The organism is Pseudomonas sp. LBUM1656, from assembly GCF_059716065.1.
In genome coordinates this window covers 4,287,108-4,402,450 of sequence record NZ_CP166800.1, presented here as the reverse complement: position 1 = coordinate 4,402,450, position 115,343 = coordinate 4,287,108, and the positions used below count along the sequence as shown (strand labels likewise).

Genomic DNA, 115,343 nt, shown 5'->3' with positions numbered 1-115,343 from the left:
ACTGGATCCGGGTCGGCGATGCCGCGATGGCGGTGGACCCACTGTCGGGCAATGGCATTTTCCAGTCCTTGTCTTCAGCGTTGCAGGCGCCCACGGTGATCAACACGTTGTTGCGCAAACCGGAACGGGCGGCGCTGGCCCAGCGCTTTCATCGGCAGCGGGTGGAGCAGCTGTTTTTGCGCTTCGCGCGGATCGGCCGGGATTTTTATGCCGATGAGCAAAGGTGGCAGGAGCTGCCGTTCTGGCAGGCGCGGCGGCAGTGGCCGGATGCTGAAGTGGCCCATGCCGAGGCGGATTTTGCGGCGTTGAGGATTGAGCGGGCACCGGTGTTGAAAGACGGGTTTGTGGATGAGGCAGAGGTGGTGATCACGGCGGATCAGCCGTTGGGGATCTGGCATGTGCAAGGGGTTGAATTGGCGCCGTTGGTGCGGCGGTTACGGACCGAATCAGCCGAGCAGGCATTGGCCGGGTTGACGGTGGAGCAGGGGCGGGTGGTTCGGGGGTGGTTGTTAAGTCAGGGGTTTAAGCCCTGAGCTTTGGGTGACTGGTCTGGCGTCTTCGCGAGCAAGCCCGCTCCCACATTGGAATGCGTTCCCCTGTGGGAGCGGGCTTGCTCGCGAAGGCGGCCTGAAGAACGGCGCAATTACAACTTGATCAACACCGACTTCAACTCGGTGTAATGCTCAATCGCCGCATACCCCATCTCCCGCCCAACCCCGGACATCTTGTACCCGCCAAACGGCAGCGCCGGATCGAGCGCGCTGTGGCAATTGACCCACACCGACCCCGACTTGATCCGCGGAATCATCCGGTGCACCGCCGCCAGATCGTTCGACCAGATACTCGCACCCAGCCCGTAAGGACTGTCATTGGCCATGCGCAAGGCATCGGCCTCATCATCGAATGGAATCGCCACCAGCACCGGGCCGAAGATCTCCTCCTGCACCAGCGAGTGCTTCTGACCGACATCGACAATCACCGTCGGCTTGACGAAGAACCCCGGACCGAACTGCTCGCCACCGCAGGCGATGGTCGCGCCACTTTCCCGGCCCTTTTCGATGTAGCCGTAAACCCGCGCCTGCTGACGCGCCGAGATCAGCGGCCCCATCTCGACACTCGGGTCCAGCCCGTTACCGAGCTTCATGGCGTTGGCAATGTCGGCGATGTCCGCCACCACATTGTCGAAATGCTTGCGCTGCACATACAGCCTGGAACCGGCGCAGCACACCTGGCCCTGATTGAAGAAGATCGCGCTGGCGGCACCGGCTGCGGCGGTTTTCAGGTCCGCATCGGCCATGACGATGGTCGGCGATTTGCCGCCCAGTTCCAGGGTCACCCGGGTCATGGACTCCATGGCGATCTTGCCGATTTGCTTGCCCACGGCGGTGGAGCCGGTGAAGGTCAGCTTGTCCACCAGCGGGTTGTGGGTCAGCGCCGAGCCTGCGGTTATACCGGTCCCGGTGACCACGTTGAACACCCCCTCGGTATAACCGGCTTCCAGCACCAGTTCGGCGAGTTTCAGGGCGGTCAGCGGGGTTTCGTCAGCGGGTTTGAGCACCACGGTGCAACCGGTGGCCAGGGCCGGGCCGAGTTTCCAGCAGGCCAGCAGCAGCGGGAAGTTCCAGGCGACGATGGCGCCGACCACGCCTACCGCTTCGCGGCGGATGAAGCTGTGGAACTGATCGTTGGGCATCAGCGGCAACGACACTTCAACGCTGGAACCTTCGATCTTGGTCGCCCAGCCCGCCATGTAACGCAGGAAATCGATGGACAGCTGCACGTCCATCACCTGGGCCACCGCCGCACTTTTGCCGTTGTTCAGGCATTCCAGTTGCGCCAGCAGTTCGGCGTCGCGTTCCATCAGATCGGCAAGTTTCCACAACAGGTTCTGCCGCTCCCGTGGGCGAGTGCGGGTCCAGGCCGAATCATCGAAGGCCTGACGAGCGGCAAGCACGGCGCGGTCGACATCCTCGGGCGTGGCCCGTGGCACCACGCACAGCACTTCGCCGGTGGCTGGATTGTGCAGCGGCATGGTCTGGCCGTCGGCGGCCTCGACCCAGTCGCCGCCGATCAGCATGCGCGGGGCGCGTTGGATGAACGCGGAAGTGGCGGGAAGCAAATATGGGAGCGTCATGGCGAGGCCTCTTGTTGTTCGTGAGAACGAAGCTTTCGCAATGGCTGTGCCAAGTGCCGGGAAAAGCCGGACCACCCTTGGTCGGCGGGGTTTTGGCGCAATCAAGGAAACCGCGGACTCAGTGTGGCTGTTGCAATTTGCGACAAACATGAGACGACGAGCAACCGGTTGCGACCTTGAGACACCCACTATGGGGGGCTAGAATTTTCTGGCTCAGTGGATGAAGTGATGGACCGTTCATCCGTCCACACATCTGGCGTAAGGGAGGTCGTGATGTTCCTTTCAACCCTGGAAATTCAAAGCATCATTGAACACAAAATGCTGCCCGCCGTGTGCACGTGCATCATGGAGGCAGACCAGTCTCTTACGATTCGGGTCTGTGACTGCATGACAGGAAAAGTGGATCTGATCGCCACTAACGTCCCCGTATGGAACTTGAACAGTCCCCATGACATTGCTGTACTTGTGGCGGATATTCAGCAAAAAATCGAGGCTCATAAAAGCACTTCCTCGACACTAGCCAGTTGAACGGATGTCCCCCGCAACACGCACGTGCTGCGGGGTGACGGCGGATCAGGAATGGATCTTCCGCGAAATCTCCTCGAACGTGTCGCCATCTACGGCGGCCAACAGCTTCTTGTCATCGTTCAGCGTCGCCAGGAAGGTGACCTCGGTTTCCTTGCCGGCCAACATGAATCCCGCAATCGCGCCGATAGGGCCCAGAAACATTGCGCCCGCCACGCCGAAGCCGATGGCGTCCTTGATGTTGTTGATCGATTCCTGGTTAGCGACTTCCACGCGCTTGAACGATGCGAGCGGGAGGGTGATGCCGGGCCATGGGTGAAGCGACGTTCTAAGGGTAAAAACGCCGTCTCTGTACTCTCCATCACCCTGCAGAAAGTCCCCCGCCAGGACAGTGATGCTTGCCATTGTGTTATCCCCTGACTGGCAATCGGTGAACCACCATTTCGCACCCGCCTGCAACGGTCGTCAATCGTCGGGCGATGAACTGTTCCGGCCGGGCATCTATGCTTGTCTCACGTTGCAACACCTGTCGCGATATTAGACGCCGGCGGACCGGTACAGGCGCGATTCGAAGGCGTTGTCTTCACGTAACTGCTTGATAAAAAAGGCTATCGGTAAGCTGGCACGCTCCGTGTATTGCTCATCGCAGACGTTTCTCTTGCCTCCGTCAGCGGTGCGCCGCCGACGGCAGAAACCATAAAAACGATAAGCCACAAAAATAAGAAAGCACCGTGCGAGGTTCGACGTTGATGAAGAGAAGACTCCGATCAGGCCTGAGCGCCAGTCTGCTGGCCGTGGCCGCGTGTGTGGCGCTGCATTCGCCCGACAGCGTGGCAGCCCGCGACGCCCAGACCATCCTCAAGGAAACCTGCCAGGGCTGTCACACCCCCGAAGCCGATAACGCCCTGAGCCGCATCAGCCACCAGCGCAAAACCCCGGAAGGCTGGCTGATGAGCATCGCCCGCATGCAGGTCATGCACGGTTTGCAGATCAGCGATGACGACCGCCGCACCCTGGTCAAATACCTCGCCGACACCCAAGGCCTGGCGCCGAGCGAGACCGATGGCGTGCGGTATGCGCTGGAGCGTCGACTCAATACCGTCGAGAAGTTCGACGACCAGACCAGCCAGATGTGCGGGCGCTGCCACTCCGGTGCGCGGGTCGCCCTGCAACGGCGTCCGGCCCAGGAATGGGAACGCTTGGTGAACTTCCACCTCGGCCAATGGCCGTCCCTGGAATACCAGGCCCTGTCCCGCGACCGCGACTGGTTTGACCTGGCCCGTAAAGAGATGGTGCCGCTGTTGGCCAAGCGTTATCCGCTGGACAACCCGGCCTGGAAAAAATGGCTGAGCAGCGCGCCGAAAGCCGACGCGCTGGTGGGCGACTGGAGCTTCAGCGGCCACTTGCCGGGTAAAGGCGAGCTGGCTGGCGTGATGAGCGTCACGGCCGATGGCAGCGACACCTTCAAGGTCAGCGTCAAAGGCCAATACGCCGATGGCAGCCCGTTCAATGGCGACGGCAGCGCGATTCTCTACACCGGTTACGAATGGCGAGGCAACGTGACCATCGACGGCGTGACCATGCGCCAGGTCTTCGCTGCCCAAGGCAGCTCGATGCAAGGCCGGATGTTCGAAGCCGAGCACGACGAGCGCGGGCTGGACTTCGTCGCCGCCAAACAGGGCAGCAGTCGTTTGCTGGCGGTTCAACCGGGTTACCTGAAGGCGGGCGCCGAGACTGAAGTCACCCTGATCGGCAGCGGTCTCACCGGGAAACCGAACTTTGGCAAAGGTGTGGAAGTGGTCGAAGTCCTGGAGCAAAGCCAAGAGCGCATGCGCGTCAAACTCAAGGCCGCCGCCAATGCCCAACCGGGTCTGCGCAACGTCACCGTCGGCACGCTGAAGGGCCCGACCCTGTCGGTCTACAGCAAAATCGCCGAAGTCAAAGTCGTGCCCGAGTTTTCGGTGGCCCGCGTCGGTGACGGCGGTGGTTCGACGCCGAAAGTCCAGGGCCGTTTCGATGCCGAAGCCTGGGGCAAGGGCGCGGACGGCAAGCCGTATCGCATCGGCGTGTTCCCGGCGCAATGGTCCGTCGAAGCCTTCGACGATCGCGCCAAGGAAGACGAAGACGTCAAGTTCGCCGGCACCATGCAGGCCGACAGCGGCGTGTTCACACCGGGCGATGCCGGGCCGAATCCGCAACGCAAAATGTCCACCAACAATGCCGGCAACCTGAAGGTGATCGCCGCGGTCGACGACGCAGGGAAATCCCTGTCCGGCGAAGGCCACATGATCGTCACCGTGCAACGCTGGAACAATCCACCCATTCCATGAGTTGGCTGAAACCATAGGCTTCAGACACTTTTTCGGAATGACCGCAGGCCCCGTAAGACGGGGTTTGCACAGGAGGTTGCAATGGGCGCTATTTTGAATCTGGTTGAGCGGAACCTGCACGAAGTGCACGTCGATGCCGACCGCATGCTGTTCCACATTCCCAGCAGTTCGCTGTTCGCCAGCGATGAGCTGACGGGCACCATCATCGACACGTTGCGCGGTCCTGGCTGTTCGTCGGACGACCTGATCCAGCGTTTGGCTTCGCGTTTCAACGGTGAGGAAATCACCGAGACCCTGCGTGAGCTGATGTCCCTGGAACTGGTCAGCGACGGCTCGCCGCTGACCCCCGACATCGGTACCAAACGGGTTGAGCGCACCGCGATCAACACCGTGGTGCTCAACGTCAACACCGGCTGCAATCTGAGCTGCACCTACTGCTACAAGGAAGACCTCGACAAACCGTCGGCCGGCAAGAAGATGGACGTCGAAACGGCGGTGGCCTCGGTGGAAATGCTGCTGCGCGAATCGCCGGATGAAGAGCGTTTCACCGTGGTGTTTTTCGGCGGCGAACCGTTGAGCAACCGCAAGCTCATCGAGTACATGGTCGATTATTGCGAGAAGCGTTTCCGCGAGGCCGGCAAGTTCGTCGAGTTCGTCATGACCACCAATGCCACGCTGCTCACCGAAGAGACCGTGGACTACCTCAATGCCCACCGTTTCGGGCTCTCGGTGAGTATCGACGGACCGAAAACCGTGCATGACCGCAACCGCATCACCGTGGGCGGGCAGGGCACGTATGACGTGGTGCGGCGCAAGGCCGAGATGCTGCTGTCGCGCTACAACAGCCGTCCGGTGGGCGCTCGGGTCACGCTGACTACCGGCGTCACCGACGTCGAAACCATCTGGGATCACCTGTTCAACGAACTGGGTTTTGCCGAAGTAGGGTTTGCCCCGGTGACCTCCGGCGACATCAGCACGTTCAACCTGTCCAGCGACGAGTTGATAGAAGTCTTCGCCAACATGAAGAAGCTCGGTCGGCGGTATCTGGAAGCGGCGCTGGAGCACCGCAACATCGGTTTCTCCAACCTGCACCAGTTGATTACCGACATCCACGAAGGCCACAAAAAAGCCCTGCCCTGTGGCGCTGGCCTGAAGATGCTGGCAGTGGATCACAAGGGCGAATTGAACCTGTGCCACCGCTTTACCGGCTCATCGTTACCAACTTTCGGCAACGTCCACAGCGGGGTGAAGCAGGTGGAGTTGAACGACTTCCTGTCCCAGCGCCTCGACCGCACCAACACCGGTTGCGAGGACTGCCAGATCCGCAATCTGTGCTCCGGCGGCTGCTACCACGAGAGCTATGCCCGTTACGGCGATCCGACCCACCCGACCTATCACTACTGCGAACTGATGCGTGACTGGGTCGACTTCGGCATCGAGGTCTACACCCGGATCATGGCCCACAACCCTGCGTTTATCAGCAGCTACATCACTCCGCGCAAGGCTCACTGATATGAAACATCTCAAGGCAATCAATAATAAAGCGCTGAAACTGGATGAGGCCGCGGCCGAAAACCGTATCGAAGAAGTGGTGGCGATGAGCTCGGTTGCAGGCTGCGCCTCGACCACCGACCCGGGTTGGGAGATCGATGCGTTTGGTGGGGTGTCGTCGCTGTGCCAGCCGATGGAAGCCGACTTGTATGGCTGCTCCGACCCGTGCTGGTGGCCAGCCCAGGTGCCCGACATGATGAGCACCTACCCGGACTGGAACAAGGATGCCCAGGCGTCCAACGACAACTGGCGCAACCTTGGCACTGTCTTCCCTAAAGACAAGTGATCGGACAGAGAAGAAGGATTCCAGCATGCACAGCATCAAAGCCTGCGGCCTGGCCGCATTCGCCGTCCTGAGCGTCTGTTCGCTCACTGTTCTGGCCGATGAAAACACTGCTCTGCAAGACGGTCACGAGTACATGGTGACCACCAATTACCCGAATAACTTGCACGTGATCGACCTGGCCACCGACACGGTGTTCAAGACCTGCAAGATGCCGGATGCCTTCGGTCCCGGCAGCGTCCAGATGTCGCCGGATCGCAAGACCGCTTACGTACTGAACAACCACTACGCCGATGTCTATGGCGTCGAGCTCGACAGCTGCAAGCAGGTGTTCCACGCCAGCATCACCCAGAAACCGGGGGAGAAAGCCAAGTCGATGTTCGCCTTCACCCTCAGCCACGACGGCAAGGAACTGTTCGCCATCGCCAACCCGACGTTGATGCTCAACGACCGGTATGAAGTGCAGCAACCCCGGCTCGATGTGTACGCGACCGACGCCGGTATGGACGCCAAACCCGTGCGCAGTTTCCCGGCGCCGCGGCAGCTGACGATCATGCAGAGCGGTGACGACGGCACGCTGTACGTGGCGGGGGCGGATGTCTACAAGGTCGATGTGAAGACCGGCAAGTTCGACGTGCTGATCCCCAGTCGCCACTGGAAGCGGGCGAACTACAGTGCGCCGGACGTGCTTTACGTGTGGAACCAGCAGACCTATCGCCATGACTTTTCGCTGCTCTACACCGCCGCGAAATTCAAGGACAAGAAACAGGATCCGGCCACCGCTGAATACCTCTACGGACTGTTCAGCATCGACCTGAAAACCGGCAAGACCGAAACCACCGACTTTGGTCCCCTGACGGAAATCTACTTCAGTGGCATGCGCTCGCCCAAGGATCCGAACCTGATGTTCGGCGTGCTCAACCGCCTGGCGAAGTACGACATCAAGGAGAAGAAAATGCTGCAGGCGGCGACACTGGATCATTCTTACTACTGCATTTCCTTCAACAAGGACGGCAGCAAGATCTATCTGGCGGGGACGTTTAATGATGTGGCGATCTTTGATCCCGAGAGCATGAAGCAGATCGGCAACATCAAATTGCCGGGTGGGGATATGGCGATTACCACTGCGCAGATATTTGTCCGGTAAAGGGTGGCGTCTGACCTGACGCCTTCGCGGGCAAGCCCGCTCCCACAGGTTTTGCATTGCTCGCAAGAGCATCACAATACCTGTGGGAGCGGGCTTGCCCGCGAAGAGGCCCTCAGCCTCACCGAAGTATTAGGCCCCAGGCACCGGGCAACTCATATCCCCTTCCTGACACTTCAGATAATTCTTGAAAGTCTCCACCCGCGCCTTGGTCAACTCCGTGACGCAGTTGCTGTAGATCAGCGGATACACACTCCCTCCTTCCACTGCGGACGCCGAGAACTTGCACTCGGCATCGCGAAACGCAATCCACGAGCGCTGCGACCCCACTAGCAGTTTTTTGCTGTCCGGGTTGCTCTTCAAGCGATTGGTGATCTGCTGGTAAAGCGCATTCAACTCCTTATCCGCTGCCTTGTGCTGCTGCGTCGCACACTGGTTCATCGTGGCCTGATCGGTGGCGTTGTCGCAGTCGGCCGCGTGGGCAACGGTGGTGAACAGCAAAGGGGTCAGCGCCAGTAGGAAGCGTGGGTTCATGAGGGAGGCTCGCAGTGACAGGGGAAATTGAGACGCAGTGTAGCGAAGCGGTGTCAGCTATCGACAGGTGCGCGTGACGTCGTGAGCAGATTATCTGCGTAAGTCTCGATGTCTTCACGCCTGTGCAGCTTTGCCAGCCAACCTTCGGGAATGCCTCGCACACCGTAATGAGCCCCCGCCAACTGTCCGGCGATCGCGGCAGTGGTATCGGCATCGTCGCCCAGGTTCGCGGCTTCCAGGATGCAGGCTTCAAAGCTGTCGGTTTGGTGGAAGCACCATAAAGCCGCTTCCAGTGACGCAACGCAGTAACCGCTGCCGTGGATATCGCTTTTGGGTTTGCCGAGATAGTCGCCTCGGGCGATGGCTTTGACCTTGGGTTCCAGAAACGTTGTCGCTGATACGTTGCGCAGGCTGGGTTTGGACTCGCCCTGCAGCGCCTTGCAGATCAACTCGGCAAACAACTGGCAGCATTCAACGGCTTCCGGCGCGGCATGGGTCGTCAGTGAACTGTTCGCGGAAAATGTCCTGACACGGTCGCGATCCGGTAAGTAATACAGAACCACCGGCACCAGCCTCATCAACGAGCCGTTGCCGGCGGTGTAAGGATCGGTGGAGCCTGCGAAGGGAACGCCGGTTTGCTGATAACGCGTTAGCGAATCACGCACCGTCATACCTATATCGAAGCATTCGCCGGTTGAGCTCAAGTAACCCTGTTGCCACCAGTTGAGGTAGCGCCCCATCTGGTCCGCCGCATCGAACCCTTTTTTAGTCAGGAGGCTTTCGGCCAGGCAAAGCGCCATCGAGGTGTCATCGGTCCATTGCCCGGGCTTCAGGTTGAAGGGGCCGCCGCCGACCATATCGGTTAACGGATTGAACGAGCCACGAGGCTGGAATTCGACACTGGTGCCAACGGCATCGCCGCAAGCCAGGCCCAACAGGGCTCCGCGATAACGTTCCGTGAGTGAGGGCTGCATGAATCTTCCTTGTCTGGTCAACGTCGTCCCTGCAAACGGTAGCAGTTCCAGAAGGTTGGCTCTCGTTCTCAAACCAGAACTTATGGTCATAAATGCAGCCGAATATTTCAGACATGCTTGATAACAACTCCCCATTGATACAACTTTAGGGTTGGTCTTGTGGTCTTACAGGCCTACTGTTCAGTACAGGAGGTGACTTATGAACCCAGCATCAGATCGCATCGAAAGGAAAATCCTGCTCAGAGTGCCACGCTCGCACGTCTGGCGTGTGGTGGCCAATGCCGAAGCCTTCGGGCAGTGGTTTGGCGTGGCGCTGGAGGGCAAGCGCTTTGTCGCCGGTGAATGGACGCAAGGGCAGATTACTTACCCTGGTTATGAGCACCTGCTGTGGAATGTGCTGGTGGAGCGGGTCGAGCCGGAGCGGGTATTTTCGTTTCGCTGGCACCCGTACGCGATTGAGCCCGATATCGATTACTCCCAGGAACCCACCACGCTGGTGAAGTTCGAGCTCGAAGACATGGATGAAGGCACCTTGCTGAAGGTCACCGAGTCCGGTTTTGATCACATTCCGCAAGCGCGCAGGCTCAAGGCGTTCCGCATGGACAGCCGTGGCTGGGATGAGCAGATGAGTAATATCGAAGAGTTTTTGAAAACCAGCGCCAAGGCTCGCGAGAGTCAGTCAGAGTAAACGCTGCATGTTTGAACCTTGGCTGAAACGCTGGGCACTGGTGCCGGACGGCGAACCGATCATCACGCCCGGCAGTCGTTTGCTGCCGGTACGGATGGGGGATTCGCCGGCCATGTTGAAGATCGCGGTCGATGCCGAGGAGAAGTTCGGCAATCTGCTGATGACCTGGTGGAACGGCGAGGGCGCCGCGCGGGTTTACGCCCATCACGGCGAGGCCTTGGTGCTTGAACGTGCCGAGGGCGAGCGATCGCTGATGCACATGGCGCTCAACGGCCAGGATGACGAGGCCAGCCGGATCCTGTGCGCGGCACTGGCCCGTTTGCACGCACCGCGTCCATCACCGCCACCGCCGCTGGTTTCTTTATCGTCATGGTTCGCTTCGTTGCGCCTGACGGCCGAGCAACAGGGCGGTACCTACTTGTTCAGCCTGAAAACCGCTGAAGCGTTGCTCGCCGAGCCACAGGACGTGGTGGTTTTGCACGGCGATATGCACCACGACAACGTTCTGGATTTCGGCCCTCGAGGCTGGTTGGCCATCGACCCCAAGCGGGTGATCGGCGAGCGCGGTTTCGATTACGCCAACCTCATCTGCAATCCCGAATTGCCGACGGCGATTGATCCGCAACGCTTCAAACGACAAATCGAGGTTGTAGCCGAAGCCGCGGGGCTTGAACGTCGCCGGCTGCTGCAATGGGTGTTGGCGTTTGCCGGATTGTCGGCGGCATGGTTTCTTGAGGATAACGATGACGTTGCCGCCCACGGTCAGCTGCAGGCCGCTGAACTCGCGGCTTGCATGCTGAATACCTGACGCGTCTAAGGGTTTTCGGAAGGGCGGGTATGGCGAATGTCTTACGCGCGATGGTAGCTATGTCGTCTGTTGCACATTGGATCCGATGCGTAATCTAGCCCCATCAACTGAAGCACAGGAAGTGCTCCAGGATCACGGACGATCGACCATTAGCAAGGATTCGCTGCCGACAGGGAGTCGATATGGTCTTGGGAAAACCCGCTTCGGCGGGTTTTTTTTCGTCTGCTGAAAACTGCGATCCCTTGTAGCAGCATCTTGATGTGTTAATCGATGAATTGCAGACATGGCGCGAAGTGTCGGTTTCCACCGATTTCTAAACCTAAATACGGTCCGTAGCAGCTGCCGAGCCTGCGAGGCTGCGTTCGGCGACGAAGTCGTCGTAAAATCAGCCCCCGCTATGTGTCAGGAAAACCGCATTTGCAGGGTTTACGACGACTGCGTCGCCGGACGCAGCCTCGCAGGCTCGACAGCTGCTACAAAGGTGGTTTTCACGCTCAAATGGTCAAAGGCTTACACCGGCTAACGGGTATGTCGTCTTTTGATGCTTCACCGATGCGTTTATTCTGGATCCATCAACTGAAGCACAGGGAGTGCTCAGGATCACGGATGATCGACCATTGGCCAGGATGGCTGCCGACAGGATGTCGAAAATGGTCTTGAGAAACCCGCCGAGGCGGGTTTTTTTTCGCCTGTCGAAAAGTACAACTACAACTTGGCCGCCGCCCGCTCAGTGATCTGCGCCCTTTGTTGCAGCGATTGCGCCGCTCGCCGCTGCGCTTGTGCCAATACGCTTTGCGGCGCTGTTTCAGGGCTGCCTGACTGGAACGGCGGTGCCGGGGCGTATTCCAGTTGCAACTGCACCAGCTCAGCCGTGTCCTTATCGAACAACTCGGCGGCCAGGGTCAGGGCAAAATCGATCCCTGCGGTGATCCCGCCACCCGTCAGTAGATTGCCGTCGCGCACAACGCGATCCTTCACCGGTGTCGCGCCCAAAGGTGCCAGCAAATCGTGATAAGCCCAGTGAGTCGTGGCGCGTTTGCCCTTCAGCAGGCCGGCCGCACCGAGCACCAGTGCCCCGGTGCAAACCGACGTAACGTACTTTGCGTTAGCCGCCTGAACCTTGATGAAAGCCAATGTCTGCTCATCCTCCATCAACGGCCCGACACCGCTGCCCCCGGGAATGCAGATCACATCCAGCGCCGGACAATCATCGAAGGTCGTGGTCGGCTTCAGCACCAGCCCAGTGCTCGAAGTCACCGGCACCAGGTCCTTCCAGATCAAATGCACCTTCACGTCCGGCAGCGAGGCCAGCACGTCGTAGGGGCCGGTGAGGTCCAGTTGTTGAACCTGTGGAAACAACAGAAAACCGATCTGCAACGTCATGGCTTTTTTCTCATGAAGTGGGTGGACGGCTTCACTTTAGGCTCGTAGGATCTGGCGCATACGCCAATCACCCCACGAATTACGCCAACATGCCGAAAACCATTCACGTGCTCGCGTTCGCCAATGTGCAATTGCTCGATGTTACCGGGCCGTTGCAGGTGTTCGCCTCGGCCAACGACATCGCCCGCCAACAAGGCTTGCCGCCGCCCTACGCACCGACAGTGATTGCCTGCGGTGGCGGGGCGGTGATGTCGTCGGCGGGGCTGGCGCTGTTGGCCGAGCCGTTGCCCGAGCAAGGCAGCGACACCTTGATCATCGCCGGTGGCTGGGGGGTTTACGCGGCGGCGGAAGACCCGCCGCTGGTGGCTTGGGTGCGTGAACATGCGACGGTGTGTCGGCGGGTGTCATCGGTGTGTACCGGGGCGTTTTTACTGGCGGCCAGTGGCTGGCTGGATGATCGGCGGGTGGTGACGCACTGGACCCGCTGCGAGCAGCTGGCGCAAAAGTATCCGCGCTTGCGGGTCGAGCCCAATCCGATCTTCATCAACGACGGCCCGGTCTGGACCTCGGCCGGGGTCACCGCCGGCATTGACCTTTCGCTGGCGATGGTCGAAGAGGATCTCGGGCGCACGATGGCCCTGGACGTCGCCCGGCAACTGGTGGTGTTCCTCAAACGCCCGGGCGGTCAGTCGCAGTTCAGCGTAACCTTGTCGCTGCAAAAGGAAGGCAACCGATTCGACGAACTTCATGCCTGGATCAGCGAACATCTCACCATGGAGCTGGGCATTCCGACCCTCGCCTTGCAGGCCGGCATGAGCGAACGCAGCTTCGTTCGCCATTACCGCGCCGACACTGGCCAGACCCCGGCGCGGGCCATTGAACTGATCCGGGTCGAAACCGCACGCCGCTTGCTCAGTGACACCGGTCTGCCGATCAAGCGGGTGGCGGTGCAGTGCGGGTTCGGCAGCGAAGAGACGCTGCGACGCAGTTTCCTGCGGGCCATGGGCGTGACGCCACAAGCCTATCGCGAGCGGTTTTCCGTCAGCGTCGAAGCAGATCCAGTAATGCCTTGAGTGTGGCTTCAGGCGCTTCTTCGGGAATGTTGTGCCCGACGCCCGCCAGCACTCGCCGCTCATAAAATCCAGTGAAATGCTCGATGTCCTCATCGATTTCCTCTGCCGGTCCGACGCCATCGTCGGCTCCACACAGGGAAATCGTCGGGACGCTGATCGGCGGCTGTCGGGTCAGCGCTGCTTCCATCCACTCCAGTGCCGGATCGCCTGGCGTGTAGATGAATCGGTGGCGATACGAGTGAATCACCACATCGACGAAATCCGGGTTATCAAAGGCCGGCGCGCTCAGCGGGTAGCGCCCAGGGCCTTTGGCCCAGGTTGGTGACCATAACTTCCAGAGTAATTCGCACAAGTCCTGGCGATTTTTCGTCAGGCCTTCGACCCCTCGCGGCGTGTGGAAGTAGTACTGATACCAGAGGCGATGTTCGGTTTCCGGGTCCAGTGGTTCGGTGGAATGGGGAATGTTCTGAAGGTTGTAGCCATCGCCCGTCACCAGGCAACGCACCCGCTCCGGCCACAGCGCCGCCACGATACACGCCGCCCGACCGCCCCAGTCGTAGCCGCAGAGGGCGGCTTTCTGGATGGCCAGCGCGTCCATCAAGTCCAACAGGTCCTGGGCGAGGGCGGCTTGCTGGCCGGAGCGCAGGGTGTCCGGGCTGTTGAAAACCGTCGCACCGTAGCCGCGCAGGTACGGGACGATGACGCGGTAGCCCTTTGCCGCGAGGGCCGGGGCGATTTCGTCGTAGCCGCGGGGGGAGTAGGGGAAGCCGTGGAGGAGAATGACGGGGTCGCCGGTGGCGGGGCCGTGTTCTTCGTAGGCGACCGTCAAAACCGGGGTTTTGGCGTATTGGATCAACGCTTCATTGTTCATCAGACACTCCATAGGTGTTTTTTGAAACGGATGATGCTCGTCGACCAAGGCGCCGCCGTCTCAGGCCTCCACTTCCGCCACCTGGTTGAAGTACTTCGACCGGTCCGGCGTAAACGTCACCGCCATCCTGGTCCGCGAACACGTCAGGGCCCGCTCTTCACCCAGATCCACATCCAGATCTTCCCCGCGCAAACCCTGCCATTGGGCGAGGTATTTGAGCGATCCGTACTTTTCGAGTTTCTTCAGGCTGCGGCTGACGCCACCTTTCCAGCCCAGCACCGGCAATTCGCCGGCTAGGCAGCGTTGGGCGAGTTCGGGGAAGCGGGCGGCGCGCTGGCGGCCGATTTCCCAGCATTTGATCAGGCCTTTGTCATGGGCTTCCCACAATTCGTTGCGGTTCAGGCCTGAGCGGAGCGGGGAGTCGATGGGGCGGTGGATGCGGTGGCTCATTCTGGTTCCTTGAATTCGGGTTTTATCGGGCAGCTCCGCTGCACCCGTTGAGCGTGGATGTTAGGGGGGGATGTAACGGCTGGCAACAAGGTATTTCCGGGAGTAGGAACCCAGTGTCGCGTAGGTAAACAGCGGTTCTGTTTGGATTTTGTAGGTGTTCGGCCAGCATGAGCCTGTGGCGAGGTGTGTTTTGTCAGATAGGCCGTGTTTAAGTCGTTCGACGGGTTAGCGTTGTTCCTACAAACAGCGTCATAAAAAGCGACGTTTCTGGCACGTTTTGGCGGACATGGCATTCAGTTGATTTACTGGTGAGGCTGATGGCCTCTTCGCGGGCAAGTCGGATCGCCGCCCGCACGCTCCCACAGGTTTCGTGTCGAACGCAAAATTTGCGAACGACACAAAAAACTGTGGGAGCGTGGCTCCGCGAAGGAGGCTGCTCGGTCTCAAGGCTGCCAGTAATTCTTCTCCCCGCTCAATTTCCGATCCAGAAAGCTCGCCGCGCTGATCAGCGCCAGGTGCGTCAACGCTTGCGGCGTGTTGCCCAGATGCCGCGCATGGCTGTCGAATTCTTCGGCGTACAACCCCAGCGGGTTGGCGTACCTCAGCAACTGTTCAAACTCCAGATGCGCCTTTTCCACCTGACCCGCCCGGGCCAGGCATTCGACGTACCAGAACGAACACGCGGCAAAGGCGCCTTCGGTACCCTCGAGGCCGTCGATCTGGCTGTCTTCGTTGCGGTAGCGGTAGACCATGCCGTCGCGCACCAGCGTTTTCTGGATGGCTTCGAGGGTCGAGAGCCAGCGCGGGTCCTTGGCGCTGACGAAGCGCACCAGCGGCATCAGCAGCATCGAGCCATCCAGCGCGGTGCCGCCGATGTGCTGCACGAAATGCCCGCGTTCTTCGTTCCAGAAGTTGTCCCAGATGTCGGCGTAGATCGCTTGGCGGGTCTGGTCCCAACGGGCGAACGGGGCGGGCAGGGAGCGTTTGGAAGCGAGGCGAATGGCCCGGTCCAGTGCAACCCAGCACATCAGCCGCGAGTGCAGGAAGTGATGCTGCTCGCCGCGCATTTCCCAGATGCCCACATCCTTTTGCTGCCAGGTTTCACAGACCTGATCCACCACTTCCACCGCATGTTTCCAGCCCTCATGAGAGATGGCGTCGCCGTATTTGTTGACCAGGTACACCGCGTCCATCAACTCGCCGAAGATGTCGAGCTGGACCTGATCGTAAGCCTGATTGCCGATCCGTACCGGCGTCGCGCCGCCGTGGCCGGACAGGTGCGAGAGTTCGGTTTCCGGCAGTTCCTGACGGCCGTCGATGGCATAGAGAATGTTGAGTTTCATCGATTTGCCGTGGCAATCGCTGACCCGCCCGCGCAGCCAGCGCATGTAATCGTTGGCCTCCTGAACGAAGCCCAGGCGCATGAACGCGTAGACGGTGAACGAGGCGTCGCGGATCCAGGTGTAACGGTAGTCCCAGTTGCGTTCGCCGCCGGGTGTTTCCGGCAGGCCGAACGTGGCTGCGGCGAGGATCGCGCCGTGTTTACGCGAGGTCAGCAGCTTCAAGGCGAGGGCCGAACGATTGACCATCTCCCGCCAGCGACCGCGGTAGTTGGACTGACCGCTCCAGTCGCGCCAGAACTTCAGCGTGCGTTCCAGGCACAACCCGGCGGCGCCTTCCTGGAAACGCGGGTCGTCGATGCCGCCGAGCAGGAATTCGGCGCTCTGGTCTTGTTTGAGGGTGAATTCGGCCACTGCCGCGTTGCCATCAAGGCTCAACACCTGGTCTGAAGACAGGCGCAGAGAGGGCTGATTGTCCGCCTCGAACGCCACGTCTTTTTGTTCCATGCGCGCGTGAGTCTTGGCGCGAGCGTAGTCATGCCGCACGGCGCAGCGCATGTGAAACGTCGCCTGGCCGCTGACCACGCGAACCCGGCGCATCAGCACCGGAAAATCATCTTCGCTGTCGCCAATCGGCAGCAGGTCGGTCACTTCAACCACGGCGCGGTCGCTGAGCCAGCGGGTTTGCAGCACGTTGGTGTCGGGCAGGTAAATCTGTTCGCGGCGGGCATCGGGCAAGTCCGGCGACAGCTGGAAAATACCGGCCTCGGGGGTGTCCAGCAGCGAGCAGAAAATCGATGGGCTGTCGAATTCGGGCCAGCAGAAAAAGTCCACGCTGCCCCTGTCATTGACCAGTGCCGCGCTGCGCATGTCGCCGATGATGCCGTGGGCGTCGATGGCGCTTTGTCGTTCGAGATGATGATCAGCCATTTCCGCGAAACTCCGGATAGAGGCTCATGCCGCCGTCGATGAACAGGGTGGTGCCGACGATGTAGTCGGAAGCATCCGAGGCGAGGAAAACCACCGCGTTGGCGATGTCCTCGACTTCACCGACCCGGCCGTAAGGAATGAGTTTGAGCAGGTCCTGCAGGTGGTCGCCCGAGGTGGCATCGCGGTTGATCGCCGTGCGAATCGCGCCCGGCGCGATGCCGTTGATGCGAATACGCTGGTGGCTGACTTCCTGGGCAAGGGTCTGCATCAGCATGTCCACGCCGCCCTTGGACGCGGCGTAATTGACGTGACCAGCCCAAGGGATCCGCTGGTGCACCGAGCTCATATGAATGATTTTGCCAGCGGCCCGGGACACGCCTTCGCGAACACCTTGCCGGTTGAAAATGCGCAGGGCGGCGCGTGCACAGAGGAACTGGCCGGTGAGGTTGACGCCGATCACCTGGTTCCAGTCGGCAAGGCTCATGTCCACCGCATTGGCGTCTTTCTGCATGCCAGAGTTGGCGACCAGAATGTCCAGCGAACCGAACGCTTCGAGGGTTTGCGCGAACAGCCGTTCGACGTCCGCTTCCTGGGAAACGTCGGCCTCGATGGCAATGGCCCGACCACCTTCAGTGTTGATCTGCCGGGCCAGTTCCTCGGCGGGAGCGGGCTGGGAATTGTAGTTGATCACTACCGCGGCTCCTGCGGCGGCCAATGCCTTGGCGGCGCCTGCGCCGATGCCGGAACTGGCGCCGGTGACGAGGGCGACTTGTTGGTCGAGGGAAATCTGCATCAGCACTGGCGCCTTGAGTTGAGGGCTTAATTAGCTGACTGGCGGGTGCTGGCGAGAGTTCACGTCAAACCATGAAAGTTTCGTCACCCGAATAGAGATTAACGGTGGGAGCGGGCTTGCTCGCGAAGGCGGGGTGTCAGTCGACATCAACTTAGGCTGACCCACCGCCTTCGCGAGCAAGCCCGCTCCCACAGTTGGATCTTCGACTAATTCAAGGCCGGCCTCATCCGTTCTCTTGATAGACAACTTTTCGAGGTAAGCCCGGTGACCCAGCTGACATTGCTGTGCCTGCCCTATTCAGGCGCGAGCGCCATGGTCTACAGCCGCTGGCGGCGCAAATTGCCGGAGTGGCTGAAGTTGCAACCGGTTGAGCTGCCAGGGCGCGGCGCACGGTTTGGCGAAGCACTACAGACCGATATGCGCGCGTTGGCCCGTCAACTGGCGGCAGAGTTGCAAACGTCCTTGCGCGCGCCTTACGCAGTGTTCGGCCATAGCCTGGGTGCGTTGCTGGCTTGTGAGCTGGCCCACGCATTGCGCGCGCTGGGTTGCCCGGAGCCGGTGGCGCTGTTCGCCTCGGGCACGGCCGCGCCGACCATGCGGGCTGATTACGATCGCAGTTTCGCCCAGCCCAGGACCGATGCTGAACTGATCGATCAACTGCGCACCCTCAATGGCACCAGCGAAGAAGTGCTGGCCAACGAAGAGCTGATGAGCCTGACGTTGCCGGTCCTGCGTGCGGACTTCCTGCTGTGCGGACGCTTCGAGCCGCAGCAGCGTCCCTTGCTCAAGTGCCCGGTGCACGTGCTCGGTGGCAGGGACGATCGGGCCACCACCGAGCAGTTGATTGGCTGGAGCAAGGAAACCCACGGCAGTTTCTCCGTCGACATGCTGGCCGGCGGTCACTTCTTTATCCATGAGCACGAGGCCAAGGTATTGCGGGTGATCAAGGATCAGCTCGATGTTCACCATCGCCGCCATGTCATGGCCGCCAGCGCCTGACCCCATCTCCCGCCTCACAAAATCCCCTGTGGGAGCGGCGGTGCGACGATTCGACTTGCTCGCGAAGGCGGTGTATCAGTCGACATTAATTCTGAATGACACACCGCATTCGCGAGCAAGTCGAATCGTCGCACCGCCGCTCCCACAGGGGTTCTTTGACATACCGACACCCCGCGTTCTATCTCCTTCCTGACACTTGTTCTCATTCGCTAATTTTTCCGGTCTGCATTCGTTTTATAGGGACGACGTGCCTTTGTGCTTCCTGCCAACGATCCGGATGCTTAGAAATGAATGCTGAAGACTCCTTGAAACTTGCTCGCCGGTTTATCGGGTTGCCCCTGGAAAAGCGGCAGATGTTCCTTGCGGCCTTGCAAAAGGAAGGCGTTGATTTCGCCCGGTTCCCCATTCCTGCCGGTGTAGACGCCGAGGATCGCCAGGCGCTGTCGTACGCCCAGCAACGCATGTGGTTTCTCTGGCAGCTGGATCCACACAGCGGCGCCTACAACCTGCCCGGCGCGGTGCGTCTGACCGGGCGTTTGAACCTGCCGGCGCTGGAACAAGCCTTCGCCAGCCTGGTGGCGCGTCACGAAACCCTGCGCACGGTGTTCCAGCGCCAGGCCGACGACACCTTGCTGCAAGTGCCGGCCAGCGCGCCGCTGGTCATCGATCATGTGGATTTCAGTGCGTTGCCGGCCACGGAGCGCGAAGCGGCAGTCGCCCTCGCGGCCCAGCAGCAATCAGTCCTGCCGTTTGATCTGTCGGTCGGCCCGCTGCTGCGCGTCACCTTGCTCAAGCTCGCCGACGAAGAACACGTCCTGCTGCTGACCCTGCACCATATCGTTTCCGACGGCTGGTCGATGAACGTGCTGATCGACGAATTCATCCGCTGCTACGACGCCTTTGAGGCGGGCACGCAACCGCAACTCGCGGCGTTGCCGATCCAGTACAGCGACTACGCCTTGTGGCAACGTCGCTGGCTGGAGGCGGGCGAACAGGCGCGCCAGCTCGAATACTGGCAGGCGCAGTTGGGCGACGAACATCCAGTGCTGGAACTGCCGCTGGACCATTCGCGCCCGGCCATGCCGAGCTATCGCGGCACCCGCTATGAATTCACCGTCGACAGCCATCTGGCCGAGCAACTGCGCAGCACGGCACAGAAACACAACATCACGCTGTTCATGCTCTTGCTTGGCGCATTCAACGTGCTGCTGCATCGCTACACCGGGCAGACCGATATCCGCGTCGGCGTGCCGATCGCCAACCGCAATCGCGCCGAGACCGAAGGCCTGATCGGTTTCTTCGTCAACACCCAGGTGCTGCGCACTCAACTCAACGGCCAGACCCGGGTCGACGACTTGCTGCAAGCGATCAAGGAAACCGCCCTCGGTGCCCAGGCTCATCAGGACTTGCCGTTCGAACGTCTGGTCGATGCGCTGAAACTGGAGCGCAGTCTCAGCCACACGCCGCTGTTCCAGGTGATGTATAACCACCAGCCGCAGGTTGCGGACATGTCTTCGATTAGCACCGGCTCGGGCCTGGAGCTGGGCAGCATTGCCTGGCAAAGCCGCACCACCCAGTTCGACCTGACCCTGGATACCTGGGAGAAGGGCGGCAAACTGCACGCTGCGCTGACCTATGCGGACGACCTTTTCGACGCCGCCACCATCGAGCGGATGGCGCGCCACTGGAGCAATCTGCTGACGGCGCTGGTCGCTGACCAGCACCAGCGGATCGGTGAAATGCCGCTGCTGGAGGCGGGTGAACAGCAGGTGCTGGTGCAGGACTGGAACCGCACTCAGGCTGCTTACCCTACCGATGTCTGCATTCACGCGTTGATCGAAGCTCAGGTTCAGCGAACCCCGGAGGCGCCTGCCCTGGTGTTCGGTGCACGGACGTTGACCTATGGACAGCTCGATGCCCGCGCCAATCAACTGGCTCATCGGCTTCGGGAGCAGGGCGTGGGGCCGGATGGGCTGGTGGGCATTTGCGTCGAGCGCTCGCTGGAAATGGTTATCGGCCTGCTGGCGATTCTGAAGACCGGGGGCGCCTACGTCCCGCTGGACCCCGAATACCCGCAAGAGCGCCTGGCGTACATGATCGAAGACAGCGGCATTGCCCTGTTGCTCACTCAATCTTCACTGTTGCCAGCCTTGCCGACCGTTGCGATCAATGTCATTACCCTCGATCAGGACAGTGGCTGGCTGGATGCCTACAGCGAGCAACGTCCCGAGGTGGCGGTGGTTCCTTTGAACCTGGCGTATGTGATTTACACCTCCGGTTCCACCGGTAAACCCAAGGGTGCCGGCAACAGTCATGCAGCGTTGGTCAACCGCTTGTGCTGGATGCAGGAAGCCTACGGGCTGGACGCCAGCGACGCGGTACTGCAAAAAACCCCGTTCAGTTTCGACGTGTCGGTGTGGGAGTTTTTCTGGCCGCTGATGACCGGTGCCCGGCTGGTGGTGGCAGCGCCCGGGGCGCATCGAGAACCGGCGCGCCTGATCGAGACCATCGGCGAGTACGGCATCAGCACGTTGCACTTCGTGCCGTCGATGTTGCAGGCGTTTATCCACGAGCCGGGTGTCGAGGCCTGTGTCGGTCTCAAACGGATTGTTTGCAGTGGTGAAGCCTTGCCACTCGACGCCCAGCAACAGGTCTTCGCCAAACTTCCCCAGGCTGGGTTGTTCAACCTGTACGGCCCGACCGAAGCGGCCATCGACGTTACCCACTGGACCTGTGTCGATGAAGGTGCCGATAGCGTGCCGATCGGTCGACCGATCGGCAACCTGCGCACCCATGTACTCGATGCCGAACTGTTGCCGGTGCCCAGCGGCGTGGCCGGTGAGTTGTACCTCGGCGGTGCCGGGCTTGCGCGCAGCTACCACCGACGCCCGGGCCTGACCGCCGAGCGTTTTGTGCCGTGCCCGTTTCATGACGGTGCGCGTTTGTATCGCACGGGTGACCGGGTACGCCAACGCGCTGACGGCGTGATCGAATACCTGGGGCGTCTCGATCATCAAGTCAAGTTGCGTGGCCTGCGGATCGAACTGGGGGAAATCGAAACCCGGTTGATGCAGCATCCGCTGGTGCGTGAAGCGGTGGTGCTGGTGCAGGGCGGCAAACACCTGGTGGCGTATCTGGTGCTTGAGAGTGCCGAGCCAACCGAACAATGGCAGCAGGACGTCAAGGCCTGGCTGCTGGGAAGCCTGCCGGAATACATGGTCCCGACCTACCTGATGACCCTGGAAAAACTGCCGGTCACCGCCAACGGCAAGCTTGACCGCAAAGCCTTGCCGCAGCCGGACGCGGCGCCGCAACTGGCCTTCGTCGAACCTCAGGACGTCATGCAGAAGACGCTCGCCGCCATTTGGCAGGAGGTGCTGGGTCTTGCGCGTGTCGGCCTCGAAGACAACTTTTTCGAACTCGGCGGCGACTCGATCATTTCCATTCAAGTGGTCAGCCGGGCTCGGCAGGCCGGCATCCGCCTGAGCCCACGGGACTTGTTCCAGTACCAGAGCGTGCGCAGTCTGGCGCGGGTGGCCACGCTCGACAGCCACAGCGCTGTCGACCAGGGGCCGGTCAGTGGTGAAGCACGGCTGTTGCCGGTGCAGGCGATGTTTTTCGAACAACCGATGGTCGCGCGTGAACACTGGAACCAGTCACTGCTGTTGACGCCCCGTGAGCCGCTGAACGCGGCTTGGCTCGAGGCGGCATTGACCCACGTATTGAATCACCATGATGCCCTGCGCCTGCGGTTCAGCCACAGCGCCGATGGCTGGCAACAGGTGCACGGACCGCTGGTCGAGCGCGCAGAGCTGTGGCAGCGCGCCGCCACGTCTACCGAGCAGTTGACCGCCGCCTGCGACGAAGCGCAGCGCAGCCTGAACCTGGAGAGCGGGCCGCTGCTGCGTGCATTGCTGGTCAGCATGGCCGATGGCAGCCAGCGCTTGTCGCTGATCATTCATCACTTGGTCGTAGACGGTGTCTCCTGGCGCGTGTTGCTGGAAGACCTGCAGCAGGCCTACGAACAACTGACCGGTGCCGGCCGTGTGTCGTTGCCGGCCAAAACCAGTGCTTATCAGGCCTGGACAGAACGGCTGGCCGAGCAGGCGCAGCGGTTCGATGGGCAACTGGCGTACTGGAAGCACCAGCAAAGCCGCGCTGCCGAGCTGCCGTGCGATCGCCCCGATGGCGGTTTGCAGAATGTACATGGGCAGAAAATCGAATGGCGCCTCGGTGCCGAGCTTACGCGGCAACTGTTGCAGCAGGCGCCAATGGCCTATCGGACTCAGGTCAACGACCTGTTGCTGACGGCGCTGGCGCGCACCATTAGCCGCTGGACCGGCCAGCCGGACACGTTGATCCAACTGGAAGGCCATGGCCGCGAAGACCTGTTCGACGATGTCGATCTGACGCGTACGGTGGGCTGGTTCACCAGTCTGTTCCCGGTCAATCTGACCAGCACCGACGACCTTGATGGTTCGATCAAGACGGTCAAGGAGCAGCTGCGTGCCGTCCCTGACAAAGGCCTGGGTTATGGCGTGCTGCGTTACCTGGCGGATCCGGCAATCGGCGCGCAACTGTCGGCCCTGACGCAACCGCGCATCACGTTCAACTACCTGGGGCAGTTCGACCGCCAGTTCGACGAGAAGGCTTTGCTGGTGCCCGCGACCGAACCGGGCGGTACGGCTCAAGATGAGCAGGCGCCGCTGGCCAACTGGCTGACCGTTGAAGGTCAGGTGTATGGCGGTGAACTGGCCCTGAGCTGGGGCTTCAGCCACGAGATGTTTGAGGCCGCGACGATCCAGCGCCTGGCGGATGATTACGCCGTTCAGTTGCAAGGCTTGATTGAACACTGCTGTGCCTTGAAGGCGCCGCTCGCTACCCCGTCCGACTTCCCGTTGGCGCACATCACCCAGGCGCAACTGGATGCCTTGCCAATGGCGGCCTCGACCCTCGAGGACGTGTACCCGCTGTCTCCGATGCAGCAGGGCATGCTGTTCCATACTCTCTATGAGCCGGAAGTCGGCGCCTATATCAGCCAGTTGCGCCTGGACATCCAGGGCCTGGATCCGCAGCGATTCGCCAAGGCCTGGCAAGCGGCCCTTGATCGTCACGATATTTTGCGCAGTAGCTTCCACTGGCAGGGCCTCGATACTGCGCATCAGGTGATTGCCCGTCAGGTGACGTTGCCCCTTGAGGTGCTTGAAACGGCCGATATGGATACGTTGGCCGGCACCGAGCGTGCCCTTGGTTTCGCGCTGGATACGGCGCCGCTGTTGCGCTTGAAACTGGTGCGCACCGGCGACGATGCATGGCACCTGATCTACACCAGCCACCACATCTTGATGGACGGCTGGAGCAACGCGCAGTTGCTGGGCGAAGTGATTGAGCATTATGCCGCCGGGCAGGCATTGCCAACGCCATTGGGGCAGTACCGCGATTACCTTGGCTGGTTGCAGCAGCAATCGGCCGCCGCTGGCGAGCAATTCTGGAAAGCTGCATTGGCACCGCTGCAAGCACCAACGCTGTTGGCCGAAGCCTTGCGCCCACCGGTGGGCGGGCAGGGCAGTGAAGCCCATCGCGTTGCCCTGGACCCGCAGGCAACCCTGCGTCTGTCCGAGTTCGCGCGGCAGCAGAAAGTCACGCTCAATACCCTGTTGCAAGCGGCCTGGAGCCTGCTGCTTCAGCGTTACACCGGTCAGGATTGCGTGGCTTTTGGCGCTACGGTTGCCGGCCGTTCGGCGCCACTGCCGGGCATTGAGCAACAGCTGGGCCTGTTCATCAACACCCTGCCGCTGGTGTGTGCGATGAGCCCGGATCAGACCGTCAGTCAGTGGTTGAGCGAGCTGCAAGGGCTGAACCTGGCCCTGCGCGAGTTCGAGCATGTGCCGTTGTACGATATTCAGGGCTGGGCAGGGCAACAGGGTTCGGCGCTGTTCGACAGCCTGCTGGTGTTCGAAAACTTCCCGGTGGCTGAAGCGCTGAAACAAGGTGCTCCGGCCGGTCTGTCGTTCGCTAACCTGCACAACCATGAACGCACGCACTATCCCCTGACGCTAGGCATCGAACTGGGTGAAGGTCTGAGCCTGGAGTTCAGCTACGATGCGGCGCGTTTCAGTGCTTCGCAAGTCATTGAGCTGAGCGCCAACCTGCAGCACCTGCTCACCCAGTTGAGCACTCAGCCAAACGCCCGACTGGGCGCGTTGGAACTGCTTGACGACGCGGGTGCCCAGGCCATGCTGACGCTCTGCCAGCCGCCAGCGGTGTGCCTGCATGACTACGCGCTGGTGCACCAGCGCATTGCCGCCCAGGCGCAAGCGACTCCGGATGCGCTGGCCGTGCAGGCAGGAGAACTGACCCTGAGCTACGGCCAGTTGAACGCTCAGGCCAACCGTCTAGCACACCGCCTGCTCGCCAGCGGCGTCGGCCCCGGCCAGCGTGTCGGCCTGGCCATGCGTCGCGGCCCACAGTTGATTGTCAGCCTGCTCGCGGTCCTCAAAAGCGGCGCGGCCTATGTACCACTGGACCCGAAATACCCGGCCCAGCGACTGGCCTACATGATCGAAGACAGCCGCCTGGACCTGTTGTTGTGCGAATCCGGTCTGCTGAGCGACGTGCCGCTGCCCTCACACATCACACGCCTGAGCCTGGGTGAGCAGGCCGACGAACTGGCGGGCTACCCCGAGACGGATCCGTTGAGCCACGCGGTGGCCGAGGACCTGGCCTACGTGATCTACACCTCGGGTTCGACCGGGCTGCCCAAGGGTGTTGCCATCGCCCACGGTGCCTTGCGCGAGTTCTGCCAGAGCGCTGCCGAGTATTCGGTGCTTGACGCCAGCGATCGCGTGCTGCAGTTCGCGACATTCAGCTTCGACGGCTTTGTCGAGCAGTGCTACCCGCCGTTGTGTGTGGGCGCAGCGCTGGTCATGCGCGGTGACGATCTGTGGGATGCCACGCAACTGGCCGACGAAATCGTCCGCCGGGGTGTGACGCTCGCCGACTTGCCGGCCGCTTACTGGTATCTGCTGGCGCGCGAGTGTGCCAGTGGTGTCATCAAAACCCTCGGCGATTTGCGTCAGGTACACGTCGGTGGCGAAGCCATGTCGGTGGAAGGGCTGCGCCTTTGGCACGAGGCCGGCCTGAATCATGTGCGTTTGCTCAACACCTACGGGCCCACCGAGGCAACGGTCGTGTCCAGCGTGCATGAGTGCCGCCTGACGGATGCCAACGACAGTTTCGGTGTCCCGATTGGTCGGGCGATTCCCGGTCGCGCGTTGTACGTGCTCGACAGTGCCGGGCAATTGTTGCCTGCCGGTGGCGTCGGCGAGTTGTGCATCGGTGCACCGGCCAGCCTCGCCCAGAGTTACTTCGACCGCCCGGCACTCACCGCCGAACGCTTCCTTCCCGATCCATTTGCCCCTGAGCCGGGCGCACGGCTCTACCGCAGCGGTGACCTGGCGCGCTACAACGGCGCCGGTGATCTGGAATATGCCGGGCGCATCGACCACCAGGTGAAAATTCGCGGTTTGCGCATCGAAATGGGCGAAATCGAGGCCTGCCTGCAAGCCCGCGATCACGTCCGCGAAGCCGCCGTCATCGCCCAGGACGGTCCGACCGGTGCGCAACTGCTGGCGTACGTGGTGCCGAGTGATGCCGGGTTGCCTGACGCCGAACAGTCCGTGCAAGCGCAATGGATCGATCAACTCAAATCGGCGTTGCGCCAGGCATTGCCCGACTACATGGTGCCGGCACACCTGGTGTTGCTGTCCGCGTTGCCGCTCAACAACAACGGCAAACTCGACCGCAATGCGCTGCCCAAGGTTGACTTCACTCAGGGGCCGCACACCTGTGTGGCGCCCCAAAGCGACCTTGAAATTCAGCTGGGAAGCATCTGGGAAGCGGTGTTGCAGACCCCCTCGATTGGCCTGACCGACCACTTCTTCGAACGTGGCGGACACTCCTTGCTGGCCACCCAAGTGATTTCCCGGGTGCGTCACGAACTGAACCTCGATGTGCCGATGCGCACCCTGTTCGAACATCCGACGCTAGGGGACTTTGCCGCGTGCTGCGCAACGTTCCAGCACAGCGTAACGCTGCCGATGGTTGCGGTTGAGCGCGGCCAGCCCATGCCGTTGTCCTATGCCCAGGAACGCCAGTGGTTCCTTTGGCAACTGGAGCCGGACAGCGCCGCCTACCACGTGCCGAGCGCCTTGCGCCTGCACGGTCCGCTGGACGTCACGGCGCTGCAGCGCAGTGTCGACCGGTTGGTGGCGCGTCACGAACCGCTGCGCACCACGTTCCGTCAGGATGACGAGCACACCGTTCAGATCATTCACCCGCAGGGCTCGGTGGCCATCCACCAGCAAACCCTTGAAGCCGGCGAAGACACAATCCCGGGCTGGGTGCAGACGCAAATCCGTCAGCCATTCGATCTGACGAGCGGCCCGCTGCTGCGAATCAATTTGCTGCAGGTGGCGGCGGATGATCATGTCTTGGTGATCACCCAGCACCACATCGTTTCCGATGGCTGGTCGATGCAGGTCATGGTGCAGGAACTGGTTGAACTGTACGCCAGCGAACACGCTGGCCGGCCGCACCCCTTGACGCCATTGACCCTGCAATACGCCGATTTTGCCCAGTGGCAACGTCAATGGATGGACGCGGGCGAGCGCGAGCGACAACTGGCGTACTGGGTCGCGCAGTTGGGCGGCGAGCAGCCGGTGCTGGAGTTGCCACTGGATCACGCGCGGCCAGCGGTGCAAAGCTATCGCGGCGCACGGCTGGACCTGGCGCTGGACTCGAACCTGAGCACGCAACTGCATGACGTTGCCCGGCGCGAAGGTGTGACCTTGTTCATGCTGTTGCTGGCCTCGTTCCAGATCCTGTTGCACCGTTACAGCGGTCAAAACGATGTTCGCGTCGGCGTGCCGATTGCCAACCGCAACCGCGCTGAAACCGAGGGGTTGATCGGCTTCTTCGTCAATACCCAAGTGATGCGTGGGCAAATCGACGGCGAGCTGAGTGTGCGCGATTTGCTGGAGCAAACCCGACAAGCCGCGCTGGGTGCGCAATCCCATCAAGACCTGCCGTTCGAGCAATTGGTCGACGCCTTGGCGCCGGAGCGAAGCCTGAGTCGCAGCCCGTTGTTCCAGGTGTTGTTCAACCACCAGAGCGCCGAAGCACCGAGGGTCGGCCTGGATGATTTGCGTATCGAAAGCCTGGCGTGGGACAGCGCCACGGCGCAGTTCGACCTGACCCTGGATTCGACCGAAACCGCTGCCGGTTTGAGGGTCTCGCTGACCTACGCCACCGACTTGTTCGAAGCGTCCTCGATTGCGCGCATGGCCGGGCATTGGCAAGCATTGCTGGCCGGTATCGTGGCCGAGCCAGGCCAGCGGATCAGCGATTTGTCGATGCTGGCGCCGGCCGAGCGCCAAGTCATCCTGCACGACTGGAACGCCACGGCCACCGATTACCCGCTGAGCTCAAGCGTGCAGCAGTTGATCGAAGCCCAGGTCGTGCAAACGCCTGATGCTCCAGCACTGGTCTTTGGCGAGGAAGCCCTGAGCTACGCGCAACTCAATGCCCGCGCCAACCAGTTGGCCCACAAGCTGATCGGTTTGGGCGTCGGTGCCGAAAGCCTGGTGGGCGTCGCTGCCGAGCGTTCGCTGGAAATGGTCATCGGCCTGCTGGCGGTGCTCAAGGCCGGCGGTGCCTACGTGCCACTGGACCCGGAATACCCGCAGGATCGCTTGTGCTACATGATCGAAGACAGCGGCGTGCACTTACTGCTGACCCAGAGCCATTTGCGCGATGCGCTACCGCTGTCCGCCAGCGTGCAGACGCTGCTGCTGGATGAACCGTTGGGTGGTTATGCCCAGAGCAACCCGAACGTGGCGGTCGATGGTGAAAACCTCGCCTACGTGATCTACACCTCGGGCTCCACCGGCCAGCCAAAAGGCGCGGGCAACCGCCATTCGGCGCTGACCAACCGCTTGTGCTGGATGCAGCAAGCCTACGCTCTGGGCGCTGGCGACAGCGTGCTGCAAAAAACCCCGTTCAGCTTCGACGTCTCGGTGTGGGAGTTCTTCTGGCCGTTGATGACCGGCGCACGACTGGTCGTCGCGGCGCCGGGGGATCACCGCGATCCGGCAAAACTGGTGGCGTTGATCAACCGTGAGCAGATCAGCACGCTGCACTTTGTGCCGTCGATGTTGCAGGCCTTTGTGCAGGATATCGACGTCGCGAGCTGCACCAGCCTCAAACGCATCGTGTGCAGCGGCGAAGCCCTGCCGGCGGATGCGCAGCAGCAGGTGTTCGCCAAACTGCCGAACGCCGGCCTGTACAACCTGTACGGCCCGACCGAGGCGGCCATCGACGTCACCCACTGGACCTGCGTGGAGGAGGGCCGCGACAGCGTGCCGATCGGCCAACCGATTGCCAACCTCGGTTGCTACATCCTCGACGACAACCTGGAGCCGGTGCCAAGCGGTGTGCTGGGCGAGTTGTACCTGGCCGGTGAAGGTCTGGCGCGGGGTTACCACCAGCGGCCGGCGCTCACCGCCGAGCGGTTCGCAGTCAGCCCGTTTGGTGACGGCGAGCGGATCTACCGCACCGGCGACCTGGCCCGTTATCGCGCCGATGGTGTGATCGAATACGCCGGGCGGATCGACCATCAGGTCAAGCTGCGTGGCTTGCGCATCGAGATGGGTGAAATCGAAGCGCGGCTGCTGGAGCACGACAGCGTGCGCGAAGCCGCGGTGTCAGTGGTCGATGGCAAGCAACTGGTGGCCTACGTGGTGCTGGCCGACTACAGCGCCGATTGGCGCCCGGACCTGGTCGCGCACTTGCAACGTGGCCTGCCGGATTACATGGTGCCCAATCACTGGCTGAGCCTGGTGCAGATGCCGCTGAGCCCCAACGGCAAACTGGACCGCAAAGCCTTGCCCAAGCCTGATCTCGGCACCGGCAAGGCCGACTATGTTGCGCCGCGCAGTGAACTGGAACAGCGCATTGCCGCGGTCTGGGCCGATGTGTTGAAGCTTGAGCGGGTCGGGCTGACGGATAACTTCTTCGAACTGGGCGGCGATTCGATCATCTCTATTCAGGTGGTCGGGCGTGCGCGCCAGGCCGGGATCCAGTTCACCCCTAAAGACCTGTTCCAGCACCAGAACGTCCAGGCGCTGGCCACCGTCGCCCGCCTGGGTGTCAGCGGGTCGGTTGTTGCTCAGGGACCGGTCAGCGGCGCGACGCCATTACTGCCGTTCCAGCAGTTGTTCTTCGGCAGCGAGATTGCCGAGCGTCATCACTGGAACCAGTCGGTGCTGCTCAAGCCGGCCGAAGCCTTGAACGCACAAACTCTGGAGCAGGCCCTGCAAAGCCTGGTCGCGCATCACGATGCGTTGCGCCTGTCGTTCAATCAAACCAGCGAAGGCTGGACGGCCACCCATCGCCCGCTCGACAGCGCACACACGCTGCTGTGGCAAGGCGCTGTGACCGACGATGCGCAACTGCACGAGGCCTGCCTGCAAGCCCAGCGCAGTTTCAATCTGGCCGATGGCCCACTGGTGCGCGGCCTGTTGCTGGACCTGGCCGATGGTTCCCAGCGCTTGCTGCTGGCGGTGCATCACTTGGTGGTGGACGGCGTGTCATGGCGGATTTTGCTGGAGGATCTGCAAAGTGCCTATCAGCAGCTTTGCAACGCACAGGTGGCGAAGCTGCCGTCCAAGACCAACGCGTTCAAGCACTGGGCCGAACGCTTGCAGCAGCATGCGCCAAACCTTGAAGGCGAACTGGACCTGTGGCGCGGGCAATTGCAAGGTGCGCCGTCTGACCTGCCGTGCGACAACCCGCATGGCAGCGTGCAGAACCGCCATGCCCTGACGGTGCAGACGCGCCTTGGCCAGGACCTGACCCGGCAACTGCTGCAACAGGCCCCGGCGGCGTATCGGACGCAGGTCAACGACCTGTTGATGACGGCGCTGGCGCGGGTGATCTGTCGCTGGACCGGCCACGACTCGACGCTGATCCAGCTTGAGGGGCACGGTCGCGAAGACCTGTTCGACGACATCGACGTCACCCGCACAGTCGGTTGGTTCACCAGTGTGTTCCCGGTGCGCCTCACACCGGCCGCAAGCCTCGATGCCTCGATCAAGCAGATCAAGGAACAGCTGCGAGCGATCCCCGAAAAAGGGCTTGGCTTCGGCGTGTTGCGCTACATGGGCGATGAGGCCACGCGGCGTGCGCTCGGCGAGTTGCCGTCACCGCGCATCACCTTCAACTACCTGGGGCAGTTCGACAGTCAGTTCGATGACGCCGCGCTGTTCGTGCCGGCCAGCGAAAGTGCCGGCGAAGAGCAGAGCCCGCTGGCGCCGCTGGGCAACTGGCTGGAGCTCAATGGTCGTGTGTATGGCGGTGAGCTGAGCCTGGGCTGGACCTTCAGCCGCGAGATGTTCGATGAAGCCACCGTGCAGCGCCTGGCCGATGAATATGCCGTGGAACTGAGGGCGCTGATCGAGCATTGCAGCCAGGGTCGTCACGCCGGTATCACGTCGTCCGACGTTCCGCTGGCGGCACTGACCCAGGCGCAACTCGATGCCTTGCCGAATGCCGGAGCGGACGTCGAAGACATCTATCCGCTGTCGCCGATGCAGCAGGGTATGTTGTTCCACAGCCTTTACGAGCAAGGCTCGGGCGATTACATCAATCAGATGCGTGTCAGCGTCCAGGGCCTGGACGCCGAGCGTCTGCGCCAGGCCTGGCAGGCCGCGCTGGATAATCATTCGATCCTGCGCACCCGTTTCGTCTGGTCCACCGAGCAGGAGCAGCCGTTGCAGATCGTGCAGCGTCGGGCTGACCTGCCGTTCGTCTTGCATGACTGGCGTGATCGCTCCGACCTGATGCCTGCGCTGGACGCGCTGGCAGAAGAACAACTGCGTGAAGGCTTTGATCTGCTCCAGGCGCCACTGTTGCGCCTGGTGCTGGTGCGTACCGGCAATGACAGCCACGAGATGATCTACACCAGTCATCATATTTTGATGGATGGCTGGAGCAACTCGCAGTTGCTCGGCGAGGTGTTGCAGCGCTATGCCGGGCAGACGCCGGCCGCCACGGTGGGACATTACGCGGATTACATCGGCTGGCTGCAGCGCCAGGACGCACAGGCCAGCGAGCAGTTCTGGAAAGGGCAGTTGGCGACGCTCGATGAGCCGACGCGACTGGCCCAGGGCCGGATCGATAGCACACCGGCACTGGATGCCAGCGGCCATGATCAGCACACCCGCCTGATGGATCGCGACCAGACGCAACGCCTGAGCGAGTTTGCCCGTCAGCAGAAAGTCACCCTCAACACCTTGGTGCAAGCGGCGTGGCTGCTGTTGCTGCAACGCTATACCGGACAGGCTACGGTCGCGTTCGGCGCCACGGTCGCCGGGCGTCCGGCCGATTTGCCAGGCGTCGAACATCAGGTCGGGTTGTTCATCAACACCTTGCCGGTGATTGCCAGCCCAAGTGCCGAGCAAACGATCGGTGCCTGGTTGCAGCAAGTACAGGCGCAGAACCTGGCCTTGCGCGAGTTCGAATACACACCGCTGGCGGACATTCAGCGCTGGTCGGGCCAGCGCGGTGATGGCTTGTTCGACAGCCTGCTGGTGTTCGAGAACTACCCGGTGGCCGAGGCGCTGGCGCAAGGTGCGCCGCAAGAGTTGACGTTTGGCCCGGTGCTTAGCCAGGAGCAAACCAACTTCCCGCTGACGGTGTTGGTAGACCTGGGCGAAACCTTGTCCGTGCAGTACGCCTTTGACCTCAAACACTTCAGCCGTGGGGTCATCGAGGAGCTGGCCCGCCACCTTCAGCAATTGCTGGAGCAAATGGCCGAACTCGGCAGCCAGCGCTTGCTGGGTGACGTGCGCTTGCTTGACGAGCATGAGCGTCAAGTCATCCTGCACGACTGGAACGCCACGGCCACCGATTACCCGCTGAGTTCAAGCGTGCAGCAATTGATCGAAGCCCAGGTCCTGCAAACACCTGACGCTCCAGCGCTGGTCTTTGGCGATGAAACCCTGAGCTACGCGCAACTCAATGCCCGCGCCAACCAGTTGGCCCACAAGCTGATCGGTTTGGGCGTTGGTGCCGAAAGCCTGGTGGGCGTTGCGGCCGAGCGTTCGCTGGAAATGGTCATCGGCCTGCTGGCGGTGCTCAAGGCCGGCGGTGCCTACGTGCCACTGGACCCGGAATACCCGCAGGATCGCTTGCGCTACATGATCGAAGACAGCGGCGTGCACTTACTGCTGACCCAGAGCCATTTGCGCGACGCACTGCCGCTGTCCGCCAGCGTGCAGACGCTGCTGCTGGATGAACCGTTGGGCGGTTATGGCCAGAGCAACCCGAACGTGGCGGTTGAGGGTGAAAACCTCGCCTACGTGATCTACACCTCGGGCTCCACCGGCCAGCCGAAGGGCGCGGGCAACCGCCATTCGGCGCTGACCAACCGCCTGTGCTGGATGCAGCAAGCCTACGCTCTGGGCGCTGGCGACAGCGTGCTGCAAAAAACCCCGTTCAGTTTCGACGTCTCGGTGTGGGAGTTCTTCTGGCCGTTGATGACTGGCGCACGACTGGTCGTCGCGGCGCCGGGGGATCACCGCGATCCGGCAAAACTGGTGGCGTTGATCAACCGTGAGCAGATCAGCACGCTGCACTTTGTGCCGTCGATGTTGCAGGCCTTTGTGCAGGATATCGACGTCGCGAGCTGCACCAGCCTCAAACGCATCGTGTGCAGCGGCGAAGCCCTGCCGGCGGATGCGCAGCAGCACGTGTTCGCCAAGTTGCCGAACGCCGCGCTGTACAACCTGTACGGCCCGACCGAGGCGGCCATCGACGTCACCCACTGGACCTGCGTGGAGGAGGGCCGCGACAGCGTGCCGATCGGCCAACCGATTGCCAACCTCGGTTGCTACATCCTCGACGACAACCTGGAGCCGGTGCCAAGCGGTGTGCTGGGCGAGTTGTACCTGGCCGGTGAAGGTCTGGCGCGGGGTTACCACCAGCGTCCGGCGCTGACCGCCGAGCGGTTCGCAGTCAGCCCGTTTGGTGATGGCGAGCGGATCTACCGCACCGGCGACCTGGCCCGTTACCGCGCCGATGGCGTGATCGAATACGCCGGGCGGATCGACCATCAGGTCAAGCTGCGTGGCTTGCGCATCGAGTTAGGTGAAATCGAAGCGCGGCTGCTGGAGCACGACAGCGTGCGCGAAGCGGTGGTGGTGGCCGTGGACAATGCCGTGCTGGTCGCCTATGTCGTGCCGGTGGAAGAGGCACCGCAGCCGCAGCAGTTGATGACTGAACTCAAGGCCCACATCGGCCAGAGCCTGCCCGATTACATGGTGCCGACCCATCTGCTGCTATTGCCGCAGATGCCGCTGAGCCCCAACGGCAAGCTGGATCGCAAGGCTCTGCCAAAACCCGATGCCAGCCTGTTGCAACAGGCCTACGTGGCGCCGGTCTCGGCATTCGAAGTGCAAGTCGCCGGTATCTGGGCCGAGGTGCTCAAACTGGAGCGCGTGGGCCTGCGCGACAACTTCTTCGAACTGGGTGGGCACTCGTTGCTCGCTACGCAAGTGGTACTGCGTGTGCGTGAGCAGGCGGGGTTCGATGTACCGGTCCGCGAGATGTTCACCCGTGCCGATCTGGGCGATTTCTGCCAGGCCGTTCAAGCCCTGCAACCCGATTTGCAGCCCGTTCATGATGTTTTGGCTAAATCCTTGGAGGCCCTCAATCGTTTATCAGCAGATGAACTTGAAAAACTGATTTCCTAACGAGGACCACGGCATGCAGCAGTTGATTGAATCGGTAGGCGCACTCTCTCCCGAGAAACGCAAGGCGCTGGCGATTCTACTGGGCAAACAGGGCATTAACCTCTATGGCATTGCTCCGATTTTTCGGCGCACTGCCGGTGAGCCCCTGTTGCTTTCCTATGCTCAGGAGCGGCAGTGGTTTCTTTGGCAAATGGAACCGGACAGCGCGGCGTACCACATTCCGACGGCTCTGCGATTGCGCGGAGCGTTGGACATGGCGGTGCTGCAGCGCAGTTTCGATACGCTGATCGAGCGTCACGAAAGCCTGCGTACCGGTTTTGCCCGTGGGGATCAGGACCGGGCCATTCAGCTGATCAACCCACCGTTTGCGCTGCAGCTTGAAGTGCGCGCGGTGGACCCGGCAATCGATGAGGCCGCACTGCGCGGTCTGATCGAGGCTGAAATCGCCCGACCGTTCGACCTGGAACAGGACCCGCTGCTGCGAGTCCGCTTGCTGCGTCTGGCCGAGGACGATCACGTGTTGGTGATGGTCCAGCATCACATCGTTTCCGATGGCTGGTCGATGCAGGTGATGGTCGGCGAGCTGATTGAACTGTACGCCGGTTTCGTCCGCGGCACGCCTGCGGTGCTGGCGCCGTTGCCGATTCAGTACGCCGACTTCGCACAGTGGCAGCGCAGCTGGATGGACGCGGGGGAGCGCGAGCGTCAGTTGGCCTATTGGGTCGAACACTTGGGGCACGATCCGGGTGTGCTGGAGTTGCCGACCGATCATCCGCGTCCGCTGGTGCAAAGTTACCGTGGCGCACGACTCGACTTGCCGCTTGAAGGCGCACTGGGCAAAGGCTTGCAGGAGGTTGCCCGGCGCGAAGGCGTGACGTTGTTCATGTTGCTGCTGGCCTCGTTCCAGACCTTGTTGCACCGTTACAGCGGTCAGGACGATATCCGTATCGGCGTGCCGATTGCCAACCGCAATCGCGCTGAAACCGAAGGGTTGATCGGCTTCTTCGTCAACACCCAGGTCCTGCGCGCGACGATTGACAGCAGCATGACCTTCAGCGCGCTGCTGGCCCAGGCCAAGCAGTCGGCCCTGGGGGCGCAGGCGCATCAGGACTTGCCGTTCGAGCAATTGGTCGAAGCCTTGGCACCGGAGCGCAGCCTGAGCCGCAGCCCGTTGTTCCAGGTGATGTTCAACCACCAGAGCGGTGCCCGCCAGACCGGTCAGGCCATGCAGCTGCCGGGCCTGGCAGTCGAGAGCGTGAATTGGGACAGCCTGACGGCGCAGTTTGACCTGACCCTGGAAACCCATGAATCGCCTGAAGGGGTCTGGGCGTCGCTGATCTACGCCACGGACTTGTTCGACGCCGCCACCATCGAGCGCATGGGCCGGCACTGGCAGTCGTTGCTCAAGGGCATCGTGGCCGGTTCGCAGCAACGGGTCGGTGAATTGCCGATGCTCGACGGGGCCGAGCAGCAATTGATGTTGCGCGACTGGAACCGGGCGGACGAACCGTTCGCCAGCGATCTGTGCATTCACCAGCTCATTGCCCGGCAAGCCGCTGCAACGCCTGACGCCCGGGCGGTGACGTTCGCCGAGCGTCACCTGACGTACGCCGCCCTCGAAGGCCGGGCCAATCAGTTGGCGCATGCCTTGATCGAGCGCGGGGTCGGCCCGGAAGTGCGGGTCGGCGTCGCCATGCAGCGTTCGGAAAACCTACTGATTGCATTGCTCGCCGTACTCAAGGCCGGCGGTGTGTATGTGCCGCTGGACCCGGACTATCCGAGCGAGCGCGTGGCCTACATGCTCGAAGACAGCCGCGCCTTGTGCTTGCTGACTGAGCAAGAGGTGGCGGTGAGTCTGTCGGTCGCCAACGGCACCGATGTGCTGCTGATGGACAATGCCGAAGCCGACTTTGCCGGTTATTCGCAGACCGCACCGGTCACTCGGGTGGTGGTGGATAACCTTGCTTATGTGATTTACACCTCCGGTTCCACCGGCAAACCCAAGGGCGTGGCGATTGCCCATCGCAACGTTCTGGCCCTGATCGACTGGTCGAAATCGGTCTACAGCCGCGACGACATCCAGGGTGTTCTGGCTTCCACGTCGGTGTGTTTCGACCTGTCCGTGTGGGAGCTGTTTGTCACTCTGGCCAATGGCGGGTCGCTGATCATTGCCCGCAATGCCCTCGAGCTGGCGCAGTTGCCGGCCCGCGATCAGGTGCGCCTGATCAATACCGTGCCCTCGGCCATTGCCGCGTTGCAGCGCAGCGGCGACATTCCACCCGGCGTGCGCATCATCAACCTGGCCGGTGAGCCGCTCAAACAGAGCCTGGTCGACACGTTGTATGCACGCGCCACGGTCGAGCATGTCTACGACTTGTACGGCCCTTCGGAAGACACCACCTATTCCACCTGGACCCGCCGCACCGCCGGCGGTCAGCCGAGCATCGGCCGGCCACTCAAGCACACCGCCAGTTATGTCCTCGACGGCGAGTTGCAACCCGTGCCACAGGGCGTCGCAGCCGAGCTGTACCTGGCCGGTGCCGGGATCACCCGGGGTTACCTGGCGCGTCCCGGCCTGACCGCGGAAAAATACTTGCCCAACCCGTTTGGCGCACCGGGCGAGCGGTTCTATCGCACCGGCGACCTGACCCGTTATCACGCGGACGGCAATTTGCAGTACGTCGGGCGTATCGACCATCAGGTCAAGGTCCGCGGGTTCCGTATCGAGCTGGGCGAAATCGAAGCGCGGCTGTTGCAGCAAGACGCCGTGCGTGAGCTGGCGGTCCTGGCTCAGGACGGCGCGAGCGGTCAGCAATTGGTGGCTTACATCGTCCCAACCGTTGTCACCCGTGACGCCGAGGTACAAGCACGCTTGAGTGAAGTGCTCAGAGCAGCGCTACGCGAACATCTGCCGGAATACATGGTGCCGGCGCACTTGCTGTTTCTCGACGCCTTGCCGCTGACGCCCAACGGCAAGCTGGATCGCAAGGCATTGCCCAAACCGGATGCAGCGCTGGTGCAGCAAACCTACCTGGCCCCTGTCAACGAGATCGAGCAGCAGTTATGCGAGATCTGGCAGGGCGTATTGGGGGTGGAACGCGTCGGCGTGACCGACAACTTTTTTGCGCTGGGCGGCGACTCGATCATCTCCATTCAAGTGGTCAGCCGAGCCCGTCAGGCGGGCCTGCGCCTCACGCCAAAGGATTTGTTCCAGTTCCAGACCATTCAAGGCCTGGCCCGTGTTGTCCAGGTGGGCGACTCGTCCCTGAGCATTGAGCAAGGCCCGATCACCGGGATCACGCCGCTGTTGCCGTTCCAGCAGCGGTTTTTCGACACCGAGATTCCCGAGCGTCAGCGCTGGAACCAAGCGTTGTTGCTCAAGCCGGCCGGCGCGGTAAACGCCGCCATCCTTGAGCGGGCCTTGCAGGCGCTGGTGTTGCACCACGATGCCCTGCGTCTGAGCTTTACTCAAACCGACGGTGGCTGGACCGCGACTCACCGCGCGGGCAATGCCCAAACGCTGCTGCAATGCGTGACGCTGCAGCAGGCCAGTGAAGTCGAAGCCGTGTGCGATGCGGCGCAAGGCAGCTTGAACCTGGAGACTGGGCCGCTGTTGCGCGCGGTGTTGATGGAGCTGGCCGATGGCAGTCAGCGCCTGTTGCTGGCGATCCATCACCTGGTGGTCGATGGCGTGTCCTGGCGGGTGCTGCTGGAAGATTTGCAGCGCGCCTGTGAGCAGCTGCAAAGCGGTCAAGGGGTCTCACTCGCGGCCAAGACCAGTCCGTTCAAGGCCTGGGCCGAACACCTCCAGACTTATGCCGGCGATGCCTTGCAACCCGAGCTGCACTGGTGGACTGAGCAACTGGCTGGCGTCACCGTCGATCTCCCGTGCGACAACCCGAACGGTTGTTTGCAGAACGCCCAGGCACTGAGTGTCGAAACCCGACTGGATCCGGACCTGACGCGTCAGTTGCTGCAACAGGCGCCGGCGGCGTATCGCACGCAAATCAACGACCTGCTGCTGACGGCACTGGCGCGGGTCATCTGCCGCTGGACCGGGCAGGCATCGGCCTTGATTCAACTTGAAGGTCATGGTCGCGAGGAGTTGTTCGACGACATCGATCTGAGCCGCACCGTGGGCTGGTTCACCAGCCTGTTCCCGGTCAAGTTGACCCCGGCCACCGCGTTGGCCGACTCGCTCAAAGCGGTCAAGGAACAACTGCGCGCGGTGCCGAACAAAGGCATCGGTTTCGGCGCCTTGCGCTATCTGGGCGATGCCCGGGCCCGTGAAACCCTGGCGGCACAGCCCGTGCCGCGCATCACCTTCAACTACCTGGGGCAGTTCGACAGCCAGTTCGACGAGACGGCGCTGTTCGTACCGGCCAGTGAAAGCACCGGTCGCGAGCAGAGCCCGCAGGCACCGCTGGCCAATTGGCTGGACGTCAACGGCAAGGTGTATGGCGGCGAGCTCAACCTGAGCTGGACATTCAGCCGTGACATGTTCGATCCAGCGACGATTCAACGCCTGGCCGACGACTATGCCAGCGAGCTGGGCGCACTGATCGCTCACTGCTGCGATGCACGCCATCGCGGCGTCACGCCTTCAGACTTCCCGCTGGCAGGGTTGAACCAGCAACAACTGGATGCGCTGATCGCCGATCCGCAGTGCGTCGATAACATTTATCCGCTGTCGCCGATGCAGCAGGGCATGTTGTTCCACAGCTTGTATGAGCAGGATTCGGGCGAGTACATCAACCAGATGCGCGTCGCGGTGCAAGGGTTGGATGTCGAGCGTTTCCGCCAGGCTTGGCAAGCGGCGCTAGAGGCGCACGACATCTTGCGCACGCGGTTTGTCTGGGGCGGCGAACAGGCCCGACCGCTGCAAATTGTCGAACGCCATGCCGAGCTGCCATTCACCGTTTACGACTGGCGCGGGCAACCGGCCGACAACCTGGACGCACTGGCCGAGGCCGAGCGCAACCAGCCCTTCGACCTGACGCGGGTGCCGCTGTTGCGCCTGGTGGTGGTGCGCACCGCTGACGACCAACACGAATTGCTCTACACCAGCCACCACATTCTCATGGATGGCTGGAGCAATTCGCAGCTGTTGGGCGAGGTGCTCCAGCGTTATGCCGGCCAGGCACCGACCGCGACAGTCGGGCGCTACAGCGATTACATCGCTTGGCTGCAATGTCAGGATGGCCAGGCCAGCGAACAGTTCTGGATGACCCAACTGGCCCGGCTCGATGAGCCGACACGCCTGGCTCAAGGCCTGGCGGACCGCTCGGCGCCGGGCATTGGCACTGGACATGACCAGCATCAGCACTTGATCGATGCCACCGCCACACTGCGCCTGGGCGAGTTCGCCCGGGCGCAGAAAGTCACCCTCAACACCCTGGTGCAAGCGGCCTGGCTGCTGCTGTTGCAACGCTACACCGGCCAGTCGACCGTGGCGTTCGGCGCCACGGTGTCTGGGCGTCCGGCCGACTTGCCGGGCGTCGAGCAACAGGTTGGGCTGTTCATCAACACGTTGCCGGTGATCGCCCGTCCCGAACCGCAACTGACCGTCAGCGAGTGGCTGCAATCGGTGCAGGCGTTGAACCTGTCGCTGCGCGACTTCGAGCACACGCCGCTGGCCGACATTCAACGCTGGTCGGGGCAGGGTAGCGATGGTCTGTTCGACAACCTGCTGGTGTTCGAGAACTATCCGATTTCTGAAGCGCTGGAGCAGGGCGCGCCGCTGGGCTTGAGTTTCGGCCCGGTGGACACCCGAGAGCAGACCAACTACCCGCTGACCGTGGGGGTCAACCTGGGTCAGACGCTGTCGCTGCATTACAGCTTTACCCGGGAACATTACAGCCTGGAGGCGATTGTTCGGCTGAACGCGCAACTGGCTTCGTTGCTGGAACAATTCTGCCAATCCGCCAGCGTGCGCCTTGGTGCCCTGACGCTGCTCAGCGCCGCCGAACAGGCGCGTCTGCACGCCAGCAATATCCCGCAACCGTGCACTGACCCGCTGCCGGTGCATCAACGCATTGGCGTGATCGCGGCGCAACAGCCTGACCGTGAAGCGGTTCGGTGCGGCGATCAGGTGCTCAGCTTTGGCGAGCTGGACACCCAGGCCAACCGACTGGCGCACCTGCTGATCGCCGAAGGCGTGGGGCCGGAAGTTCGTGTCGGTGTGGCGTTGCCCCGCAGCCCTTCGATGTTGGTGACCTTGCTGGCGGTCCTGAAGGCTGGCGGCGCCTATGTGCCGCTGGATGCCAGCTATCCCCGTGAACGTCTGGCTTACCTGATCGAAGACTCGGGCATCGCGCTGTTGCTGACCGATTCGGTGTTGAGCCAGCAATTGCCCCTGAGCAATGGTTTGCGTGCACTGGAACTGGATCGACTGTCGACCGACGATTTCCCCGGCACTGCCGCGCAGACCAGCGTTCACGACGAAAACCTCGCGTACGTGATTTATACCTCCGGCTCCACGGGTCAACCCAAAGGCGTGTGTGTCGCCCATGGCCCACTGGCGATGCATTGCCAGGCCATCGGCCAACGCTACGAAATGACCCCGGACGATTGCGAACTGCACTTCATGTCGTTCGCTTTCGACGGTGCCCACGAGCGTTGGTTGACGCCATTGACCCATGGTTCGCGCCTGCTGATGCGCGACGACAGCCTCTGGAGCCCGGAACAGACCTACACCGCCATGCAGCAGCACGGCGTGACCGTGGCGGCATTTCCGCCGGTGTATTTGCAGCAATTGGCTGAACACGCCGAGCACGTCGGCAACCCGCCAGCCGTGCGTATCTACTGCTTCGGCGGCGACGCCGTGCCCAACGACAGCTTCGAGCGGGCACGGGCAGCGCTGGCGCCGCAGTACATCATCAATGGCTATGGGCCGACCGAAACCGTGGTCACGCCGCTGATCTGGAAGGCCGGCCGCAATGACGTTTGCGGTGCGGCTTATGCGCCCATCGGCACGCGCATCGGTGACCGCAGTACCTGTGTGCTCAGCGACGATTTGAACGCACTGCCTCAAGGCGTCATGGGCGAGTTGTTCCTGGGCGGCACGGGCCTGGCCCGGGGTTATCTGGACCGTCCGGCGATGACCGCCGAACGCTTTGTCCCTGACCCGTTCGGTGCGCCGGGGGCGCGGCTGTACCGCAGCGGTGACCTGGTGCGCGAGCGTAAGGACGGCGTGTTCGACTATCAAGGTCGTGTGGATAACCAGGTGAAAATCCGTGGTTTCCGCATCGAGCTGGGTGAGATCGAAGCGCGCTTGCTGGAACTTGCCGCCGTCCGCGAAGCGGTGGTGCTGGCGCATGCCGGGCCGAGCGGCAAACAATTGGCGGCCTATCTGGTGCCGACGCAACCGCTTGAAGAGCATCTGCAAGTCGCGTGGCGTGACGACATCAGGAGCCGGCTCAAGGACAGCCTGCCGGCACACATGGTGCCGGCGCATCTGATGCTGCTGGCGCAGTTGCCGTTGACGCCCAATGGCAAGCTGGATCGCAAGGCATTGCCAAAGCCGGATGCCAACCTGACGCAACACAGCTACGTGGCGCCCCGCACCGACATGGAACAGCGCATCGCCACGATCTGGGCCGATGTGCTGCGCCTGGAGCGCGTCAGTTCGACGGATAACTTCTTTGAATTGGGCGGTGATTCGATCATCTCGATTCAAGTGGTCGGTCGCGCCCGTCAAGCGGGTATCCAATTCACGCCCAAGGATCTTTTCCAGCACCAGACCGTGCAGGCCCTGGCCGCGGTGGCGCAACTGGGCAGTACCGCGCTGACGATCGATCAAGGTCCGGTCAGCGGCGAAGCCCTGTTGTTGCCTCTACAGCAGCTGTTCTTTGCCGGCGACATCCCCGAGCGTCATCACTGGAACCAGTCGCTGCTGCTCAAGCCGTCCATTCAGTTGCACGCCGATACCGTCGAGCACGTGCTACAGGCCTTGGTGCAGCATCACGATGCACTGCGCCTTTGCTTCAACGAGTCGGCTTCGGGCTGGACCGCCCATCACCGACCGCTGGAGGCCGGTCAAAGATTGTTGTGGCAAACGACGCTGGCCGATGCCGGCGAGCTCGAAGCCAGCTGCCAGCAAGCCCAGCGCAGCCTGAACCTGCAAAACGGTCCACTGCTGCGCGGTGTGTTGCTCGATTTACCGGACAACAGCCAGCGCTTTTTGCTGGTGGTGCATCACTTGGTGGTCGATGGCGTGTCCTGGCGCGTGTTGCTCGAAGATCTGCAAACCGCATTCACCCAAGTCCAGGCCGGCCGTTCGATTGCCTTGCCGGCCAAGACCAGCGCCTTCAAAACCTGGGGCGAACATCTGCAGCAATACGCTGGCACCCTGGACGCTGAACTGGCGCTTTGGTCTGAACAACTGCAAGGCGCCGCCCCGGCGTTGCCTTGCGAACGTCCCGACGCCAGCCTGCAAAACCGCTACGCACACAGTGTGCAGACCCGACTCGACAAGGCCCTGAGCGGCCAGTTGCTGCAACAGGCGCCAGCGGCTTATCGCACCCAGGTCAACGACCTGCTGTTGACCGCATTGGCGCGGGTCATCTGCCGCTGGACCGGTGATGCCTCGACCCTGATCCAGCTCGAAGGTCACGGTCGCGAAGACCTGTTCGACGCGGTGGATCTGAGCCGCACCCTAGGCTGGTTCACCAGCCTGTTCCCGGTACGCTTGACGCCGTCAACGGCGGTCGATGACTCGATCAAGCAGATCAAGGAGCAACTGCGGGCGATCCCCAACAAAGGCATTGGCTTCGGCGCCTTGCGTTACCTGGGCAACGAGTCGGCGCGTCAGCAACTGGCAGCGCTGCCCATGCCGCGGATCACCTTCAATTACCTGGGCCAGTTCGACAGCCAGTTCGACGCGGCCGCATTGTTCGTTCCAGCCAGTGAAAGTGCCGGCGACGAACTCAGTGACCTCGCCCCGCTGGGCAACTGGCTGACCCTCAACGGTCAGGTGTATGGCGGTGAGTTGAGCCTGTCCTGGACGTTCAGCCAACAGATGTTCGACACCGCCACCGTGCAGGCGCTGGCCGACGATTACGCTCGGGAACTGGCGTTGCTGATCGAGCATTGCCTGGCGCCGGACAGCCATGGACTGACTCCGTCGGACTTCCCGTTGGCGGCATTGAGCCAGGCCCGTCTGGACGGTTTGCCGGTGCCGGTGCGGGAGATCGAGGACGTTTACCCGCTGTCGCCGATGCAACAGGGGATGCTGTTCCACACCCTGTCCGACGATGGCAACGACCTGTACGTCAATCAGCTGAACTTGTCGGTGGAAGGCCTCGACATCGAGCGCTTTCGCGCGGCGTGGGAATGCGTGGTGCAGCGTCACGAGATCCTGCGCACTTCGTTCCATTGGCAGGATGGCCAGGCCTCGCCGGTGCAGGTGGTGCATCGTCAGGGGGTGGTTGATCTGCAAGCGGTCGACGGCCCGATGGATGAAGCCCGACTGGCCGAGTTCGCGCGTCTGGAGCGGGTCAAGGGTTTCGAACTGAACCGCATGCCGCTGCAACGCACGCGGCTGGTGCGCACCGGGGCCGATCAGTATCAGTTGATCTGGACCAGCCACCACATCCTCATGGACGGCTGGAGCAGTTCGCAGCTGTTCGGTGAAGTGCTGCAGCATTACGCCACCGGGCAGGTGGAAGGCGAGAGCGGACGTTATCGTGATTTCATTGCTTGGTTGCAGGATCAGGATCAGGGGCGCCTGGAGCAATTCTGGAAAGGCCACCTCCAGACCCTGGCCGAACCGACGGCGCTCAGTCAGGCCATGCACCCGCGGCATGACTCCACGGAGTACGGGCACCAAGCCCTGTACACCCAATGGAATGCGCAACAGACCGCGACGCTGCAACAGCATTGCCGCGCCCAGGGCATCACCGCCAACACGCTGATTCAAGGCGCGTGGCTGCTGGTGTTGCAGCGCTACACCGGTCAGCACAGCGTGGCGTTTGGTGCGACGGTGGCCGGGCGTCCGGAAGGTTTACCGAATGCCGGCAGCATGCTCGGGCTGTTTATCAACACCTTGCCGGTGATCCAGACCCTGGAACCGGCCCAACGCCTGAATGACTGGCTGGGCAGCTTGCAAGCCTACAACCTTGACCTGCGCGAACACGCCCACGCGCCGCTGGCGGATATCCAGCGCTGGTCGGGGCAGGGCGGCCAGCCTTTGTTCGACAGCATCATCGTGTTCGAAAACTACCCGATCGACCAACGTCTGGAGCAGGCTCAAGGCGGGCTGCGTTTCGGCGCCTCGGCCAGCCACGACGTGACCAACTTCCCGATGGACCTGGCGGTACACCTCGGCGAAGAACTGTCGATCGAATACCTGTTCCTGCGGGATCGCTTCAGTGTCGAAGCGGTCGAGCGGATTCGCCAGACCATGGAAGTCACCCTGCAATCCATGCTCGATGCGCCGCTTGAGCGGCTCGGTAACCTGCAACGCCTGGCGCCGCAGCAACTGCACGCGTTGCAACAGTGGGGGGGCGAACCGCAAGCGGTTCATCGTCGCGATTTACTGCCGGCGCTGATCGCTGCGCATGTGGCTAGGCGTCCGCACGCGGCGGCGGCAGAGTGTGCCGGGCAGGTCTTGAGTTATGCCGAGCTGGAGTGTCGTTCCAATCAACTGGCCCATCACCTGATGGCCACCGGTGCCGGTCCGGAAGTGGTCATCGGTGTGGCGCTGGAGCGCTCGCTCGACATGCTGGTGGCGTTGCTCGCCGTGCTCAAAAGCGGCGCTGCCTATGTACCTCTGGATATTGATTACCCGAGCGAACGTCTGGCCTTCATGATCGAAGACTCGGGCATGACCCAGATGATCAGCCGTGGCGCCGCCGCTTCGCGCCTGCCACTGCCGGCCGAACTGCCGCTGCTGAACCTGGACCATTTCGAAGGTAATCAATACCCCGACAGTGTGCCGGCGGTGCAGATGTGGGAAGAAAGCCTGGCGTATCTGATTTACACCTCCGGCTCCACCGGTGTGCCCAAAGGCGTGGCCGTTACCCATGGCCCGCTGAGCATGCATTGCCAGGCGATCCGTGAGTTGTATGAGATGGATCACACCACCCGCGAATTGCACTTCATGTCGTTCGCCTTCGACGGAGCTCACGAGCGTTGGCTTACCACGCTGGCGTTCGGTGGCACGCTGGTGCTGCGCGATAATGAACTGTGGACGCCGCAGCAGACCAGTCAGGCGTTGCAGAGCCTGTCGATCGATATTGCCTGCTTCCCGCCGGCCTATCTCAAACAGGTGGCCGAATACGTAGAAGGCAGCGGCATGAGCGCGCCGAACGTGCGTATTTACTGCCTGGGCGGCGATGCCGTGCCGGAGCAGACGCTGGCGCAAGTGCGCCGGGTGTTGCGTCCACGCTACATCACCAACGGTTACGGCCCGACAGAAACGGTGGTCACGCCGATGCTCTGGAAGGCGGCCAACGATGAAGCCTGTGCGGCGGCTTATGCGCCGATCGGGCGAGTGGTCGGTCAGCGCTCGCTCTGGGTACTGGACGACGATCTCAATCCGTTGCCGGAAGGGTTGTCCGGGCAATTGCACATCGGCGGTTACGGGGTTGCGCGTGGTTATCACGGTCGTCCTTCAATCACCGCCGAGCGCTTTGTGCCGGATCCGTTCGGAGAGCCGGGTAGCCGGTTGTATCGCAGCGGCGACCTGGTGCGTTTGCGCACCAATGGCATCCTCGATTACGTCGGCCGTGTAGATCATCAGGTCAAGGTCCGTGGCTTTCGTATCGAACTGGGTGAAATCGAGGCTTGCCTGCGGGCCCAGGACGGCATCAGCGATGCCGTGGTGATTGCCCGTGACGGCGTGTCCGGCAAACAACTGATCGGCTACGTGGTCAGTGCGCAAGACGATGCCGGTGATCGCCTCAAGTCCGCGCTGCGGGCGCAGTTACCGGAATACATGGTGCCACTGCAGGTGGTTTGCCTGGCGCGAATGCCGATTTCACCGAACGGCAAACTCGATCGCAAAGCCCTGCCGGAACCTGAATTCCAGGCCGAGCATTACGTGGCGCCGCGCACCACTGAAGAGACGTTGCTGGCGCAGATCTGGGCCGACGTCCTGCAGGTGGAGCAAGTGGGGATCAGCGACAACTTCTTCGAGTTGGGCGGTGATTCGATTCTCAGCCTGCAGGTGATCTCCAAGGCGCGTAACCATCCTGAGTTGAAACTCGACATCAAGCTGCGGGATCTGATGCGCTTCCAGACCATTGGCAATCTGTTCGATCAGCACGTGGTCGCCCAGGCTGCCCTGACGCCGGATACCACCCATGTGGCCCAGGCTGGCGCTTTTGGTTTGATCCCGATTCAGGCGTGGTTCTTCGACGAGAAGATGAGCGAACCGCATCACTTCAACCAGGCCATGATGTTACGCGCCCGCCAAGGGCTCGACGCCCGGGCGCTGGAGCGCACGCTGCTGCGGATGATGGAGCAGCACGACTCCCTGCGCTTGCGCTTCTTTCAGGACGGCGGTCGCTGGTTCCAGCACTACCAATCGGTGCAGGACAGCTTGCGTGTGGCCGAGCAGAACCCGTTGCTGTGGCAACGTGAAGTCAGTGACGTCGCGCAACTGGAGGCGCTGACCAATGAGGCGCAACGCAGTTTGAACCTGGCTGAAGGTCCATTGTTGCGAGCCATGCTGGTGAGCCTGCCGGACGGCGAGGTGCGCTTGCTGCTGGTGGTTCATCACCTGGTGATCGATGCGGTGTCCTGGCGTGTGCTGTTGCAGGACTTGCAACTCAGTTATGAAGCCTTCAGCCAGGATTGTGAGCCGGTGCTGGATGCGCGCACCAGCAGCTATCGTGCCTGGGCCGATGGCCTGGCGGCGCAGGTGCCGATGCTGGTCGACAGCGAGCTGGGTTACTGGCTGGAACAGCTCGATCAACCGGGTCAGGACTTGCCATGCGACAACCTGCGGGGCAAAAACCAGGTGCGTTACCGCGAAGAGGCCTTCATGGGCCTGGACGCAACGCGCACCGGGCAATTGCTCAAACAGGCGCCTGCGGTGTACGGCACGCAAATCAACGATTTGTTACTGACGGCCCTGAGCCGCGTGTTGTGCCGCTGGAGCGAAGCATCTTCGGTGCTGGTGCAACTCGAAGGGCACGGCCGTGAGGATCTGGTCGAAGGTCTGGACTTGAGTCGCACCCTGGGCTGGTTCACCAGCATGTTCCCGGTGCGTCTTGCCCCTGTGGCAGAGCAGAATTTCGGTGCCTCCATCGTCGCCGTCCGGGATCAGCTGGCGGGGGTGCCGAACAAAGGTGTCGGCTACGGCGCATTGCGCTACATGGCCGAGAATTCTGTGCAGGCGCAACTGGCGGCATTGCCTCAGGCGCGGCTGACCTTCAACTACCTGGGGCAGTTCGACCAGACCTTCGATGAGCAGGCGATGCTGATGCCGGCTGAAGAGGGAATCGGCGATACCTATAGCCTCGAAGCAGGGCTGGGCAACTGGCTGGAAGTGGTCGGCCAGGTGTTTGACGGCAAGTTGTCGATGCGCTGCATCTATAGCACCCGACGTTATCGCCCAAGCACCATCGAAACCTTGATGCAGCACTATCAGGCGGAGCTGGAAGCGCTGGTCGAACATTGTCTGCAACAGGCGGCGGTGTAGGCGATTTCTCAACCTTTACTCAAAGGGTCGGTCGCTCTTTATGGGCATCGACCCGGGATGTCATTCATGTCATTGAATTCTGAAGTGGCCGCGTTTCTCGATCTGATCGAAGACAATCAGGACGGCGCCATGGCTTTCCACCGCTCGACGCCCGAGCAGGCGCGGCAGGCGTTCGAACAGTCCTCGCAACAGATGCGTTGGGCGGCACCGGATGTAGAAGTGAGCGAGGTGCAGCACATCGCCCGTGATGGCAGTGTTCTGGCTTTGCGCCTGTACCGTCCGTTGCAACGCTCGACCGCGTTACCCGTGTTGTTGTTCTTGCACGGTGGTGGCTTTGTGGTCGGCAGCCTCGACTCCCACGACGGCATCTGCCGTGAGTTTTGCGCGCGTACCCCGTGTGCGGTGTTGTCGGTGGACTACCGCTGCGCACCCGAGCATAAATTCCCCACGGCGCTGCACGACTGCGCCGACGCGCTGCACTGGTTGCGCAGCCAAGCCGGCGAGTTTGGCCTCGACCTTTCGCGTCTGGTGTTTGGCGGTGACAGCGTCGGCGCCACCCTGGCGACGGTGTTGGCACTTGAGGCGCGCGAACCGGATGCCCTCAAACCATGCCTGCAACTGTTGTGCTATCCGGTGACCGATGCTTCGCAGCGACACGAATCCATGGACCTGCTGGGTGAGGGTTACCTGCTGGAAAGCGACACCCTGGAATGGTTTTACCAGCACTACGCGCGCAGCATCGAGGATCGCAGTGACTGGCGCTTTTCACCACTGTTGTGTCCCGACCTCAAGGATGTGGCGCCTGCCTATGTGGCGCTGGCGGGCTTCGATCCGCTGGTGGACGAGGGGCGGGCTTACGCAGAGCGTCTGGCTGGGGTGAATGGGCTGGTGGAGTGTCGTGAGTTTGGGGGGCATGTGCATGACTTTTTGCGCATGCGCATGGTGACTGAAGAGGTGGAGGAGATTTATCAGGTGTTGGTTGGGGTTTTGCGGGGGGGGATGTATCCGGTAGTTGCCTGAAAAAAGGATTGCAGGTCACCCAGCTGCAGGAGTGTGGCTGGGTGACCTGTTTATTCAACCGTACCGGTTTTCTGTCACGAAGGTGGGAGCCTTCCAGTTAGGACCTTTAATCGAAAGTCCTTTCTCTCCCTTCGCTAATACACCCTCTTCGAAGAGTCGGGCATAAACGCGTTGAAGATCTCCGCTTCTAGTGAATGCGGGTTTGTATCGCCCTATCATCATGTCCAGATGAGGGGGGGCCTTCACCAATGCGAAAACGGTAACGATATCGTCCAGAGACTCATGCAGAACAATCTGCTCAATGATACTCATCACCAAATCTCCTTCAGAAATTTTTGATAATCACGCTGGTCTTGTTCTTCCCCGGCAGCCAACGCTTCGGCGGTATAGAGCAAGGAAGGATCATCCTTCAGTTTGAAATCTTCCAGTGTTGCGGTATGAACATTGTTCCACACCGGAGAGTCGGGATCTGGTCGCTCGGTGTCACCATAGCCCAGCGCTCTGAATCTTTCGAACTCCCGGAGTTAATGAGTGTAGAAACGTCTGTCGGCATCAGTCATCTCTAGTTCTCGCCCGACAATTCTCTTCAGTCGATCGAGCATGACTTGATTGGCATCAGACGCAGGAAATCTGGAAATATGCATGTTTACCAGTTGAACTCCTTCTTGGGATGCAGTTGCAGAGTTCCACTCCAGTCCTAAAGTGGGACCACCTGCGTGTTCTGGATCAGAGGCGCGTCTGCTGTGTTCTCCCACTACAGTCGCACCTTCATACGGACTACTAATCACCACATACAGCGGCGCAATACCCGCATCATCCGGGAAGACAATGATGAACCTTTCCCATTCCTCCACCAGAGCAGGGTGCAGGTCCAGGCGACCTTCCAGCGCAACGACCGGCGCGCCGGAATACGCTGGCGTATCGACCTGAACCATCGGTCGTTCAGTCGAGCTGTTGCCTGGCGTGACAGCGGGGGTCCAGCTCAGGGTATCGGTTGGCGAACCGGGCAGGGCAATCGTGTAAACGTCGTTCAACCCGTCGTAAGCGGCGTGCATGACCGGCACGCTTGAGCGAATGTCGAAGCCGTCGGCGGTGACGACAAACAGTTCTGCGCCCAAGCCGAGGGGTCTATAGCCCAGCCCCACTGACAGTTCCAATGTTCCACGCCGGTCAGCGATTTCGCGCAGTGACCGGGCATTTTCCGCGCTCAGTTCGCCAAGCGGTACGCTCATGGCGAAGCGCTCGCCGTTGCCCAGGCGCGAAGGCGCCAGCAAAGCCGCGAAGCCAACCAGAACCGGGCCCAACATTGCTGCACCCGCCGCCGTTGCCGTTACCAGCGCCGAGCGCAAGGCGTTGAGAACCGCCTGAGAAATGGCCGGAGTGAGCGGAATTGCCCTGGACGCAACGGAAAAGACCGGTCCGGTTGCCGCTGCCGGGCCTGAGAGTAAATGAGCATGGGCGGTCTGGAGTCGCTGTTCTTCATGCTCGGCTTTAAAACGAGCCTGTTCTGCCTGCCGTTGAACCTCCGCCAGCGCTAACAGCCGTGCTTGTTCCGCATCCATTTGTTGCCTGGCGGCTTCTGCTGCCAGACGTGCCTGCTCCTCTGCCTGTCGTTGCGCTTCTGCCAGGGCAGCAAGGCGAGCGATGCGCCGGGCATCTTCCTCGGCAGCCTGGCGCGCGCGCTCGGCCTCGATACGCCGTGCTTCTGCCTCCGCAGCCTGACGCTGTAACTCCGCCGCCAGTTGTTGCGCTGCCAGACGCGCCTGTTCCTCACTTTGCACGGCGGCAAGCCAGTTGAGCACGTTGATGTGTTGCTGATTCAAAACCGTGATGGTCTGGCTCAGCAGCCTCGCTTCATGGGCCGCTCGATAGGATTGCTTCCACAGGTTCATTCCCGGGCCGTTGGGGCTTAGAACCTTGTCGACAATAAAGGCCCGGGACAGGAATTGATAAACGGTTTTATGGCTGGGATCGCTGCCATAAAACCCGTGGGACAGGGCTGTCTGACGCTGGTGCTCTGCGGATTTCCTCTGGATAACCGTGTTGCGGACGCCCAGTTCACGAATGATGGCGGCTGCCGGTGGAAGGGGCTGTGTCGAACCTTCCCGCCGGGTCGCGGCCAGATCCGTCTCAATGTTCTGCGGGATCAACGCAGCCCTGGCCTGATATTCCGCCTCAAGCGGAGCGATGAAGTTCTGCAGTACCTGCTGGTAATGGACAGTGTTCCGAGGTGTACCAAACGGGCCGTTATAGCGATTCGAATCAGTAGTGGGTACAGCCGGTTCAAATCCTGGTGGTGCCTGGGCCGTGGTGTGGATGGCGTCAAGCTCTAGAGGTGGAGGTCTTTGCATATTCATATCCTTTTGAATGTGCGTTTTTTGATTGGGACTTATGAAGTGTTCATTGTTTCCTGCCATTTAAAAGTTACATCAGAAGTTACAGGTATGCGTCTGAGAGGTGTGTAGGCGGTTACGTTAAGAAAGGAGGGACGTTTCGACGTGGACAACATTAATGGGAGGTCTTCCGTCGAGTCATAGGAAATGTCCTATGTGATGACAGGAAACATCTCCCGCACGGGTTTAGCGGGGCCTTACAAAACCATCACCCATAAAAAAAGCGCACCGGTTTCGCCGGTGCGCTTTTTTGTTACGCCTGTTGAATCAGAAGTTGTACTTGAAGCCCGTCATGATGTTGCGCGGTGCGCCGTACATGCCGTGGTCGCCGGCGTAGCTCAGGTACTCGCGGTCGAACACGTTGTTCAGGTTGACCGAGGCACTCAGGTTTTTGCTGATGTCGTAGCGGGCCAGCAGGTTGGTAACGGCGTAGCTGCCCTGGGTGAAGGTGTGCAGGTCGGCGCCGGTCTTGCTCTGCCAGTTCACGCCACCACCGAGGGTGACCTTGTCCAGCACGCCAGGCAGGCGATAGCTGGTGAACGTCTTGAGGCTGTGACGGGGCAGGGTCGTGACGATGCGCTTGTCATTGGAATCGGTGCTGACGGCGTAGGCATAGCCGGCAGACGCCTGCCAGCCTTCGGCCAGTTCACCGTCAAGCGTGAACTCGACACCTTTGGTGGTGGTGCCTTGTTCGGACTTGTAGGTGTTGCCGCCAGGGGTATCGATCCAGATGGCCAGGTTGTCTTGTTCAAGCTTGAACAGCGCGACGCTGGAGTTCAACTTGCCGTCGAAGTGACTGCCCTTGACCCCGACCTCGTAGCCGGTGCCTTCCATCGGGTCCAGGGGTTTGTTGTTGATGTCGCGAACCCAGGACGATTGCGGGTTGAAGATTTTGGTGTAGCTGGCGTACAGCGACCAGGTGTCGTTCAGGTCATAAACCACGCCGGTGTACGGGATGAACACGCCGGTTTCGGACTCTTCGGTTTTGGTCTGTGCCGCACCGTATGGCTTGTCTTCGATGTCGCGATGCCAGTCGATGACACGGCTGCCCAACAGCACGCTCAGGTCGTCGGTGACGTGCAGACGGGTGGCCAGATAAGCCGCGTACTGGGTTTCGTCGGTGGTGGATTTGCCGGTGACAGCGAAGTCCGGTTTGACTGATTCGCCGTTCCAGTTCAGCAGGTTGTCGATGGCGCCGGCCGGGGAGCCCGAATAGTCATATTTCCAGCTACCGTAGCTCGGCACGTTTTCGTAGTAGTTGGACAGCGTCACACCGGCGATCAGCTCGTGTTCGCGCCCCAGCAGGCTGAACGGCCCGGTGAGGTAGGCGTCGAGGTTGTTCTGACGTGGTGTGCCGGAGAAGCGAACCGGCAACTGCGTGGTGCCACTGCCGTCTGGGTTGAGGCCGCCGTTGACGTAGTTGAACACCTCGTCGAATTTGTTCTCGGAGTGAGTGAACTCGACCTTGCCGCTCCAGCCGTTGTCGAACTGGTGTTCGATCGAGGTGAAGTAGCTCGTTTGTTCGTGGTCGTTATAGGACCAGGTCTGTGCCGAGTTCAGCGAGCGCTTGAGGTTGGTGCGCGAGCCGTCGGTGAAACGGGTCGGCAGGCCGGAACGCATCGGTGAGTCAACGTCGGTTTGCTGGTAGCTGAAACCCATGGTCAACAGGGTGCTTTCGCTCAGGTCGAACTCGGTGATGCCATAGACCAGTTGCGAATCCTGTTTGTAACGGTCGATCCAGGACTGCTCGGTCTTGAAGTCGGCGACCAGGCGGCCGCGAATGTTGCCGGTTTCGTTCAGCGGGCCGGAGACGTCGAAGCCACTGCCGTAGCGATCCCAGTTGCCGGCTTCACCGGTGATGCTCGCCTGGGCCTCGGCCGTCGGGCGTTTGCGGATCAGGTTGATGGTCGCCGATGGGCTGCCCAGGCCACTGATCAGGCCGGTGGCACCGCGCACGACTTCAACGCGGTCGTACATGGCCATGCTCTGGGTGTAGTTGTCCATGCGCTTGACGGTCGGGACGCCGTCGATTTCGAAGTTCTGAATCTCGAAACCACGGGAGAAGTAACCGTCGGATTCGGCACCCTGGCCGTCGCGCAACACGATGATGCCGGGCGTGGCGTCAAGGGTGTCGCTGAGGTTGGTCAGGCGCTGGTCGTCCAGACGCTGGCGGGTCATGACGGTCAGCGACTGTGGTGTTTCTTTGGGGGTCAGGTTCAGACGCGTCGAACTACTGGACGAGTACGTGGTGTAGAGCCCGGTGCCTTCGGTGGTCGAACCCGGCGCCTTGCCGGAAATCGATACCGCGCCGAGTTCCAGCGCGCTGCCGGTACCTGCCGGCGGAATCAGCGAGACCGTGTTGCCGGTGATCTGGAAGGTGATGCCGCTCCCCAGCAGCAAGTTATTGAGTGCCTGTTCCGGTTCCAGGTGACCGGATACCGCGCTCGATTTCCGGCCCGACAATGTCTCCGGGCTGTAGAGAATCTGCAGGTTGGCTTGTTGACCCAATTGCTGCAGTGCGCTGGACAGCGGCTGCGCCGGTACATTCACATCGACCGGGGTCGCTTGTACCTGTGTGGTGCCCAGCAACAGCAGGGTCAGCAGGGCGCCGGACAATACGGTGCGACGGGGATTCTGTCGGGAGACGGCCAATGCCAGAGGTGCGCGGGACAACGTTAAGCTTTGCATCGCTCGGAATGCTCCTGAAGTACGTGTGCAGTTTTATTAGTTAATGATAATTAGACGCAACACCACAGAAAAACCGGAAAAAAATCCCGCAAACCGCGAACTTATTTGCTATCGCGAGCGTGCGGGACCGTTTTTGCCTTGATTAAACACGCTGCAGGGTCGTATCAGGCTGAGTTGAGGGCCGTCATTACTTGTCCGGCTTCCATGCGCACCAACTGGTCAGCAACGTCGAAATATCGGTCGTCGTGAGAGATCACGATGATCGTCTTGCCCAGGCGCTTGAGGTCTGGAAGCAGCTCGGTGTAGAAAATTCGCCGGAATGTCGGGTCCTGGTCGGCCGCCCATTCGTCGAACACCAACACCGGCCGTTCTTCGAGCCAGGCGTTGACCAGCGCCAGCCGCTTGCGCTGGCCGGTGGAAAGGTCAGTCGTGGTGAAGCTGCCGTCCTGGACGCTGACCTTGTGGGCAATTTCCAGGCGTTGCAGATATTTGTTCGCGTCTTCGGGAATGTGCGTGTCGCCCTGCACCACGTCGTCGAACAGGTAGTAGTCGGCTAAGATCGTGGTGAACAACTGACGGTAATCGTCGCGGTTGAGAGCGCTGATGATTTCCCCGTTGAGGCGGATTTCCCCTTGCTGCGGTGGGTAAAGTCCCAACAGCAATTTGATCAGGGTGGTCTTGCCGCAACCGTTCTCGCCGACGATGAAGATGATGTCGCCCTGTTCGATTTTCAGGTTGACCGGCCCCAGGGAAAAGGCGTTGCTGCCCGGTGCGGCAGGGAAGGTGTAACGCACATCGTGGAGTTCCAGGCTGTGCACCGGCGAAGCTTTTTTACCCTGGTCGCTGAGTAGCAGGTGCGGTTCCGGCGAAGAGAATTGCTCGGACAGTTCGGCAATGCGGCGGAAGGCGATCTGCGCACGACTGACAATCGGCAATGTGCCGACCAGGTGTTCCAGTGGCCCTTTCATGTACAGCAGCACCAGGACAAAACCGCTCATCACCGATTGGTCAGCGCTCGGCCAGAACGATTGCAGGGCCAGTGCCAGGCCGATGACAACAAAGAACAGCATCGAGCCGAAGGTCTTGGCGATGACGAACGTATTGATCGATTTGATCTGGGTTTTGCAGATGAAGTCGGCCGTACCCTTGATACCCGCGTTGAACATGCGCTGGCGGCGTGGGCGGTGAATGCGCAGTTCCTTGGCGCCTTCAGCAATGGCGTTGTAGTGCTTTTGCAATTCGTCTTCGGCGTCGCGGGCGGCGAAGAAGCCCTTGATGCCGAGGCTCTGGGCGAAGTATTGAATGCCGGTGCCGATAATGATTGCCACCACCATGATCAGAAACATCGGCCACGACAGCATCGCCAGATAGCCCATGCAGCCCAGGGTCACGGTCATGGAAATGGCGAGCGGGGCGAAGGCAAAAGCGAAATCGCTGATGGTGTCGACGTCGTGGGTCAATACCGGAATCAGGCGATGGCTACGGTAGCGTTCGATCTGTTCGATCGGCGCCGAGAGCACTTTTTCGCCCAGTTGCTTACGCAGGGTAGCGATGATGTGCTGGCCGACGTAGTTGGTGCCGATGTCCGAGCAGATCGAACTCAGCAGCGCCACCAGGCACAGACCGCCAAACAGTGCGACGACGCCCTGGGTCAGGCCGGTGTCCGAATGAAGGGCATTGTTGATGGTCGCCAGCAGCACGGTGACACTCAGACCGCCGACCATGCCAAGGATAATGGAGATCGCGACGACGAGCCGGAAGGGTTTGAGTAGGGTGAACAATTCATGAATTGCACCGCGCGTAGGCTGGGTCATGAGAGAACAGTTCCTTGGGTATAAAGGCAGATACCCAGTAGAACGTCTGATCGAAGGGTTTATTTACAAGGTCGCCGACTGGTGGTGAAGGCGGACTAACATTCACCACAAATCTCTGGTCAAAAAAATGCCCGCATCTCACGACACGGGCATTTTTCATTTCAGCTCACGACTCAGAAGTCGTACTTCGCGGTGACCTGCACGTTGCGCGGCTCGCCGTAGAACGTGGTATCGAAGTTGCCCAGGCCCGTCAGGTAGTTCTTGTCGAAGACGTTGTTGGCATTGACGGTGAAGCTCAGGTGGTCGTCGAACTGGTAACGGGTCATCAGGTCCACGAGGGTGTAGCCACCTTGCTTGATCTGCGTGTAGTCGCCCGCGCTGGCGCTGTAGATCTTGCCGTAGAACGCGCTCTGCCAGCTCACGCCGCCACCGACGGTGAACTTGTTCATCATGCCCGGCAGACGGTAGGTGGTGAAGGTACGCACCACGTGTTCAGGGCGGGTGGTGGACAGCGGGTAGCCGAAGATCCGTTGCTCGTCCTGGTCACGGGTACGGGCGTAGGTGTAGCCGGCGGACAGGTTCCAGCCCTCGGCCAGTTCACCGGCCAGTTCCAGTTCCACGCCTTTTGTGGTTGCGCCGTCGATGGCTTTGTAGATGCCTTCGTTGGTGACCGGGTTGGTGCCGATCGATTGGGCGACGTTGTCCTGCTCGATACGGAAGAAGGCCAGGCTGGCGTTCAGCTTGCCTTCGAAGTAGGCCGCTTTCAGGCCGGTCTCGTAAGCGCTGCCTTCAACCGGCTCCAGGTTCGAACCGTTGGCGTCCTTGTAGATTTGCGGCTGGTAGATATTGGTGTAGCTGGCGTACGCGGAGTACGTGTCGTTGAGGTCGTAAACCACGCCGGCGTAAGGGGTGACGACGCCATGTTCCTTGTAGCTGGCGTGGGTGTCGGTCAGGCTGGCGCCCGGGTTGTAGCGGTAGTCTTCGTTGTACTTGAAGGTGCTCAGACGGGTGCCGAGGATGAACGACAAGTCGTCGGTCGGACGCAGGCGCGTGGCCAGGTAAACGCCGTTCTGGCTCTGGGTGCGTTCGTATTTGCCGTTCTTCGGGAATTCCTGTTTCGGGAGTTCGCCGTTCCAGTCATAGATGCTGCCCGGCACTTGGCCAGACGCGCTGGTGTCGTAAGTCGAACCGGTCTGGCGCGAGTGGGACGCCATGACACCGGCGACCAGTTCGTGCTCGCGACCGCCGAGGCTGAACGGACCAGAGACGTTCACGTCAGCGGTGTTCTGCACGCGATGGCCTTCCCAGCGACCCCAGTAAAGGAACATGCCTTCACCGGTGGCGCGGTTCGGGTTACCGCCACTGGCCGAGGCCAGTTGAGTGTCGTGATCGGTGGTTTTCTGGTCCAGGCTGACTTTGAGTTTCCAGTCATTGGCCAGTGCTTGTTCCAGCGATGCGAAGTAGGTGGTGCTGTCGAAATCACGACGGCTCCAGTCGGCAGCCGGGTTGAAGTGGCGCGGGAACTCGGTACGGCCGCCATCGGCGAAATACGTCGGGTTGCCGGTCCAGGACGAACCGCGCGGGGTCGCGCTGGACTTGTCGATGCCGAAGGTCAGCAGGGTGTCGTCGGTCAGGTCGGCTTCGAGGACGCCGTAGAACAGGTCTTTCTTCTGGCTGTAGTGATCGAGGTACGAGTTAGCGTCCTGGTACGTGGTCACGAAGCGACCGCGGACATTGCCCGAATCGGTCAGCGAACCGGAAATGTCGCCTTCAGCCCGGTATTTGTCCCAGCGGCCGGCGGTGGCGCTGACCGAGGCCTTGAATTCCTTGGTCGGCTTCTTGCGGATCAGGTTGACCGTGGCGGACGGGTCGCCAGTGCCGGTCATCAGGCCGGTAGCGCCCTTGATGACTTCGATGTGGTCCAGGCTGGCCGAGTCGTCGCTGTTGTTCGGGTTTTCACCGTACACACCGTCGTAGAGGGTGTTGACGCCATCGTACTGGAAGTTGGTGATGGCCTGGCCACGGGCGGAAAATTCGGTACGGTCGCTGTCGTATTTCTGCGACGTGATGCCGGGGGTGTTGCGCAAAGCATCGCCGACGCTCTGTGCACCGCGATCGTCCATTTGCTGACGGGTCACCACGGTCACCGATTGCGGGGTTTCGCGAAGGGTCAGCGGCAGCTTGGTCGCGGTGGTGGTGGCGCCGGTGGTGTACGAATGGGTGTCTTCAGTGGTCAGGCCCAGGGCCTGGCCGGAAATCGTGGTTGCGCCCAATTGCAGGCCCGAACCGCCGCCGGATACCAGCGTGACGGTGTTGCCATTGATCTGGAACGAAATGCCGGTGCCTTTGAGCAAGGCGCTCAGGGCCTCGGACGGCTCCAGCGAACCGGACACTGCACGGGCATTGATACCCGCAACCTGATCCGGGCTGTAGAGGATCTGCAGGTTGGTCTGCATGCCCAGCTCGGTCAGCGCGTTGGAAAGCGGCTGCACGGCAATGTTCACTTTGACGGGTGCAGCATAGGCCATCGAGCTCCCCAGCAAGGTGGCGGTCAGCAGTACGCGGGTGAACAGGGTGCGATGCAATGTCGGGCGCTGTACGGCCAACGCGAGAGGTGTGCGGCGTGGTTGAGGTCGCATTACTTACCTGAGTTCCTGAAAAGTGTTGTGCAGATTTTTGTTAATAAGAATGATTATTGGACGCGGCACGAGTAGGAAACCGGATAGAGACCGTCAAATAAATTTCAGAAAGATGAACTGACGCAGTTCTGTGGCAAGAGGGTCGCTGTAGCGAGGGGGCTTGTCGGAACGCCCATCGCCACAGGAGTCACCTTCACCACACGTGTGGGTTCAGCCCATGGCAATCAGGTCGGAGCAAGCTCGTTGCCACAGGGTGAAGGGATAGACTTTAGAGATCTCGCACGATACGGAACCCCATCCAGTCGCCACGCTCTTGCGGGTACTGGCTGTTGCGGTTGCCCGAGCGGGAGAACACCGGCGCTTCGCCCCAGTCGTTGCCGCGGATGCGCACCGCTTCGCAGTTGGCTTCTAACCACGCACTGCCATCGGTGGGCGCGCCGACGTAGTCCGGATGCTCGCAGTCTTCAACCCATTCGTAGACATTGCCGTGCATGTCGTACATGCCGAACGCATTCGGCGGATAGCTGCCGACCGGCGAGCTGTAGCTGTAACCGTCCGCCGGGCCGTAGGTGTTGGCGTGTTGGCTGATGCTGTATTCCTTGCCTTCATCGAACGGGAAGGGGAACGGTCCTTTGGTGCCACCCCGTGCGGCGTATTCGCGTTGGGCTTCGCTGACCATGTGGTACTTCTGCCCGGTCTTTTTCGAGAGCCAGGCGACGTAGTTCTTCACGTCATCAAAGTTCATGCACACCGCTGGCTGACGCGGGCCCTGCGGGTAACGCGGCTTGCTGGCGACGCACTCGCGACCCGGCCGGGTATCGCCGTTGGCGATGGTCACGCCGCTCTCGCGCACGTAGTTGTCCCATTCACCGGCGGTGACCTGGAAGCGGCTCATGGCGAACGGTTTGGCGAAGGTCACCTCGTGCATCGGACCTTCGTCGGGCTCGCGACCGACTTCATCGTCCGGGGTGCCCATGGTGAAGGTGCCGGCGGGCAGCACGACCATTTCCGGGCAGTCGCGGCAGTCCTTGAAGACTTTGCCGGGGGGCGGGGCGGTGGCTGCCTGCGCGGCGGTTGGCAGCAGGCCGGCGAGGAGGGCGGTCAGGGCGAGTGCCTTGAGCGGCACGGTTAATAGATCTCGGTTCATCTGTCGTCTCGATTTAAAAGAAAACTGGCGTCCCTGTGGCGAGGGAGCATTAGACGGTTTTGCTCAGCACGGCCATGAAGCGGTCGATGTGGTTTTCGGTGTTGAGCAGGCCGGGCGCGATGCGGATTACCGGGCCGACGTCGCGGTCTACCGAGTCGCAGACCACGCGGTTTTCCATCAACTGCACGGCGATTTTTTCGCAGTCGCGGTCCTTGATCCGGAAGAAAGTGAAGCCGGCTGACAGGTCCGGGCTCTTTGGCGTGACCAGTTCGACTTGCGGGTGTTCCAGCAAGCGGTTTTTCGCGTAGGTGTTGAGGGTGTGAATACGCGCCTGCACCTCGGCCTTGCCCAGCTCCAGATGCAGCTTGAACGCCTCGTCCAAGGCCCAGCGGTGTTCAAAACTGTGATAACCGCCGGGGGTCATGATGGTCGAGAACGTGGTCGCTTCGGAGAAGGTCGGAATCGTCGGCGTGACGTCTTTGAGCTCGGCAGAGCGGGCGCAGATGATTCCGGTGCCGCGCGGGCCGAACATCCATTTGTGGGTGCCGGCAATAAAGAAGTCGCAGTGCATGTCGGGAAAGTCGAGGTCTTCGACACCAAAACCGTGCACGCCATCGACCACATAGAGGATGCGGTCCTTTTCCTCACGATTGCGATTCTGCTCCTCCACCAGTTTGCCGATCTCACCGATCGGCAGTTTCACGCCGCTGCCGGACTGCACCCAGGTCATGCCCAGTACGCGGGTTTCGCGGCGGATGCCTTTGGCAATCGAGCCCAGCACCTCATCCGCCGACACCTTGTGGCTGTTCTCGAACAGCTTGAGCTTGCGCACCTTGACCCCATCCTTCTGCTGGCGGTAACCCAAGGCGTAATTGGTGGCGTAGTGTTCGTGCTCGCTGGTGAGGATTTCCTGATCCGGGCGCACATGGATGCCGCCGTAGATCAGCGACAGGCCTTCCGTGGTGCTGCCGGTCAGCGCAATTTGCTCAGGCTTAGTCTTGAGATAACGGCCGGCCCAGACGCGCACCGCCTGCTCGCGCTTTTCCGTTTCGCCCAGGTCCCAGTCCATTGCCAGGCCCGGGTTGCGGTCGAGGTTGGCGCGGTAACGTTCAATCGCCTCACGCACCGGCCGTGGGTGGGACGTCACCAGGAAGTTGGCGAAGTGCAGGTAGTCCGGGTCCTGGTCGAACAACGTACGCAATTGCGCCCATTTGTCCTTGGGCATCGGCTGTGGCGTGGCCGCCAGCGCCGGCAGGTTCACGGCGTTGGCGAGAGGCAGCCCGGCCGCGAGAATACCGGCCTGCTTGAGGAATGAACGGCGGTTGGTCATGAGTTCGGTTCGCTTTGCAAAAATGGCGATCAGTTTTTAGCGACAGGCTTGGAGGACTTCTGCACCTGGTCCCAGACCCGCAGGAAATTCCCGCCCCAGAGCTTGGCGATATCGGCCTCGCCGTAGCCGCGACTGATCAGCTCGGCCGTCACGTTGCGGGCTTCACTGACATCCTTCCAGCCATCCAGACCGCCGCCGTCGTTGAAGTCGGAACTGATGCCGACGTGGTCGATACCGATTTTCTTCACCGCGTAGTCGATCGCGTCGCCGTAGTCCTTGAGCGTGGCTTTCGGTTCTTCGTCAACGATGGCGTAGAGCTGGCTGGCGTACTCGCCGAAACGCTGTTCGGACCAGACGGTGATGATCGGGTCGCCCGGCATCAGCGCCATCTCCAGGCCTTGCAACGGTTGCAGGTCGAAGCGTGCGCGCAGGGCGTTGAGTTTGTCCTGGGTGGCCTGGCTCAGCGGGCGGATGTAGGTCGGGAAGCCGACAATCTGCACCACGCCGCCGCTGTTTTTGATCAGCTGCATTTCCTGGTCGCTGAGGTTGCGCGGGATGTCCACCAGGGCGCGCGGTGCCGAGTGCGAGGCGACCATCGGGGTGCGGCTCAACCGGGCGACCTGCTCCAGGGCCTTGGTCGACATCTGCGAGACGTCGATGATCACGCCGAGATCGTTGAGGCGATGCACCGCTTGTTTGCCGATCTCCGACAGACCACCGAGGGCGTCGCGCGAATCATTAAAGAATGGCAACGGTCGGGATGAATCCGCCCAGGCGTTGTTGCCCACGTAACTGAAACCGAACATGCGCATGCCGCGAGCGGCCCACGTGTCCAGGGCGTTCAGGTCGTTACCCAGCGGATAGGCGTTGAGCATGCTCATGAAGATCGCGAACTTGCCTTCGCCGTGCAGGCGACGGAAATCGTCCGGGGTGTAGGCGATGGCAACCTGGTTGGGGAAGTCGCGAACCATCGTGCTGATAATTTTGTAGCGGGTTTCCTGCTCGAACCGGGCTTCGTCGACGAAACCGGCGGTGGGGCGGTGCGGGGCGTTGGCGCCGTTCCAGATTTCCGGCCAGCCGAAAATCGTCAGGGCGGCGCCGGACAGGCGACCACGGCCGGTCTTGACCAGGTCGAATTGGCCGGTGCCGTCCTTGTCCGCTTCATTGCCGGCGGTGCCGAAGTCCAGCGGGACGGTGACGTGGCTGTCGAAGGAGAGGATGCGCTCTTGCAGCGCATCGGCCTGTTTCATCACCTTGACCGGGTAACCGGGATTGTCCTTGAACCAGTAATCCCAGGCCGCATAGCCTGCCCCGGCACTGATCGCCAGGGCCAGTGGCAGGCCGATGTAGAGAGCCTTTTTCGAACGTGGTTTTGTCATTGCCATCTCAGTCAGGTTCGCCGCCCCGGTGCGGGCGCAGGGGCCTTTGCTATCTGGGAAGAACGATTGGCCCGGTTGGAAATTTAGTGGGGCTGATGACCCCATCGCCAGCCTGCTGGCGATGCTTTTAAATTTTCGGAGACAACAAACGTTCTAGCTTGGATAAAGCCTGCTTCATGGCTGACACAGGTAGGGCAATGACGATTTCTCGACGATGGTTCATGGCGGGCCTGGCGCTGACCGGCGCCGCCGTGCCTGCGGCTTTTTATGGGCATCGCGAATGGACGAAACCGGATCCGACGATCACCCCCGGCGAAGCTTCATTCGACGTGGCGGATGTCGCCGGCCAGCATCTGGCGAATACCTTGCGCGGTGTCTGGCAGATTCGTTTCGAAGGGCGTGACGCTGGTATCGAAGGCCTGCCTCGGGACGGGCTGGAAGTGTTTCTCGACGTCGGCCACAAGGGACGCGGCTTGATCGGGTTTCTCGACACCGCCCAGCGTTTGCGCTCCAACGATGAGCCACGCTACCGAGTTTTGGGCGATCTGGCAGAAGCCAAGCCGGCCGAGTTGAGCTGGCGGCTGGTCAGTGCCAACGCCGCCAACGGCACGCCGGATTACGAATTCAGCATGTCGCTGGACGAAGTCTGGGCCGGTTTCGGCAATGCCGGCAGCGGCACCCTCAGTGGCCGGGTGTTGAACCTCGACCGCCCGCTGATGATGACCGCGCAGGACAATCGCTTCATCGCCGTGAAACGGGTTTTCCCCGAAGCCCGCGAGCGAGCCGGTCTCAATGCGCCGCTGCTGGCCTGGCTGGTGTCCGCCGAGCATCGGCTGTTTCACCAGCTCTGGCATGCCTCGCGGGACAAGTGGCACACCTTGTCCGAAGATAAGCGCAATGCCCTGCGTGGCATCGGCTGGCAGCCCGGTCCGCGGGACAAGGAGCGCGATGCCCGTGGCGCGCGCAAGGATCGCAACGGATCGGGCGTGGACTTTTTCTTCATGCACCGGCACATGCTGGGCACGGCGCGGTCGATGCAGGATTTGCCGTCATGGCAGCACTTCCCCTTGCCGCAGCCGGAACTGGCCCGCGATCGCATCGGCTTTGCCAATTACTGCGACAACCACGACGGCACCGCGCTGCCGCCGACCTGGCTGGCCGACGACGATGCCGAATATTCGCAATGGGTCAGCGACATCAAGACCGCCGAGACGTACCACAGCAACTTCCAGGTCTGGGAGTCGCGCTACCGTGATCCGCGTTATCTATCAAAATTGACGTTGGGGCAGTTCGGTTCAGAAGTCGAATTAAGGCTGCACGACTGGCTGCACATGCGCTGGGCCTCGGTGCCCCGTGATCCGTCCAATGGCCAGCCGGTGCCGTTTGCCCGGGATCCGGCAGACTTCTCGGCGCGCTGGTATGCGCCGGAAAACGACTTCCTCGGCGACCCGTTTTCCTCCCACGTGAACCCGGTGTTCTGGCATTTCCACGGCTGGATCGATGATCGCCTGGAAGACTGGTTCCGCGCCCATGAGCGCTTTCATCCGGGAGAGGTCAGTCGGCTTGAGGTCAATGGCGTGGCGTGGTTCGCGCCGGGGCGTTGGGTCGAGGTGGCTGATCCGTGGCTGGGGCCGAGCACCCATGGTTGCAGCACGACGCCGGGGTTGCAGACCGGCAAGTCGGTTGAGATGGACCCGGAAACCATGAAGTTAGCTTTGCGCATCACCTTTGGCGAGGACGAGAAGAAACTGGCGGACCTGTTCCGCAAAGTGCCACAGCGGCCTTGGTATGCGCGGCATTTGAAGGCCAAGCCGATCTCTACCTGATCGTTCCCACGCTCTGCGTGGGAATGCATCAACGGACGCTCCGCGTTCGGCTCTCGATGGGACGCAGAGCGTCCCGGGCTGCATTCCCACGCGGACGGTTCGACGCCTCGACGTGGGAACGATCAACTCAAATCACAGAACCTGCCACCCACCACCCAGCGCCTTGTACAGGGCAATACTCGCCTGCAACCGCGATAACCTCAGCTGCACATTCAAATCCTGCGCCGCATACAACGTGCGCTGGGTCTCCAGCACCGTCAACAAATCCTCGGCCCCGGCCTGATAACGGCTCTGCGCGATATTGAACGCGGTCTGCGCCTGGTTCAGTTCCTCGCTTTGCCACTGGCGCTGTGCATCCAGCCCGCGAATGCTATTGAGGGCTTTTTCCACGTCGGCGAAGCCATTGATGATCGCCCCGCGATAGGTCTCCAGCAGTTCTTCCTGGCGGGCCGTGGCTTTATCGCGCTCGGCACTCAGGCGACCATTGTTGAACACCGGCGCAAGCAATCCGGCGGTGAGGTTGTAGAAAGGGTTGCGCAGCATGTCCGCGGCCCGATCCGCGCCCGAGCCCAGTTCCGCGCTCAACGTGACCTTCGGCAACATGGCAGCGCGGGCGACGGTGACATTGGCTTGCGCAGCGGCCAGCTGTGCTTCGGCGCGGGCGATGTCCGGGCGCCGGGTGAGCAGTTCACTGGGCGCGCCCGCCGCGATGCTCGGCCATGACAGCTGATCGAAGCGTTCCTGACCCAGCGCCAGTTCCTGAACCGGTCGGCCGAGCAGGGCGGCCAGACCGATCAAAGCCTCCTGAGCCTGCTGCTGCACCAGCGGCAATTGCCGTTGTTGCGCCGCCACCAGGCTCTTCTGCTGCGCCAGTTCCAGGGCCGTTGCCGAGCCTGAGTCAAAACGGGTCTGCACCAGTCTCAACACGTTCTGCGCGTTCGCCAGGTTCAGCTCGGCGATGCGGCTTTGCTCACGCAGCGACAAAGCCTGCGCGTAGGTAGTGGCGACGCCGCTGAGCAGCGTCAATTCCACGGTGGCCTGATCAAACTCGCTGGCCTGCAAGGCGAATTGCGCGCTGTCACGGGAAGCCCGTTGACCGCCCCAGAAATCGATTTCGTAACTGGCGCTGAGGCTGGCGTTGAAGTAATCGACGGCCTTGTTGTCGCTGTCGGCATCGAGTTGGCTGTAGCCGTTGCCGCGCAGCAGTTTTTGCCGATTGGCGTTCATGGCAGCCTTGAGCTCGGGTAGCTGCGAACCTCCGGCAACCACCGTTTCGGCCTGCGCCTGGCGCACTCGCGCGATGGCCGCGGCCAGGTCGTAACTGCCGACCCGCGCCTGTTCGATCAGTTGATCCAGCTGCGGGCTGCCGAACTGCGTCCACCATTGCAGGTTGCTGCGGGTAGTGCTTTGCGTGTGCGGCGATTGCCAGGAGGAGGGCGGCGCAATGCCGCTGTCCGGGCGCTCGGCGGGCGTGCCGCAGGCGCTGAGCAGCAGGCAGAGGGTCAGTAAACTCAGTTGCGGCTTCATGGAGAGATCATTCACTGGTAAGGGCCGTGACCGGGTCGAGTCGGGCAGCTTTGCGGGCCGGCATGAAGCCGAAGACAACACCGGTGACCAGGGCGCAGCCGAAGGCGCCGAGCACCGCTATCAACGAGAACGCGACAGCGACTTCGCTGAGGATCAGCACGCCGCCGACGATCAGCGCCAGGGCGATCCCGGCGAGGCCGCCCACCACCGACAGCATCACCGCTTCCGTCAGGAACTGACGGAGGATGTCGCGCTGCCGGGCGCCGGTGGCCATGCGGATACCGATCTCCCGGGTTCGCTCGCGCACCGTCATCAGCATGATGTTCATCACGCCGATGCCGCCCACCAGCAGCGAAATCGCGGCAATCGAGCCGAGCATCAGCGACAAAGTGTTTTGCGTGCGTGCTTCGGCCTGAATCATCGCGGCGTTGTTGGTCAGTTCGAAATCCTTCTTGCCGTTGTGCAGGCGCAGCATCAATTGCTCGATGGCGATTTCGGTCTCCTTGACCTTGCGTGCGTCGGCGGCGGCGATGGCCACGTATTCGGGATTGTGGGTGCCGAACAGTCGCACGCTCGCGGCGGAATACGGGATGGCGATACGGTCGTCGCTGTCGGAGTCGCCGGAGCTGGCGCCTTTTTCCGCAAGCACGCCGACCACCTGGAACGGCACGTTCTCAATCAGGATGTATTGGCCGATCGGGTTGGCCACGTCCTTGAGCAACTTGGTCCGCACCTTGTGGCCAATCACTGCGACCGCCGCAGCGTTGCGTTCATCGTCCTGGGTGAAATAGCTGCCTTGCACCACCGGCCAGTTGAAGATCGCCGGGAAGTTGGTGTCGTTGCCGCCGACGTAGCTCAGGTGGTCGAGGTTGCCGAAACGCACCCCGGCTTCCTGGCCGTTGACCGGCATGATCCGCGTCACCTGCGGCAGGCTGCCCACCGCCGCGACGTCATCCAGGGTGACAATACCCAGCGGCGTACGCGGGTTCGGTGAAGAGCCTCCGAGGTAAATGATGTTCGAGCCAAAGGCGCCCATTTGCGCCATCACCTGACGCTTGCTGCCTTCGCCGACGGCCAGCATCACCACCACCGACGCGACGCCGATGATGATGCCAAGCAGTGTCAGCGCCGTGCGGAAGCGGTTGATCCACATGACTCGCCATGCCGCTTGTACCGCGTCGACCAGCTCGCCTTTCCACGCTCCGGTGGCTTGCGCACCTTCGGTCAGGCGCTTGCGCAGATCCACCGCTTGCAGCGCGCCGGGGTTGGCTGACGTTTGCGCTTCAGGATTGTCGTGGGCGCTGTCGCTGATGATCAGCCCGTCGCGAATCTCGATGATGCGTTTGGCCCGGGCCGCGACTTCGCGGTCGTGGGTGATGAGGATCACTACGTGGCCCTGGCTCGCCAGTTCGTCGAGCAGGGTCATCACCTCGGCGCCGCTGTGGCTGTCGAGGGCGCCGGTGGGTTCGTCGGCGAGGATGATGTGGCCGCCGTTCATCAAGGCGCGGGCGATGGATACCCGTTGTTGCTGGCCGCCAGACAGTTGATGCGGACGGTTGCCGGTGCGCGAAGCGAGGCCGAGACGGTCGAGCAGGGCGGCGGCACGGGCGTGGCGTTCGGCGGCCGGGGTGCCGGCATAAATGGCCGGCATCTCGACGTTTTCCTGGGCCGAGCCGGACGGGATCAGGTGATAACCCTGGAACACAAAACCGAAGGCTTCGCGGCGCAGCCAGGCCAGCTCGTCGCTGTCGAGGGCGGCGACGTTTTGCCCGGCGAAACGGTATTCGCCCGATGTCGGACGGTCGAGGCAACCGAGGATGTTCATCAGCGTCGATTTGCCGGAACCGGAGGCACCGACAATTGCCACGAATTCTCCGGCGTGGATCGACAGGTCGATGCCGCGCAGCACGTGAACTTCCGGTGAATCGCCGCCGCCGTAGGCTTTGCGGATGTCCTGCAGGTCAATCAGGGGCGTCTGCATTCAGCCGCCACTCCCGTCAGCCGGGCCGATCAGCAGGTGATCGCCTTCCTGCAAACCATCGAGGATCTGCACCCGTAGTCGATCGCTGATGCCGGTGCGCACGTCGCGCTGCTGGATGCTGCCGTTTTTGGCCACGACCTGGGCGATTTGCCTATTCGCTTCAGTGCCGGTCTGCAACGCCGCGACCGGCGCGGTCAGGGTGTTTTTCGCCTGATCGGAAACGAAGAAGACCTGGGCCGTCATTTCCGCCATCAACGTGTTGTCGGCGTTATCGACGTCCAGCAACACCGTGTACAGCACCACGCGCGCGCTGCCGCTTTTGCTCGAACTGGCCGGGCTGCCGCCGCCCTGGCTGGTCTGGTCCAGCGGCTTGGGCGGCACCGGCAGAATCTGCCGCACGGTGCTGCTCCAGCGTCGGTTGCCGCCACTGAGGGTGGTGAACCACGCGCTCATGCCGGGTTTGACGTGGCCGATGTCGGCTTCCGAGACTTCGGCCCACACCGTCATCGGCGACAACTTGGCGATGCGCAGGATCAACGGGGTTTGCTGCTGGGCGTTGAGGGTCTGGCCGACCCGAGCGTCGAGGGCGACCACGGTGCCGGCCATCGGTGCGTAAATCCGCGTGTAACCGAGTTCGGCCTGATCGCTGCGCAGGCTGGCCTGGGCCTGACGGATCTGCGCCTGGAACATGTCGATGCGGGCCTGGGTGGCGCGCAGTTCGGCCTGGGCGGTTTGCACGTCTTCTTCGCGGGTCGCGCCACCGGCCTTGAGGTTTTGCTGACGCTGGAACTTCTGCCGGGCCAGATCGTGCTGGGCCCGTTGTTCCTGGAGCTGCGCCTTGAGGTTCTCGATGGAGAAGCGTCCGGCGTCGAGTTTGGCCTGCTGGGTAGACGGATCGATCTCCACCAGTAGCTGGCCTTCCTTGACCACGTCGCCGACTTCCACGTGAATCTTCTGGATCTGCCCGGACGCCTGGGCGCCGACGTCGACATAACGCCGCGGTTGCAGGGTGCCCAACGCGGTGACGCTGCTTTCAATGTCGCCACGGCTGACTTGCACGGTGGCGAATTTATCCCGGCCCGGCGGGATTACTTGCCAGGCGGCGATGGCGATAACGGGGATCACACAAAGTGCTACAAGCAGGGCGCGTCGGGTCTGTCGGGGACGTTTCATGCAGGGTTCCGGCCAATGGATATCGGCCCGTCGTTCAATCTGCGCACAAAAACCGGCGACAGCCGAACGCTGTCGGGGAGCCGACAGACACGGGGAGCTGTCCTGTAAACGAGGAAAGTGGCGGGGAATTTAAGCGCGGACACATAGCGTTACAGGTGTAGCACAAGACTATTTATCGGGTAAGTCAAACCAGTACTTTAAATCTATATGAGAATTACTATAAATTACGCGGCTTGAACTGCCACCATCTTGCCACTGCCTATTTCGGCGGTCGCCGAGGTGGCTCAAGGACAAAACCGCACCCTGTGCGGCCGGGAGTCATGTTGGAAAACTACTATCGCGAGCTGGTGTGTTTCCTGAACGCCAAGCTAGGCAACCGTCAGGTGGCCGAAGATGTGGTGCATGACGCTTATCTGCGGGTACTGGAGCGTTCCAGTGACACGCCGATCGAGCAGCCCCGGGCATTCCTTTATCGCACTGCGCTGAACCTGGTGATCGACGATCATCGGCGCAATGCCTTGCGCCAGGTCGAGTCGCTGGACGTGCTCGACAACGAAGAACGCTACTTCACGCCATCCCCGCACAACTGCCTCGATCACGGCCAACGCCTGGAAATGCTCCAGCGTGCCTTGGCGGAATTGCCACGGCTGTGTCGCGAAAGTTTTCTGCTGCGCAAAATCGATGGCCTGTCGCATCAGGAAATCGCAGAACACCTCGGCATCTCCCGCGCGCTGGTAGAGAAGCACATCGTCAATGCCATGAAGCACTGCCGCGTACGGATGCGCCAGTGGGACGCCCATTGATCCCTTCTCTCTAAATTTTTTTTCATTGTCCTCGTTCCTACTCAACAGACGACCTGCTGTCTCGCATCAGGTCACTTAGGCTTATTCCCCTTGTTGAGGGGTTCATCCAGAGGACACTGGAAATGACACAGGCAATTGCATCGCCCATCGTTCACGACCTGATCGGCGTCGGTTTCGGCCCTTCGAACCTGGCGCTGGCCATCGCTCTGCAAGAGCGCGGGCCGAGCCAGGGCGAGCTGGATGTACTGTTTCTCGACAAGCAGCCCAACTACAGCTGGCACGGCAATACCCTGTCGACCCAGAGCGAGCTGCAGATTTCCTTCCTCAAGGACCTGGTGACCCTGCGCAATCCGACCAGCCCGTATTCGTTCGTCAACTACCTCAAGCATCACGGCCGTCTGGTGGACTTCATCAACCTCGGTACGTTCTATCCGTGCCGCATGGAGTACAACGACTACCTGCGCTGGGTCGCCGGCCAGTTTGAAGCCCAGAGCCGTTACGGCGAAGAGGTGCTGACCATCGAGCCGGTGCTGCACAACCAGCAGGTCGAGGCGCTGCGGGTCATCTCTCGCGACGCCACGGGTCATCAACACGTACGCACAACTCGTTCGGTGGTGGTCAGCACCGGCGGTACGGCGCGCATTCCCGAAGCGTTCAAGGCGCTCAAGGATGACGGCCGCGTGTTCCACCATTCGCAATACCTGGCTCAGATGGCCAAGCAGCCGTGCGTGAACAATCAACCGATGAGCATCGCGATCATCGGTGGCGGCCAGAGCGCGGCGGAAGCTTTCATCGATCTGAACGACAGCTTCCCGTCGGTGCAGGTGGACATGATCCTGCGTGGCTCGGCGCTGAAGCCGGCGGATGACAGCCCGTTCGTCAACGAAGTGTTCTCGCCGGAGTTCACCGACTTGGTGTTCCAGCAGGCGAGCAGCGAGCGCGAGCGCCTGGTCAACGAGTACCACAACACCAACTATTCGGTGGTGGACATCGACCTGATCGAACGCATCTACGGCATCTTCTATCGCCAGAAAGTTTCGGGCATCGCGCGTCATACCTTCCGTACCCTGACCACCGTTGAAAAAGCCACCGCCACCGAGCGCGGCATCGAGCTGGCGGTGCGCAACAATGCCACCGGTGAAGTGACGGTTCGTCTCTACGATGCCGTGGTCCTGGCCACCGGTTACGAACGCCAGATGCACCGCAAGCTGCTGGCGCCGCTGGAGCAATACCTGGGTGATTTCGAGGTGGATCGCAACTACAAACTGATCACCGACGAGCGCTGCAAGGCCGGCATTTATATGCAGGGCTTCTGCCAGGCGAGCCATGGTTTGAGCGACACCCTGTTGTCGATCCTGCCGATTCGGGCGGATGAGATTGCCGGTTCCTTGTATGACCATGGCAAGAACCGTGGGCATAGCCGGTCAGTGGTGGATTTGTTGCTAGCGACTGCCAGCTAAATCTTCGGCGCCTGTCAGGCCGCCATCGCGAGCAGGCTCGCTCCCACATTTGACCTCTGTCTTACACTGAATCTGTGTTCACTGGAGATCCAATGTGGGAGCGGGCTTGCTCGCGAAGAGGCCCTGAAGGGCAGCACAAAACTTGAAAGCTGAACCCTTCCTGAAGAACCCCGCAATTCCCCCACCACCCACCGTTCCTTCGTTTACTCTCCAGAAATCGGGGCGTAAGCTTCGCGCGTTTTCATCAATAGCGGAGACCCTCAGTGGGTACTTGTTCGAGTGACAGTAGTCGGCCGGTTTCGATAACCGGCACCTTCCCGGCAAGATAACGCGCAGCCTGTTGTGCCGTTGTCTCGCCGAAAAGCGAGCAGCGGAAATCCCGATCGCAGCCAGCCCTGGCCGTGTCCCGATATCCCTCTCATCGACGCTTGACCGTGTGTGATGTTCGACGTGCCTGTCGTCATCGCAGCGACTCGACACGCCTGCTCGAAGGTTTCCCGGCTGACTCTGGGGGCAACGCCATGAACCTTACCCTGCTCAAGGAATTCTTCGCCGGATTCCTGCGCACCCGTCACATCGGCCGGCACTTTCGCCGACTGGCGCTGCTGGAAAGCTTCACCGACACCACGGTCAGCCGTGAAGTGCCGCCGACGCTGGCGCAAACCCTGGTCACCGCTGCCAACAGTGACACCGGCCCATTGCTGAAAAAACTCGGCAGCCACACCGACGGTCTCAGTGACCTGGAAGCCGACACCCTGCGCGAGCAATTCGGCCTCAACGAAGTCGAGCACGAACAGCCATTACCGTGGTGGACCCACCTGTGGCACTGCTACAAAAACCCCTTCAACCTGCTCCTGACCTTGCTCGCGGTGATCTCCTGGCTGACGGAGGACATGAAAGCCGCCATCGTGATTTTCTCGATGGTGGTGCTCTCCACCTTGCTGCGCTTCTGGCAGGAAACCAAATCCAACCAGGCCGCCGACGCGCTCAAGGCGATGGTCAGCAACACTGCCACGGTGATGCGCCGTGATGCGCCACGTATCGAGTTGCCGATCAAGCAATTGGTGCCGGGCGACCTGATCGTGCTCTCGGCCGGTGACATGATCCCCGCCGATTGCCGGGTGCTCAGCGCCAAGGACCTGTTCGTCAGCCAGGCGGCGATGACCGGCGAATCGATGCCGGTCGAAAAATTCCCGCGCCAGCAGAACAGCGATACGTGCAATCCGCTGGACCTAGAGAACATCCTGTTCATGGGCACCAACGTGGTGTCTGGCACGGCGATGGCGGTAATCCTCACCACCGGCAATAACACCTATTTCGGCGCCTTGGCCCAGCGGGTCGGCGCCACCGACCGCGCACCGACCTCGTTCCAGACCGGGGTCAACAAAGTCAGCTGGCTGTTGATCCGCTTCATGTTTGTCATGGCGCCGCTGGTGCTGTTCATCAACGGTTTCACCAAAGGCGACTGGACCCAGGCGCTGTTGTTCGCGCTGTCGATTGCCGTGGGCCTGACCCCGGAAATGCTGCCGATGATCGTCACCTCGACCCTGGCCAAAGGCGCGGTGTTCCTGTCGCGTAAAAAAGTCATCGTCAAACGCCTCGACGCGATCCAGAACTTCGGTGCCATGGATGTGCTGTGCACCGACAAGACCGGCACCCTGACCCAGGACAAAATCTTCCTCGCGCGCAATGTCGATGTCTGGGGCAACGACTCCGACGACGTGCTGGAAATGGCCTACCTCAACAGCTACTACCAGACCGGCCTGAAAAACCTGCTGGATGTGGCGGTGTTGGAACACGTGGAAATCCACCGTGAACTGAAAGTCGGTACGGCGTTTCGCAAGGTCGATGAAATTCCGTTCGACTTCACCCGCCGACGCATGTCGGTGGTGGTTGCCCGGCACGATCAGCCGCATTTGCTGATTTGCAAAGGCGCGGTGGAGGAAGTGCTGGCGGTCTGCACGCGAGTGCGTCATGGCGTGGTTGACGAAGCACTGACCGATGAACTGCTGGCGCGGATTCGCCAGGTCACTGCCGCCTTCAATGCCGAAGGCCTGCGGGTGGTCGCCGTCGCCGCGCGCCCCATGATCGAGGGCCGGGACACCTACAGCCTGGCGGACGAACAGGGACTGACGCTGATCGGCTATGTCGCCTTCCTCGATCCACCGAAAGAAAGCACCGCCCCGGCGCTGAAGGCGCTGGCCGCTCACGGCGTCGCGGTGAAAGTGCTGACCGGCGATAACGAACGGGTGACCGCGAAGGTCTGCCGCGAGGTTGGCCTGGAGCAACAAGGCCTGCTGATGGGCAACGACATCGAGCGCATGAGCGATGCCCAACTGGCGGTCGCGGTCGAGACCACCAACGTCTTCGCCAGACTCACGCCGTCGCACAAGGAGCGCATCGTGCGGTTGCTCAAAGGCAACGGCCATGTGGTCGGTTTCATGGGTGACGGCATCAACGACGCCCCCGCACTGCGCACCGCCGACATCGGTATTTCGGTGGACAGCGCCGTGGACATCGCCAAGGAAGCGGCCGACATCATCCTTCTGGAAAAGAGCCTGATGGTTCTGGAGGAGGGTGTGCTGGAAGGGCGCCGGACCTTCGCCAACATGCTCAAGTACATCAAAATGACCGCCAGCTCGAACTTCGGCAACGTGTTCTCGGTGCTGGTGGCCAGCGCGTTCATCCCGTTCCTGCCGATGCTGCCGATGCACCTGCTGGTGCAAAACCTGCTCTACGATATTTCGCAGATCGCCATCCCGTTCGATAACGTCGATGCAGAAATGCTCAGCAAGCCGCAGCGCTGGCAGCCGGCGGATGTCGGGCGTTTCATGCTGTTTTTCGGCCCGATCAGTTCGATCTTCGACATCACCACGTTTGCCCTGATGTGGTACGTGTTCGACGCCAACACCGCGGACCATCAAACCCTGTTCCAGTCTGGCTGGTTCGTGGTCGGGCTGCTGACCCAGACATTGATCGTGCACATGATCCGCACACCGAAAATTCCGTTCCTGCAAAGCCGCGCGGCGATGCCGTTGATGATCATGACCGGGATCATCATGGCGGTCGGGATCTTCCTGCCGATGGGGCCGTTGGCGCACTACTTCAAATTGCAGGCGCTGCCGTCGCTGTATTTCGTGTTCTTGCCGGTGATTCTGCTGGCGTACATGGGGCTGACTCAGGCGGTGAAGGGGTTCTACATTCGGCGGTTTGGATGGCAGTAATTACCGGAATCTGCAGTCATTTAGGAAAAGTCCTACAGAAACCTCTGCGCGCCTCCCGTAGCCTCGCCGCATCAAAAATCAGCCATCACCCAAGAGGCTACGATGCCGAATAAAGCCTTACGCATCCTGATCGCCGACGAGCAGCACTTTCACCGGATGATCATCGAACGGCTGTTCAATCAACTCGACTATTACCGAGTGGCACCGGTGCACGACCTTGCGTCAATGCTGACCCTGATCGAGTACGGTTGCGAGCCGTTCGACCTAGTGGTGGTCAATGCCGCGCTGGCGGCGGGCGAACTGGATTTGCTCAGGTACTTCCTCGATAACCGGCAGGTTCGCCACGCGCTGATTTTCGACGGCCAACTTGCACAGTTGCCGCCGATCCCGGCCTGCGGGCAACAAAAGATTCAGGTGAGCCACGCAGCGCTTCCAGATGGGGTGTGCATTCAGCGGTTGATGACGATCATTGATCCATCGCCACAGGAGCGCGATCAGCGGTACGCCGGGTGATTCGGTTTTACCGTTCGTCGGAACTGTCATTTCTTACAGGTAGATTCTGCCTTTCCACCATGCAAGAGTCTTGGCGCAGCCGTTGCGTCTGCCCCGGCATTATCCCGTGGGCATTCGTTGAGTCTTTGCACAGGGATTTGCCATGAAGAAAGTGCTGCTTGTGGACGATCATCCGGTGATTCGCGCCGCACTCAAACTTGTACTGGAGCGGGAAGGTTTCAAACTGATTTATGAGGCGGCCAGCGTTGGCGAGGCGTTGTCGATACTTCGGGAGGAGGCAGTCGATCTGGTCATATTGGATTTGGTGATGCCCGGCGGCACCGGTCTGGATGTGCTGGAACGAATCAAGTTCAATGGGTGGATGTGTGTGGTACTGGTGTTCACTTCACTGGATCCGTTGTTTTTTCAGGAGCGCTGCATGCGCGCCGGGGCCATGGGATATGTCTCAAAGAGCAACGATCTGAGCCATTTGCACAAAGCGGTGCAAGCTGTCATGGCGCGCTATACCTATTTCGCGCAACTCTCCACCAGGCCGCTGGACACGCTGCAACACAGCGAAAAGCAGATGATCGACAAACTCTCAAACCGCGAACTGACCATCTTGCAGTACTTGGCCATGGGTATTTCGAACAAAGAGATTGCAGCTCGCATGCACCTGAGCCACAAGACCGTCAGTACCTACAAGACCCGTTTGATAGAAAAGCTCAGATTGAATTCGTCAGTGCACATGCGCGAATTCGCCATACGCAATCACCTGATCTGAGTGCGCCCGACCGTGCGTATCTTGCTGCTGATCCTGATGGTGTGCCTCGTGTCGCCGGCGTTGGCCTCGATCGCCGGCGAGCCCGAGCGCTTGCAGCTGCTGGGGCGTTCCACAGTGGAAGGCTACGGGGTCCATCTGAATGAACGGGACCGCCAATGGCTGGGTAACAAGCGTGTCTTGCGCCTCGGGGTGAGCGGGCCGGACTACCCGCCGTTCGAGGTGACGCGCAATCACGATGAGCTGGAAGGCATCACCGCCGATTACGCCGCGCTGGTCGCGCAACTGCTGAACGTGCAGATCGAGGTGCTGCGTTATGCCACGCGTGAAGCGGCCATGGAGGCCCTTAAGTATGGTGAGCTGGATCTGCTCGGAACCTCGAACAACTTCGAACTGGCCGCCCCCGAGCTGAACCTCTCCAATGCCTACGCTGAAGATCAGCCGATGCTGGTCACCCGACTGGACGAGCGCATGCCCGAAGATCTGGCGGGTAAACGCATTGCCATGGCCGATGACTACCTGCCGGCGCAGACCGTTGAATCGTTCTATCCCGAGGCCAGCCTGCAACGTTATCCGTCGGCGCTCGATGCGCTCGGGGCAGTGGCGTATGGGCAGGATGACGTGTACCTCGGGGACCTCATCAGCGCCAATTACCTGATCAACAACTACTACTTCAATTCCGTTCATCTGGTGGGGCCTTCGGGCCTCGACCCTAACCCGTTCGGCTTCGCACTGGCTCGGGAAAACCTGGCGCTGAAGGACCTCATCGACAAGGCGCTGGCGGCGATCCCCATGGATCAGCGCTCGGTCATCGAACAGCGCTGGAGCGCCGGCAGGGCCAAAGTGGCGGGACAGCAGCGCGTGAGTCTGAGTGAGAGTGAACAGCGCTGGCTGGATCAGCATCGGGCGGTCAATGTGGGGGCTGTGGAAAATTTTGCGCCGTTGACGTTCTACGATCCCGAGGGGCGATTCAGTGGGTTGACGGCGCAATTGCTGACGCTGATCAGTCAGCGCACTGGTTTGAACTTCAAGGTGCTGCGAGGTCAATCCCTGGACCAGCAGATCCAGCGGCTCAAGGCCGGCGAGATCGATGTCTTGCCCGCCATCATCCCCACGACCGAAGGCGTAGCCGAACTGCACTTTACCCGGTCCTATGTGACCAATCCGTACACGCTGGTCAGTGCCACAACCCCCGGTAGCCCGACGACGCTGGACGATCTGGCCGGTAAACGCCTGGCAATTTATCCCCGTCACCCAATGCGTGCGTTCATCCAGGCGCGGGCGCCGCAGGTGCGGATGGTGGACGTACAAAACCCGGCCCAAGGTCTGGAATTTGTGGCGAAGGGGCAGGCCGATGCCGCGCTCAGTTCATTGTTCATGACCCGTTACCTGATCGCCCGGTATTACCAGGGACGTTTACGGATCAGCAGCACCGTAGGCGATGAACCGGCGCGCATCGCCATGGCAACCGGCCGTGACGAGCTGGTGTTGAACTCGATTTTGAACAAGGCGTTGCTGAGCATTTCGCCCCAGGAAATGGACGATCTGATCGCCCGCTGGAGCAATGATGTGGTGGTCGATGACAGTTATTGGCTGCGTCATCGCCAAGGTATTTTGCAGGCGTTTACCGCGGCAGCGGCTTTGTTGTTGCTGGCCCTTGGATGGATCGTCTGGCAGCGTCGGCAGATTCGCCAGCGCCAGCAGTGGATGCAGCAGTTACAGGAAGCCAAGGATGCGGCAGACGATGCCAATCGCGCGAAAACCACATTCCTGGCAACCATGAGCCATGAAATCCGCACACCGATGAGTGCCCTGATCGGCTTTCTGGAAATCGCCTGCAAGCGTGCAGAAGAGGGCGTCGCCGATCGCGTCGCCCTCGAAGTCGCCTCCACGGCGGCGCAGCAGTTGCTGGCGTTGATTGGCGACATTCTGGACATCGCGCGCATTGAGTCAGGGCATTTATCGCTGACCCCCGAACGCGTCAATCTGCATGATCTGGTGGCGTCGGTGTGCCGGGTCTTTGAAGGACTGGCCCAGGAAAAGCACCTGGCGTGGCGCGTCGACCTGGACCCGCGCAGTGATCGTGAGGTGTTGATCGACCCCACACGCTTCAAGCAAGTGTTGTCCAATCTGTTGAGCAATGCGATCAAGTTCACCCGCGAAGGCGAAGTGAGCCTGACGCTGCGGGTAACACCCGGTGCGTCGGGACATCTGCTGGTGAATGTGCTTATTCAAGACAGTGGCATTGGCATCAGCGCGGCCGACCAGCAGCGGTTGTTCAGTCCGTTCGTTCAGGCCGGTAACAGCCAGCAATCCGCGCGCAAGGGTTCCGGGCTGGGGTTGGTGATCAGCCGCACGTTGTGCGAAATGATGGGCGGCCGGCTGGTGCTGCGCAGCGTCCTCGGACGGGGTTCGCAGGTCGAGATCAGCCTGTCGCTGATCGCGTTGAAAGCGCTGCCTGCCGATGAATCGCTGAACAGGGCGGTGGTGCCGGTCCCCACGCGGCCACTGACTGTTCTGGTGGTCGACGATCACCCGCCCAATCGGCTCTTGCTCTCAAGTCAGCTGAGCTACCTGGGGCATCGCGTGATGGAGGCCGAGGATGGTGAGCAAGGGCTGGAGCTGTGGCGGGCACACGAGTTTGATGTGGTCATCACTGACTGCAATATGCCGAAGCTCGACGGTTACGAGTTGACCGGCGCGATACGCGATGAAGAGCACGCGCAAGGCCTGCCGCCGACGCTGATTCTGGGTTTTACCGCCAATGCGCAGCCTGAGGAAAAGGTCCTGTGCCTTGAAGCGGGCATGGACGACTGCCTGTTCAAACCCATTCGGCTGGCGGACCTGAGTGTGTGGTTGGCTGACCGGTTTGTAGAGACGACGAGCGAACAGCCTTCGTCGTCAGAGATCGACTTGAGCGAGCTGGAGCGATACGTTGGTGACGACCGGACGTTGATCAATCAATTGCTGCGCCAACTGGCAGTGACCAATCGGGATGACCGTGAACATCTGCTTCAAGCCCACGCCGGCAACAATCTTCCCGTTCTGCATGACCTGGCACACCGCATCAAGGGCGGCGCGCGCATGGTCCGGGCCCAGCGGCTGATCGAGTGTTGCGAGGCGCTGGAACGTGCCTGCGGCGGGGGGCTTGGAGCATCGATCGACGAAGCCGTCAATCAATTGCAGCACGCCATGCAACGTCTCGATCAGAGCCTAAAGCAGGGCTGACGCTTAATCCCAGTGCGGCGCGATGCCTTTCGGGCTGGTCAATCGATGGCCGCGATCAAGGCTTGCGATCAACGCCATGTCGGCCTCGCTCAACTGCAGGGCACAGGCTTGCAAATTGCTTTGCAAGTTGGCGCGTTTAGTGGAGGAGGGGATGACCGCGTAACCCAGCTGCATGGCCCAGGCCAGTGTGACTTGGGCCGGGGTTGCCTGCAGACGATCAGCGATTTGCTGGATGACCGGGTCTTTCAACACTTCGCCGTAGGCCAGGGTCATGTAGGAGGTGATCTGGATGCCCTGCTGCTGGGCAAACTCGACGACCTTGCGGTTTTGCAGGTACGGGTGCAGCTCGATCTGGTTGGTGGCGATGTTCTCGGCTCCGACCGCTGCAATCGCCTGCTGCATCAGGTCGACCGTGAAGTTGGAGACACCGATCTGCCGGGTCAGACCCAGTCGTTTGGCTTCGAGCAAGGCCCCCATGAATTCCTCGACCGGCACTTGATCTTCCGGGGACGGCCAGTGGATCAGCGTCAGGTCCAGGTAATCGGTCTGCAGCTTGCGCAGGCTCTCTTTGAGGCTGTCGATCAACCGGTCTTTGGCGAAGTTGGCGACCCAAATTTTACTGGTGATGAACAGCTCGTCACGGGCGATACCGCTGGCGGCGATGGCCTCGCCGACCTCGGCTTCGTTTTCATAGATTTGTGCGGTGTCGATTACCCGATAGCCCAGCGCCAGGCCGGTGCTCACCGAATCGATGACCACCTGGCCTTGCAAGCGAAAGGTACCGAGACCGAATGCGGGAATAGACATCAATGACTCCAGGGGTTGCAGTGGGAATGGACTGGAGTATCCCCGGCTGCCTCCCCGGGAAAAACCACTGGATGAGCAAAGCAATGTTTACCGCAAGTCATGAATCAAAGGATCGCAGCCTCGTTTCACTCGACAGCGGCTACACAGTACGCAATCCCCTGTAGCAGCTGTCGAGTGAAACGAGGCTGCGATCTTTCGATCTTTCGATCTTTCGATCTTTCGATCTTTCGATCTTTCGATCTTACGCCTTACCCCCGAGCCTCAAGAATCATGCAAGTGGTCGACCCGGTCGCATACAACCGTCCATCAACATCATAAATCCGCCCCTCAGCCAGCGCGGTAGAACGGCCCAGATGCACAATTTTTCCCTCGGCCCGAACCGGTCCGCTGGCACCGGTCAATGCGCGGACGTAGCTGATGCGCAAGTCCAGCGTCGTATACCCCTGGCCCTTCTTCAATTGCGTATGAATCGCGCAGCCCATGCACGAATCGAGCAACGTCGCCGCATAGCCGCCATGCACGCTGCCCAGCGGGTTGTAATGCCGCGAATCCGGCGTGCCCTGGAAAATGAACAGCCCGGCCGACCATTCGATCGGGATGAAATCCATCAAGGCGCCGATGGGCGGTGAAGGCAGTACACCGTCGCCGATCCCCTCGAAAAACTCGGCGGGCGACAGCGCGCTGACCTCGGCCATGGACAAACTGCCCGGCCCGGCCAGACGCGAGCGCATGGCCTGTTCCTGGGCGATCCATTGGGCGAGGGTGGCGTCGCGGTTGGGGCTTTGCATGATGATGTCCTCGGGCGGTAGCGGATATTATGGTTGTAATCCGGATCGATATTATGTCCGAAATAAAAACTCCGCCAGCCCCGTGTGTCGCGTCCTCAAGCAATGACGAGAGCTTAACCATCGTTCTCCAGATAGGACGATGAGGTTGATTTTTGCGGTCTAGTGCATCAATGGGTCTGGTTTTAAGCTGTGTCCATCGCGTCAAACACCGAATTTGGAGACAGGATGAAAAACATCATCGGTATTTACACCCGTCCACGGACCCACTGGGTCGGCGACGGTTTTCCGGTTCGTACGCTGTTTTCCTACGACAACCTGGGCAAACACATCAGCCCGTTTTTGCTGCTCGATCATGCAGGCCCAGCCGAATTCACCCCGACCACCGAACGCCGTGGCGTGGGCCAGCATCCACACCGCGGATTCGAAACCGTGACGATCGTTTACAAAGGCGAACTGGAACACCGTGACTCCACCGGCAGCGGCGGCAAGATCGGCCCCGGCGATGTGCAATGGATGACCGCGGCGTCGGGGATTCTGCATGAGGAATTCCACTCCGAAGCGTTCGCCAGGAGCGGCGGCATCCTGGAAATGGTTCAACTGTGGGTCAACCTGCCGGCCCGGGACAAAATGGCCGATGCCGGTTACCAGACGATTCTCGATGGTGACATCCCGAGCCTCCCGCTCAAGGACCAGGCCGGCAGCCTGCGCTTGATTGCTGGCGAGTTTGATGGCCATACCGGCCCGGCGCGCACGTTTACGCCGATCGACGTCTGGGACCTGCGCCTCAACGGTGGCAAGTTGTTGACCCTCGATCTGCACGAAGGTCGCAGCACCGCGCTGGTGGTGCTGCGCGGCACGGTTGAGGCCAACGGCTTGGCGCTGGTGCGCGAAGGGCAGTTGGCGTTGTTCGAACGCGATGGCCACCAGCTCAGCCTGGAAGCCAATGACGACGCCGTGGTGTTGCTGCTCAGCGGCGAGCCGATCGACGAACCGATTGTCGGCCACGGGCCGTTCGTGATGAACAGCGAACAAGAGATCCATCAGGCCTTCGCTGACTTCCAGTCAGGCCGGTTTGGCCAGATGAGCGGTTGAGCTCATTGTTTTGACGCCGGGCTGTGCCAACACACTTCCCTTGTGGGAGCGAGCAAGCTCGCTCCCACAGTGTTTTGTGTTGTTCTGAAGGCAGCATTTGCTCCTACACTGTGCCCATCCGTACATGGCTGGAGTCGCTTGATGCTGTCACTGCTTACCAATCACCCCTTGATCTGCGCACTGGTCCTGATCCTGATCGATCTCGGATTGTGGCGCTTGATCAGTGCCAACGGCAGCAACTGGAAACTGGTCGTGCGGCTGGTGATTTTTGCGCTGTTCAGCGTGTTGCTGTTCAACGAAGGCATGAACCCGCTGCAGCCGGCACCCTGGGCCGATAACGTGCCGCTGCACCTGGCGGCGACGGGATTACAGATCGGCTGGTGGCTGTTCGCGGCGCGCACTTTGACGGTACTGATCGGTGCGCTGATGATGCAGCGGGTCGGGCACACCGGGCGGTTGTTGCAGGATCTGCTCGGTGCGGTGATCTTCCTGATCGCGGTCATTGCCGCCCTGGCCTACGTGCTCGAACTGCCGGTCAAAGGCGTGCTCGCCACCTCCGGTGCGCTGGCGATCATCGTCGGCCTGGCCTTGCAAAGCACCCTCAGTGACGTGTTCTCGGGGATCGTCCTCAACACCACCAAACCCTATCAACTGGATGACTGGATCTCCATCGACGGCACCGAAGGCCGGGTCACCGACATCGACTGGCGCGCCACGCGCCTGCAAACGTCGCAGGGCAGCATGGCGGTGATTCCCAACTCGCTGGCGGCCAAGGCCAAGATCATCAATTTCAGCCGGCCCAGCGATATGTTCGGCGTTTCGATCAGCCTTCAACTGAGCCCGCACGCGCGCCCGCAAACGGTGCTCGACGCGCTGGAGCGGGCGATGCAGGGTTGCCGTTATCTGCTGAACAAACCGGCGCCAAGCGTTGCGTTGAAAGGCTCCAATGCCAGTGGCGTGGAATACGAAATCAGCGGCTTTGTGGTCTCGATGGATCAGAAGCGCATGGTCCGCAATCTGCTGTTCGACCTCGCGTACCGGCACTTGCATGCGTCCGGTGTCAGCCTGTTGTCGAGCGTCGAATCCAACGCGCCTGCCGAGCTGTCACGGCCGCGGGCGCTGCTGGACAGCTCGAACATATTCTCGACCCTGCGTCAGGAAGAGAAAGAAACCTTCAGTCAGAACATGACACTGCAAACCTTCCGCGCCGGGGATACGATCCTGCCGGCGGGGGAGGTCAGCGATCACCTGTTCATCATCGAATCCGGCGTGGTCTCGGTGCAGTTGAGTCGTGGCGGGGTCAAGTTTGAATCCGGGCGCATGGGGCCGGGCGAGGTGATCGGCGAGGGCGGCATTTTGTCCGATACCGCGCTGCCGGCAGAGTTCAGCGCCAAGACCCCTTGCAGTTTGTACCGGATCGAGAAGGACTACCTGAAACCGTGCCTGGATGCGCGCCATGACATCAGCGAAGCGATGAAGGCGTTGCTGGATTTCCGCTTGCACAAGGCACAGTCGTTGACCCAGGAGGTGCCGAAGGTGGTGGAGAAGAAAGGGTTTTTGCGCTGGTTGCGCAGTCGAGCGTAGGAATTGTGGTGGATGGCCGCTGCGCGGTTCGCGAGCAAGCCCGCTCCCACAGGTGATCACCGAACCCTGTGGGAGCGGGCTTGCCCGCGATAGCGATTGCAGAGTCACCAAAGCATTCCGATCAGAAATCCACCGTCGCCGACACCTTCAACGTCCGCGGCGTCCCCTGGGTCAAATACCCGCCATTGGCCGACGCCCAGTAAGCCTTGTTCGCCACGTTCTCCAGATTGGCGCGCAAGGTGATTTCTTTCTCATCGAGCGTAAAGGCATAGCGCGAGCCCACATCAAAGCGATTCCACGCCGGGATGCTTTGGGTGTTGGCGGCGTTCAGATACTGTCCGCCCGTGCGCAACATCCGCGCACTGAGCGCCGCGCCTTCGATCCCCGGCACGTCCCAGTCCGCTCCAACGTTGAGCTGGAAGCGCGGCACGCCGACCGCGCGGTTGCCATCGTTGACGCCGTTGGTGCTGCCTTCGATTTCCGTCTTCATCAGCGTCGCGCCGCTGAGCAGGCGCAGGCCTTCGAGCGGTTCGCCGTAGAGGTTCAACTCCACGCCTTTGTTCTGCTGTTGGCCGTCGACCCGGAAAATGCCGTCCTGGGTATAGCTCGACGGCTGCTCGATGCGATACACGCCAAGGCTGGCGCCGTAGGTGTCCATGTCCAGGCGCACGCCGGCTTCGATTTGCTTGCTGCGCACCGGGGCGAAGGTTTCGTCGCGGTTAATCGCACTGGTCGGCGGTGTCGGGCCCTTGGCCAGGCCTTCGATGCGGTTGGCGTAGAACGAAACGTGTTCCCACGGCTTGATCACCAGACCATAAACCGGCGTAGTGATCGACTCCTCATAGCTTGAAGTGCGTGCACCGGTGGTGGTGTTCCAGCCGTCGACGTTGAGCGTCTGGCGCCGCACGCCGAGAGTCAGCAAGACGCGATCGTCGATGAAGCCCAGGGTGTCGGACACCGCCGCGCTGCGCAGGGTGTTCTTGCCGACGATGCGCGGATCGTGGGTGTCGCTGCCGAACGACGTCGCCCGTGGACGCGGCTTATCGGTGACGTTGTAAATGTTGGTGCTGTAGCGCCCTGCCGTGGCGATGGTTTCGAACGCCGAGCGCTGCTCGCCCCAGATGCCCGCCAGGCCAAGGTTCAATCGATGGCTGACCGGGCCGGTGTTCAAGCGACCATTTAACCCGGCCATCAGGCTCTGGTTGTCCTCGTCGTGCGGAGGGTAAAGCATGCCGCCACGGGCGTTGCCGTTGAGGTCGGTGAGGGTCAGCGACGAGTACACGCCGTTTTCCCGGGTGTGCTTGGCGCCGCCGGCGACATAGGTGGTCCAGCTGTCGCTGAGGTCATACTCGGCGCGGGCCATGCCGAAGGTGTCTTCCAGCTGCGAGTAGCTCCAGCTCTGCGCGTAACCGGCGTTGGCGTCAGGCACCTTGGGCACTTTACTCAGGGACGAGTCGACGTAAACCACCGAGCGGCCCTGGTTGATTACTTGTTTCTGATAGCCCAGGTCAGTCGAAATGCGCAGGCGATCGCCGTGATAATCCAGGCCCAGGCTGATCAATGACGAGCGCTGGTCTTCATCGTCGACGGCGGTGTCGCCTTCGCGTTGCAGCAGGTTGACCCGGGCGCCGAAACGGTTGTCTTCACCAAAGCGCTGGCCCAGGTCCAGATGCCCGCCGACCCGGCCATCGGCGCTGTAATCCAGGGTGACGCTGCGGGTCGGCAGGTCGTTGGCGCGCTTGGGCTGCAAGTTCACGCCGCCGCCAATACCACTGCCGCTTGGGGTGACGCCGTTGACAAAGGCGTTCGGCCCCTTGAACAACTCGACCCGCTCCAGCGCTTCGGTGGCGATGATCTGCCGCGGTAAAACCCCGTAGAGGCCGTTATAGGAAATGTCATCGGAGGCCAGTGGCAAGCCGCGAATCATGAACACCTGGGAGAAGTTGCCGAAGCCGGCGGACTGGCGCACCGAGGCATCGTTGAGCAGCACGTCGCCCACGGTCTGCGCTTGTTGGTCGGCGATGGTTTTGGCGGTGTAGCTGGTGACGCTGAAGGGCAGGTCTTTGAGTTCCTGGTTGCCGAGCATGCCGACCTGTGCGCTACGCGCGACCTGGCCGCCGCCGTAAGTGTCAGCGTTGTCATCGCGCACGGCGCTGATGCTGGTGGCGCCCAGTTCCAGCGCGCCATTGGCGGCGACTCGCGGTGCCAGGGTGTAACCGTTGCCGCCGGTACTCGTCAGCTCGAACCCACTGCCTTCCAGCAACTGTGCGAAGCCTGATTGCACACTGTAGTTGCCTTGCAATCCCGGACTCTGGCGATTGCCCGGTTGTGCCGGGTCAAACGACAGCGGCACCCCGACACTCACGGCAAATTGCGCCAGGGTATGGCTGAGCAACCCCGGGCCGATGTTGACGTTGCGACTGGCGCTTTCATTCACGGTATCGGCGGCCTGGCTGTTGAGCGGCAGCAACGCCGTGAAGGCCAGGGCAATACTCAGGCTCAAGGCCTTGAGCGGGAAATCGTGCAGGGGTGTTGAAGTCATTCGGCGTTCCTGTCGAGCGCGTGGAATTGAAGAGGTCTATTCACACACCGAACGAGACGCAGGAAGGTATCAGGGGACATTGAAAAAAATCGCAGGGCAGTCAGACCTTCGGTTCGACCGACAACCAATACCGGGTCAGGCTGCTGATTTTCAGCGGCAACGTATCGCTGAGCAAACGCAGGCTGGCGTCGGTGTCACGCAGGGAAAACGCCCCCGACACCCGCAACGCCGCGACGACTGTATGACAACGCAATACACCGGGCCGGTAACGGCTCAATTCGCCGAGCAATTCGTCGAGGCGCATATTGTTCGCCAGCAACATGCCGTTGTCCCAGGCCAGGGCGCTGGTGTCGAAGCTTTCCAGCGGGTCGAGGTGGTTGAGCTTGAAGCTCTGGCGTTCACCGGCCTTGAGGGTCGTGCTCTGGTGCAGCAATTGCGGCGTGAGCTCCACGAGGCCTTCGAGCACGGAAACCTGGCTGCGCGAGCCATTGATCCGAACGCAAAACCGCGTGCCCAGCGCGCGCGCAATCCCTTGTGGCGTTTCGACAATAAACGGCCGGGCGCCGAGGTCCTTGGCGGTGCTGATCAATACTTCGCCATTCAGCAACACGACGCGGCGCTCATGCAGGTTGAAGGCGATGTCGACCGCGCTTTGCGTGTTGAGCAGCAGCTGAGTGCCGTCAGGCAGTTGCAGGTTTTTCTGTTCGCCCACTGCCGTACGTTGATCGGCAGTCCATTGCTGCCAGGGCATATGTTGCGAGGCGATGCCCAAGGGACCGGCCATCAGCAACAAGCCCAGACGCGTGAGGGTCTGTCGACGAGTGAGGCCATCTTTGTGCGCGGCCCTCTGCAAGGTCTGGATGGCGAGGTTGGCCGGCACGCTGCGAAATTCTCCGAGCAGCGCTTCGGCCCGTTGCCAGGCCTGGGCATGCTCGGCACTGCGCGTGCGCCACTGGGCAATTTCCTGGAGGTCGGACGGCGTCGCGGTGCCTGAATGCAACTGCACGAGCCAGTCGGCGGCCTCGCCGAGAATGTGCGGGTTGATTGCCGACGGACTCATCAAGCGACACTCAGGCAGGCAATGAACGCCGCGCGCATGTGCCGTTTGACGGTGATTAGCGACACGCCCAAGCGTGTGGCGATCTGGGCGTAGGTCAGCCCTTCGATTTGCGACAGCAGAAAAGTGTCTCGGGTGACGGCGGGTAATTCGCGCAGCAGCGCTTCGATGCGCATCAGGGCTTCGAGAATCAGCAAGCGGGTTTCCGGCGACGGCACTTCGGCGACCGGCAACCGGGCAATGGTCTCCAGATACGCGCGTTCGATGTCCTGGCGACGCCAGCGGTCGATCACCAGGCCTTTGGCAATGTGAGTGAGCAGGGCGCGGGGTTCGCTGCCGAAGGGTTTGACGACTTGTCGGGTCAACAGGCGCAGGAACGTATCGTGGGCCAGGTCGGCCGCGTCGCAGCGGTTGCCAAGTTTTCGATGCAGCCATCCCTGCAGCCAACCGTGGTGTTCGCTGTAGAGGGTGTGGATCTGCTGGTTCAAAGGCTGGTCGGCGGACGACATGGGGGGCAGATACTCGATTCGGGCATCCTGGCCTGAGTGCAATTAAGAATTGATCGCATTCTAGTGGCACTCAACGAGCGCTGGCAATTGTCTTTTTGATCGGCCCTGCCAATGGCCTCCTCGACTTCTGAAATATTGGCTATTTGTCGGCGGCGTCGTCAGGACTAACGTAGCTCCACCCCCACTTGCCATTGGAGTCCGCCATGAAACCTCGCATCGATTTCTACACCGCTTCGCCAGACGCCCTCAAAGCCATGATCGCCCTGGAAGGTGCCGTTTCGAAGCTGCCGCTGGAAAAGACCCTGATCGAACTGGTCAAGCTGCGCACCTCGCAAATCAACGGCTGCGCTTTCTGCCTGGATATGCACAGCGCCGATGCCCGCAAGGGCGGTGAAGACGAGCGCCGTCTGTATACGCTGTCGGCCTGGCGTGAAACGCCGTTCTTCACCCCGCGTGAACGTGCGGCGCTGGCCTGGACTGAATCCCTGACCCTGCTGAGCCAGACTCACGCACCGGATGAAGATTACGAACAGGCGGCGTCCGAGTTCAGCCCGAAGGAACTGGTCGACCTAACCGTGGCCATTACCACCATCAACGCCTGGAACCGTCTGGCAGTGGGTTTTCGCAAAATGCCTCAAGCCTGATCAGTGAGCATCCGCTGATGGCGCGGCCGGTGGTTGCACCTTGCGCATCAAGGGCACCATCGCCGTGGCAATGATGAAGCAGACCATGATCATCAGAAACGCATCGCCGTAGGTCTGGGTCTGGGCTTCGCGGTAGGTCAGCTGCCAGAGTTGATGCAGGCTGGCGGTGACGCCGGCGTCGCCACTCTGGCCGAGGGTCGCGAAGTTGTTGCCGACCTGGGACAGCCATTGATTCAGCGCTTCATTGGTGCTGTTCAGGTGCTCCGCCAACCGGGTGAAGTGCAGGTTAGTCCGGTCGTTGAGGATGGTCGCACACGCGGCGATACCGATGGCGCCTCCCAGGTTTCGCATCAGATTGAACAGCCCTGAAGCATGCTTGAGCCGCGCGGGCGCAAGTCCGCCGAGGGTCAATGTCACCGCTGGCGGCACCGCCAATTGCTGGGCAATTCCGCGCAGTGCTTGCGGCAGCATCAATTCTTTAGCCCCCCAGTCATGGGTGATCGGGCTAAAATCCCACATCGACAACGCGAACAGCCCAAGGCCGGTCATCATGATCCAGCGCAGGTCAATGCGATTGGCCAGAAAGGCGTACAGCGGAATCGCCATGATCTGGAACACCCCGGTGGAGAAAACCGCCAGACCAATGTCCAGCGCGCTGTAGCCACGCACCCGGCCAAGAAACAGCGGCGTCAGGTAAATGGTGGCGAACAGGCCGATCCCCGTAACGAATGAGAAGAAACAGCCGAGGGCGAAGTTGCGGTCTTTCAAGGCGCGTAAATCGACAATCGGGTTGGCCACGTGCAGGGTTCGGCCAATGAACGCCAGACCGGCGAGGCCGCTGATCCATGCCGTGGTCAAAATCGTGCTGTCGCTGAACCAGTTCCAGCGCGGGCCTTCTTCGAGGGTGTATTCCAGGCAGCCGAGAAACAGCGCCATGAACACCATGCTCAAATAGTCGGCGCCCTTGAGCAGCGACAGTTCCGGCTGGTCGATTTTCACCAGCATCGGCACCGCCACCGCGACGAAAATCCCCGGCACCAGGTTGATGTAGAACAGCCAGTGCCAGGATGAAATGTCGGTGATCCAGCCACCAATCACCGGCCCCAGAGTCGGTGCCAACGAAGCCACTGCGCCGATAGTCGCGGCCGCGATCACCCGTTGTTTGCCGGTGAAGAAAAAGAACGCAGTGGTGAACACCAGCGGGATCATCGAACCGCCGAGAAAGCCTTGCAGGGCACGAAAGGCGATCATGCTCTGGATATTCCAGGCCGCGCCGCAGAGCAGGCTGGCCAAGGTGAAACCCACCGCTGACGCGCAAAACAGCCAACGTGTCGAGAACACCCGCGACAGCCAGCCAGACAATGGAATCACGATGATCTCGGCGATCAGGTAACTGGTTTGCACCCACGCCGTTTCGTCGGTGCCGGCCGAGAGCCCGCCGCCGATGTCACGCAAGGAGGCGGAGACGATCTGGATGTCCAGCAGCGCAATGAACATGCCGATGCACATAGTGGCGAAGGCGAAAACCTTGGTCGCCGTCGCCATGCTGGCAGCATTGAACGGTTGCGCGGGGGCGGCGAGGGCGCGGCTCATGGCGCGCTGGCCACGGCCGGGGATTCGGGTTCTTCGCGGGTGTCCACCTCGGCAGTTACCGATAGGCCCGGACGCAAGTGACCGAGCACGCCATCGGCGGGATCAAGGATGATTCTCACCGGTACGCGCTGGACGATTTTGGTGAAGTTGCCGGTGGCGTTTTCCGGCGGCAGCACGCTGAACTGCGAGCCGCTGGCCGGCGCGAGGCTGCCCAGGTGACCGTGGAATTCCTGCCCGGACAGCACGTCGGCATGAATGATGACCCGTTGACCCGGAATCATGCGCGCCAGTTGATCTTCCTTGAAGTTGGCATCGACCCATAATCCACTGGAGGGCACCACCGACAGCAGTTGCGAACCGGCCTGTGCGTAGGCACCGGTTCGCGCCCGACGATTGCCGATCACGCCGTCCACCGGGGCCTTCAGTTCGGTGTAACCGACGTTCAATTGCGCCAGATCACGTTCGGCGTGGGCCTGCATCAGCGCGGCGCGGGCTTGCTGTTTTTGCGTTGCGATCACATTCAGCTGACGTTGCGCCGCCAGCAGTTCGGCCTGGGCCCGCGAACTCAGCGCCTGAGCCGTTTTGAACGTCGCATCGGCGCGTTGGGCGCTTTCCACCGAAACCGCATTGCTGCCGACCAGTTTTTTGTAGCGCGCATTGTCGTCCCGTGAGCGCGCGGTTTCAGCGCCGGCGGCATCGATGCCGGCGCGGGCCTGGCCGATCACAGCGTGTTGCAGTTGTTCGGTGGCGTCGAGGTTGGCGAGCAATGCTTCTTCGGCGGCTACTGCGCCTTCGGCCTTGGCCAGGTTGGCGCGATAGTCGCGGGAGTCGAGTCGGATCAGCACATCGCCGGCCTTGACCTTCTGATTGTCGGTGACCAGCACTTCTTCAATGTACCCCGCGACTTTCGGGCCGATCACCGTCACGTCGCCGCCGATATAGGCATCGTCGGTCTCTTCGATGAAACGGCCGGCCGTCCACCAGTGCGTCGCGTACAGTCCGGCAAATACCAGAGCCGCGATGGCCGTCGTCAGCAGGATCAACCGTTTGAGCAGGGGAGGCTTGGGTGCGCTCACCGGGACAGCAACGTCGGGTTCGAGGCTGGGCATGCTGGTCATTTGAGTGAATACCTATGGGAGCGGGTCTTTATTACGCATGTAATATGACGTAGGTAATATTTTGTGGCAAATGATTTCTGCTTCCGGTCGTCAGGTGCTTACTTGAGCCAATGGCCGGGCGTGATGCCGGTCATGTCCTTGAAGAACGCAATAAATGCGCTGTCACTGGCAAATCCGCTTTCGAACGCGCTGTAGCTGATGCTGCGTCCGGTGGCGAGCAGTTCCATGGCACGCATCAGCCGCCACTGTTGGCGCCATTGCTGATAGCTCATGCCGGTTTCGCGCTGGAAAATTCGCCCGATGGTGCGGCCGCTGGCGCCGATCTGCTGTTCCAGCACTTGAAGTTCCGGCGGCAGGAGCTCGGGCGTTGCCAATAGCGGCGCCAGGCGTTTGTCCGAAGGCAAGGGCAACAGCATCGATTGCTGCTTCGCGTCGCGGATTTCGCTCAGGCAAAGACCCAGCAAGTGAACGAATTTGCCCTGCTGCCAATCGGTGTCGAAATCGGCGAGCGCAATCGGTTCCAGCACCGCCCGCAGCAACGGGCTGACTTCAATCACGCAGACCTGCTGCGGCAGCTCGACGCACATAGCCGCTGTCAGGTAAATGGAGCGGTAGTCGACGCTCTGCTGCATCACGGCGCGGTGTTCAATCTCCGGTGGAATCCACGCCGCACGGGAGGGCGGTAACAGACACAACTGCTGCGCGAGGGTGATGCGCGTGCAGCCCTGGCGGGTGAACAGCAATTGCCCGCGCTGATGCCGATGCAGTCCGGAATCATGATCGCCCAAGGTCGCAGCGATACCGACCACCGACGCCGAATAACGGTCGGGGTTGAATCGTGTGTGTGCATCAATCCAGGCCATGTTGTCCGATTTCAACGATTAAATGTCAGGATATGGATAATACGTCAGTCAACGCTCTTTAAGCTGCTCGTCAGTTTTTCTTGAAGAGTGAAGTCGTGATGAATTCCAAAAGCCTGTTGATACTGGCGATCGCGTTGCTTATGTTCCCGCAGATCGCCCAAACCCTTTACAGCCCGGCACTGGCAGACATCGGCCAGGCCTTTGCCGTCGCCCCGCAACAAGCGGGGCAAACCCTGTCGGTGTATTTCCTGGCGTTCGCCTTCGGCGTGGTGGTGTGGGGGCGGATGTGCGACCGCATCGGCCGTCGCCCCTCGATGCTCGCTGGGTTGGCAGTGTATGCCGGTGCCTCGGGGCTGGCGCTGAACGCCCGCACGTTCGAGGCGCTGCTGATGGCCCAGGCGCTGGCCGCGTTCGGTGCGGCGGTGGGCTCGGTCGTCACGCAAACCCTGTTGCGCGACCGCTTCAAAGGCGCAGAACTGGCGCAGGTTTTTTCGGTAATGGGCATCGCGCTGGCGGCCAGCCCCGCGATAGGCCTGTTCACCGGGGCGAGCCTGGTGCAAGCGTTCGGCTATCGAGGCGTGCTGGGATGCCTGTTGCTGTTGTCCTCGGCGTTATGGCTGTGGTGCCTGCGGACCTTGCCGGAAACCCGACCGCAAAATGTCACGACACCCGCGCTGTTCGAGACGCTGTGGCGGATGCTGCAAGACGGCGATATCTGGCGCTCGACGTTGTTGGTGGCGCTGTTCAACATTGCCTTGTTCAGCTACTACAGCCTCGGCCCGTTTATGTTTCAGCGACTGGGTCTGAGTGCGCAAGAGTTCGGCTACAGCGGCGTGATCCTGGCCCTTGGTTCCGGCCTCGGCGCCTGGCTGAACAAACGATTGCTGCATCGAGGGTTCAAGGGGCCGCAGGTGATCCAGTTGGCGGGAGCGCTGATGTGGGTCGGTGCCAGCGGCGTGTGGCTGCTGGATGAAAGCGCTCTGTTTGTACTGCCGATGTTGCTGGTGGTGCTGGCGTTCGGCCTGGCGATCCCGAACATCCTCGGTTCTGCCTTGGCCAATTATGGTGATCGACTGGGCACGGCCGGTGCGCTGTTTGGTTTGCTGTATTACCTGTTGATTGGCGCTGGGCTGATGCTCGCAGCCTGGGGCCAGGTGTTGGGCGAAACCTTGGTGCTGTGTGGCGGCTCAGCCTTGTTGCTGGCGTTAACAGCAAGGAAACCAATTGTTTAAGAAATGTAAGCGTTGTAGGAAGCGTCTTGCATTTGCGTAGGAACGATCTGACTATCACTCGCATTGATGGGATGGCATTAAGCCATTTGATGATGACAAGGATGTTGAGTGCCGGATTCGTTTCGCGTTGTACCTCGTCGTAGATCCTCGCCTTGCACGCTGTTGCTGGCTTCGTTGTTGAGCCTGAGTGTTTCTTCGATCCAGGCCGCAGAACCTTCCGCCCCAGGCCAGGAAGTACTGCGCCAGCAACAACAGCAACAACACGATCTGCAACAACTGCAACTGGACCAGCGCCGTCGGCAACTGGAACGCGGCAGCTTTGGTCCTGCGCCGGTGGCGCCGGCCGTCTCCGCCAGTGCTCCTGCCGATGAACGCTGCTGGCCCCTAAGTGGCACGCGCGTGGGCGGCGTCACCCTGATCAGCAGCCAAACGCTCAACGAGCGGATCAAGCCGCAACTGTCGTCGTGCATGGGCGTCGGCCAGATCAACCATTTGCTGGCGACCATCACCGGCCTTTACGTGGACGCTGGGTACATCGCCAGCCGGCCGTACCTGCGCAGCGCTCCGGCCGCCGGGCAATCGCTGGATATCGTGGTCGATGAAGGCTACGTCGAGTCCATCGAGCTGGCGGACCAGAGTTTGCCGGTGTCCCTCGGCGGGGCGTTCCCCGGGATGCTCGGCAAGCCGTTGTACCTGCGTGATCTTGAGCAAGGCCTGGATCAGTTGAACCGCTTGCGTTCGCTTGACCTGACCGCCGACATCGCCCCCGGCACGCAGCCCGGCGCCTCGCGGATCATCCTGCGCTCGCGCACCAGCGGTCAGTCACGCTGGGCGTTGGGCCTGGGCATCGACAACCTCGGCAGCGCCAGCACCGGACGTGATCGCGATACCTTGAGCCTGAGCCTCGACAGTCCGCTGGAGCTCAACGACGCACTGAATGTGAGCGTCAGCGACACCCTCAATCACGGCGATCGCTATAGTCGCAACGCCAGCCTTTACTACGCCATTCCTTACGGTTACTGGACCTACAGCGCATTCGCCAGCCATGCCGAATACCGCGCGCCGTTCAAACTCAGCACCCTGGAATTCCATAGCACCGGCATCACCGACCAGCTCAGCGCGCGCGCCGACCGGGTGTTGTGGCGCGATCAAAGCCGTCAGCTCAGCGCCAACCTGCAACTGGCCCACAAAGACGTCGACAGTTATCTGGAGAACATTCGCCTCGCAATCCAGAGCCCGACCCTGACCGTGGCCGAAGCCGGTTTGAACCTGTTCTGGCTCAACAGCGCCGTGTGGAACCTGGACATCAATTACGCTCAGGGCCTGCGTTGGCTCGGTGCCGATGACGATGCGCAGCGCCAGGTCAACAACCTGCCCAAGGCGCAGTTTCGCAAGTACCGGGCCGGCCTCAGCCAGTGGCGCAACGGCCGGTTCGGCCAGCAGACATGGCAGTGGCAAAGTCAGTTGAACGTGCAGTACAGCCCCGATCCGCTGCCGGCCATCGAACAACTGCTCGGCACCGACGATTCCGCCGTGCGCGGTTACCGGGTCAACAGTGCGTCCGGCGCCAGCGGCGCGATCTGGCGCAACACGTTGCGTCTGCCGTTGCGCAGCGATTGGCCGGTGCTGGTCACCCCGCGCCTGGGCCTGGACAACGGCTGGATCAAGGCCGACCACGGCGCCGACGGCCAACGCCTGAGCGGGGCCAGCGCCGGGGTCAACCTGAGCTGGAAAAACCTGCAAGTGGACGTCGATTACCAACGCAGCCTCAACACCCCCAGCGGTTTAAGGCATGAGCCAGAGACCTGGCTGATGCGCGTGGGGTTGCAGATATGACCAGCGCCTCACCCTGCATACACCCAGCCGTCGGACCTGTGCGCGACAGCCTCGGCAATCATCCCAACGCGCAACGTGATGCCGCACTTTTATTGAGAGGTTCCTATGCCTGAACAAACATTTGCGTTCCATCTTTCCCCTCGGGGAAAACTGCGCTGGGCGATTGCCAGCCTGTTCCTGATTGCCCATCTGCCAAGCGCCCTCGCGGGTGGCGTGGTGGTCGCGCCGGGCCCCGGCGGTACCGCGCAACTGCAAACCCAGGGCGGTGTGCCGATCGTCAATATCGTTGCGCCCAATGGCGCAGGCCTGTCGCATAACCAGTTCCTCGACTACAACGTCGATCGCCAGGGCCTGGTGTTGAACAACGCCTTGCAGGCCGGGCAATCGCAGCTCGCAGGGCAACTGGCTGCCAACCCACAGCTCCAGGGCCAGGCCGCGAGCGTGATCCTCAACGAAGTGGTCAGCCGCAACGCGTCGGCCATCAACGGTGCCCAGGAAATCTTCGGCCGTGCCGCCGATTACGTGTTGGCCAACCCCAACGGTATCTCGGTGAACGGCGGCAGTTTCATCAACACCCCGAACGCCAACCTGGTGGTCGGCCGCCCCGAATTGAGCGACGGCAAACTGCAAGCCCTGAGCACCCGTGATGCCACCGGCACCTTGCAGATTCAGGGCGCGGGCCTGCAAAACCGTGAGGGCTCGATCAACCTGATCGCCCCGCGCATCGACACCCAGGGCAGCCTCAACGCGCGCGATCAGTTGAACCTCACCGTCGGCCGCAATCAGGTGGATTACGCCTCGGGCCAGGTGAAAGCCGTGGACCCGGCCGGCAACACCAGCGATCAACGCATCGACGCCAGTCTGTTTGGCGCCATGCAGGCTGGGCGCATCAACATCGTCAGCACCGCCGAAGGCGCGGGCGTACGGGTCGGGCCGGTACAGGTCGCGGGCCGCGATGGTGTGCAGATTCGCTCGGCAGGTGATTTGAGCATCAGCGGCCAAGCGGTTCCGAACAGCCTCGATGTGGTCCGGGCAGGTGTGCGCAGCAGTCAGGGCGACGTCGCCTTGCACAGCGGCAAGGACCTGACCCTGGCCGCCGCCGACGTCAGCGGTCGCGACGTCAAACTCGACGCCGGACGCAACCTGACCCTTACCACCGTCGAAAGCCGCCATCTCCAGGAGAAACGCGAAAACTGGAACAACAGCACTATCGGCATCACTTGGGAAACCTACGACCGCACGCAGACCGACAGTGATTCACGCCAGCACGGCAGCCAGATTCTCGCCAGCCGGGACGCGCAACTGTCGTCCGCTGGCGATACCGAATTGAAGGCCGCCAAGATCGAGGCGGCAAAGAATCTCAGCGTGCAAAGCGGCGGTGATTTACGCCTGAGTGCAGCCACCGAAAGCCACACCCAGACCGATCAGGGCAACCACCGTAAACACCTGTGGAAAGCCAATTGGGACACCAGCAGCGAAGAGCAGCGCAGCATCACCAGCCAACTGAAGGGCGGCAACATCGCCCTGCAGACCGCCGCGTTGCTACGTTCCGAAGGTGCAGAGCTGAACAGCGGCGGTGATATCAACCTCGCCGGCAAACAGGTGGAAATCACCAGCGCCAGCCGCACTCAGCGCAACAGCGACAACCGTTACTCGGGCGACCTGGTAGGCGGCGGTTTCTTCGGCAAAACCGGCGACGCCGATCAGGGCAAGACCCAGAACCAGGGCAGCAAGATCAACGCGGCCGGCAAGTTGATCGTCAAGGCGGACGACGTGCGCATCAGCGGCAGCCAGGTGCGTGGCGGCACTGAATCAAGCGTCATCAGCGACAAGGGTTCGCTGGTGATCGATGGTGTGCAAGACACTTCCCACGCCAACAACCACGACAATGACAGCAAGTTCTTCGGCATCACCAAGGACGAAACCCGGCAGAACACCAAGGACAGCAGCACGGTGCGCAGCGAGCTGACGTCGGACAGCAACCTCACGCTCAAAAGCGCCAAGGACATCGAAGTGGCCGGTTCCACGGTCACGGCCGGCGGCACCCTGAGCGCAGACGCGGCGGGGGATGTGAACGTGCATTCCGCGCAGAATTCCCGCGACAACAGCACGACCACCGAGACGCGCGGCTTCGATGCCTACGCCAAAGAAAACGCCCCGGACGCCGGTCAGTATCGTGCCGGTGTGCACTACGAAGCCAAGCAACAAACCGTGACCAGCAACGACGTCAAACAGCAGGGCTCAAGCCTCAGCGGCGGCACTGTGCAATTGGCGGCGGGCGGCGACCTGACCCTCAAAGGCGCCGAGGTCAAGGCGACCCAGGGCGATGCGACGCTGACCGGCAAAAACGTCTCGCTGCTGGCCGAGCAGGACGGCCACAGCACCTCGACGGACAAAACCGGCACTAGCGGCGGCTTCTACTACACCGGTGGCCTCGACCGCGCCGGCAGTGGCGTCGATTTCGCGCACACCACCTCGCAAGACACCACGAGCAAAACCACTGCGCAAACCACCGGCGTGCAGAGCAGCGGTAACCTGAACATCAACACCGGCAAACTCACCACCGAAGGCGCGCGTCTTGATACCGGCAAAGGGCTGAATGTCGCTGCGGTCGATGTCGACAATCGCGCCGCAAACAACACCGACAGCAGCACCCATAAAGACAGCAACTGGTCGGCGGACATCGGCGCCAACGTCGAGTACAAGGACATCGCCCGGCCCATCGCCGGAGCGGTCAAGGACGTGTTGGCCGGCAAGGTGCCGGACAAGGATTCTTTGGCGAATCTTGGTCAACCCAATGTGGGCATCGACGTTGCGATCGGTCATCAGAACGCCAGCCGCACCGAGCAAACCAGCAACGCCGTGGTCAGCCAGTTCAAGGGCGGCACCGTGGACGTGAACGTGGCCGGGACGTTGCAGGACCAGGGCACTCAATACCAGGCGAGCGCGGGCAAGGTGACCATCACCGCCGATACGCTGGTGGCGAGCGCTGCGAGCAATACCCGCAGCAGTACCGATCAGACGCTGGACGCCAAGGCTGACGTGCGCGTCTACACCAAAACCGGTGAGGACGTGAACGTCGCCGGGAGCGGCGCGGGTGGTAGCAGTCAGACGCGCAAGGACAGTTCCAGCGCCGTGGTCGGCAACTATGCCGGCAGCGAAGGGGTGAACATCAACCTGCGCGGCGATGGCCGATTCGAAGGCAGCCATTTTGATGGCGGGCAGGGCGGCGTAACGATCAAGACCGGTGGTGAGCTGGCGCTGAATCAGGCCAATGACCGCCAGAGCAGCGACACCTCCAGCCTGCGCGGCAACGGCTCGTTGAACGTCGGCACAGCGCCGGGCACCAACGGCACCAATGTCGATCTGGGTGCCGGTTTCCAGCTCGATCACACCGGCAAACAAACCCGGGACAGCCAGGCCCAGGTGGCGAGCATTCAGGGCAAAGGTCCAGTACTGCTGAGCAGCGGTGGCGATCAGATCCTGCAAGGCACGAAGGTCGACACGCAGGGCGGCATTGACCTGAAGGCAGGCGGCAAACTCGATCTGCAAGCGGCGACCGACACACACACCGCGACCGGCAGCAACCTCGGCGGTGGCCTCAAGGTGGGCGGCAGCAAAACCAGCACGGAGAAAAGCGCTGATCAGGGCGGCAATCTGAACGGCAATTTCAACATCGGCCGGGTCAATGAAACGACCCGGACCTTGACCGGTGGCCAACTCAACAGTCAGGCCAAAATCGCCCTGAGCGGTGACGCGATCCACCTGCAAGGCACCCAGGTCAACGCAGCGAGCGTCAGTCTCGATGCGCAGAGCGGCGGCATCTATCAGGAATCGGCTGAGTCCACTCAGACCCGGACTAACTGGAATGTGGCACTCAATGCCGGCGGCAACCTGAGCAACAGTACGCCGGTTGTCGTGGATGAAAAGAACGTCGCCACGAGTGATCACGGCTTCAACGCCGGGGCCAAGGTTGGCGTGGATTACCAGCAAGGCACGACCCAGCAGAACAGCCAGATCAAGGCCGACAGCGTGGTATTGAACAGCGCTGGGGATGCACATCTGGCGGGGGCGCGGATTGATGCGGCGAACGTCAGCGGCAAGGTGGGCGGTGACTTGAACGTGGAAAGTCGCCAGGACAGCCAGACCAGCGCCAAGCTTGATGTGGACCTCGGTCTGACGGGCAAGAAGGCTGCACCGGCCGACAAGGACAAAGTGGCCGAAAACAGCAAGCTGGGCGGGACCGACTACAAACCGACACTGAAACTGGAAGGCGGTTACGCGCATAAAGACAGCGTTGGCCAGTCTTCTGGTATCAGGGGCACCCAGGGTGTGAACCTGAAGGTGGACGGTACAACGCAACTGACCGGTGCACGGATTGCGGCCACTGAAGGCCGCGTTGACCTGGGGGGGGCCGAGGTCAGCACTACGAGCGTGAGCAACCGCGATTACGGGACAAACGCCGGTCTGGATTTACCTGAAAAGACAGAAGGTGAAGCCGGTAAACCGGTTGTTTCAACCCCGGATGAGCACAGCATCAAACTCGGTCCTGTCACCCTTGGCGGTCATTACGACAGCCAATCGCTGCAGGCCGGGATCGACGAAAAAAACATCTAGATAACGTTACCGTGTGGGAGCGAGTCCGCTCCCACATCTTTGGTGATCACGCATTTATATGCCAAATAAGTCTAGCTGACCTGTCATTTATGACAGTAGTCGCGTTGAGGTTTTCAGTTCTTAATTCATTCGCCAAGGGGATGGATCAAGCGAGCACACCATCAACCAGTTGAAGCACTCAAAAAGACTTTTTGGAGATAAAACATGAGCGATATTACGTTTCCCGATGCCGTTACGCTTCCAACTGGCAAGCGCGCGATTAATTGCGCATCCAAGCCAATGGACGGCGTAAAAGTCAAAATCGGGCCTTTGTCAGGCGTGCAGATCGGGGCGGAGTTTGTCATTACATGGTTGGGGTTCAGCGAACCAAACGTCCCCCTTCCCGATACCAAGTCAGAGTTCACCCTGCTTGTCACGGAGCGCGAAGTGTCGGAAGGGCTGGAATGGATCGTTAGAGATTACAAAAACCACATCAAGCCGATTCGAGACGGTTCGGCGAGGGTGGGATATACGATTAATGGCGGCCCATCCACATCTGTGGTGCTTGTTGTCCGCTTGTTGAACGCCAATGGCGAGACCTGCGATGAGGCTGGTTCCTCGCTGGGCTAAATGCTCTATGAAAAATCTTATGCAGGAGGCTCCATGATTGGGTAGTCCCCAAGCATGGAGCCTCCTACATAAGTTACTCAGCGGCCAATCAACTCAAACCCGCTCAAAAATCGCCGCAATCCCCTGGCCACCGCCAATGCACATGGTCACCAACGCATAACGGCCGTTGACGCGGTGCAGTTCGTGGATGGCTTTGGTGGCAATCATTGCCCCTGTCGCGCCCACCGGGTGGCCGAGGGAAATGCCCGAGCCGTTCGGGTTGACCTTCGCCGGGTCGAGGTCCAGTTCCTGGCTGACCGCACAGGCCTGGGCGGCGAAGGCGATGTTGGCTTCGATCACGTCCATATCCGCCGTCGTCAGGCCAGCGCGTTTGAGTGCCAGGCGCGTGGCGGGAATCGGGCCCAGGCCCATCAGTTCCGGCTCGACACCGGCGTGGGCATAGCTGACCAGGCGGGCGAGCGGGCGCAGGTTGTTGGCCTGAATCGCGTTGCCTGTTGCCATGACCAATGCAGCGGCGCCGTCGTTCAGACCCGAGGCATTGCCGGCCGTGACCGAACCGTCCTTCTTGAACGCCGGCTTCATCTGTGCGAGTTGTTCCAGGGAGGTGGCGCGCGGGTGTTCGTCGATGCTGAACAGCGTCGTTTCCTTGCGACCACGGACTTCCACCGCAGCGATCTGCTCACTGAAGTAGCCATTGGCGATCGCGAACGCGGCACGTTTTTGATCTTCCAGGGCGAGGGCGTCCTGCATGTCGCGGGTGATGCCGTTGCGCTGGGCGATGTTCTCGGCGGTGATGCCCATGTGGATGCCGTGGAACGGGTCATGCAGGATGCCCAACATGTAGTCGATGGCCTGGACGTTGCCCATGCGCGCACCCCAACGGGCGGACGGCATCAGGTACGGGCCGCGGCTCATGGATTCGGCCCCGGCGCCGATCGCGATCTCGGCGTCGCCCAGCAGCAAGGTCTGGGCCGCGCTGATAATGGCTTGCAGGCCGGAACCGCAGAGGCGGTTGACGTTGTAGGCGGGTGTTTCCTTGGGGATGCCGGCGTTCATCGCGGCGACGCGGGAGATGTAGGCGTCGCGGGTTTCGGTCGGGATCACGTTGCCCATCACAAGATGGCCGATTTGCGCCGGGTCCACACCGGAACGCTCCAGGGCGGCCTTGACGGCCGTGGTCGCCAGATCGGCCAGCGGGACATCCTTGAGCGAGCCACCAAAGGAGCCGATGGCGGTGCGTGCGGCGCTGACTACAAATACGTCTGGGGTGTTCATGAAGGCGTTCCTGTCGATGGGTTCTTTTCAGTGTTGCGATTAAGGAGTGCGTTCAACGCTGACTGCGCTTCAGGGGTTTGCAGGCGCTTGATGAACAGCAGGTTCTCTTGGCGGATGGTGGCTTGCAGTTCCGGCATCGACGTCTGCTTGAGCAATTGTCGGGACTGACGCAGTGATTCCTGAGGGAGCGCCAGCAGTCGACGAGCCATGTGCTCGGCGGCCGCCAGGCACTGTGCCCCGTCGTCGAACAGTTCGTTGGCCAATCCGCATGCGACGGCGGCAGCACCGTCCAGGCTGTCGCCCCATAGCAGCAAGCGCGCCGCCCGGGCATGACCGAGCAGGCGCGGCAGCAGCAGGCTTGCGCCAAACTCCGGGCACAGGCCCAGGTTCACGAACGGCGTGCGTAACCGGACATTGCGGGTGACCAGCACCTGATCGCAATGCAGAAGCAGGGTGGTGCCGATGCCGATCGCTGCTCCGCAAACGGCCGCAATCAACGGTTTTTGCAGGTGGATGACCACGCGCATCAGGCGAAATGCCGGGCTGTCCAGATCGGTCGGCGGATGCTGGAGAAAATCCGCCAGGTCGTTGCCGCTGGTAAAGCACGAGGCGCCACCCGTGAGGATGATTACGCCGATGTCAGCGTCCTCATCAGCGGCCAGCAACAGGTCGCCCAGCTGCGTGTACATGCTGTTGTTCAGCGCGTTGAGTTTGTCGGGGCGGTCAAAGGTCAGCGTCAGGACGCCTTCGTGTCGTTCTTGTTTGATCAGGTCGTTCATGTACGTGCCCTGGGTGATCTCTATGCAGGGCACTCTAAGCGCGGGACCGGCGCTGGATCTATGACAAAACAAGTCAACGAAACTGCTGTTTTTTGCCATGTCGGGCCGTCGCAAGGCTCACACACCCATTCGGGGTATGGCGCGGTTTACTGAATCGACCAATAGTGGATTCATCCGCTCATCCAGATCGGAACTCGCTTGATAAGGTGAATTTGCTATGCGCAAGGCCTTCTTGGTGATGCTAGGTGCGTTAATTGCGCCGCTGTCGGTGGGCGTCCACGGCGCCGAAGTGGACGATAACAACACGTTGCGGCTGTATAACTGGGCGGATTACATCGGCGAAAAAACCATTGCCGACTTTCAGAAAGCGACCGGCATCAAGGTTATTTACGACACTTTTGATGCGTATGAAACGGTTCAGGCCAAGTTGCTCACCGGCCACTCCGGTTATGACCTGGTGGTGTTGAACGCTTCCCTCGCGCCACCGCTGATCAAAGCCAAAGTGTTCCAGCCGCTCGATAAAAAGTTGCTGCCGGGCTGGACCAACCTTGACCCGAAAGTCTTGCAGGACCTGCAGGGGTTTGATGCCGGCACGCTGTACTCGGCGCCCTATACCTGGGGCAGCAACGGCATCACGTACAACGTCGACAAGATCAAGGAACGCATGCCGGACGCGCCAATTGGTTCGCTGGCGATGATTTTCGACCCGAAAATCGTTTCGCGCTTCGCTGATTGCGGCGTGACCCTGGTCGATGCGCCCACCGAAGTCATTCCACTGGCGCTGAAGTACCTGGGGCGCGACCCGAGAAGCGCCGCGCCGGCCGATCTGGAAGCGGCGCAAGCGTTGCTGTTGTCCATCAGGCCCTATATCCGCAAGTTCGACTCGGTCAACTACCTGACCAGCCTGCCCAATGGCGATGTGTGCATGGCCATGACCTGGTCGGGTGACTACGCGACCGCCATGGCCCGCGCCGAAGAGGCCAAGTTGAAGATCAAATTGGCTTATTTCATTCCAAAGGAAGGTTCGCTGATCTGGTTCGACAATCTTTACATCCCCGCCGATGCGCCGCACGTGGCCAATGCGCACAAGTTCCTCGATTACTTGATGCAGCCACAAGTCATGGCCGACGTGACGGACTTCATTCACTACGCCAACAGCAACGCGGCGGCCACGCCGTTGGTGCACGCCGATGTGCGTAACAACCCGGCGATTTATCCCGATGACGAAACGCGCCAGCGGTTGTTTCCGCAAAAGACTCAGGACGCAAAAGAGATGCGCGCCATGACCCGGGTCTGGAGCACGGTAAAGAGCGGGATCTGATTGTTTAATTGTTCGGTTTGAGGTTTTTTGTATGGCGACTCCAATCAAGAAAATCGTTTCTGACGTTGATAACGCGCAACTGGTCAAAGCCGACAAAGCGCACTACATGCACGGCTATCACATGTTCGACGAGCACGCCGAACAGGGCGCACTGAACATCGTCGCCGGTGACGGCGCTTATATTTACGACACCCAGGGCAACCGTTTTCTCGACGCGGTCGGTGGTATGTGGTGTACGAACATCGGTCTGGGCCGTGAAGAAATGGCACTGGCGATTGCCGATCAGGTCCGTCAACTGGCGTACTCGAACCCGTTTTCCGACATGTCCAACAACGTCGCCATCCAGTTGTGCGAGAAACTCGCCAGCCTGGCCCCCGGCGACCTCGATCACGTGTTCCTGACCACCGGCGGCTCCACCGCCGTGGACACCGCGTACCGCTTGATTCAGTACTATCAGAACTGCCGCGGCAAACCGGAAAAGAAGCACGTCATCGCCCGTTTCAACGCGTATCACGGCTCCACCACCCTGACGATGTCGATCGGCAACAAGGCCGCCGACCGCGTGCCGGAATTCGACTACGCCAACGACAAGATTCACCACGTCTCCAACCCCAACCCATATCGGGCGCCGGATGGCATGGACAAGGCGCAGTTTCTCGAGTTTCTGATCAAGGAGTTTGAAGACAAGATTCTGTCCATCGGCGCGGACAAGGTCGCGGGCTTTTTTGCCGAGCCGATCATGGGTTCCGGCGGCGTGATTATTCCGCCCAAGGGTTATCTGAAACGCATGTGGGAAGTCTGCCAGCGCTACGACATTCTGTTTGTCGCCGATGAAGTGGTGACGTCGTTCGGGCGTTTGGGCAAGTTTTTCGCCTCCTGGGATCTGTTTGATGTTCAGCCAGACATCATCACCACGGCCAAGGGGCTGACGTCGGCTTACTTGCCGTTGGGCGCCTGTATTTTTTCCGACCGTATCTGGAAAGTCATCGCCGAACCCGGCACGGGCCGCTGCTTCACCCACGGCTTCACCTACAGCGGCCATCCGGTCTGCTGCACGGCGGCGTTGAAGAACATTGAAATCATCGAACGGGAAAACCTGCTGGAGCATGTCGATGTGGTCGGCGCTTATCTGGAGCAGCGTTTGGCGACACTCAGCGACTTGCCGCTGGTGGGCGATGTGCGCTGCCAGAAGTTTATGGCCTGCGTGGAATTCGTCGCTGATAAACGCACCAAGGCGTTGTTCGCCGACGAGATCAACATTGGCGAGATGATTCATTCCCGGGCCCAGGCCCGAGGGTTGCTGGTGCGGCCGATCATGCACCTTAATGTCATGTCGCCGCCGCTGATCCTTTCTTGCGCGCAGGTGGATGAAATCGTCGAGATCCTGCGGGTGTGCATTCTTGAAGTGGCGGGTGAGCTTGAGCAAAACGGCCAGTACTTCGGCCAATGAGTTCCTCGACTCCGCGGTTAACAGGTGCCGGTTCACCGGCTAGACTGCGGGGCATGAGCAAACCAAACGACGACACGTTGATCGCCTTGCCCTTTGGCGCCTTGCATAAATGGCACGGCGACCTGCGCCAGGCGTTCGCCCACATCGATGAGCCCGACGCGCTGCAGTTCCTGGCGTCGGCTTTCGGGCATCTGGTGTCCATCGAATCGGTGATGATCAGCCTGGAACACAAGGACCGCCCGCCACAGTTGCTGTATCAGCGTGGCATTCCGGAAAAATACCGGGAGTCGATCATCGACCGCTATTTTTCCGGCGGCTACCTGCTCGACCCGTTTTGCCTGGCGGTGGAGCAGGGGCTGGCCGAAGGGTTTTATCACCTGGAGGACATTGCTCCGGACAACTTTTTCGACAGTGAGTACTACAAGACTTACTACTTGAAGGCCGGCAGTTCGGAAGACAGTTTTTATATTGTCGATACCGGCAATGACACCAAGGTGTCGGTGAGCCTGTTTCAGGGTTTTGGCGGGGAAGGGCTGAGGGTTGAACAGCTGAATCTGCTGCGGGCGGTCGAGCCGCTCGTGCGCGAATTCATCAGCGAGTTTGGACGCCGGGGCTTACAGCACAGTGCCGCCAATCAAGGCGTACGTGACGATCTCAGGCAACGCGTGCAGTCCGCCTTCGAGCATTTTGGCTGCGACTTGCTGACCGAGCGCGAGCGCGAAGTGGCGCACATGGTGCTCCGCGGCCACTCCGTGAAGTCCACGGCCAGCCAGATGAGCATCTCGCCGGAGACCGTGCGCATGCACCGCAAGAATCTGTATTTGAAGTTGGAGATCGGTTCACAGTCGGAGCTGTTTGCACTGTTTATCGAGTGGCTGCGCAAGCACTGATCCAACTCTACAACCCACCCAAGCCCCCTGTGGGAGCTAGCCTGCTAGCGATGAACGTCAACGATAGCGCGTGCTGTCTGAATGAACGCGGTGTCTGAGCGACCATCGCTAGCAGGCTAGCTCCCACATGGGATTCATGTTGACCACAGGATCTGTGATCAACCCTCAGGGTCAATCTTCGCGTTTAACGACCAGGGTTAAAATGTCATAACTGGCAACCAGCTCTCCCAACTGGTTCGTCACTTCCACATCCCACGCCACCACCCCTTGCGGGATCCCCTGCGGGCTCTTCTTCCCCTGGTCGATCTTGCGCTTGCAGGTCAGGCGCGCCTGAATCGTGTCGCCAATCCCCACCGGGGTAATGAAGCGCAACGTGTCCAGGCCATAGTTGGCCAGCACCGGGCCCGGCGCCGGCGAGACAAACAAACCGGCCGCCGCCGACAGCACGAAGTAGCCGTGAGCGATGCGTTTGCCGAACTGCGATTCCTTGGCGGCGATGTCGTCGAAGTGCATGTAGAAGTGATCGCCGGACAGGCAGCCGAAGTTCACCAGATCGGCCTCAGTCACGGTGCGCCGGTGAGTCAGCAGCGATTCGCCGATCTGCAGGTCCTGGAAGAACCGGCGGAACGGATGCACTTCGGTTTCGAGGACCTTGGCGCCCCGCACATATTCACCGGTAACCGCTGCCAGCATGGTCGGTGAGCCTTGCACCGCCGCGCGTTGCAGGTAGTGTTTCACCGCGCGCAGACCGCCAAGTTCTTCACCGCCACCAGCACGTCCCGGGCCACCGTGCTTGAGTTGTGGCAGTGGCGAGCCGTGGCCGGTGGATTCGCCGGCTGACTCGCGGTCGAGTACCAGCAAACGGCCGTGCCAGGCAGCGGCGACCGGGATTGCCTTGGCGGCGATCTGTGGGTCCTTGGTGATCAAACTGGCCACCAGGCTGCCTTTGCCGCGCGCAGCCAAGGCCAGTGCTTCGTCCAGATCGTCGTAAGCCATCAGCGTGCTGACCGGACCGAACGCTTCTATGTCGTGTGCACCACCCTCGGCGTGCGGGTCGCGTGATTGCAGCAACGTCGGCGCAAAGAACGCACCCTGGTTGACGTTTTCACCGCGCGGTTCGAAACCGTCGCGGGCACCGAACAGCATATCGCTGCTTTGCAGCAGGCTTTCCAGGCGCTCGGCGACGTCTTTTTGCTGATCGTGGGAGGCCAGAGCGCCCATGCGCACGCCTTCCACCGACGGGTCGCCGACCACGACTTTCTTCAGCCGGTCGCGCAGTCGGGTGGCGACGGCATCGATGTGTTTGGCCGGAACGATGGCGCGGCGAATGGCGGTGCATTTCTGCCCGGCCTTGGTGGTCATTTCCCGGGCGACTTCCTTGATGAACAGCTCGAACTCTTCGTCGTCCGGCGTCACGTCCGGGGCGAGGATTGCGCAGTTCAGCGAGTCGGCTTCGGCGTTGAACGGCACCGAGTTGCGGATCAGGTTCGGGTTGACCCGCAGCTTGGCGGCGGTGGCGGCAGAGCCGGTGAAGGTTACTACGTCCTGGCCTTGCAGGCGGTCGAGCAAGTCGCCGGTGCTGCCGATGATCAATTGCAAGCTGCCCGCCGGCAGCAAGCCGGATTCGTCCATCAGCCGTACCACGGCTTCCGTCAGGTAGCTGGTGGCGCTGGCCGGTTTGACGATGCACGGCATGCCGGCCAGGAAGCTTGGCGCGAACTTTTCCAGCATGCCCCAGATCGGGAAGTTGAACGCGTTGATGTGCACGGCCAGGCCGCCACGGGGCACCAGGATGTGCGTGCCGGCGAAGGTGCCGAGTTTGCTCAGCTGCATCGCCGGGCCTTCGTGGACGATGTTGCCCGACGGCAATTCCCGCGAGCCGAGGCTGGCGTAGGTAAACAGCGTGCTGTTGCCGCCTTCGATGTCGATCCAGCTGTCGGCGCGGGTGGCGCCGCTGTGGTGGGAAATGGCGTAGAGCTGCTCTTTGCGTTCGCTCAGGTACAAGGCCAGGGCCTTGAGACGTTGGGCGCGTTGCTGGAAGTCCAGCGCCATTAGCCCACTGACGCCCTGGCGACGACCGTGTTCGACCGCTTCGGCGAAGTCCGGGCGCTCTTCGTGAGTGCGCGCAATCTCATGGCCGTCGATGGCGCTGCGCAGCACTTGGGCACCGTGTTGGCCGATCCAGCGACCGGCGATGAAACTTTGCAGGGTAGGGGCGTGAGTCATCACGATTCCTCCAGGTTGTGGAAGGTGTTGGCGCGGTGGCTACCGCGCCCTTCAGGGATTACCAAAGCGCCACGGTGTAACCGACAATCAGCCGGTTCTCATCGAGGGCGGTATTCAAGCCATTGCCGGAGCGGAAAGTCACGTTGCGCCAGCGCAGGCTGACGTCCTTGAACGGGCCGCTCTGGATGACGTAACTGATGTCGGTGTCGCGCTCCCGCTCGCGGCCATTGTCGACGCTGCCGGCCTTGACGTGGCGACCGTCGGTGTAGCGCGTCATGAAGGTCAGGCCTGGGATGCCTTGCGCCGCGAAGTCATAGTCGTAACGCAGCTGCCAGGAATCCTCGTCGGCGCGGGTGTAGGTGTTGAAGGTCACCAGGTTGACCACATACGGATCGCCGCCATTGAGGAACGGAAAGGCGCTGTCGCCGGACAACTGCTGGTATGTGGCACTGACCTTGTGGGCGCCGTGGGACACGGTGAACATGCTGTTGAAATTGCGGTTATCGATACGCCCGGCCCGTTCGGCGCCGTCGCCCCGGCTGTCGAAATAGCGCAGGTCGCTGCGCAGGTTGAAACCGTTGCCCAGCGGCTGGGTATGCACCAGTCCGACGAACTGCTGGCGATAAATCTGATCGAGCTTGCCGTAGTAGTAGCTCAGGTTCAGTTGCGGGCTTAAGGCGTAGTTGCCGCCCGCGAAGTCGAAGTGATCGCTACTGGCAGCGCCGTAACCGATGTCATCGTTGCTGGAGGAGTCCCGCAGATTGGCCTTGGTCAGGCGTCCGGTATTCACCGTCAGGCCGTTTATTTCCTGGCTGGTCAGCAAGCCGCCTTGAAAGGTCGAACCCAGCAAGCGGGTATCGTTGTAGGTCACCACAGGCAGCAGGGGTTGCAGGGTGCCGATCTTCAACACGCTCTTGGATACCCGCAGCTTGCCGGTCAGCCCCAGTTCGCTGAACTCGTCCGCAGGCTCATGGCTGTTCGGGCCAAAGGGCAGCAGCCCGGTGCCGCGGCGATCCGGGCTGGAGTCGAGTTTCAACCCCAGTTCCCCCAACGCATCGAGACCGAAGCCGAAGGTCCCGTCGGTGAACCCGGACTCGATGCGCGCGGTGAACCCCTGCGCCCATTCTTCAGCCTTGGATTGTGGTGCGTTGTCCTGACGGAAATCGCGATTGATGTAGTGGTTGCGCATCTCAATGCGGGCCTTGCTGTCGTCGATGAAGTCGGCCATGGCGCTGGGTGCGACCACGGGTAGACTCAATGCGGCGGCGAACGAAAACAGTGATTCGTAAGGTGCGGTACGCGCGGGCTTCATTATTTTTATTCCCTGCCATCAGATCGATTGTCGTTTAGTGCTTGCTGGCGCCAGAGGCACCGATACCGGTCATCGAACGGATGAACTGCGCCAGGTAACGGCCACGCTCAAGGGCTGCACGAGGTGAGGAGTCGGTGACCGAAAATACCCAGGCGCTTAAAAAGGCCAGGCTCATGGAAAACAGCGCCGGGTTGGAGTAGGGGAACAGGGCCTTGTCGTGATGCAGCACGTTGACCCACACCGCCGGGCTCAGGACCAGCAGGACAATCGCCGAAATCAACCCTGTCAGACTGCCGGTGACGGCACCGCGGGTGGTCAGGCCTTTCCAGTACATCGAGAGGAACAGCACCGGGAAATTCACCGAGGCGGCAATGGCCAGCACCAGGCCGGAGAGGAACGCGATGTTCTGCGATTCGAACAACAGGCCGAGAATGATTGCCAGGACGCCGATGCACAGCGTGGCAATGCGCGACACGCGGATTTCCTGCTGCTCTGTGGCCTGACCCTTGCGCATCACGCAGGCATACAAATCGTGGGACACCGCCGAGGCGCCGGACAACGCCAGCCCGGCGACCACTGCGAGAATGGTGGCGAAGGCGACCGCTGAGATGAAGCCGAGGAACAGGTTGCCACCCACGGCCTGGGCCAGGTGCACGGCGATCATGTTGCCGCCGCCGATGATCGCGCCGCTGGCATCGCGGAACGCCGGATCGGTGCCGACCATGACGATAGCGCCGAAACCGACGATGATCAGCAGCAGGTAGAAGTAGCCGATAAAGCCAGTGGCGTAGAACACGCTTTTACGCGCTTCCCTGGCGTCGCTGACGGTGAAGAAACGCATCAGGATGTGGGGCAGGCCGGCGGTGCCGAACATCATGCCCAGCCCCAGCGAGATCGCATCGATCGGGTTCGACAGCAGGCCACCGGGCGCCATGATTGCGTTGCCCTTGGCGTGCACGGCGGTGGCGCCGGCGAACATCGCTTCGGTGCTGAAACCGAAATGCTTGAGCACCATGAACGCCATGAAGGTGGTGCCGAACAGCAGCATCACCGCTTTGATGATCTGCACCCAAGTGGTGGCGAGCATGCCGCCGAAGGTCACGTAGAACACCATCAATACGCCAACCAGCATGACCGCGTAGAGGTAGTCGATACCGAACAGCAATTCGATCAACTTGCCGGCGCCGACCATCTGCGCCACCAGATACATCAGCGCCACGGTCAGGGTGCCGAAGGCCGAGGTCAGGCGCACCGGGGTTTGTTCCAGGCGATAGGAGACCACGTCGGCGAAGGTGTATTTACCGAGGTTGCGCAGGCGTTCGGCGATCAGAAACAGAATGATCGGCCAGCCGGCCAATACGCCCAATGCATACAGCAAACCGTCATAGCCATTGAGGAACATCATGGCGGAGATGCCGAGGAAGGATGCCGCAGAGATCATGTCGCCGGCAATCGCCAGGCCGTTCTGAAAACCGGTCATGCCACCGCCGGCGGTGTAGAAATCGCTGGCGGAGCGAGTGCGCAATGCTGCCCAGCGGGTGACGCCGAGGGTAAAAAGAACGAACACCAGGAACATGCCGATGGCGTTCCAGTTCAGTGGGCGGGATGCGCCGTCGGCGGCAACCGCCATGTCGGTGACCACTGCCAGCGGCAGCAGGAACAACGCGAGAAGACGGCTCATCGGGCGCACTCCTGTTTCAGTTTTTCGTTGAGCGGGTCGATGATGTTGTTGGCGCGATAGACGTAGAAACCGGTCAGTGCAAAGGCCAGCACCACGATCACCACACCGACCAGCATGCCTACGGTGGTGACGCCGCCACTCAGGGATTGGCCGAGGGTGGCGGGGGAGAACGCCACCAGCAAGACGAAGCCGAAATAGATCACCAGCATGATCAGCGACAGCGACCAGTAGAGGTTTTGTTTGCGGCGTACCAACTGGATGAAGTCGGGGTGCCGGCGGATGAGTTCTACGTCTTTGGGTGTCATGGCGCGCTCTCTGTTGTTGTTTTTGTTGTGGGGTGAAACGTTAACCGTTGTCGAAACCTGCATCCGGCCCTGTAGCAGCTGTCGAGCCCCAGCGAGGCTGCGTTCGGCTGCGAAGCAGTCGTAAAACTTGACCACGAGGTTTTCCTGAAGTACCGCATCGCCTGATTTCACGACTGCTTTGCAGCCGAACGCAGCCTCGCTGGGGCTCGACAGCTGCTACAGAGCCGCGTTAAGCATCAGAACTGGTCGAAATCCAGCACAACCTTGTCGCTCACCGGAAAGGCCTGGCACGACAGCACGTAACCGGCGGCCACTTCGTAGTCTTCCAGAGCGTGGTTGCTGTCCATTTCCACCTCGCCTTCGATGACTTTGCATTTGCAGGTCGAGCACACACCGGCCTTGCACGAGTAGGGCAGTTCGGCACCCTGCGCGTTGCCGGCGTCGAGGATGCTCTGGCTGTTGCGCGGCAGGTCGAAGGCCAGGGCGCGGCCGTCGCTGATGACGGTGATCTGGCTGACGGCGGCATCCACCTGGCGCGCCGCCTCGCGGGCCTCGCGTTTTTGCGTGCTGCCGACGGCAGCGAACAGTTCGAAATGGATGCGTTCAGGCGCCATGCCTTTGGCCTTGAGACTGTCGCGCACGGTTTCGGTCATTTCCTGCGGGCCGCAGATGAACGCCGCATCGAGGGCTTTGACGTCGAGCCAGCGGGAAAACAGTTGCTCGCATTTCTCGGCGTTGATCCGGCCGTTGTACAGGTCGACATCCTGCTGTTCGCGACTGAAGACGAAGATCAGGTTCAGGCGCTGCAGGTAGCGGTTTTTCAGGTCTTCGAGTTGTTCACGAAACAGCGCGCCGGAGCTGGAGCGGTTGCCATACAGCAGCGTCACGCGGCTGTGCGGTTCGGTTTGCAGGGTGGTCTTGATGATCGACAGGATCGGCGTGATGCCGCTGCCCGCCGCGACGGCCAGATAGTTGCCATGGCGAGCCGGGTCGAGATCGACATGAAAATGCCCGGCGGGCGGCATCACTTCCAGGCTGTGCCCGGCCTGCAACTGCTCGTTTGCAAACGCCGAGAAACGGCCACCGGCCACACGCTTGATGGCGACGCGCAGTTCGCCGTCGTTGACACCGGTGCAGATTGAATAGGAACGACGCACTTCTTCGCCGTCCATCTGGGTGCGCATCACCAGGTGCTGGCCCTGGGTGAAGTGAAAACTGTCTTGCAGGTGCTGCGGAATTTCGAAGGCGATGGACACCGCGTCACGGGTTTCGGCGCGCACATCCTTGATGGTCAGGCTGTGAAATTTACTCATTTTTATTCTCCAGCTGGACGGCCGATCGCCGCTCAGATGCACTTGAAATAGTCGAACGGTTCCCGGCAATCGACGCAGCGGTATAACGCCTTGCACGCCGTAGAGCCGAATTCGCTGAGCACTTCGGTGTGGGCGCTGCCGCATTGCGGGCAAACGATCACCGGGCTTTCGCCGAGCAGGCTGCGTTTGCTGGTGCTGCCCTCGGGCGGTGCGATGCCGTAGGCGCGCAGTCGTTCGCGGCCACTGTCGGTGATCCAGTCGGTGGTCCAGGCCGGGGTCAATTTGCGCTCCAGTAACGGCGCCTTGAATCCGGCCCGTTCCAGCGCCTCGCGGATGTCGCTCTCGATCACTTCCGTAGCGGGGCAACCGGAGTAGGTCGGTGTGACCACCACGTGCAGATGACCGGCCTGCCAGTCGAGATCGCGCACGATGCCCAGGTCGACCACGCTGACCACCGGCACTTCCGGGTCCATGACCTGCGCCAATGTCGCCCAGGCCGCTGCCAGATCGGTCGGTTGAGCCGACCGGGCACCGAGGTCGCTGGCGATCAACTCACCAGGTTGCATCGGGGTACGCTCGTGGCAGGAATTGCATCTCGGCCAACAGAATGCCGAGGTGTTCGGTGTGCAGGCCTTTGCGCGCATTCAGGTAGAAATAACTCGGCGCAGCGGGCACTGACAGGGTGGCGCTGGCGAAGATTTCGTTGACCTTGGCCTGCCACGCCGCAGCGACTTGCGCGGCGTCCGGGGTGATGCCGGCTGCGCACAGTCGTTGCTCGCTGTCATCGGCGCTGGTCAGCTCGACCGTGAAACGCCAGACCTCAGGGATAGCCGCGATCATGCGGTTGTGGCTTTCCTCGGTGCCGTCACCCAGGCGCTCGACCCATTCGCCGGAGCGGCGCAGATGATAGGTGACTTCCTTCACGGCTTTGGCGGCGATCCCGGCGATGCGTTCGTCGCTGGACTCGCTCAAACATTTGAGTACCTGCAGGTGCCAGGCGTCATACAGGAACTGCTTGAGAATGGTCACCGCGTAATCGCCGTTGGGTTGTTCCACCAGCAGCAGATTGCGGTAGGCGCGCTCGTCACGGCGGAACGCCAGGTGATCGGCGTCGCGACCGTCGTTCAGCAGTTCGGCAGCGTACTCCAGCCAGTTGCGCGCCTGGCCCACAAGGTCGAGGCCGACGTTCATCAGCGCCAGTTCTTCTTCCAGCGCCGGGGCCTTGCCGCACCATTGGCACAGGCGCTGGCCCTGGATCAGGGCGCTGTCGCCGAGGCGCAGCAGGTATTCGATCAGATCGGTCTTGGTATTCATGGTGGACCTCACATGTGCCCGACTTCGGCCGGCAGCTCGTAGAAGCTGGCGTGGCGATAAACCTTGTCGTCCGCCGGGTCGAACAGCGGGTCTTTTTCATCCGGCGACGAGGCGGTAATCAGCGCCGAGGGCACGACCCACAGGCTCACGCCTTCGCTGCGACGGGTGTAGAGCTCGCGTGCGTTTTCGATGGCCATGATGGTGTCGGCGGCATGCACGCTGCCGACATGCTTGTGGTTGAGGCCGTGCTTGCTGCGCACGAAGACTTCGAAGAGGGTCCATTCAGACATTTTATTGACTCCACATCAGGTGGCCGATCAGGCGGCGTTCTTGTTCTGTTTTTTGCGAGCGTGGGCAACCGCGGCTTCGCGGACCCAGGCACCGTCTTCAATGGCTTTGCGGCGGGTGGCGACGCGTTCCTGGTTGCACGGGCCGTTGCCCTTGAGCACTTCGTAGAACTCGCTCCACTGGATGTCGCCGAAGTCGTAGTGACCGCGTTCGGCGTTCCACTTCAGGTCCGGATCGGGGCAGGTGCAGCCCAGCAGTTCAAGTTGCGGGATGGTCTGGTCGATGAAGCGCTGGCGCAGTTCGTCGTTGCTCTGGCGCTTGATTTTCCAGGCCATGGATTGGGCACTGTTGGGGGAGTGTTCGTCGCTTGGGCCGAACATCATCAGCGACGGCCACCACAGGCGATTGATCGCGTCCTGGACCATGTCTTTTTGCGCTTGATTGCCGTGACGCATCATGGTCAGAAGGATTTCGTAGCCCTGGCGCTGGTGGAAGCTTTCTTCCTTGCAGATCCGCACCATGGCCCGGGAGTACGGGCCATAAGAGGTGCGCTGCAACACCACCTGATTGACGATTGCGGCGCCGTCCACCAGCCAGCCCACCGCGCCCATGTCGGCCCAGTTCAGCGTCGGGTAATTGAAGATGCTCGAGTACTTGGCTTTGCCGCTGTGCAGCCTGGCGATTTCTTCATCGCGGTCGGCACCGAGGGTTTCCATGGCGCTGTAGAGGTACAGGCCGTGGCCGGCTTCGTCCTGGATCTTGGCCATCAGTTGCAGTTTGCGTTTGAGCGATGGCGCGCGGGTGACCCAGTTGCCTTCGGGCAGCATGCCGACGATTTCGGAGTGGGCGTGCTGGGAGATTTGCCGGATCAGGGTCTGGCGATAGGCATCGGGCATCCAGTTTTTTGCTTCGATCTTGATTTCTGAATCGATTTTTTCCTGGAAGGCGCGTTCCTGTTCGGACATTTCCGACAGGTCTTTTATGCGTTTTACGCCTGTTTCTACGAGCTGTGCGTACATTTTTGGTCTCCCGCCTTGAATCTGATCTAGGGCATGGAGAACTTTATAAGCGATACATAAATTAATATCAAACATAAAATATCGTGTCGTATGTATTTTTGTAT

General features: G+C 61.2%; 69 protein-coding genes (1 of these 69 only partly in view). 30 read left to right on the top strand and 39 right to left on the bottom strand.

The genetic code is table 11. The features are described 5' to 3' along the window. Positions 1 to 533: the final stretch of a flavin-dependent monooxygenase QhpG gene (qhpG, locus tag ACA072_RS19775; RefSeq protein WP_497620024.1), read on the top strand. 757 nt of this gene lie to the left of the window's left edge; only the last 533 of its 1,290 coding nucleotides appear in the window; its start codon lies beyond the left edge, outside the window; the stop codon is at positions 531 to 533. A 110-nt stretch (positions 534 to 643) separates the two neighbouring features. On the opposite strand, the gene ACA072_RS19770 is transcribed toward qhpG, so the two are convergent. Further along, positions 644 to 2,134, bottom strand: coding sequence for an aldehyde dehydrogenase family protein (locus tag ACA072_RS19770; RefSeq protein WP_497620023.1), 1,491 nt, complete (start codon positions 2,132 to 2,134; stop codon positions 644 to 646). A 273-nt stretch (positions 2,135 to 2,407) separates the two neighbouring features. On the opposite strand from ACA072_RS19770, the gene ACA072_RS19765 reads away from it, so the two are divergent. Next, on the top strand, positions 2,408 to 2,662 hold the full coding sequence (locus ACA072_RS19765; RefSeq protein WP_497620021.1) for a DUF1652 domain-containing protein: 255 nt from the start codon (positions 2,408 to 2,410) through the stop codon (positions 2,660 to 2,662). A gap of 45 nt (positions 2,663 to 2,707) precedes the next feature. Here ACA072_RS19765 and ACA072_RS19760 read toward each other — a convergent pair whose 3' ends face one another. Further along, complete coding sequence (locus tag ACA072_RS19760) at positions 2,708 to 3,064, bottom strand: hypothetical protein (RefSeq protein ID WP_497620019.1); 357 nt, start codon at positions 3,062 to 3,064, stop codon at positions 2,708 to 2,710. Positions 3,065 to 3,408: 344 nt separating this feature from the next. On the opposite strand from ACA072_RS19760, the gene peaA reads away from it, so the two are divergent. The 4 genes from peaA to peaD all read left to right on the top strand — a co-directional run bounded on the left by peaA (position 3,409) and on the right by peaD (position 7,970). Further along, positions 3,409 to 4,989: a quinohemoprotein amine dehydrogenase subunit alpha gene (peaA, locus tag ACA072_RS19755; RefSeq protein WP_497620017.1), complete on the top strand. Its 1,581-nt coding sequence runs from the start codon at positions 3,409 to 3,411 to the stop codon at positions 4,987 to 4,989. Between the two features lie 81 nt (positions 4,990 to 5,070). After that, complete coding sequence (gene peaB / locus ACA072_RS19750) at positions 5,071 to 6,501, top strand: quinohemoprotein amine dehydrogenase maturation protein (RefSeq protein ID WP_131059818.1); 1,431 nt, start codon at positions 5,071 to 5,073, stop codon at positions 6,499 to 6,501. A 1-nt stretch (position 6,502) separates the two neighbouring features. Continuing rightward, positions 6,503 to 6,826 (top strand): quinohemoprotein amine dehydrogenase subunit gamma, encoded by a 324-nt coding sequence (gene qhpC, locus ACA072_RS19745; protein WP_008027961.1) that lies wholly within the window; start codon positions 6,503 to 6,505, stop codon positions 6,824 to 6,826. 25 nt (positions 6,827 to 6,851) lie between these two features. Then, positions 6,852 to 7,970: a quinohemoprotein amine dehydrogenase subunit beta gene (gene peaD / locus ACA072_RS19740; RefSeq protein ID WP_497620015.1), complete on the top strand. Its 1,119-nt coding sequence runs from the start codon at positions 6,852 to 6,854 to the stop codon at positions 7,968 to 7,970. 129 nt (positions 7,971 to 8,099) lie between these two features. On the opposite strand, the gene ACA072_RS19735 is transcribed toward peaD, so the two are convergent. Together ACA072_RS19735 and ACA072_RS19730 are read right to left on the bottom strand one after the other, a co-directional pair. After that, positions 8,100 to 8,501: a lysozyme inhibitor LprI family protein gene (locus tag ACA072_RS19735; protein ID WP_497620013.1), complete on the bottom strand. Its 402-nt coding sequence runs from the start codon at positions 8,499 to 8,501 to the stop codon at positions 8,100 to 8,102. 53 nt (positions 8,502 to 8,554) lie between these two features. Further along, positions 8,555 to 9,475, bottom strand: coding sequence for an ADP-ribosylglycohydrolase family protein (locus ACA072_RS19730; protein ID WP_497620012.1), 921 nt, complete (start codon positions 9,473 to 9,475; stop codon positions 8,555 to 8,557). Between the two features lie 199 nt (positions 9,476 to 9,674). On the opposite strand from ACA072_RS19730, the gene ACA072_RS19725 reads away from it, so the two are divergent. Beyond that, a complete protein-coding gene (locus ACA072_RS19725; RefSeq protein WP_497620010.1) occupies positions 9,675 to 10,163 on the top strand; it encodes an SRPBCC family protein in 489 nt (162 codons plus the stop codon). A 7-nt stretch (positions 10,164 to 10,170) separates the two neighbouring features. Then, positions 10,171 to 10,971, top strand: coding sequence for an aminoglycoside phosphotransferase family protein (locus ACA072_RS19720; protein ID WP_497620008.1), 801 nt, complete (start codon positions 10,171 to 10,173; stop codon positions 10,969 to 10,971). A 705-nt stretch (positions 10,972 to 11,676) separates the two neighbouring features. Here ACA072_RS19720 and inhA read toward each other — a convergent pair. Further along, complete coding sequence (inhA, locus tag ACA072_RS19715; protein ID WP_497620006.1) at positions 11,677 to 12,354, bottom strand: isonitrile hydratase; 678 nt, start codon at positions 12,352 to 12,354, stop codon at positions 11,677 to 11,679. 89 nt (positions 12,355 to 12,443) lie between these two features. On the opposite strand from inhA, the gene ACA072_RS19710 reads away from it, so the two are divergent. Then, positions 12,444 to 13,427, top strand: coding sequence for a GlxA family transcriptional regulator (locus ACA072_RS19710; RefSeq protein WP_497620005.1), 984 nt, complete (start codon positions 12,444 to 12,446; stop codon positions 13,425 to 13,427). On the opposite strand, the gene ACA072_RS19705 is transcribed toward ACA072_RS19710, so the two are convergent. From ACA072_RS19705 to ACA072_RS19690, 4 genes are all read right to left on the bottom strand, one after another. Continuing rightward, positions 13,396 to 14,298, bottom strand: a complete 903-nt coding sequence (locus ACA072_RS19705; protein WP_497620003.1) for an alpha/beta fold hydrolase — start codon at positions 14,296 to 14,298, stop codon at positions 13,396 to 13,398. The two genes, ACA072_RS19710 and ACA072_RS19705, sit on opposite strands and share 32 nt — an antisense overlap. Positions 14,299 to 14,358: 60 nt before the next feature. Further along, a complete protein-coding gene (locus ACA072_RS19700; protein ID WP_497620001.1) occupies positions 14,359 to 14,748 on the bottom strand; it encodes a hypothetical protein in 390 nt (129 codons plus the stop codon). A gap of 443 nt (positions 14,749 to 15,191) precedes the next feature. Then, positions 15,192 to 17,018 carry a glycoside hydrolase family 15 protein gene (locus ACA072_RS19695; RefSeq protein ID WP_497619999.1) on the bottom strand — a complete coding sequence of 609 codons (1,827 nt, stop codon included), beginning with the start codon at positions 17,016 to 17,018 and terminating at the stop codon, positions 15,192 to 15,194. Beyond that, the gene (locus ACA072_RS19690; protein WP_497619997.1) at positions 17,011 to 17,811 is read right to left on the bottom strand and encodes a glucose 1-dehydrogenase; all 801 of its coding nucleotides are present in this window, start codon (positions 17,809 to 17,811) and stop codon (positions 17,011 to 17,013) included. Before ACA072_RS19690 ends, ACA072_RS19695 begins: the two co-directional genes overlap by 8 nt. A gap of 264 nt (positions 17,812 to 18,075) precedes the next feature. On the opposite strand from ACA072_RS19690, the gene ACA072_RS19685 reads away from it, so the two are divergent. The 4 genes from ACA072_RS19685 to ACA072_RS19670 all read left to right on the top strand — a co-directional run bounded on the left by ACA072_RS19685 (position 18,076) and on the right by ACA072_RS19670 (position 49,290). Then, positions 18,076 to 18,810 (top strand): thioesterase II family protein, encoded by a 735-nt coding sequence (locus ACA072_RS19685; protein WP_497619996.1) that lies wholly within the window; start codon positions 18,076 to 18,078, stop codon positions 18,808 to 18,810. A 287-nt stretch (positions 18,811 to 19,097) separates the two neighbouring features. After that, a complete protein-coding gene (locus tag ACA072_RS19680; protein ID WP_497619994.1) occupies positions 19,098 to 34,622 on the top strand; it encodes a non-ribosomal peptide synthetase in 15,525 nt (5,174 codons plus the stop codon). Between the two features lie 13 nt (positions 34,623 to 34,635). Further along, on the top strand, positions 34,636 to 48,270 hold the full coding sequence (locus ACA072_RS19675; protein ID WP_497619992.1) for a non-ribosomal peptide synthase/polyketide synthase: 13,635 nt from the start codon (positions 34,636 to 34,638) through the stop codon (positions 48,268 to 48,270). Positions 48,271 to 48,336: 66 nt separating this feature from the next. Continuing rightward, positions 48,337 to 49,290 carry an alpha/beta hydrolase gene (locus ACA072_RS19670; RefSeq protein WP_497619990.1) on the top strand — a complete coding sequence of 318 codons (954 nt, stop codon included), beginning with the start codon at positions 48,337 to 48,339 and terminating at the stop codon, positions 49,288 to 49,290. A 54-nt stretch (positions 49,291 to 49,344) separates the two neighbouring features. Here ACA072_RS19670 and ACA072_RS19665 read toward each other — a convergent pair whose 3' ends face one another. The 8 genes from ACA072_RS19665 to pvdM all read right to left on the bottom strand — a co-directional run bounded on the left by ACA072_RS19665 (position 49,345) and on the right by pvdM (position 62,680). Then, entirely contained in the window at positions 49,345 to 49,602 is a 258-nt protein-coding gene (locus tag ACA072_RS19665) for an immunity protein (protein WP_497619988.1), read from the bottom strand. 212 nt (positions 49,603 to 49,814) lie between these two features. Further along, positions 49,815 to 51,707 (bottom strand): S-type pyocin domain-containing protein, encoded by a 1,893-nt coding sequence (locus ACA072_RS19660; RefSeq protein WP_497619986.1) that lies wholly within the window; start codon positions 51,705 to 51,707, stop codon positions 49,815 to 49,817. 243 nt (positions 51,708 to 51,950) lie between these two features. Beyond that, positions 51,951 to 54,371: a TonB-dependent siderophore receptor gene (locus ACA072_RS19655; protein WP_497619984.1), complete on the bottom strand. Its 2,421-nt coding sequence runs from the start codon at positions 54,369 to 54,371 to the stop codon at positions 51,951 to 51,953. A gap of 164 nt (positions 54,372 to 54,535) precedes the next feature. After that, entirely contained in the window at positions 54,536 to 56,185 is a 1,650-nt protein-coding gene (locus tag ACA072_RS19650; protein WP_497619983.1) for a cyclic peptide export ABC transporter, read from the bottom strand. Positions 56,186 to 56,358: 173 nt separating this feature from the next. Continuing rightward, positions 56,359 to 58,824: a TonB-dependent siderophore receptor gene (locus tag ACA072_RS19645; protein WP_497619980.1), complete on the bottom strand. Its 2,466-nt coding sequence runs from the start codon at positions 58,822 to 58,824 to the stop codon at positions 56,359 to 56,361. Positions 58,825 to 59,092: 268 nt separating this feature from the next. Continuing rightward, positions 59,093 to 59,971, bottom strand: a complete 879-nt coding sequence (gene pvdO, locus ACA072_RS19640; RefSeq protein ID WP_497619979.1) for a dihydropyoverdine dehydrogenase — start codon at positions 59,969 to 59,971, stop codon at positions 59,093 to 59,095. A 49-nt stretch (positions 59,972 to 60,020) separates the two neighbouring features. Then, the gene (gene pvdN, locus ACA072_RS19635) at positions 60,021 to 61,301 is read right to left on the bottom strand and encodes a pyoverdine-tailoring periplasmic protein PvdN (protein WP_497619978.1); all 1,281 of its coding nucleotides are present in this window, start codon (positions 61,299 to 61,301) and stop codon (positions 60,021 to 60,023) included. 29 nt (positions 61,302 to 61,330) lie between these two features. Continuing rightward, complete coding sequence (pvdM, locus tag ACA072_RS19630) at positions 61,331 to 62,680, bottom strand: pyoverdine-tailoring dipeptidase-like protein PvdM (RefSeq protein WP_497619977.1); 1,350 nt, start codon at positions 62,678 to 62,680, stop codon at positions 61,331 to 61,333. Between the two features lie 197 nt (positions 62,681 to 62,877). Here pvdM and pvdP point away from each other — a divergent pair, with 197 nt between their 5' ends. After that, positions 62,878 to 64,506, top strand: a complete 1,629-nt coding sequence (gene pvdP, locus ACA072_RS19625; RefSeq protein ID WP_497619976.1) for a pyoverdine maturation tyrosinase PvdP — start codon at positions 62,878 to 62,880, stop codon at positions 64,504 to 64,506. A gap of 132 nt (positions 64,507 to 64,638) precedes the next feature. Here pvdP and ACA072_RS19620 read toward each other — a convergent pair whose 3' ends face one another. Genes ACA072_RS19620 through ACA072_RS19610 form a run of 3 tightly spaced genes read right to left on the bottom strand, consistent with a single transcriptional unit; the run spans position 64,639 to position 69,187 of the window. Further along, entirely contained in the window at positions 64,639 to 66,033 is a 1,395-nt protein-coding gene (locus ACA072_RS19620) for an efflux transporter outer membrane subunit (RefSeq protein WP_497619975.1), read from the bottom strand. 7 nt (positions 66,034 to 66,040) lie between these two features. Continuing rightward, on the bottom strand, positions 66,041 to 68,014 hold the full coding sequence (locus ACA072_RS19615) for a MacB family efflux pump subunit (protein ID WP_497619974.1): 1,974 nt from the start codon (positions 68,012 to 68,014) through the stop codon (positions 66,041 to 66,043). After that, positions 68,015 to 69,187 carry an efflux RND transporter periplasmic adaptor subunit gene (locus ACA072_RS19610; protein ID WP_497619973.1) on the bottom strand — a complete coding sequence of 391 codons (1,173 nt, stop codon included), beginning with the start codon at positions 69,185 to 69,187 and terminating at the stop codon, positions 68,015 to 68,017. 320 nt (positions 69,188 to 69,507) lie between these two features. Here ACA072_RS19610 and ACA072_RS19605 point away from each other — a divergent pair, with 320 nt between their 5' ends. The 6 genes from ACA072_RS19605 to ACA072_RS19580 all read left to right on the top strand — a co-directional run bounded on the left by ACA072_RS19605 (position 69,508) and on the right by ACA072_RS19580 (position 79,175). Next, positions 69,508 to 69,990 carry a sigma-70 family RNA polymerase sigma factor gene (locus tag ACA072_RS19605; RefSeq protein WP_497619972.1) on the top strand — a complete coding sequence of 161 codons (483 nt, stop codon included), beginning with the start codon at positions 69,508 to 69,510 and terminating at the stop codon, positions 69,988 to 69,990. Between the two features lie 122 nt (positions 69,991 to 70,112). Next, a complete protein-coding gene (locus ACA072_RS19600; protein WP_497619970.1) occupies positions 70,113 to 71,450 on the top strand; it encodes a lysine N(6)-hydroxylase/L-ornithine N(5)-oxygenase family protein in 1,338 nt (445 codons plus the stop codon). Between the two features lie 521 nt (positions 71,451 to 71,971). Continuing rightward, a complete protein-coding gene (gene mgtA / locus ACA072_RS19595) occupies positions 71,972 to 74,674 on the top strand; it encodes a magnesium-translocating P-type ATPase (protein WP_497619969.1) in 2,703 nt (900 codons plus the stop codon). A 102-nt stretch (positions 74,675 to 74,776) separates the two neighbouring features. Beyond that, positions 74,777 to 75,187 (top strand): response regulator, encoded by a 411-nt coding sequence (locus ACA072_RS19590; RefSeq protein WP_497619967.1) that lies wholly within the window; start codon positions 74,777 to 74,779, stop codon positions 75,185 to 75,187. A 142-nt stretch (positions 75,188 to 75,329) separates the two neighbouring features. Next, the gene (locus tag ACA072_RS19585; protein WP_497619965.1) at positions 75,330 to 75,950 is read left to right on the top strand and encodes a response regulator; all 621 of its coding nucleotides are present in this window, start codon (positions 75,330 to 75,332) and stop codon (positions 75,948 to 75,950) included. Next, on the top strand, positions 75,951 to 79,175 hold the full coding sequence (locus ACA072_RS19580; RefSeq protein ID WP_497619964.1) for a transporter substrate-binding domain-containing protein: 3,225 nt from the start codon (positions 75,951 to 75,953) through the stop codon (positions 79,173 to 79,175). 3 nt (positions 79,176 to 79,178) lie between these two features. Here the strand turns inward: ACA072_RS19580 and dkgB are convergent, their stop codons facing one another. Together dkgB and ACA072_RS19570 are read right to left on the bottom strand one after the other, a co-directional pair. After that, the gene (gene dkgB / locus ACA072_RS19575) at positions 79,179 to 79,982 is read right to left on the bottom strand and encodes a 2,5-didehydrogluconate reductase DkgB (protein ID WP_497619962.1); all 804 of its coding nucleotides are present in this window, start codon (positions 79,980 to 79,982) and stop codon (positions 79,179 to 79,181) included. A 248-nt stretch (positions 79,983 to 80,230) separates the two neighbouring features. Next, on the bottom strand, positions 80,231 to 80,770 hold the full coding sequence (locus tag ACA072_RS19570; RefSeq protein WP_438661002.1) for a PaaI family thioesterase: 540 nt from the start codon (positions 80,768 to 80,770) through the stop codon (positions 80,231 to 80,233). A gap of 225 nt (positions 80,771 to 80,995) precedes the next feature. Here ACA072_RS19570 and ACA072_RS19565 point away from each other — a divergent pair, with 225 nt between their 5' ends. Beyond that, on the top strand, positions 80,996 to 81,862 hold the full coding sequence (locus ACA072_RS19565; RefSeq protein WP_497619960.1) for a pirin family protein: 867 nt from the start codon (positions 80,996 to 80,998) through the stop codon (positions 81,860 to 81,862). 141 nt (positions 81,863 to 82,003) lie between these two features. After that, positions 82,004 to 83,446, top strand: a complete 1,443-nt coding sequence (locus ACA072_RS19560) for a mechanosensitive ion channel domain-containing protein (RefSeq protein ID WP_497619958.1) — start codon at positions 82,004 to 82,006, stop codon at positions 83,444 to 83,446. 121 nt (positions 83,447 to 83,567) lie between these two features. Here the strand turns inward: ACA072_RS19560 and ACA072_RS19555 are convergent, their stop codons facing one another. The 3 genes from ACA072_RS19555 to ACA072_RS19545 form a co-directional block, all read right to left on the bottom strand. Beyond that, positions 83,568 to 85,988 carry a TonB-dependent siderophore receptor gene (locus tag ACA072_RS19555; protein WP_497619956.1) on the bottom strand — a complete coding sequence of 807 codons (2,421 nt, stop codon included), beginning with the start codon at positions 85,986 to 85,988 and terminating at the stop codon, positions 83,568 to 83,570. Between the two features lie 100 nt (positions 85,989 to 86,088). Beyond that, complete coding sequence (locus tag ACA072_RS19550; RefSeq protein WP_497619954.1) at positions 86,089 to 87,048, bottom strand: FecR domain-containing protein; 960 nt, start codon at positions 87,046 to 87,048, stop codon at positions 86,089 to 86,091. Further along, positions 87,048 to 87,554, bottom strand: a complete 507-nt coding sequence (locus tag ACA072_RS19545) for a sigma-70 family RNA polymerase sigma factor (RefSeq protein ID WP_497619952.1) — start codon at positions 87,552 to 87,554, stop codon at positions 87,048 to 87,050. The genes ACA072_RS19550 and ACA072_RS19545 overlap by 1 nt, the downstream gene beginning before the upstream one ends. 203 nt (positions 87,555 to 87,757) lie before the next feature. On the opposite strand from ACA072_RS19545, the gene ACA072_RS19540 reads away from it, so the two are divergent. Then, positions 87,758 to 88,198 (top strand): carboxymuconolactone decarboxylase family protein, encoded by a 441-nt coding sequence (locus ACA072_RS19540; RefSeq protein ID WP_497619950.1) that lies wholly within the window; start codon positions 87,758 to 87,760, stop codon positions 88,196 to 88,198. Here the strand turns inward: ACA072_RS19540 and ACA072_RS19535 are convergent, their stop codons facing one another. The 3 genes from ACA072_RS19535 to ACA072_RS19525 all read right to left on the bottom strand — a co-directional run bounded on the left by ACA072_RS19535 (position 88,199) and on the right by ACA072_RS19525 (position 91,772). Beyond that, on the bottom strand, positions 88,199 to 89,791 hold the full coding sequence (locus ACA072_RS19535) for a DHA2 family efflux MFS transporter permease subunit (protein ID WP_497619948.1): 1,593 nt from the start codon (positions 89,789 to 89,791) through the stop codon (positions 88,199 to 88,201). Continuing rightward, positions 89,788 to 90,909 (bottom strand): HlyD family secretion protein, encoded by a 1,122-nt coding sequence (locus tag ACA072_RS19530; RefSeq protein WP_497619946.1) that lies wholly within the window; start codon positions 90,907 to 90,909, stop codon positions 89,788 to 89,790. The genes ACA072_RS19535 and ACA072_RS19530 overlap by 4 nt, the downstream gene beginning before the upstream one ends. A gap of 98 nt (positions 90,910 to 91,007) precedes the next feature. Further along, complete coding sequence (locus ACA072_RS19525) at positions 91,008 to 91,772, bottom strand: AraC family transcriptional regulator (protein WP_497619944.1); 765 nt, start codon at positions 91,770 to 91,772, stop codon at positions 91,008 to 91,010. Positions 91,773 to 91,870: 98 nt separating this feature from the next. On the opposite strand from ACA072_RS19525, the gene ACA072_RS19520 reads away from it, so the two are divergent. From ACA072_RS19520 to ACA072_RS19505, 4 genes are all read left to right on the top strand, one after another. Then, complete coding sequence (locus ACA072_RS19520; protein ID WP_497619942.1) at positions 91,871 to 93,004, top strand: MFS transporter; 1,134 nt, start codon at positions 91,871 to 91,873, stop codon at positions 93,002 to 93,004. Between the two features lie 108 nt (positions 93,005 to 93,112). Then, entirely contained in the window at positions 93,113 to 94,840 is a 1,728-nt protein-coding gene (locus ACA072_RS19515) for a ShlB/FhaC/HecB family hemolysin secretion/activation protein (RefSeq protein WP_497619940.1), read from the top strand. 105 nt (positions 94,841 to 94,945) lie between these two features. Then, the gene (locus tag ACA072_RS19510) at positions 94,946 to 99,457 is read left to right on the top strand and encodes a hemagglutinin repeat-containing protein (RefSeq protein ID WP_497619938.1); all 4,512 of its coding nucleotides are present in this window, start codon (positions 94,946 to 94,948) and stop codon (positions 99,455 to 99,457) included. 204 nt (positions 99,458 to 99,661) lie between these two features. Then, positions 99,662 to 100,066: a hypothetical protein gene (locus tag ACA072_RS19505; RefSeq protein WP_497619937.1), complete on the top strand. Its 405-nt coding sequence runs from the start codon at positions 99,662 to 99,664 to the stop codon at positions 100,064 to 100,066. 93 nt (positions 100,067 to 100,159) lie between these two features. On the opposite strand, the gene ACA072_RS19500 is transcribed toward ACA072_RS19505, so the two are convergent. Continuing rightward, a complete protein-coding gene (locus tag ACA072_RS19500; protein WP_497619935.1) occupies positions 100,160 to 101,341 on the bottom strand; it encodes an acetyl-CoA C-acyltransferase family protein in 1,182 nt (393 codons plus the stop codon). Continuing rightward, positions 101,338 to 102,120: an enoyl-CoA hydratase gene (locus ACA072_RS19495; protein WP_497619933.1), complete on the bottom strand. Its 783-nt coding sequence runs from the start codon at positions 102,118 to 102,120 to the stop codon at positions 101,338 to 101,340. Before ACA072_RS19495 ends, ACA072_RS19500 begins: the two co-directional genes overlap by 4 nt. 217 nt (positions 102,121 to 102,337) lie before the next feature. Between ACA072_RS19495 and ACA072_RS19490 the strand changes: the two genes are divergently transcribed. From ACA072_RS19490 to ACA072_RS19480, 3 genes are read left to right on the top strand one after another with little or no spacing between them, the layout of a single operon-like run. Then, a complete protein-coding gene (locus ACA072_RS19490; RefSeq protein WP_497619931.1) occupies positions 102,338 to 103,441 on the top strand; it encodes a polyamine ABC transporter substrate-binding protein in 1,104 nt (367 codons plus the stop codon). 31 nt (positions 103,442 to 103,472) lie between these two features. Beyond that, positions 103,473 to 104,891, top strand: coding sequence for an aminotransferase (locus ACA072_RS19485; protein ID WP_497619929.1), 1,419 nt, complete (start codon positions 103,473 to 103,475; stop codon positions 104,889 to 104,891). Positions 104,892 to 104,944: 53 nt separating this feature from the next. After that, entirely contained in the window at positions 104,945 to 105,781 is an 837-nt protein-coding gene (locus ACA072_RS19480; RefSeq protein ID WP_497619927.1) for a helix-turn-helix transcriptional regulator, read from the top strand. Positions 105,782 to 105,952: 171 nt separating this feature from the next. Here the strand turns inward: ACA072_RS19480 and paaZ are convergent, their stop codons facing one another. The 9 genes from paaZ to paaA all read right to left on the bottom strand — a co-directional run bounded on the left by paaZ (position 105,953) and on the right by paaA (position 115,239). Further along, on the bottom strand, positions 105,953 to 108,007 hold the full coding sequence (paaZ, locus tag ACA072_RS19475) for a phenylacetic acid degradation bifunctional protein PaaZ (protein WP_497619925.1): 2,055 nt from the start codon (positions 108,005 to 108,007) through the stop codon (positions 105,953 to 105,955). A 58-nt stretch (positions 108,008 to 108,065) separates the two neighbouring features. Beyond that, positions 108,066 to 109,319: an OprD family porin gene (locus ACA072_RS19470; RefSeq protein WP_497619923.1), complete on the bottom strand. Its 1,254-nt coding sequence runs from the start codon at positions 109,317 to 109,319 to the stop codon at positions 108,066 to 108,068. 34 nt (positions 109,320 to 109,353) lie between these two features. Then, entirely contained in the window at positions 109,354 to 111,000 is a 1,647-nt protein-coding gene (locus ACA072_RS19465; protein ID WP_497619921.1) for a cation acetate symporter, read from the bottom strand. Beyond that, positions 110,997 to 111,305 (bottom strand): DUF485 domain-containing protein, encoded by a 309-nt coding sequence (locus ACA072_RS19460; RefSeq protein ID WP_497619919.1) that lies wholly within the window; start codon positions 111,303 to 111,305, stop codon positions 110,997 to 110,999. Before ACA072_RS19460 ends, ACA072_RS19465 begins: the two co-directional genes overlap by 4 nt. Before the next feature lie 236 nt (positions 111,306 to 111,541). Then, positions 111,542 to 112,618, bottom strand: a complete 1,077-nt coding sequence (gene paaE, locus ACA072_RS19455) for a 1,2-phenylacetyl-CoA epoxidase subunit PaaE (RefSeq protein WP_497619917.1) — start codon at positions 112,616 to 112,618, stop codon at positions 111,542 to 111,544. Between the two features lie 32 nt (positions 112,619 to 112,650). Next, on the bottom strand, positions 112,651 to 113,184 hold the full coding sequence (paaD, locus tag ACA072_RS19450; protein WP_497619915.1) for a 1,2-phenylacetyl-CoA epoxidase subunit PaaD: 534 nt from the start codon (positions 113,182 to 113,184) through the stop codon (positions 112,651 to 112,653). Further along, positions 113,171 to 113,932: a 1,2-phenylacetyl-CoA epoxidase subunit PaaC gene (paaC, locus tag ACA072_RS19445; RefSeq protein ID WP_497619912.1), complete on the bottom strand. Its 762-nt coding sequence runs from the start codon at positions 113,930 to 113,932 to the stop codon at positions 113,171 to 113,173. The genes paaD and paaC overlap by 14 nt, the downstream gene beginning before the upstream one ends. 8 nt (positions 113,933 to 113,940) lie before the next feature. Next, positions 113,941 to 114,222 (bottom strand): 1,2-phenylacetyl-CoA epoxidase subunit PaaB, encoded by a 282-nt coding sequence (gene paaB / locus ACA072_RS19440; protein ID WP_198865865.1) that lies wholly within the window; start codon positions 114,220 to 114,222, stop codon positions 113,941 to 113,943. Positions 114,223 to 114,249: 27 nt separating this feature from the next. After that, entirely contained in the window at positions 114,250 to 115,239 is a 990-nt protein-coding gene (gene paaA, locus ACA072_RS19435; RefSeq protein WP_497619910.1) for a 1,2-phenylacetyl-CoA epoxidase subunit PaaA, read from the bottom strand. Positions 115,240 to 115,343 lie beyond the last annotated feature (104 nt).

What these genes read in the sequence shown, in the direction of transcription:
- ACA072_RS19770 (WP_497620023.1), bottom strand. Translation starts at nt 2,134, where the DNA reads ATGACGCTCCCATATTTGCTTCCCGCCACTTCCGCGTTCATCCAACGC.
- ACA072_RS19765 (WP_497620021.1), top strand. Translation starts at nt 2,408, where the DNA reads ATGTTCCTTTCAACCCTGGAAATTCAAAGCATCATTGAACACAAAATG.
- ACA072_RS19760 (WP_497620019.1), bottom strand. Translation starts at nt 3,064, where the DNA reads ATGGCAAGCATCACTGTCCTGGCGGGGGACTTTCTGCAGGGTGATGGA.
- peaA (WP_497620017.1), top strand. Translation starts at nt 3,409, where the DNA reads ATGAAGAGAAGACTCCGATCAGGCCTGAGCGCCAGTCTGCTGGCCGTG.
- peaB (WP_131059818.1), top strand. Translation starts at nt 5,071, where the DNA reads ATGGGCGCTATTTTGAATCTGGTTGAGCGGAACCTGCACGAAGTGCAC.
- qhpC (WP_008027961.1), top strand. Translation starts at nt 6,503, where the DNA reads ATGAAACATCTCAAGGCAATCAATAATAAAGCGCTGAAACTGGATGAG.
- peaD (WP_497620015.1), top strand. Translation starts at nt 6,852, where the DNA reads ATGCACAGCATCAAAGCCTGCGGCCTGGCCGCATTCGCCGTCCTGAGC.
- ACA072_RS19735 (WP_497620013.1), bottom strand. Translation starts at nt 8,501, where the DNA reads ATGAACCCACGCTTCCTACTGGCGCTGACCCCTTTGCTGTTCACCACC.
- ACA072_RS19730 (WP_497620012.1), bottom strand. Translation starts at nt 9,475, where the DNA reads ATGCAGCCCTCACTCACGGAACGTTATCGCGGAGCCCTGTTGGGCCTG.
- ACA072_RS19725 (WP_497620010.1), top strand. Translation starts at nt 9,675, where the DNA reads ATGAACCCAGCATCAGATCGCATCGAAAGGAAAATCCTGCTCAGAGTG.
- ACA072_RS19720 (WP_497620008.1), top strand. Translation starts at nt 10,171, where the DNA reads ATGTTTGAACCTTGGCTGAAACGCTGGGCACTGGTGCCGGACGGCGAA.
- inhA (WP_497620006.1), bottom strand. Translation starts at nt 12,354, where the DNA reads ATGACGTTGCAGATCGGTTTTCTGTTGTTTCCACAGGTTCAACAACTG.
- ACA072_RS19710 (WP_497620005.1), top strand. Translation starts at nt 12,444, where the DNA reads ATGCCGAAAACCATTCACGTGCTCGCGTTCGCCAATGTGCAATTGCTC.
- ACA072_RS19705 (WP_497620003.1), bottom strand. Translation starts at nt 14,298, where the DNA reads ATGAACAATGAAGCGTTGATCCAATACGCCAAAACCCCGGTTTTGACG.
- ACA072_RS19700 (WP_497620001.1), bottom strand. Translation starts at nt 14,748, where the DNA reads ATGAGCCACCGCATCCACCGCCCCATCGACTCCCCGCTCCGCTCAGGC.
- ACA072_RS19695 (WP_497619999.1), bottom strand. Translation starts at nt 17,018, where the DNA reads ATGGCTGATCATCATCTCGAACGACAAAGCGCCATCGACGCCCACGGC.
- ACA072_RS19690 (WP_497619997.1), bottom strand. Translation starts at nt 17,811, where the DNA reads ATGCAGATTTCCCTCGACCAACAAGTCGCCCTCGTCACCGGCGCCAGT.
- ACA072_RS19680 (WP_497619994.1), top strand. Translation starts at nt 19,098, where the DNA reads ATGAATGCTGAAGACTCCTTGAAACTTGCTCGCCGGTTTATCGGGTTG.
- ACA072_RS19675 (WP_497619992.1), top strand. Translation starts at nt 34,636, where the DNA reads ATGCAGCAGTTGATTGAATCGGTAGGCGCACTCTCTCCCGAGAAACGC.
- ACA072_RS19670 (WP_497619990.1), top strand. Translation starts at nt 48,337, where the DNA reads ATGTCATTGAATTCTGAAGTGGCCGCGTTTCTCGATCTGATCGAAGAC.
- ACA072_RS19665 (WP_497619988.1), bottom strand. Translation starts at nt 49,602, where the DNA reads ATGAGTATCATTGAGCAGATTGTTCTGCATGAGTCTCTGGACGATATC.
- ACA072_RS19660 (WP_497619986.1), bottom strand. Translation starts at nt 51,707, where the DNA reads ATGGCAGGAAACAATGAACACTTCATAAGTCCCAATCAAAAAACGCAC.
- ACA072_RS19655 (WP_497619984.1), bottom strand. Translation starts at nt 54,371, where the DNA reads ATGCAAAGCTTAACGTTGTCCCGCGCACCTCTGGCATTGGCCGTCTCC.
- ACA072_RS19650 (WP_497619983.1), bottom strand. Translation starts at nt 56,185, where the DNA reads ATGACCCAGCCTACGCGCGGTGCAATTCATGAATTGTTCACCCTACTC.
- ACA072_RS19645 (WP_497619980.1), bottom strand. Translation starts at nt 58,824, where the DNA reads ATGCGACCTCAACCACGCCGCACACCTCTCGCGTTGGCCGTACAGCGC.
- pvdO (WP_497619979.1), bottom strand. Translation starts at nt 59,971, where the DNA reads ATGAACCGAGATCTATTAACCGTGCCGCTCAAGGCACTCGCCCTGACC.
- pvdN (WP_497619978.1), bottom strand. Translation starts at nt 61,301, where the DNA reads ATGACCAACCGCCGTTCATTCCTCAAGCAGGCCGGTATTCTCGCGGCC.
- pvdM (WP_497619977.1), bottom strand. Translation starts at nt 62,680, where the DNA reads ATGACAAAACCACGTTCGAAAAAGGCTCTCTACATCGGCCTGCCACTG.
- pvdP (WP_497619976.1), top strand. Translation starts at nt 62,878, where the DNA reads ATGACGATTTCTCGACGATGGTTCATGGCGGGCCTGGCGCTGACCGGC.
- ACA072_RS19620 (WP_497619975.1), bottom strand. Translation starts at nt 66,033, where the DNA reads ATGAAGCCGCAACTGAGTTTACTGACCCTCTGCCTGCTGCTCAGCGCC.
- ACA072_RS19615 (WP_497619974.1), bottom strand. Translation starts at nt 68,014, where the DNA reads ATGCAGACGCCCCTGATTGACCTGCAGGACATCCGCAAAGCCTACGGC.
- ACA072_RS19610 (WP_497619973.1), bottom strand. Translation starts at nt 69,187, where the DNA reads ATGAAACGTCCCCGACAGACCCGACGCGCCCTGCTTGTAGCACTTTGT.
- ACA072_RS19605 (WP_497619972.1), top strand. Translation starts at nt 69,508, where the DNA reads ATGTTGGAAAACTACTATCGCGAGCTGGTGTGTTTCCTGAACGCCAAG.
- ACA072_RS19600 (WP_497619970.1), top strand. Translation starts at nt 70,113, where the DNA reads ATGACACAGGCAATTGCATCGCCCATCGTTCACGACCTGATCGGCGTC.
- mgtA (WP_497619969.1), top strand. Translation starts at nt 71,972, where the DNA reads ATGAACCTTACCCTGCTCAAGGAATTCTTCGCCGGATTCCTGCGCACC.
- ACA072_RS19590 (WP_497619967.1), top strand. Translation starts at nt 74,777, where the DNA reads ATGCCGAATAAAGCCTTACGCATCCTGATCGCCGACGAGCAGCACTTT.
- ACA072_RS19585 (WP_497619965.1), top strand. Translation starts at nt 75,330, where the DNA reads ATGAAGAAAGTGCTGCTTGTGGACGATCATCCGGTGATTCGCGCCGCA.
- dkgB (WP_497619962.1), bottom strand. Translation starts at nt 79,982, where the DNA reads ATGTCTATTCCCGCATTCGGTCTCGGTACCTTTCGCTTGCAAGGCCAG.
- ACA072_RS19570 (WP_438661002.1), bottom strand. Translation starts at nt 80,770, where the DNA reads ATGCAAAGCCCCAACCGCGACGCCACCCTCGCCCAATGGATCGCCCAG.
- ACA072_RS19565 (WP_497619960.1), top strand. Translation starts at nt 80,996, where the DNA reads ATGAAAAACATCATCGGTATTTACACCCGTCCACGGACCCACTGGGTC.
- ACA072_RS19560 (WP_497619958.1), top strand. Translation starts at nt 82,004, where the DNA reads ATGCTGTCACTGCTTACCAATCACCCCTTGATCTGCGCACTGGTCCTG.
- ACA072_RS19555 (WP_497619956.1), bottom strand. Translation starts at nt 85,988, where the DNA reads ATGACTTCAACACCCCTGCACGATTTCCCGCTCAAGGCCTTGAGCCTG.
- ACA072_RS19550 (WP_497619954.1), bottom strand. Translation starts at nt 87,048, where the DNA reads ATGAGTCCGTCGGCAATCAACCCGCACATTCTCGGCGAGGCCGCCGAC.
- ACA072_RS19545 (WP_497619952.1), bottom strand. Translation starts at nt 87,554, where the DNA reads ATGTCGTCCGCCGACCAGCCTTTGAACCAGCAGATCCACACCCTCTAC.
- ACA072_RS19540 (WP_497619950.1), top strand. Translation starts at nt 87,758, where the DNA reads ATGAAACCTCGCATCGATTTCTACACCGCTTCGCCAGACGCCCTCAAA.
- ACA072_RS19535 (WP_497619948.1), bottom strand. Translation starts at nt 89,791, where the DNA reads ATGAGCCGCGCCCTCGCCGCCCCCGCGCAACCGTTCAATGCTGCCAGC.
- ACA072_RS19530 (WP_497619946.1), bottom strand. Translation starts at nt 90,909, where the DNA reads ATGACCAGCATGCCCAGCCTCGAACCCGACGTTGCTGTCCCGGTGAGC.
- ACA072_RS19525 (WP_497619944.1), bottom strand. Translation starts at nt 91,772, where the DNA reads ATGGCCTGGATTGATGCACACACACGATTCAACCCCGACCGTTATTCG.
- ACA072_RS19520 (WP_497619942.1), top strand. Translation starts at nt 91,871, where the DNA reads ATGAATTCCAAAAGCCTGTTGATACTGGCGATCGCGTTGCTTATGTTC.
- ACA072_RS19510 (WP_497619938.1), top strand. Translation starts at nt 94,946, where the DNA reads ATGCCTGAACAAACATTTGCGTTCCATCTTTCCCCTCGGGGAAAACTG.
- ACA072_RS19505 (WP_497619937.1), top strand. Translation starts at nt 99,662, where the DNA reads ATGAGCGATATTACGTTTCCCGATGCCGTTACGCTTCCAACTGGCAAG.
- ACA072_RS19500 (WP_497619935.1), bottom strand. Translation starts at nt 101,341, where the DNA reads ATGAACACCCCAGACGTATTTGTAGTCAGCGCCGCACGCACCGCCATC.
- ACA072_RS19495 (WP_497619933.1), bottom strand. Translation starts at nt 102,120, where the DNA reads ATGAACGACCTGATCAAACAAGAACGACACGAAGGCGTCCTGACGCTG.
- ACA072_RS19490 (WP_497619931.1), top strand. Translation starts at nt 102,338, where the DNA reads ATGCGCAAGGCCTTCTTGGTGATGCTAGGTGCGTTAATTGCGCCGCTG.
- ACA072_RS19485 (WP_497619929.1), top strand. Translation starts at nt 103,473, where the DNA reads ATGGCGACTCCAATCAAGAAAATCGTTTCTGACGTTGATAACGCGCAA.
- ACA072_RS19480 (WP_497619927.1), top strand. Translation starts at nt 104,945, where the DNA reads ATGAGCAAACCAAACGACGACACGTTGATCGCCTTGCCCTTTGGCGCC.
- paaZ (WP_497619925.1), bottom strand. Translation starts at nt 108,007, where the DNA reads ATGACTCACGCCCCTACCCTGCAAAGTTTCATCGCCGGTCGCTGGATC.
- ACA072_RS19470 (WP_497619923.1), bottom strand. Translation starts at nt 109,319, where the DNA reads ATGAAGCCCGCGCGTACCGCACCTTACGAATCACTGTTTTCGTTCGCC.
- ACA072_RS19465 (WP_497619921.1), bottom strand. Translation starts at nt 111,000, where the DNA reads ATGAGCCGTCTTCTCGCGTTGTTCCTGCTGCCGCTGGCAGTGGTCACC.
- ACA072_RS19460 (WP_497619919.1), bottom strand. Translation starts at nt 111,305, where the DNA reads ATGACACCCAAAGACGTAGAACTCATCCGCCGGCACCCCGACTTCATC.
- paaE (WP_497619917.1), bottom strand. Translation starts at nt 112,618, where the DNA reads ATGAGTAAATTTCACAGCCTGACCATCAAGGATGTGCGCGCCGAAACC.
- paaD (WP_497619915.1), bottom strand. Translation starts at nt 113,184, where the DNA reads ATGCAACCTGGTGAGTTGATCGCCAGCGACCTCGGTGCCCGGTCGGCT.
- paaC (WP_497619912.1), bottom strand. Translation starts at nt 113,932, where the DNA reads ATGAATACCAAGACCGATCTGATCGAATACCTGCTGCGCCTCGGCGAC.
- paaB (WP_198865865.1), bottom strand. Translation starts at nt 114,222, where the DNA reads ATGTCTGAATGGACCCTCTTCGAAGTCTTCGTGCGCAGCAAGCACGGC.
- paaA (WP_497619910.1), bottom strand. Translation starts at nt 115,239, where the DNA reads ATGTACGCACAGCTCGTAGAAACAGGCGTAAAACGCATAAAAGACCTG.